The following is a 115,343-nucleotide window of genomic DNA, read 5'->3' on the forward strand; positions in this document are numbered from 1 at the left end:
TACTTGGCTGGAAACGGCCTGGGAGGATAAGTAGATGCCGGTTTTATTCCTCGATAGCTCAGCTGGTAGAGCAATCGGCTGTTAACCGATCGGTCGTAGGTTCGAGTCCTACTCGAGGAGCCATTTTATAAAGATAAGAGCCATTCACCTAGTGAATGGCTCTTATCTTTATAAAATGTTTTTTAATATAATTAAGGAATTATTTTTTTATTGCTAAAGACTATTACTTCAAGTAAAATTAGAAATAGTGAAAAATATCACATGTCCAAGGGGGTTCTAATATTGCGAATTTCAATATGTTTTGGAAGTGCGTGTCATATACGTGGTGCATATGGTGTTTTGAATGCTTTTAAAACCTTACTAGAAAAAAATGATATTAAAGGTACTGTTGATATAGAAGGCGGATTTTGTCAAGGACGCTGCACTGAAGGCGTTGTTATAAAAATAAATGATGAAATTGTAACAAATGTAGCTAAAGAAAAGGTTGAAGAAATATTTAAACAGAAAGTGATGGTGCTAACATCATGCAAATAATTACTACACGTAAGGTTAATTGCAAAGACTGCCATCGATGTTTAAGAGTTTGTCCTGTTAAAGCTATTGGAATTAATCAAGGGCGAGCAAGAGTTCTTGATGATAAATGCATACTTTGCGGGCAATGTGTGACAGAATGTCCACAGCATGCTAAACATTTAATAAGTCATGTGCCAACAATTCAAGAGGCAATCCAAAATGGCAGGAAAGTAATTTTAAGCTTAGGGTCTTCATTTTTAGGACTTTTTCCAGAATATACTCCTGCTCAACTTGTTTCAGCTATTAAGGCTCTTGGTTTTAGCGCGGTTGAAGAAACAGCTGTTGGTGCTGAAGCGGTATCCTTACTTTATCGTAAACTGGTAAAGACATCTACGAAGAAAACACTAATTTCATCAAACTGTCCTGTTATTGTTAATATTGTTAAGAAATATTATCCGAATTTAGTTGAAAATTTGGCACCAATAGTATCGCCGATGATGGCCCACGGACAGATAATGAAACGTAATTTTGGTGAAGACGCATACGTTGTATTTGCAGGCCCATGCATGGCTAAATTTGCAGAACATAACGATCTTCATGCCGTCGATTCAGTTATGACATTTGTTCAGCTAAGACAGTGGTTGAATCGCCACAAATATGAGAATGGCAACTCGCCGGTAGAGTCCTACGAGCCAGAGCCATTAGGGAATGCAAGGTTTTTTCCATTGGCCGGAGGGATTTTAAAATCTTTTATGGATTTTGACATTCTCGATACCGAAATTATCGCTGTTGATGGGATTGAAGACTGCAAAGAAGTATTTGAGAGTCTATCAAGAGGAGAAATTGCGCCAAGATTCATTGAGGCGTTCTCATGTAATGGTGGTTGTATTGGAGGTCCTGCTGGTGGAAGTACTCAACCAATGCCAGTAAGACGTCTTAAGGCAATTGAATATGCAAATTCCGTTGATAAGAAGGTTTTATGGCAGCTTCCGGAAGGAGTAGATTTTTCCATTACACATTTACCTGACCCAGTTAAAAACGTTGAACCAACAGAAGATGAGATAAAGGAAATCTTGCATCAAATAGGTAAATTTACACGGGTAGATGAAAAGAATTGTGGGGCCTGCGGATATAATACATGTCGTGATAAAGCTGTCGCTGTTTACAGTGGTTTGGCTGAGACTGAGATGTGTATGCCTTATATGAGGTCCAAAGCTGAGTCATTTGCTAATATAATTGTAGAGAACTCCTTAAATGGTATAATTGCTGTCAATGAAAAAATGATTATACAAGAACTTAATCCAGCAGCAAAACAAATGTTCAGCAATAAGAAACCTATGGAAAAAGGTAATAGTTTGACTGAGTTTATTGATTGCTCGGACTTTGTAGCTGCTGCAAACTATGGACATAAGGTGCTAAGCAAGCGGGTTGAATATTCTGACCATGGTGTTATTACAGAGCAAATGATAGTGCCGGTCCCACAACATGGATTAGTAATCGGTGTTATCACTAATGTTACCGATCACGAAAAAAGAACTCAAGAGTGGCAAAAGATGAAAGAGGAAACTGTTGCCAAAGCATCAGAAATAATAAATAAACAAATGCAGGTAGCCCAGGAGATAGCGGGGCTTTTAGGCGAGACTACTGCCGAAACTAAGTCGGCACTACTTGAAATGGTTTGGGTTCTCAAAGGCAAGGAGGAGAAATAATGGAACAACTTCATGCCGAAGTAGGTATAGCTCAACTATCAAAAGATGGTGAAGAGTTATGCGGAGATAATGTTGTTATAACAAGGACATCTGACGCTACCATAATAGTTCTATCTGATGGGCTGGGAAGTGGAGTCAAGGCCAATATTTTAGCTACATTAACGACAAAAATAGCTTCGTCGATGTTAAAAAGAGGTATCCCATTAGAGGATGTTGTTAATACAATTGCAGAGACGCTACCTGTATGCCGACAAAGGAAGATTGCTTACTCGACTCTACAGATTATTAAAGTAACACCTTCTGGCTTAACGACAGTAGTAGAGTTTGATTGTCCACCAACATTTCTGATACGTGATGGTCAGGTAGTTAAGTTTCCTACCCAGGAAAGCATTATAGGTGGCAAAAAAATTAAAGTCGGCAGAATGGTTTTACAGGAAAGTGACGTGTTAACAGCAGTAAGTGATGGTGTTATTCATGCCGGCATTGGAGGCTTACTAAAGCTCGGCTGGGGGTGGAACGGTGTCGCTGACGAATTGAAGTCATTATGCAAAGGTGAATGTAAGCCTGAAGATATAACAACTCAGCTTGTAAACTGCTGTGAAGGATATTACCTTGGTCGACCTGGAGATGATTCAACTGCAGTTGCCGTTAAGGTGCATAAAGCTCGTTACTTGACGCTATTAACCGGACCGCCAGCCGATCCGGCGAATGACGAAAAGGTAACGCAACGTTTTCTTGGGCAACCTGGCAAGAAGATAGTTTCTGGTGGAACTACTGCGAATATTGTCAGTAGAATAACCGGTAAACCACTCACTGTTGATCTATTATTTTATGATCAGCAAGTGCCGCCAATCAGCCATATTGAAGATATTGAGTTAGTTACAGAGGGGATACTTACTCTTAACGCTGTATTAGAAAGACTTAATGATGTAAATAGGCTATACGATTATAAACGGCAAGATGGTGCTACTCTACTAGCACGAATGTTGTTAGAGGCAGACATGATTGGAATAATGGCAGGAAAAGCAGTTAATCCTGCGCATCAAAACCCTAATTATCCGTTTAGAATAAATATAAAGTCTCAGGTATTGTCTAAATTGTGTTCTTTACTGGAGTCTAAAGGAAAGCAAGTTCAACTAGATTGGTTTTAACATTGTAGGAGGGGAATTTTATGACACTTGTATCGATAGAGATTTGTATGGGCTCAGCATGTTACTTGTTAGGCGCTCAAGATTTACTTGAAGCGATTGAATCGCTAGCGCCTGAAAAAAAAGCAAAAATAGATTTAAGAGGGGCAACTTGTCTAAAAGCATGCGGAAATGGTCCTAATATTAAAGTGGATGGTGTTTTGCTTTCGAATGTAACGCCTAAGGAATTACTGGAAATAATTCACGATAAGATAAACGGATAGATTATCTTAGCAAGGAAGGAGACTTGGACATGTCACAAGTCACAGAAGTTGTTAAATTGCGCCGTAAAGTTCTAGCTGAAATAGCTAGAATGACTTTTGCTGGTGAGTTAATTAATAACGTTGAAGAAATATTAAACACAGTTGTAACTGAAGATGGGCCACGATATCGTTGCTGTATTCATAAAGAACGTGCAGTTCTTCAAAGCAGAATCAAATTGGCATTAAGTCAGCCCGCAAGTATTACTCTTAAAAGCGCTGCTCAAAATGCTTACGAGGGACAAGCTGCAGATATGCCAATGATTCATGTAATGTCAGAAGCCTGCGATCAATGTCCAATAGATAAATTTATAGTTACTAATGCCTGTCGAAATTGCTTAGCACATCACTGTATAAATAGCTGCCCTAAAAAAGCAATAATGGTTGTTCAAAATAGAGCATATATAGATAAAAATAAATGTGTTGAGTGCGGACTTTGCAAGAAATCGTGCCCTTACAGTGCTATTATAGAAGTAAATCGGCCATGTGAAAGTGCTTGCGATATAAAGGCTATAACTGCGGGAAGCGATAGACGAGCGTTAATTAATTATGAAAAATGTGTTCAGTGCGGAGGGTGTAAAACGGCTTGTCCTTTTGGTGCAATTACTGATCGGTCAGTAATTGTTCAACTGATTCAGGCATTGAAAGCAGACAAAAAAGTTTATGCAATTGTGGCGCCTGCTTTTGTTGGGCAGTTTGGAGCAAAGGTTCAGCCGAACCAAGTTATTAGCGCTCTTAAGAAACTTGGATTTTACGATGTTTATGAGGCGTCATATGGAGCTGATATTGTTACAGTAGAAGAAACGAGAGAATACATTGAATCTGTGCCGGAAAAACGATCATTTATGACAACTTCTTGTTGCCCTGCGTTTGTTGATATGATTGATAAGCATTTACCTGAAATGACAAGTGCTATTTCTAGTACTGTTTCTCCTATGATTGCTACTGGAAAAGTTATTAAAGAACTTGATTCTGATATAGTCACTGTGTTTATTGGTCCTTGCATTGCTAAAAAGGCAGAGGCCGCAAAATACTCTGGTGTTATAGATTTGGTCTTAACCTTCGAAGAGCTGGCGTGTATTATGGTGGGTGCTGGTATAAATATTGCCGCAGTTGAGGAAACTGAATATAAAACACACGCATCAAGTACAGGTAATAACTTTGCTAGGGCTGGTGGAGTAGTTCAAGCTGTTATAAAGCACGCTGAAAAACTTGACGGTAATGTCGTTATTAAGCCACACCGTGCCGAAGGGCTAAGTAATTGTAAAGTTTCGTTACTTCAGTTGAAGGCAGGAAAAATAGACGCAAACTTTTTTGAAGGTATGGCTTGTGCTGGCGGATGTGTCGGTGGACCAGGTGTCCTAATAAATTCAAAAGTTACGGGAAAACTTATTGAAAACTATGCTGCAACTTCTGAGTGTAAGACTGCATCTGAAAACAAAGATGCCATGGATATTTTAAACAAAGGCGGGCATTGGCACGTTAAATAGATTGACAATTTTTGAGTATGTTGTTATATTAACAAATAATAATAAATATAAAATGCAATGATTGGGAAAAGTAAACTTGTATTGCTTCGCAGAGAGCTAGGGCTTGGTGAAACCTAGTAAGGATACTTGCTGAAATACACCCATGAGCAGCCAGCCGAAAGATTAGTTCGGACTATATCTACTAGGTGAAGTCGGTTAGCCATCGTTAAAAGGCTATGCATTATTTATGTAGTGCATTTTATTAAGCGGCTTTTTAGCAATTTGGGTGGTAACGCGGGTTTTAGCTCGTCCCTCTTTTAGGGGCGAGCTTTTTATATTTAAAATGATATTTAAGGGGGATATATTGGTGTCGGTATTTGAAGTACTAAAAGAGCGCGGGTATATCGCGCAGCTTACCCACGAAAAAGAAATTGAAGAATTGTTAGCAAAAGAAAAAATTACTTTCTATATAGGGTTTGATCCTACCGCAGATAGTCTCCACGTAGGTCATTTTTTGGGAATGATGGTTATGGCTCATATGCAAAAGGCGGGGCATCGACCTATATGCCTAATCGGTGGCGGTACCGCAATGATTGGCGACCCAACTGGCAAAAGTGATATGCGCAGGATGATGACAAGTGAAATAATTGCTCAAAATGGCGAATGCTTTAAAGAGCAAATGAAGCGCTTTATTGATTTCACTGAAAATAGAGCATTAATGATGAATAATGCTGATTGGCTAATGTCACTAAATTATGTGCAAGTTTTACGAGAAATTGGTGTTCACTTTTCAGTTAATCGAATGCTGACCGCTGAATGTTTTAAACAGCGATTAGAACGTGGACTATCTTTCCTTGAATTCAATTATATGCTTATGCAAGCCTATGATTTTCTCGAATTAAACAGGAGAACTGATTGCGTTATGCAGTTAGGTGGTGACGATCAATGGTCAAATATTATAGCAGGAGTTGACCTTATTCGTCGTAAAGAAAGCAAGCCGGCGTATGGTCTGACATTTACGCTGTTAACTACAAGCGACGGAAGGAAAATGGGCAAAACTGAAAAAGGTGCACTATGGCTTGATCCGAAGAAAACTTCACCGTACGAGTTTTACCAATATTGGCGTAATATTGATGATGCAGATGTTGCGAAATGTTTAGCCTTACTAACGTTCTTGCCAATGGATGAAGTACGTCGTCTTGGATCATTGAAAGATAAAGAGATAAACATTGCTAAAAGAACCTTAGCATTTGAAGTAACTCAACTAATTCATGGCAGTGACGAAGCAGCAAAGGCTCAGCAGGCAGCTGAGGCGCTTTTTGGTGGTGCAGGTTCATTAGAAAATGCGCCTAAGGTTACAATAACATCAGAAATGCTTGAAACTAAATTACTAGATGTTTTAGCTACAACAGGCATTATAGCTTCAAAAAGTGAAGGTCGTAGATTAATTACTCAAGGTGGCTTATATATAGGTAATGACAAGGTTACCGACCCGGAAATGCTGTTAGTAGGAGAATTGTTAACCGAAGGCAGTGTATTAATCCGCAAGGGCAAGAAAAATTATACTCAATTAATACTAGAATAAGTTCTTTGAAACTAACACTTTGCCAATATTGTTATGTTATGATAAAATAATTCCTGATTTAGTTTAAAAGGGGAGAAAAATTTATGGCAGGGCATTCTAAATGGGCCAATATTAGGCACAAAAAAGGTAAAATGGATGCTATTCGCGGTAAAGTTACAACAAAAATTGGTCGCGAAATTACAGTTGCTGTACGGCTAGGTGGTAGTGATCCTACCGGCAATATGAAATTAAAACTAGCTTTGGCTAAAGCTAAAGCTAATAATATTCCTAAAGAAAACATTCAGAGGGCTATACAAAAAGGGTTAGGTGCTCTGGAAGGCAGTACTTACGAGGAACTAACTTACGAAGGTTATGGTCCGGCAGGTGTTGCTATTACGGTTGAAGTAATGACTGATAACCGAAATCGCACAGCAGCTGATATTAGACACTTGTTTTCTAAGTATGGCGGCAATCTTGGAGAAACTGGCTGTGTTGGCTGGATGTTTAACCGGAAAGGTCTCTTTGTAATTGAACAAGAGACCGGGGCTGATGAAGAAGAACTTATGATGCTGGCTCTTGAGGCAGGGGCAGAGGACTTTAAAACAGAGGATGAGTCGTTTGAAATAACCACTAGTCCGGAAGAGTTTCATCAAGTACAAGAAGTACTAGAGAAAAACAATATACAGACCTCGATAGCCCAAATAACAATGATTCCAGAAACAACAGTAGAATTGAATGCTGATGATGCCGTGAAAATGTTAAAACTTATCGATGCATTAGAAGATCATGACGATGTTCAAGAAGTTTATTCAAACATGGACATTCCAGAAGAAATGATGTAAAAAAACAGGCTTCGGCCTGTTTTTTCATTTCAAACGATATAAAAATATATTTATGTATAAAAATTGCATTTTTTGGTAATAATTTTGGCAACATAGATTTTTTGGGGGAGATGTTAATATGTTGTCATTTAAAAAAGTTGGCAAGAAGCGGGCAGTACTTGCGGGAACTGTTTTAGCGCTAGTGGGTCTGCTTACATATTATTTTGTTTATTATCCGTCAGGTCAGGATAAATATCCTATACTGCCTCAAGAAACGCAGGTTGCAAAGCAGGATAATAAAATAAAGGTAACGCCTAACACGGATATTGCCCAAAAAATTATCTACTTAAAGTGCAATGATGAAGAAGTTATTAAGACTAAACCTGCTGAAAATTTGATAGGCTTAAACTATCAGCAAGTACAAAACATTTATTCAGGCTGGAGTATTGATAAGTTTGACAATCTGGAAATAGCTATGACTCTTAAAGTTGATAGTTACTGCCGAGAACATGCTAATAATATGTTTATTGGAGTCAAAGATGGATATGTTGCAGTGTATTACGGTAAGCCGGGTGAAAAAGCAATTTTAAAAGAAGTTACTAAGCTTCCGTTAGATCATATAATGCCGCAGGATGCTGAGGAACTGAAACGAGGTTTAGTTGTTCAATCACGGGAAGAACTGCTAAGGACACTTGAAGGAATGCAATCACGTTAGACATAACTGGGATACTAAGGTAAAATAGCTTAGTATCCCAGTTTCTATTGTCAGGCTAGGAGGCTGCAAAAAAGGAATAAAGTGGTCAGTTGTCGAATTTGAGTAGTGGTATGTACCGGCTTCCACTCACTAAAGCTCGGGCAAGCCGTGTTTCTTAGAGTAGAGGAGGAAGCGTATGTTAGCGTTAGGAATAGACCCTGGCACAGCCATATGTGGTTATGGATTAGTTGAACAGCGCGGAAGTTCATTAAAAGCGGTTGAATATGGTGCAGTACAAACAAGTCCAAGAATGAGTGCTTCAGATAGATTAGTAATTATCCATAGGGATATTGATTTAATTATAAAAAAGTACAAACCTGATATAATTGGGGTTGAGCAGCTTTTCTTCAACAAAAATGTTAGAACAGCAATGTCAGTTGGGCAGGCACGGGGTGTGATTCTATTAGCTGCAGCCCAAAATGGTATTGAGTTAGCTGAATTTACCCCATTACAAGTTAAGCAATCGGTCGTAGGCTACGGTAAGGCCGAGAAGGAGCAAATCATTTATATGACACAAAGAATACTAAATCTGCCGGCAAAGCCGCATCCGGATGATGTAGCTGATGCTTTGGCTATAGCTATATGTACGACTCACTGTAATAGTAAAGCTGTGTGGGGTAATGGAAGATGATAGGGTATATTCGCGGTATAGTAAGTCATGTATTTACTGACTATTGTTTTATTGATGTGCAAGGGATAGGGTACAGGATTTTTATAGCAAATTCAACACGACAAAAGCTTGACATAGGGTCGGAGGTTTCTCTTTATACATATCTGAACGTGCGTGAAGATGCATTGCTGCTATACGGTTTTTATACTCAGGATGAGTATGAACTGTTTCTAAACCTTACATCTGTGAGTGGTATTGGTCCTAAAGTCGCATTAGGGGTGCTGTCAGCAATTAACCCCAATGCTTTTAGAATAGCAATTAGTCAAAAGAACGTTACAATACTAACAAAAATCCCTGGAATAGGCAAAAAAACTGCTGAAAGACTGATATTAGAACTTCACGATAAAATCGGGACTTCTGATGAGCAATGCCAGGAATCAGCTACTGCTTTAAGTGTTGAGCATAATGATGATGTAATTACTCAGGCTGTCGAAGCTTTGGCTGCATTGGGATATACTCGTGCCGAAGTTATGCCTGTTATAGGTAAAAAAAGTGACGTAAAATCCGTTCAAGAACTAGTTAAGCTGGCGCTGCGGGAGTTTGGCAGGAGGTAGTATGGAAGAAGATAGAATCGTAGCTGGTAAGGAACAGGAAATTGATAATTGGCAGTATAGCTTAAGGCCAAAGAAACTTGTGGAATACATTGGGCAAGATAAGGTGAAAACTAATTTAACTATTTTTGTCCAAGCAGCTTTATCAAGAGGCGAAGCGCTAGACCATGTCTTGCTCTATGGACCACCCGGATTAGGCAAGACTACTTTAGCTGGGATAATTGCAAATGAGCTAGGCGTAAATTTCCGGATTACATCTGGACCAGCAATTGAAAGACCTGGAGACTTAGCTGCTTTGCTGACGAATCTCGGTGAAAAAGATGTTTTATTTATTGATGAGATTCATAGGCTTTCCCGAAATGTTGAGGAAATATTATATTCTGCTATGGAAGACTTTGCTCTGGATATAATAATCGGTAAAGGACCTAGTGCCCGTTCGATAAGACTGGACTTAGCTCCATTCACGCTTATCGGTGCTACCACTAAAGCCGGTGCTCTGGCACCACCGCTTCGCGATCGCTTTGGTGTAATCAGCCGGTTGGAATACTACGAACCTGAACATCTTGTCTGTATAGTAAAAAGAGCAGCTGAAATCCTTAATATTGCAATCGAAGACCGAGGGGCTTATGAAATAGCCAAGCGATCAAGGGGAACCCCGCGTATTGCTAATCGTTTATTAAAAAGAGTACGTGATTACGCCCAAATTGAGGGAAATGGCATCATTACTGATATTATTGCCGACAAAGCTTTGGAAATGCTTGAGGTTGATAAATGCGGACTTGATAAAACTGACCGAAGTATGCTTCTTGCTATAATTAAAAAGTTTAATGGGGGACCAGTGGGTCTTGAAACACTAGCAGCAGCTATTAGCGAAGAAACCGATACCATTGAAGATGTGTATGAGCCCTTCCTTTTACAAATGGGTTTTATCAACCGAACTGCGCGTGGAAGAGTTGCAACATTAGCTGCTTATGAGCATTTAGGAATTCCTATAAAAGCTGACGAGCAAGTTGAACAAGGAAAACTATATTGAAGATAGGTGAACACATGCGTTTACTTTTACATATTTGCTGCGGACCGTGCGCTGCGTTTCCTCTAAAGCACTTAAGAGATTCTGGGTATGAGATAACAGGATATTTTTATAATCCAAACATTCACCCATATAAAGAGTTTACGCGGAGACTGGAGACGGCTAAGGAATTTGCTCTCAAGATGAATTTAGAGATGATAGTGGATGATCGCTATACTTTAGAGGAATTCTTAAATCATGCACTTAGCGCATCCGGTGCTGGAGGAAGGTGTGGTATGTGCTATGAAAGCAGACTGCGTCAGACTGCACGAATTGCTAAAGCCAATAAATTCGATTGTTTCAGCACAAGCCTGCTGGTAAGCCCTTACCAAAAGCACGAACTAATTAAGGATGCGTGTGAAAAAATATCTAAGGAAGAAGATATTGCTTTCCTTTATGTAGATTTTAGAAGTGGATGGACTGAAGGAGTAACAATTAGTAAAGAACTCGAATTATATCGCCAACCATACTGCGGCTGTATTTTCAGTGAGAGAGATCGCTATCACAAGATCCGAAAGGAGAGTATGTGATGTTTCCGGGCGGCTCTGAATCATTTGGGAAAATACTAATCTACATTGCCCTAGTAATTTTAGTGATTGGATTAATACTTCATTTTGGTGGAAAGTTCATCAATTTTGGGCGATTACCTGGTGACATACGTATTGAGCGGGAAAACTTTGGGTTTTATTTTCCTATTGCTAGCTCAATAATCTTAAGTATTATTCTTACGATCTTATTAAATATATTTAGCAAGCGATAGACGGGAAAGGAGAGTTATCTTGACTAATAAATATGCTGTTTGCATAATATTGCTTCTTGGATTGATAATTAGCCTTCCGCATAGTGTATATGCTAGTTCAAAAGTCGATAAGGCTGTTCTAACCACAAACCAGCCAACCATCAAAGTAGGTCTATGGTCAAAACAATCAAGTGTTTTAATTTCAATGGAATCTGATTTTGCTTTAGTGGATACTGAGACTAAAGAAGTGGTTAATAAATTTACTGGTAAAGAGAAGGTTATAGTTTCTTATCGTAACGGACAATTGCTTGTTAATGGAAAGGATATTAAGGCTAAATCGATTAGCGTTTCTGCGAAGCAGGCTAACACAGATTGCTTCATTGATGTAAATAAGAAGAGTTATCGGGGAGATATTGAAATTCGCCGTACTGCCAGTGGTCTAACCGTTATTAATAAACTTCCTATAGAACAGTATCTGTATGGCATCGTTCCAGAGGAAATGCCAAGCGAATGGCCGCTAGAGGCGATTAAAGCTCAGGCGGTAGCTGCAAGAACTTTCGCATTATATAGTTTAAATAAGCATTCCGAATATGGATTTGATGTTTGTGCTTCCACTGATTGTCAGGTTTATGGAGGAAGAAGCAGTGAAACTGATAAAGCTACTAAGGCTGTCAATGCTACAGCCGGAATGATTGCAGCGTATGGGGGAAAACCTATTCCGGCTTTTTTCCATAGCAGCTCTGGAGGCTTTACCGAAAATAGTGAAAATGTTTGGGGAACCTTCTTCCCATTTCTGCGAGCTGTAGAAGATTATGATCAAAAATCACCTTCCTATAAATGGGAAAAACAATTTACAGCAGTTGAAATTAGTGAGGCATTGCGCAAGGCTGGTTATAACATTGGTGCTATCCAAGCAATCGAATTATCACCGTTGACAAAAGCGTCAGATACTAATAATGATCGCGGGGTTTCTGGACGAGTTAAAACTATTAAATTTATTGGAACAAATGGTATTGCAAGTTTGAACGGTAACAAGCTCAGAACTATGTTGTCTCTAAAAAGTACTTTGTTTGACATAAAGATTTTAGCACCTGTCGACAAAAGTATTGATGTTAGAATAACGGACAGTGCTGGCGACAGAGAAACAAAGAAAATTGAAATCAATCTGCCACCGAGGCAAGAGCGGGGTCTTATAACTGACAAAGAAAATATTCATCGTTTGACTGGACGTACTGGTGAGATGATTTCTATCACAGGTTCGGGCTGGGGGCACGGTTTAGGAATGTCACAATGGGGTGCAAAAGCTATGGCAGAGAAAGGCCCGGCTGGTGATGCCACATATTTTAAAGAGATATTGAAACACTATTATCAATCTATCGATATAAAAAAAGCGTACTAGTTTGAGGAGTTTACCATGTTGCTATCTGAATTTGATTATTATTTACCTGAAGAATTGATTGCTCAGCACCCACATGAACCCCGAGATCACTCTCGATTACTTGTTTTAGACAAAGAAAGTGGAGAACTGCAGCATCACCGATTTTTTGATCTAATAAAATTTTTAAAGCCAGGGGATACCCTGGTTTTTAATGATACAAAAGTTATACCAGCGCGATTGTTCGGTTCACGAGCTGAAACCGGGGGGAAAGTGGAAGTATTTCTTCTTAGCCGAAAGGCTGGAGATGAGTGGGAAGTGCTTGTAAAGCCAGGGAAAAAAGCTCGTATTGGGGCGAAAATTGAATTTGGTAATGAATTATCATGTGAAGTTGTCGCTGATACTGATTTCGGCGGCAGGATTGTAAAGTTTACTTACCAAGGTATCTTTGAAGAGATACTTGATCGGCTTGGCGAGACTCCTTTGCCACCATACATTAAGGAAAAGCTAGATGATAAAGAGCGATATCAGACGGTATATGCACGCGAAAGAGGATCAGCTGCGGCTCCCACTGCTGGATTACATTTTACCGAAAAATTAATTCAAGATATTAAAAGTATTGGTGTTAATATTGCTTTTGTTACGCTGCATGTAGGGCTTGGGACTTTCCGTCCTGTTAATGTAGAAGATATCACTACTCATGTTATGCACAAGGAATACTATTCAGTTCCAGATGAAACTGCTGAGTTGATAAATAATGCTAAAAAACAAGGGAACCGGGTAATTGCTGTAGGAACTACAGCTGTACGAACGCTTGAGTCTTCTGCTATCAATGGGTTAGTCGAAGCTGGAAGTGGTTGGACAGACATATTTATATATCCAGGTCGTGAATTAAAGATAATTGATGGATTAATCACTAATTTTCATCTTCCTAAATCTACTTTGCTGATGTTGATCAGTGCTTTTGCTGGTCGTGAAGCTGTCTTAAAGGCATATTTAGAAGCTGTTAATAAGCAATACCGTTTTTTTAGCTTTGGAGATGCCATGCTAATAATATGAACTAATATATATCTTAAAAGGTGGAATTAAGTTGGCTATAACTTATGAATTAATAAAACAATGCTCTAAAACTGGCGCTCGTGCTGGACGTTTATATACACCACACGGTGTTTTTGATACTCCTATTTTTATGCCAGTAGGCACACAAGCTACTGTAAAGGCTATGTCTCCTGATGAATTAAAGGCGATGGGAGCTGGGATAATTCTTAGCAATACATACCATTTGTACTTACGGCCTGGACATGACCTTGTTGCTGAAGCAGGTGGACTCCATAATTTTATGAAGTGGGATCGGGGGATTCTTACCGATAGCGGCGGGTTTCAAGTATTTAGTTTAGGACCGTTGCGTAAGATAACTGAAGAAGGGGTAACTTTCCGCTCGCATATTGACGGTTCAAAGCATTTCCTATCGCCTGAGAAGGCAACGGAAGTACAAATGGCACTTGGCGCTGATATTATAATGGCATTTGATGAATGTGTTCCTCATCCTGCAGAACATGAGTATGCCAGACTTTCAACAGAACGTACGACTAGATGGGCCGAAAGATGTAAAAAAGCTCATACGAGAAAAGATCAAGCGCTTTTCGGTATAGTTCAAGGCGGTATGTACAAGGATCTAAGAACAATGAGTGTAAGAGATCTAGTATCTCTAGATTTCCCTGGATATGCTGTTGGTGGACTAAGTGTAGGGGAACCCAAACCGCTAATGTATGAAATGCTTGAGCACACTGTTCCGCAACTGCCTGTTAACAAACCACGCTATCTAATGGGTGTAGGAACACCGGACTGCTTGGTAGAGGGTGTAATGTATGGAATAGATATGTTTGATTGTGTATTCCCAACTCGAGTAGCGCGAAATGGTACAGTAATGACCAGTCGCGGTCGACTGGTTATCAAAAATGCCGAATACGCACGTGACTTCAGACCAATTGACCCTGATTGCAGCTGTTATGCTTGTAGGAATTTTTCGCGGGCATATATTCGCCATTTGCTAAAAACAGAAGAAATTTTTGGGATACGACTTACTACTATGCATAACTTACACTTCCTACTCGATTTTATGAGAAATATGCGTAAGGCCATACTGGAAGATAGATTCGTTTCTTTCCGGCAGGAATTCTTAGCTCAATATAGCCTACGCTAAGAGGATTATAGAATAATTCGTGGAATATGTTGTATATAATTATTTATAAGGGGGATTTTAAGTGAATTTATCACCAGAAGTTGTACAAATGTTAGCCTCTTACGGGCCAATTATATTTATGGGGGTTATTTTTTATTTCCTATTATATCGGCCTCAGAAGAAGGAGCAACAAAGACGTGCTAACATGCTCAGCAGTCTTAAAAAAGGTGATCGTATTATAACAGCTGGCGGAATTCACGGTTCAATAACCGCACTGAATGATAAAATTGTCACAATTAAAGTGGCTGATAAGGTTGAAATTAATATTTCACGCAGTGCCGTAACTACAAACGAAAGCGACACAAAAAATAACCCTAAAAAGTAAGTTATAATGAGGATATTCTGATGCGTTCTGTGAGCGAAGAGAAAAGAAAACTTCGAAAAATTATACTAGCCAGTCGGCGCAGCTTAGAAAGTAATGTCCTTGCAGATGAAAGTCTCAGCATTTCGGAGCATATAACTAGCTGGTCAAATTACCTGAAGTCTAATATAGTTATGGCTTTTGCTCCTATGGCTGATGAACCGCAGACTATCTCAATAATTAAACATGCGCTAGCATCTAATAAAACAGTTTGCTTACCATATGTCGGAGAAAAGCATGGGATTATGAGCGCCGCATTGATTAATGACTTATCGGAACTCGTGGTTGGGCAATATGGTATATTAACCCCAGATATATCTAAAACTTCATTTCTTAATCCAAGTGATATTGACTTGATTATTACTCCAGGTGTTGCTTTTGATTTTCAAGGAAAAAGGCTTGGTATGGGTGCTGGCTTTTATGATCGTTTTTTGCCTCGAGCAAACAACGCAGTACTTATTGGACTTGCTTTGTCATGTCAGATTGTTGCAGATATTCCTTGCGAAAAACATGATTTTTTAGTTGACTATCTAGCAACAAAAGATGGCATAATAAATTGTAGAACAAGCAAAATGTAGCTTCGGCAGCATTTTGCTTGTTTTATCCTGAGATATATTGGACTTTTATAAGACTTAGGATACTTATCGCCTGTAATTGTTCAAGTTTTACTATATATGACTTGGCTATTCTAAGTTTCAAAATAGGAGTATAAAAGTGGAGATAAAGATTGGAATTGCAAAAACAAATAAATATGCTGTTTCCTTTTGCGGTGATAGTGCAGAGGTAGCTGAAAGGCCGCAAGGAGGGATTACTGTAATTTTAGCTGATGGACAGGGCAGCGGAAAAGCAGCTAAAAATACCAGTAGTTTAGTAGTTAACAAAGCTGCCGCATTGATTGCCGATGGGGCAAGAGACGGTGCTGTTGCCCGAGCAGTTCATGACTATCTTTACGCTGTAAAAGATGGCAAAGTATCTTCTACACTTACTTTAATAAGTGCAGACTTAGATACAAATACTATAGTGATTAGCAGAAATTCTAACTGTCCGGTAATTATTAAAGATGAATATTGTATAAATATATACGATGAAGATGTCAGTTCAATTGGTGTACATAAAAGAATGAAGCCGGTTATGTATCAATTTCCGCTAGAAGTGGGAATGATTTTAGTGTCATATTCAGATGGGATACAGTCGGCTGGACGTAAAAAGGGGAAGTCTATTAATTTTGAAAAAGTTCTCGAAATTATCGAAGACAATAATGCCGAAGATGTTTCATTTATTGCCGACAGCATTTTAGAATATGCCCTTGAGATAGACGAGTATCGACCGGGTGACGATATGACGGTGGTCGTGATGGGAATATGTGATACCGATTATACTCATAAAATAAGGCGGATGAATGTATCTTTTCCGTGTTAAAGGTGGGGTAAACATGCTGGTAGCTGTTGTTGGTGTATGTGCGTCAGGAAAAACTACTTTAGTAAGAAAATTGCAGGAATTGGGTGTTGAGGCATATAACGTAGCTCAGGAACATTCCGGTATTAAGAAACTATGGAAGAAAAAGCAACCTGATGTACTAGTAATGCTTGACGCATCATTACCTGCTATACGAAAACGGCGTGATGTAACTTGGGGAGAGGATCGATTGACTGTCCAAAGGGAACGTCTAGTCGATGCTAAACAGAATGCAGATTTATTCATTCAAACAGATTCTCTTACAAAGGATGATGTTGTTCAGACTGTGTTAAGCTATATAGAGAGGAGTAATTGATATGGCACAAATTACAGTAAAAGACATCAAAGCTGATCACGAAGTAACAGTATACCTAACGCGCAGCACGGAATATCTCAGCCGGTTAGGTTTTACGGAACACGGACAACGTCATGCAAGTATTGTTTCTGCCAGAGCGTATAAGGTATTAGAGGAACTTGGGTACGATCAGCGTGAATGTGAGCTGGCAGCTATTTCGGGTTATATGCACGATATTGCTAATATGGTTAACAGATATAATCATGGCGGCACTGGTGCTGTAATGGCTTATCATATCCTTTCACGGCTAGGCATGGTGCCAGAAGAGATCGCCCTAGTAATTTCCGCAATTGGCAATCATGAGGAAGAGCGGGGCAATGCTATCAATCATGTAGCCTCAGCGTTAATACTCGCCGACAAATCTGATGTATATAGGTCAAGGGTAACAACTACCGATTTTGCGAAATTTGAAATTCATGATAGGGTTAATTATGCAGCAGAAAATAGTTCGCTTACTGTGAATCGGGAGTTAAAGACCATTACTCTTGCTGTTACAATAGATACAAAAATATGCCCAGTAATGGAGTATTTTGAAATATTTTTAGCTAGAATGGTTATGTGCCGCAGAGCAGCTGAGTACTTAGAATGTCGATTTTGCTTAATAATAAATAATAATCAGTTGCTCTAGTATTTTGGCTTTCGTTGACATTGTCATAACATTCCAGCTATAATTAAAATCGAATTGTAATTAATAGTAATTTAGTAAGATTGGGGGAGAAATACTTGAGATGGGGGAATTTTACCAAGTTTTTGGTAATAGTATTGGCAATCGTCGGTGTGTTTGGCTATTATATTTCACCCCTAGCGGGATCGATAAAACAAGGTCTTGATTTGCAGGGTGGAACACATATAGTGCTTGAGGCTGTGGATACGCCTGAAGCTAAAGTTGATGAGGACGCTGTTCAAAGAGTTGTTAAAATTATTGAACGACGTGTAAATGAACTGGGGCTTACTGAACCAATTATTCAGCGTCAGGGAGATAGAAGAATAATTGTTGAATTACCAGGTGTAAAGGATCCAGAAAAGGCTATTGAGATATTAGGAAAAACGGCACTCTTGGAATTTCAGGATGAAAGTGGTAAGACTGTCATGACTGGTTCGGACTTAAAAGATGCCAGAGCTCAGATTGACCAAGGTAATCGTAATCTTGTGTCGATAGAGTTTTCTGAAGAAGGTGCAAAAAAGTTTGCCGATCTAACTGCAAAAAATATTGGGAAACATATTGCTATTCTTTTGGACAAACAAGTACTGACAGCGCCAGTTGTTGAGGAAGCCATTCCTAGCGGAAAAGCTGTTATTACTGGTAACAGAACTATTGAAGAAGCGCAGCGTTTAGCTATACTTCTGCGTTCAGGTTCGTTGCCTGTCAAGGTTGATATTATGGAAACACGGACTGTCGGACCATCCCTTGGTCAAGACTCTAAGCAAAAGAGTATTAATGCCTTCGCAATTGGTATAGGCGGAATTGTACTATTTATGCTGCTTTATTATAGACTTTCCGGATTTGTCGCAAACATCAGCTTATTGCTCTACGTACTGCTGCTATTAACAGCTTTGAAAATGCTGAATGCTACTTTGACTTTACCAGGTATTGCTGGCATTATCTTATCAATGGGAATGGCAGTTGATGCTAATGTTTTGATTTTCGAGCGTTTTAAAGAGGAATTTAGATCAGGGAAAACACTTCGGGCGGCTATGGACTCAGGGTTTAATAGAGCTTTTAAAACCATTTTGGATTCAAATATTACGACCTTAATTGCTGCCGGTGTGTTATTTTACTTAGGTACTGGACCTATTAAAGGTTTTGCTATTACCCTTGGACTGGGTATTATAATAAGTATGTTTACTGCAATCACTGTTACTAAATGGTTGCTGAGAACGCTTATGTATGCTAAGGCGTTTAAAAGCGGCAAATTGTTTGGGGCGCAGGGGGGAAATCTATGAAATTCGACTTTGTAGGTAGACGTAAATGGTGGTTTTTACTTTCTGCGCTTCTTATAATTCCTGGCCTAATTTCTATAGCTATGCAGGGCTTTAATTTGGGAATTGATTTTACTGGTGGAACGCTTTTAGATTTAAAATTTTCTCGTCCGGTTACTGTAACTGAAGTACGCGCGGTATTAAAAGAGCACCAGTTAGAAAACAGTACTATTCAGCTGGCCTCAACAGAGCAAGCTGAAGCAGCACCTAATGTGTTTGTTCGCACGAATGTCTTGGATGAGCAGCAGCGGCGTACTGTCATGGCTGATTTGCAGAAGAAACTAGGTGATTTCGAAGTTCTGCGTGTTGAAAAAGTAGGTGCAGTTATTGGTTCTGAATTGACTAAGCAGGCCGTGCTGGCATTAATAGCCTCATGGGTTTTAATGATTGCCTATATTACATATCGTTTTGAATTTAAATTCGCTATTGCAGGTATTCTGGCTCTTGTCCATGATATTCTATTAGTACTAGGGGTCTTTTCAATGCTACATAAAGAGGTAGATGCATCTTTTGTGGCTGCGCTTCTAACTATAGTGGGTTTCTCGATAAATGATACAATCGTTATCTTTGATAGGATAAGGGAAAACCTAAAAACCTATCGTAAGAGCGAGGGCCTTGGTGAACTGGTCAACAAAAGTATAATTCAGACAATGACCCGATCTATCTATACAACTCTTACCGTAATATTTGCTACCGCATCACTATACTTCTTTGGCGGTGAAACTACGAAAAACTTTTCATTAGCACTTTTGATCGGATTTACAGCTGGAGCATACTCATCAATATTTAATGCCAGCCAATTATGGGTAGTATTTAAAGAATACTCCGAAGGAAAAAGAATGCCAAAACCGGCAAAATAAATAAAAAATGAGACTTAGCATTAATTGCTAAGTCTCATTTTTTATTTATTTCAATCACCAAAACTCGTAATTGTTAATATCATGTTAACACAGAGAGGGCAGGTGAAGAATGTGTGGATTTTTCTACCATGCTTTTATTTAGCAATAGCTCACATAGCTGGAGACAATGTTGCAGTAGTGCCTGATATGGCGGTGAATCTAGGACAAGAGATTTATGTTATTACTATTCTGTCATATTTAGTTTTTGGGTCAATCATTGCTGGTGTCTCTGCTTGGATTGGTGTAAAAAGCCGACATGAATTAGTCGTTGTCGTTAGAAAGCTTTTCGGAAGTAGAGGGAAAAAAATATCGGCATTAGTAATATTAGCAATTTGCATACCAGCAAGTGTATTGACAGGTGGACTATATTCAGGATGGATAACGAATAGTTTATTTAATATACCACTAAGTTTTGCAATTCCTATGTGTATAATTTTCTTTTCGTTGCTAGCAACCGGCTCAGCACACGAGTTACTAAAATTATCGAACTATATTTCGCTTTTGATCGTTCCAGCTATCTTAGTGATATTCTTTTATCATGGTTTTAGTGTTCCAGATGTCAAGTGGAATAGCGGGGAAATAAATTGGCTGCTAGTTTCGGCTTTAGTGGGGTACAATGCAGGTGGCATGCGCTCTGCGCTAATTGTTGAAACTGCTGCATATTTAGCTAAAAGAGGTTGTAAAACAATCTACTTAATTATCTTAGCAAAAATCATCGAAGGAACGTTTACTCTTGGACTTGTTCATTTGATTGTACTGGCGGGAATAAGCGGGCCACTCGCAGTTAGCAATTTAGTGAGCAAAATGTCTGGACCAATTGGATTATACTTTTTTAACTTTATTTTGTTATGTACTTTTATAAGTGCTATGGTCCCTGCAATGACCGTAAATGCTAGGCAGGTACAAATTCTGACTGGCCTATCTCTAAAATGCTCTTTATTTATTTCGGCTGTATTAGTATATTTAGGAAGCTTATTAAGTTTTGCAGCTATTATTGATATTATGGGTTACGCTGGAATTTTAACTATATTATTTATCCTCTATACTGCATATGCCTTACATAAATATGGGCTAAATCACTCATAATGATAATAAAGATATTGCAAGAAGAGGATAAAATTGTGTTATTAAAACTTGCAGTTATATTAATAATGGTTATCGGTCTTTACAGTACATTATTTCCGCGTATTCCAGGCACGGTAATAATTCTTTTTGGGTCAATCTTATACGGCTTTGCAACTGATTTTATGACGTATCAGACATGGATCTTATATGTCTTAATTTCGCTTGTACTTATAGCAGAAGTTGGAGGACGTAGTCTCAGGAAATACCTGACACAGCATGAACGTGTTACTAGATCGTTCAGTACAGATACTACTGCAGGAAATCTTGGGGGGTTAATAGTTAGTGATGCTATCTTGGGACCGGTTGCCGGAACAATTCTTTGGGAACTAATAGTTGGCAAAAACTTGCTTCCAAGGTGGACAACGGTAGCTCGAGTACTAAAAAGGTTAGCTTTAGTTGCTTTTATTAGGTTTACTTGCGCTAATATAATTATCTTTCTAACTATCAGATATATTTTTATTTGAAGTAAAGCGCATATATTTTAGTTGAAGGCCCATGTACATGATATGTAGGTGCGACATTGCTATGGGGTTAAGGTTAATTTCAAAGAGTATTTAACTTTTACTTATGGGCAAAATATAGTCAAGCCATCTCCACATTAAATATTGTGAGAGGCTTATTTGATTACTAAAGTAATATTTATAATCAGGAGGGGTTTCGTTGAAATCTTACTATCAACTAGTTCGACATGACGGTAACCAAGAACTGTTTCGCACTGTAGAAATGTCGATTATCGCATTAGCAAGCGGACACCCCTTTCATATACATGCTGAAGGTTTGCGAGGGACTGGAAAAACAACTATTATGCGTGCAGTAAAAGAAATATTGCCGCCGATTGTTAGGATAAAGAACTGCATCTATAATTGTCACCCAGCTAATCCCCACTGCCCTGAGCATCGTGAGCTATTGCCAGATAAAATAGCAGCAATTGGGACAGAGATAGTACCTTGCCCTTTTATGGAAATATCACATTCAGCGAAAATCGGCACGGTAGTCGGCAGTATTGATTTAGGTAAATTAACCGACAGAGTACAGCCAACTGCAGCCTTGCTGCCTGGTACTATTCCACAAGCTCATCGGGGAATTATATTTGTAGATGAGATAAATAGACTGGCCGACACTTCACCAGAGTTAGCAGATGTTTTACTTGATGTAATGGGTACAAAACCAGGACGGATACAAGTCGAAGAAACAGGTATTCCTAAGGTTGAGCTGCCGATAAACGTAGCTGTTTGGGCTGCTTCAAATCCAGATGAAGATCCTGGACCGTTGGTCCAAGTTCGAAAACAGCTTTCTGATAGATTCGACCTAGGTGTAAGTATGGGAAGACCAAGTGCCTATAGTGATATTATGGCTATATTGGAAAGACGCAGTAAGCAGATTCATATAGCAAATAAACACATTGAAATACCTGGTAGTATCAATACAGTAAGCATGGATGAAAGAATTAAAGGCGCACTGGCGAGTATTTACGTTGATTATGGTATCGAAAGTTTAAGAGCAATTGAAGGTATGGAAACGGCGTCAGGGCTAGTTGCCTTGATGGAGGGGCGTAAACTTGCTCAGATGAGTGATTTAATAAAGGTTGTACCATTAGTCTTAGGGCATCGTACAGATAAAGCTAATATAGCTAATATATTAAGGTATCTTGAGAGCCTTAATTTTCAGCCAGTTAAATCAAGCATGATATCAGTTGATAATAGTTTAGTAAAAGAGTTAAGCGAAGGTAATGAGGAAAGTCAATCCAAACAGACTTCCTATTTAAAACAATTACTAATCGATCTATATAATAAACTTAGGTTTAAATTAAAAAATCGTAGTTCGCCGCAAGAGCAAAGACAAGACCCAAAAAGTAAAAACCAGAATTCTAATGCGAATAAATCACAAGGAAAAAGTGCTAGCGGAAACAACAAGAATGCTAATAACGAGGCAAATAATAACAATAATAGCGCTAGCGGCAAAGGCGGAGAAAAAAATAATGGAAACAACAATAGCTCGCAAAACTCACAGTTAGGGCAAAGTAATTTTAACAAACAGCAAGATGCGCATAAAGTTATGACCTCAAATGATGCGGCAATTGTTGCTCCGCCACACTGCGCAATTCCTTTAATTAACCATTCATTGGATAATTTTGTGGCTAGTGAGGATAAAAAGTAAATGGCGGCATTTAACTGGGATCAAAATGATGTGCAATTTTTAGCAAATATGGCCTTGCCAGTTCGAAATTTAAAAAGTATATTAACAAAAAGCAAAGGAGCAAGAATTGGGCAAAGTACAGTGATTAGCCAGAAGGTGCATACTTTTAACCCTTTAACTCCTCAAATAATAAACATTCTACAGGACGTGGACGCTGGTCAGGCGTTTTATCAACGTAGTGATACGGACCGCGTTTATCATTTAGATATTTTTCATGAACGTGCTCTGGTTGATCACAATATTGTTGCAGCCTCTCTAAAAAAAGCGGTTGACTCGTACAATTTTCAGTTTTCGTTGAATAATATAGTTTTTGCGGAAACTGGCAGTGATGGGATAAATGCAGATTTTATTGATATTCAAACTGGTACTGGGGGAGGACGCGTTACTGGGTCTTTAAACTACGGCAAAAAACTTTCAATAAGGCGAGCTCACGAAAACCATGTGCATATGACTGTGATGATGCCTTCCCGCCATTTGGCATTTGTATTTTATGCAGTACTAGCCGTAGAAAATGCAATTTTAGCCCTTGGTTTTGAGTTAAGATGCAATGAGCGCATCGTTAATGTAAAGGGAAAAGAAAAAGAAAATGAAAAACCGGACTTGTCAGCCTACGCAGATCAAAATGATTCGTTCATGCAGCAAAAGAGTTCTGATACTGAAATGTCACAGGCAGTAAAGCAGCATAAAATCCTAAAAGATTCGTTAGAGTTGACTAACGATTTTGATACAATTGAAGAAGTTCAGGAATTTCTAGATAAGGTTAATAGCGGTACTAGTAAAAATCAACTATTACAAAATCTAGAACAGAATGGTAACAGCCAGCATACCCTTGAACGCCTTGTAGGTATGGGGATTGTAGATATCGAGAAAAAAACTATAAAACTAACTAACTATGGCATAGAATTACAAAAATATCTACTTCGAAATACTGTTGAGATTGAAGCGCATTTACGCAAAGCCTTGCGTGTTATTAAGCCAATAGGAATTCAAACAGGAAAAAGCAAAATAATGAATCAAACGTTCCACTGGAGAACTGGATGCGAGACTGAGCAGGTTGCTGAAAGGAATCATTGCAAAGGTGAGTTGGATATTGCTGAAACGGTATGCGCTGCTGCAAAGAGAATGATCTTAGAGAATAGCCAATTATTTAGGATAGAGTGCAATGATTTCAGGTATTTACTAAAAGAGAAAGCCGCAAAATCTGAAATATGTCTAATAATAGATTCTAGTGCAAGTATGGCTGGTCAAAGGATAAGAGCCGCGAAATTTTTAGTTAGGCATCTATTATTGACATCACCTGATCGAATTGGGGTAGTTTTATTTCAGGAAAATCGTGCAAGAGTTTTGGTGCCGTTAACACGAGACTACAGTGAAGTTGAACTTGGTTTACGGGAAATTAAACCTTTAGGTGCTACACCTTTAGCTTTAGGGATAAAGACATGCTTGGAATACCTTAATAATACTAAAACGTATAACCCCTTAATAATACTAATAACCGATGGTATACCTACAATGGCTGACAGTTCGAGGGATCCAGTAGCAGATGCACTTTTTGCTGCAAAGGACATAAAAAATTATGGCTACGGATTCACATGTATTGGATTAAAACCGCATCATAACTATCTCACGCAACTAGCAGAATGCGCAGGTGGCAGTGCATATATCTTGGAAGAGCTAGAAAAAGAAATCATGGTCAAAGCCGTATGGGATCAATGTATAAAAAGACAGCAAAATTAGAGAGATATTAGTTCACTTGAGATTAAGAACTAATATCTCTTTAATTTTGGTAATATAAAAGGATAATTGTATACTTTCCAAGAATAATACATGATTGTGTAATAATTTACAGTTATTTAACTTTATCCGATAAATTTGATATGTAGTCTTTTTTTATTATGATATGGAGGTTTTATGGCCAAACTACATAAGTTATGGCGGTTTTTCCCTAACAAGCCAGAATTAAAAAAACAGCTTTGTAAATCGATAAATATTTCACAAGATATAGCTCAGCTTCTAATTAATCGCGGGATAGTCGAGGAACAAGCTGCCTACCAATTTATATATGGTGATCTCGCTAACATTGCTGATCCATTCTTGTTAAAAGACATGGATAAAGCTGTTGAGCGCATCGTTAGGGCGATTACACATTGTGAGAAGATTGTCGTATATGGAGACTATGATGTTGATGGAATTACAGCTACCGCGTTAATGGTTAAAGTTTTAAGTTTACTTGGTGCGAATGCGGACTATTATATACCTGATCGTCAAAGTGAAGGATATGGCTTAAATATTGAGGCATTAGAGCAACTAGTTCACAGCAAGACACAGCTTATGATTACGGTGGACTGTGGAATAAGTGCTGTGGACGAGATCAAGTCGGTTAATAATCAGTTAGACATAATAGTTACAGACCATCATCAGCCGCCACAAGTTTTACCTGAAGCATTAGCGATAATTAATCCTAAAAGATTAGATTGTTCCTACCCCGAAAAAAACTTGGCGGGGGTAGGAGTAGCATTTAAATTGTGTCAAGCTATTTGGCAAACAATAAAAAAGACTGATATGACAGAATTTCTCGATATTGTTGCTTTCGGTACAATTGCAGATATAGTACCATTAGTCGGCGAAAACCGGATATTGGTTAAAGAAGGTCTAAAACAATTATCAAATACCGATAACATTGGTCTTAGGGCGCTTATTAATACTTGTGGCCTAACAAGTGATAAACTTGATTCTGGGAAAATTGGTTATGTCCTTGCACCACGGTTAAATGCTGCTGGGAGATTAGGACGAGCGGCTATTGGGGTAGAATTATTACTAACAACTGATATAGTTAGAGCCGAAGAACTAGCAGAAACACTCAACCATGAAAATTCACAACGCCAAGCAGTAGAAAAGGAAATTCTCAGTAAAGTTGAAGAACAGCTAAGTAAAGTTGACTTGGAATCATCAAAAGTGCTAGTCTTGGCTGGCGAGAACTGGCATGTTGGCGTTATTGGAATAGTAGCATCTCGAATTGTTGATCGATATTATCGTCCGACGGTTATAATTAGTTTGAAAGACGGTATGGGTAAAGCTTCTTGCCGAAGCATCCCTGGTTTTGATATTTACAATGCTTTAAATCAATGTAGTGACTTGTTAATACAGTATGGTGGTCATCGTCAGGCTGCAGGTTTAAGTGTTACCTCTGACAAAATCGAAGCTCTTAGAGAGAGACTAAGCAAAATTGCTGAGGAAGTTCTGACTGCTGAGGATTTCCTGCCAGTATTAAATATAGATTGCATGGTAGGGCTTGAAGAAGTTAATATGTCCTTTTTAGAACAAATTGCTTGTCTTGAACCTTTTGGAATGGGAAATCCTAGTCCGGTTTTTGCCTGCAAAGATGTTACATTAGCGGATATCCGTTCAATTGGGCAAGATGGACGACATTTGAAGTTTAGAGTGCGACGCAAAAATTACTGCGGGGATGGTATTGCCTGGGAAATGGGAAAGCTTACTGAACAATTCCCAATTAATAGCCATATCGACATAGCTTTTCAGCCAGAAATTAATAATTGGAACGGTATTTGCAATGTTCAACTTCGTGCGCATGATATACGTCAAAACACAGATGACTTAACTGAAATTGATAAACTCTTTATTACAGATCATTCTCCTTCGAAATACACCAATATTTTAGATAAAGAAAGTTTCTTTACCAAAATCGTCGGCGTTACCTTTAATGACAGACAAGTGGTAATTGCAAAACTAACAGTAGGCCAGCAGCTAAGTTTGAAGCGTGACCCATTAAACACCTATGATACCAATGCAATTATAGTAAAAACAGTTGATGGTGAGGAAGTTGGCTTCTTAAGATCTGAATTATCGCGTGAACTTGCTGGAAAGCTAGATTCTGGCTTGAGTTATAATTGTATAGTAACTGATATTACTGGGATTCAAAATAGTATTTTGGGTGTTAATGTTCGAATATATAAGCCTTGCGTACAGAAAAATAATTGTAGCATAAACGATAAGTCAGTTGGTATAGATGATATACGAAAGGCTTTACTAGGAGATAGGAACTACCATGATAGTCAAAAAATAGTATTAAATCATTTAGCAGCAAGTAAAAATACTCTAGCTATTATGGGAACAGGGCGCGGTAAATCTGCCATTTTTCAGACTCATGCAGCGGACATTGCTATTAGAGAGAAAAAAATGACAATAATAATTTATCCGCTTCGAGCCCTTGTTAATGATCAGTATTTAAGCTTGACACGTGTTATGTGTAAATTAGGTATAAGAGTTTTTAAGGGTAATGGAACACTTACAACTGAGGAACGTGCGATGCTTTTTGAGGCTCTCAATAGCGAAAATGTAGATGTATTGCTTACGACACCTGAATTCATTCAAGCAAATATCGGCTATATAGAGTCGCAAATCAATAGAATTGGCTTTTTTGTTGTTGATGAATGTCATCACATTAGTCATAGCTCGAAACAAAGGCCGGTATATCAAAGACTTGGCCAAATTATGGCAAAATTAGGGAATCCGTTAGTTCTTGGAGTAACTGCAACTGCGGATGATGAAACCGTAAATACAATCAAAAATGTTTTAGACATAAAACAGGTAATAATAGATAAAACAATACGACATAATCTCGTTTTATCTGATGCAAGAAACACGACCGATAAGCTTAGATATATTATTAATATAATAAAGAGACAGGAGAAGACGCTAATTTTTGTTAATAGCCGTAAAACGGCCTTTGAGCTTGCTAATCAGATAAGAGAATATCTGCCAGAATCAGCGCAACAAATTGGCTTTTATCATGCAGGATTAAATAATGAATGGCGTGTAAAAGTTGAAAATTGGTTTAGAGATGGAACTTTAAATGTTGTTGTTGCTACCAGTGCATTCGGTGAAGGAATTGATTTGTCAGATATACGTCATTTAATTAAGTATCACATGGCTTTCAATTTAACGACCTTCAATCAGCAGTGCGGTCGAGCAGGGCGTGACGGTGAAACAAGTACCATTCACTTACTGTTTGGTAATGACGATATAAAATTGAATGATTTAATTCTGAAAGATACTGTGCCCGAAAGAGAAACAATTGGCAGAATATATTTAATACTTAAAGAGTTGCATAAAGAAAAGCAGAAAATAGATATTTCTAATTCTCAAATTTCTGAAATAGTTTCGCGAAAATATAAAGATTCTATTAGTGAACGCGGAATTGGTGCTGCACTGAAAATACTAGAAGAATTAAATCTAGTGTGGCGGGAAACGTCCGGTAGCAGACGGGAGATCTTTTTGTGCCCTGTTCCTAGTCAAAAGCTTGATATTGAACAATCAACTACATATTATGAAGGAATACTTGAAAAAACAGAGTTTTCTTTATTTGCAAACAGGATAATGAAGTTGGCGCCTGATGAAATTTTATCCTGTATCAATAAGCCCTTATATCCTAGAGAGTTTTTAGAGGAGGTCGAATGACTTGGATTTTAAAGAAAAAATTCGGGTAATACCTGATTTTCCTGAAAAAGGTATTCGTTTTAAAGACATTACAACTTTACTAAAAGACGGAATAGCCTTTCAACATGCTATTGAAGAAATAGCAATGCCTTTTAAGGATGTCAAGGTCGATTTAGTAGTTGGGCCAGAAGCAAGGGGATTTGTTGTGGGAGCTCCTGTTGCTTATGCCCTTAAGGCTGGCTTTATCCCAATTAGAAAACCTGGAAAACTTCCTGGTGATACAATAAACTATCAATACTCTTTAGAATATGGAAAAGATATTCTAGAGATACATAAAGATGCGATATTACCTGGGCAGAGAGTATTAATAGCAGATGATCTTTTAGCTACAGGGGGAACAACTAAAGCTGCTGTGCATATGGTCGAACAATTAGGCGGTATTGTAGTAGGTTTAGCATTTATGATTGAACTTTCATATCTAGAAGGCAGAAGATCTCTTGATAAATATAATATATTCTCACTTATCAAATATTAGTTTGTCCCTTAATAGGATAACTTTTAGACTGATTTTGCTTTGAATAGCGGTAGACATCAATAAACTTGGTTAAGCTTAGAAGTAGTTAAACTTCACCTAAGCTGGTATCACGGTATAAATGCAATTTAATGGGGTTGAGTAGCGCAGATGGGTAGCGAGACGACGGCATCAATTATAAAAAAGATAATATCACAGGTTCAGTCATACCAGCCAGACGCGCCAGTTGACTTAATTATAAAAGCTTATGAATTCGCATTTAATGCACACCACGGACAATTGCGAGTATCAGGAGAAGAATATATAATTCATCCGTTAGGCGTTGCTCAGATTTTAGCGGATCTACAAATTGACGCTGTTACTATTAGCGCGTCACTGTTGCACGATGTGGCTGAAGACACAAAGTATTCACTTGTAGAAATAGAAAAACACTTTAGTAAAGAGATTGCTTTACTAGTTGACGGAGTAACTAAGCTAAGCAGAATCGAATATAAGTCTAAAGAAGAACAACAATTAGAAAACTATCGCAAAATGTTTTTAGCTATGGCTAAAGATATTAGAGTTGTGTTAATAAAATTGGCCGACCGGCTTCATAATATGAGAACTCTTAAGCATATGCCAGAGATTAAACAGCGCAAAATTGCTCAAGAGACGCTTGAAATATTCGCGCCTTTAGCACATCGATTAGGTATTTCTAATATTAAGTGGGAATTAGAGGATTTAGCATTACGGTATCTAGAACCAGAAGAATACTATCAATTAGTTGAAAAAGTAAAACAAAAGCGTAAGGAAAGAGAACAATTAATTAACGAGTCGACAAAAATTCTAACCGAACGCTTATCAGCAGTTGGTATTCAAGCAGACATTCAGGGAAGGCCAAAGCATTTTTATAGTATTTATAAAAAAATGCAAAAAGGTAATAAGGATTTAAGCGAGATATATGACCTGTCGGCAATAAGAATTCTTGTTGATACAGTTAAAGACTGCTATGGAGCTTTGGGAATAGTCCATACATTGTGGAAACCTATACCAGGAAGATTTAAAGACTATATTGCTATGCCAAAGTCAAATATGTACCAATCGTTACATACAACAGTAATAGGTACTCAGGGACAGCCGCTTGAGATCCAGATAAGAACATGGACCATGCATCATGTGTCCGAATATGGTATCGCTGCCCATTGGCGTTATAAAGAAGGCGGTAAAGGCGCAGATAAAGAATTCGATCAGAAACTTTCGTGGCTTAGGCAATTACTCGAATGGCAGCAGGAATTAAGGGACCCGCGTGAGTTTATGGAAGCTTTAAAGCTAGATGTTTTTGCTGATGAAGTATTCGTTTTTACTCCCAAAGGTGATGTTATTGATTTGCCTGCAGGTTCTATACCGTTAGATTTTGCTTATCGAATTCACACTGATGTTGGACACCGGTGTGTTGGCGCAAAAATTAATGGTAAAATAGTACCGCTGGAATATAAGCTAGTTAATGGAGATATAGTAGAAATCATCACAAGTAAAAACAATAACGGTCCGAGTCGTGATTGGCTTAATATTGTAGGATCTTCGGAGACAAGAAATAAGATTAGGCAATGGTTTAAAAAAGAAAAGCGAGAAGAAAACGTTGCTAAAGGCAGGGAATTAATCGAGAAGGAAAGCAAAAAACTCGGTTATGATTGGAAAGAACTCACCAAAGGTGATAGATTAATAGAGGTTGCAAAAAAGTTAAATATTTTAAATGAAGATGACTTACTGGCTGCCTTAGGCTTTGGTGGTGTCACTATACACGGAGTTATGACAAAGCTGATTGAGCTTCATAAAAAAGAAGTTCGCAGTACTACTCCGCCCAATATATCTCAGATTCTAGCTGGTCTTAAACCGAAAAATACTAAGCGTAAATCTAGCTATGGCATACTGGTTGAAGGTGAATCAGGACTAATGGTTAGATTAGCACGCTGCTGCAACCCTATACCTGGTGATGTAATTGTTGGTTACATTACTAGAGGGAGAGGTGTTTCGGTACATCGCGCTGATTGTCCTAATATTCTTAATCAGCCGGAAGAATATGAAAGAATGATTGAAGTTAATTGGGATATTAATACTGGTAATGTATATAAAGTAACAATAGAGATTTCTTGTGTTGATCGACCAGGAATTTTATCAGAGCTAATGATGATACCATCTGAAACCAAAACTAATATTAGTTCTATAAACGCCAGAACCCATAAAAACAAAACTGCTACAATCACAATGATTTTGGATATTGGAAATTTACCTCAACTCGAAAACATCATGACAAAATTACGTCGGGTTAGGGATGTTTACAGCGTTTATCGCTCTATACCGAACATGGGAACATCATGAAATAACTGGGTAGCCTAGACGATTATAATGGAGGATATGTATGAAGATTACTAAATTTGAAGTTGGACATCTTGGAACGAATTGCTATATAGTTACATGTTTGGAAACCAAAAATACTGCGATTATTGATCCAGGGGGGAATGCTGAAGAGATAATTGCCTATTTAAATGGTGAGCAGCTAAAAGTAATTTGTATAGTTAATACGCATGGACACGCTGACCATATTGCCGCCAATAACAAATTAAAAGAGGCAACTGGTGCAGACGTGATGATTCACCAGGATGATGCTGAAATGTTGACAAGTTCAAATCGTAATTTATCTGCATACATAGGATCAAGTTTAGTATTAAAGCCAGCCGACCGTATTTTAAAGGATGGTGATTTAATTAACGTTGGAAAAATCGAGCTTAAGGTAATTCATACCCCGGGGCATACGCTTGGTGGAATTTGTCTGTATACTGATGGTGTGCTGTTTAGCGGTGATACTTTATTTGCTGAATCGGTTGGGAGAACTGATTTTCCTGGTGGATCAATGGGTAAACTAATCAGTAGTATAAAAAACAAATTATTAGTTCTGCCAGATGAGACAAAAGTTTTGCCTGGTCATGGACCGGAAACGTCGATAGGATGGGAGCGTTCTAATAATCCGTTTATTTAACGCTAACAGCGGGGGGATAATATGATTAGATCCATTGAGGTTTGGCTGAAAATTATTATTGTTTTGAGCGGAATATATATATTAAGTAAAGCAACCCCCATTTACTTACCAATTATTGTATCAATAATTTTAGCCTTTATATTAAACCCAATGGTTGATACTTTGAGTCAGTGGCAAGTTAAGCTGTTAAATAGAAAACTAGGACGAGGTATTGCTATACTAATAGCGTTTACTGTTACTTCGTTAGTCATTGCAATTACCGTAACCTTCATCGTAGTTCCGTTTATTCATGAGTTTGATAACTTAGTAAAAAACTTCCCTGGTATATTAAAGCGTTTGCAAAGGTTAACTATTGTTATTCAAGAAAGAGTCGAAACAATAGCAATAGCGAAGCAGCTGCCTAATGTGTTTGAGCAGCTGACGTCTAGTGTTACTACTTTTTCGATAGATTTAGTCAGGAAAATCATTAACTCTATCCTAAACTTTGCTACTGGTATAGTTGAGATGGTTATTGTGCCAGTATTAACTTACTATTTTTTAAAAGACTGGAAATATATAAAAGAGAGTACTGTTAACCTTTTTTCACAAAGAAGCCGGAAAAAGATTAATTCCGTTATTGAAGAAATGGGAAGCGTTATAAGCGGATATATTCGCGGTCAATTCTTAGTGTGTGTTGTGATTGGTGTACTAGTATTCTGTGGAATGTATAGTTTTGGCGTCGAGTATCCATTAGTTTTAGGGTTATTAGCAGCATTGACTGAATCTATCCCGATAGTGGGCTCGATTATAGGGGCTGTACCAGCCGTTTTGCTTGCCTACACAGTTGAGCCGGCTCTGGCATTAAAGGTAATAGTTTACTATATAGTAATAAATCAGATTGAGAACCAGATCTTTGTTCCTAAAATTATGGGTAGTGTTATTGATCTCCATCCAATAGCCATTATTATAAGTCTTCTAATTGGCGGGCAATTATTTGGGATTATAGGCATGATTATGGCGGTGCCGACGGCGGCGTTATTAAAAGTGGTTTTAAAGCATTTATGGATTACTGAGGAAGATAGGTGATATATTATGCCAATAAATATGAGCGATTTAAAACAAAGATTTCAAGAGAGACAATATAAGCTTACGCCGCAGCGACAAATAGTACTGCAGGCTTTCGTTGACCATCCTGAAAAACACTTGAGTGCAGAAGATGTTCACAATATTCTTCGTCAGCAATCTTCTGAAATTGGTTTGGCTACCGTTTATCGTACACTTGAGCTTTTAAGTGATATGGATGTACTGCAAAAGATGGACTTTGGTGATGGACGCAGTCGTTACGAAATAAATGAGGAAAACTCCGAACATCACCATCATCATCTCATTTGTTTAAGCTGTGGAAAGGTCAAAGAGTTCGAAGATGATCTTTTAGAAACTCTTGAAAATGTTATTGCGCGAAAAAGTAATTTTAAAATTGTCGATCACCAAGTAAAGTTCTACGGATATTGTGATGAATGTCAGAATAAATGTGCAGATTAAAAGGTTTTATTTAAGTGAAGAAGATAAAATAATAAATAATTCTGTTAATAAAATAATGGAATTATTTAATATAAAACCTGCCGAGAAGTCTATTGATTCTGTTCAAAATCTTCCCGAAGATAGTGTTTTAGTCGAAAATATCATAAAGATAACCACGGAAGTTAAAGTAGTAACAACTCTTTTCTTTAAAAATGTCGAAAACGGTGTTAGCAGTTTTAGCAGAGAGAACTCTGCAAAACTTAGTTCTGATAATTCGGCAGTAATTAGTAGGCTAGTCAAGCTAAATATTCTTAATGCTATGAAAAGCCTAACGAACTATAATCCTAGCTCTTGGGGTATTTTGCGGGGTATACGGCCAACAAAAGTAGTTCACCGCATGATGGATGCCGGACTTGATTGTGAAGAAACAGTTAACTCCTTGAAGACGGATTATGGCATAGAACGTAGCAAAGCCGAGCTTATTACCGATATTGCTTTAAGGCAGCGCCCTTTCCTGCTGCCCTCTGACCAGGCTAAAAATACAGTCAGCGTTTATGTAGGTATCCCATTTTGCCCCACAAAGTGTTTATATTGTTCTTTTCCTTCATATATTTTGCCCGGTCCGGAGAAAGCAACCTGGTTCCTAGGGGCATTAGCCAAAGAGATTAAGGCGATCCAATATATAATCAAAAAACTCAATTTGAAAGTTCAAACAGTTTATGTAGGTGGGGGAACTCCAACTAGTTTAAATAGTAGTCAGTTTGAGGAAATGCTAACTTATGTTAAAAATGCATTAATTTCTTCGGAAGTTTGCGAATTTACAGTTGAAGCAGGTAGGCCTGATAGTTTAGATGACGATAAAATTGCTGTAATGCGCAGACTTGGGGTAACAAGAGTAAGCGTTAACCCTCAAACAATGCAGGAAAAAACTTTAAAACTTATTGGACGAATGCATACTGCACGCGATATAATAAATTTATTCGAAAAAATTAGGCAGGCTGGAATTCCAATCATTAATATGGATGTTATAGTCGGACTGCCTGGTGAAAACCAAAGTATGATTGCAGATACTATGCGAAAAATATCTGAGTTGCAGCCTGATAATTTAACGATACATACATTAGCAATCAAAAGAGGCTCGCTATTGAAGACTAATATTATGGAGCATGAACTGCCTAATGAGGAAGTAACGCAGGAGATGCTTTCGATAGCAACTGATTTTGCTTTTAAAATGAAGATGGTGCCGTATTATTTGTATCGTCAAAAATATATGAGCGGTAATTTGGAAAACGTCGGGTATTCGAGACCAGGCGCGGAGTGTTTATATAACATTCAAATTATGGAAGAGCGCCAGACTATATTGGGTATTGGACCAGCAGCAACTACGAAAATTGTAAATACCAATGATTGGTCGTTAGAAAGCTTTTTTAATGCAAAAGATTTGACAACATACGTTAGCAAACTTGATGACTGTATAAATACAAGATTTAAGTTGTTAGAAAGGGCGTTTGTTTAATAAGGAGGAGTTTTTCTTTATGTTAAGCACAGGTCCTCGTGGGACCAAAGATATTCTGCCAGATGTCAGTGGTTATTGGCAGTACGTTGAGAACGAGGCACGCAATATATGCTCTCTATATGGATACAGAGAGATAAGAACCCCTGTATTTGAACATACTGAACTGTTTCTGCGGGGTATTGGCGAGACTACAGATATTGTTGAAAAAGAAATGTATACTTTTAAGGACCGCGGTGAGCGTAGCATAACATTACGCCCAGAAAACACTGCGGCCGTAGTGAGAGCTTATTTAGAACATAAGTTGTATGCAGACACACCTCCGGCCAAACTTTTTTACATAGGGCCAATGTTTCGCTATGACCGTCCACAGGCAGGACGTTATCGCCAGTTCCATCAATTCGGAATAGAAGCTATAGGTTCAAAAGGACCAGCTATTGATGCCGAAATTATATTACTTGCAACTCAGTTCTTAAAAAAGCTAGGTCTAGATGATTTGGTTTTGCAGATAAACTCTGTTGGCTGTCCTGAATGCCGGCCTAAATATCGTGTTGTGCTTCAGGATTTCTTACGTGATAAGCTTACTAATTTTTGTAAGGACTGCCAGTCGCGTTTTGATCGCAATCCTATGAGGATACTAGATTGCAAAAATGAGAAATGCGGGGCATTATCACAAGGCGCACCACAGATGTCTGACTGTCTGTGTGAAGAGTGCGATACTCATTTCAATCATTTAAAAGAATTGCTAACTGCCGCAAACATTGATTTTACAATAAATCCAAGGTTAGTTCGCGGGCTTGATTACTACACAAAAACTGCATTTGAAATACAATACGCTCCACTTGGTGCGCAAAGTGCAGTATGCGGCGGCGGAAGATATGACGGGCTTATTTCAGAATGTGGTGGTCAGCCAACACCCGCAATTGGATTTGCTATTGGTATGGAGCGGGTATTGTTAGCGTTAGAAAAACAACAGTTACTGCCAAGTATTGGCCATCATATGAATGTTTTTGTAATGCCGATTGGTACACAGGCTCAAGCTCTGGCTTTTAAATTACTATGTAATATTAGACAAGCTGGACATACTGCAGATATGGACTTTATGGAGCGCAGTCTTAAAGCTCAAATGAAACTTGCCAATAAATATTCGGCGAAATTCGCCGTAATTATTGGCGATGATGAGGTTGCAACAGGTAAAGTATTACTTAAAGATATGAAGACCGGTGAGCAGCAGCATATAATGGTAGAAGAATTATTGAACAAGTTGGATGCCGAGGTGGAGGAGTAATTATGGATACATTATTAGGACTAGAGAGAACACATTCATGCGGAGAATTGACAACTCAGCATGCAGATAAAGAAGTTGTTTTATGCGGCTGGGTTTCACGCCGTCGCGATCATGGTGGTTTAATATTCGTTGATTTGAGAGATCGTTCCGGATTAGTACAAGTAGTGTTTTCTTCTGAAATGGATAAAAACGCTTTTGTTAAAGCAGAATCACTTCGGACCGAATTTGTTATTGCTATCAGGGGAACAGTTAAATTAAGACATGCTGAAACTGTTAATACCAATATGCCGACAGGACATATTGAAGTATATTGTGCCGAGCTTAGAATACTTAATAAAGCTAAGACCCCACCGTTTTATATTCAAGATAATATTGATGTTGACGAAACATTACGATTAAAATACAGATATCTAGACTTACGCAGGCCAGAAATGCAAAATAATCTAATGCTAAGGCATCGTGTTACTAAAATAATGCGCGATTTCTTCGACCGAAATGGTTTTATTGAAGTTGAGACTCCGATGCTTACAAAAAGCACACCTGAAGGTGCTAGAGATTATCTTGTACCTAGCCGTGTAAATCCTGGCAAGTTTTTCGCTTTGCCGCAATCCCCGCAAATTTTCAAACAAATATTAATGGTATCTGGATTAGAGCGTTATTTCCAAATCGTTCGATGCTTCCGCGATGAAGATTTACGCGCAGACCGGCAGCCAGAGTTCACTCAGCTTGATATTGAAATGTCATTTATTGACCGTGAAGAGATTCTCAGCATGATGGAAGATATGACTGTTGAAATGTTCAAGAAATCCATTGGTGCTAATATCACGAGCCCGTTCATGCGCTTGAGTTATGCCGAAGCAATGGACAAGTACGGCTCTGATAAGCCAGATCTTCGCTTTGATATGCAGCTTGTAAATATATCTGATGCCGTTAAAGGTTCTGATTTTAAAGTATTTGAATCTGTTCTTCAAGCAGGCGGTCAGGTAAAAGCTATAAATGTTAAAGGTTATGCCAACATTGCACGCCGCGAATTGGACAGCTTGGTTGATTACGTTTCTATCTATGGTGCAAAAGGATTAGCTTGGATATGCTATACAGCTGAAGGAATAAAATCTCCAATCACTAAGTTCTTCTCGGAAGAAATTGTCAAGCAAATTACTGATACGACTAAAGCTGAGACAGGCGATTTGATACTAATCATAGCTGATAAACCGTCTGTTGTGGCCCAAGCGTTGGGGCAACTTCGTCTAGAAATGGCAAAACGTTTAAACTTAATAGATCCTGACAAGTTATCATTCTTATGGGTCGTAGATTTCCCAATGTTCGAATATGATGAAGACAACAAACGTTGGACAGCTATGCATCATCCGTTCACATCGCCGAGAGATGAAGATGTTCAGTATTTAGAAAGTGACCCTGGACGAATCAAGGCTAAAGCTTATGATATGGTACTTAACGGTACTGAGATTGGCGGGGGCAGTATTAGAATATACAATCGCGAACTGCAGGAAAGAGTATTCCAAGCAATAGGCATGTCTAATGAAGAGGCTAAAGCTAAATTTGGTTTCTTGCTAGACGCATTTGAGTATGGAACACCTCCGCATGGCGGAATTGCCTTCGGTCTAGATCGCTTAATTATGCTTATGGCTAAACGCAATTCAATTCGAGATGTAATAGCTTTCCCTAAAACTCAAAGTGCTACAGATATTATGACTCAGGCCCCATCTGAAGTGGCGGTTGAGCAGCTAAAAGAATTGCATATAAGACCAACTGCAGCAGTCAAGAAATCGTAGAAAAGTAAGTGGAACAATATTCCAACGAGTCTTCACTTGCATTTGACTGATTTATCTGATAATATAAAACATGTAAAAATACTTGGTTTCAACCCTGCTGTGTGCGTGTGATATTAGTGTTTTGAGCCAACACTTAATAAAGGGAGCCTGGACTCTGTTTATGGCGAGTATGCCCATAAGGGAAACCCACGAGTAAACAGGAGGGCACCCACCTGCTGAGGCAGGTTCAAAACACTAGTGTTACGGCATGATGGGGAAAACATAATACAATGAAAAAACACTAACTTTTAAAGTTGGTGTTTTTTTATTGGGATAAGGAATTTATTTGATAAACTAAATAAGAAAATATTTTTACTACCAGGATTTTAATAGTTAATCTCGAAATATGATGTTTGGTATTTTTTCGCATAACAAGAGGGTGATAAGGTGGATCTATTTTCATATGCCAGCCAGTCAGTTGTTGACAAAAGCGCTCCATTGGCGAAGAGGATGCGTCCGAAAACTCTGGAGGACTACGTTGGACAAGAGGATATTACCGGTTCGGGGATGTTTTTACGCCGAATGATCGATGCAGATAGAGTCCCTTCCATGATTCTATTTGGTCCACCAGGGACGGGAAAAACAACTTTAGCTGAAATAATTGCTAATACTACTAACAGTCATTTTGAGAAGCTTAATGCTGTAGCTGCCGGTATTGCAGACGTCCGTAAGGTAGTTGATGCTGCAAAGGAACGTATCAGGATAGAGCAGCGCAGAACTATTCTCTTTATAGATGAAATACATAGGTTTAATAAAAGCCAACAGGATGTCTTATTGCCTTATGTGGAAGATGGCAGAGTTACTTTAATAGGAGCAACCACTGAGAACCCCTATTTCTCTGTAAATTCACCGCTGCTTTCAAGAATGAGAGTAATTCGTTTAAATTCCCTTAGTTTAGGAGCAATAACAAAAATTCTTAAAAGGGCTTTGGTGGATTGTGAAAATGGCCTAGGTTTGACGACTCTGTCATATGACGATGAAATTTTTGAAAGTATATATATAGCTGCAAATGGCGATGCAAGAATTGCGCTGAATATTTTTGAGCAATGCGCGGCGATGGTCAGTGGTACAGCCATTCCGAAAATTACGCTTGAAGTTATTAATCTAATTGTCGGCGAGCGAATGCAGCGCTATGATAAACAAGGCGATAATCATTATGACGTTATTTCGGCGTTTATAAAAAGTATGCGTGGATCAGATCCTGATGCAGCACTGCATTATTTAGCTCGTATGCTTGCTGCCGGTGAAGATATAAATTTTATTGCGAGACGTATAGTTATATGTGCGGCAGAGGATGTAGGAAACGCAGATCCACAAGCTTTGATTCTTGCGATGTCAGCAGCAAGTGCAGTGCAATTTCTCGGTATGCCTGAAGCTAGAATACCTTTAGCCCAAGCCGTAACCTATATTTCAGCGGCTCCTAAAAGTAACGCCGCATACATAGGGATAAATACCGCTTTGTCAGATATAAAGCATAAGGATTGCGGCGTAATCCCGCCTCATTTGCGTGATGCACACTATCAAGGTTCAGCGAGTCTTGGAAATGGTATAAATTATTCATACCCGCATGATTTCGAAGGAAGTTTTATTAATCAGGATTATCTTCCAACTAAAATAAAAGGAGCCGTTTATTATCGGCCTACAGAGAATGGTTTGGAAGACAAGATAAAAGATCGGCTTAAAGCATTATGGTCACAGCGATATTGATCTTTTAAAAGTATAACAGCAAGCATAATATATTGCGTAATATCTAAAAATAAAGAGTGTGATATAAATCTTTGACATTGAAATTATTTTCTGCTATATTTTAATTACAAGAAAACCTATCATTTTACTCGGATAAAGTGGGAGAGATTTCAGTGAAACTTTCAACAAAAGGGCGATATGGTGTTGCAGCAATGTATGATTTAGCATTGCATTACGGACAAGGTCCAATATCGTTGAAAAGTGTAGCCCAAAGGCAAGGTATTTCGGAGCATTACTTAGAACAACTGATGGGTGCCCTTCGTAAGGCCGGTTATGTAAAAAGCATTCGCGGCTCGCAAGGAGGTTATACTTTAACGAAAGATCCAACCCAAATTACGGTTGGTGATATAATAACAATTATGGAAGGACCGATAGCCCCTGTAGACTGTGTGCTCACTGATGAAGCTGAAAATACCTATTGCGAGCGAGCTGGTGCTTGTGTAACGCGAGGCGTTTGGGCAAAAGTTCGTGATAGTATAAATAATGTACTTGATTCGATTTCTCTCGCTGATTTATGCCGTGAAGATAAAAAACAAGGAGATGAGTAACAATGAAACGAATTTATTTCGATCACTCAGCTACAACACCTGTCGATGAGGAAGTAGCAAAACTCATGCTTGAGTATATGACTGAAAAGTTTGGCAACCCTTCTAGTATTCATTCTTTTGGACGAGAAGTACGCAAGGCTATCGACGAAGCTAGAGGTCACGTAGCAGCTTTACTTGGTGCTAATCCCAATGAAATATTTTTCACTAGCGGAGGCACAGAAGCTGACAATCTGGCATTAAAAGGTGTCGCACTGGCAAATCGTAAAAAAGGTAATCATATTATTACTACTGCAATTGAACATCATGCCATTTTGCATACTTGTGAGTACTTGGAGAAACAAGGTTTTACTATTACTTATTTGCCTGTTGACGAACATGCTAGAGTAAGTGTTGAAGATGTTCGCAATGCGATTACAGATAAGACTATTTTGATTAGTATAATGTTTGCCAATAATGAAGTTGGAACCATTCAGCCAATCAAAGAGATTGGCGAAATTGCAAAAGAAAAGGGCATATATTTCCATACAGACGCTGTTCAGGCAGTAGGAAACTGTCCGATAAATGTTAAGGAATTAAATATTGATTTACTTACTTTATCTGGTCATAAATTCCATGGACCTAAGGGCATTGGAGCTCTTTATGCAAGGCGCGGTGTACGACTAGAAGCACTCCAACAGGGTGGCGGTCAAGAAAGAACTTTGAGACCTGGTACCGAAAATGTTCCTGGAATTGTTGGCTTGGGTAAGGCTGCTGAAATTGCGAAGCGTGATATGGAGAAGAAAATTGCCCATGTTGAAGCTTTGAAAAATAAACTTATTGCTGGAATTACGGAAAAGATTTCAGATATTAAATTAAATGGACACCCAACATTAAGAATGCCTGGTAATGTTAATTTTAGTTTTAGGTATGTAGAGGGAGAGTCTCTACTCCTAAACCTCGATTTAAAAGGAATTGCGGCATCAAGCGGATCTGCCTGTACTTCGGGTTCACTTGATCCATCCCACGTACTTCTTGCAATGGGACTTACTCATGAAGTTGCCCATGGATCATTAAGAATAAGTTTGGGACGCGGGAATACAGAAGAAGATATTGATTACTGTCTGACTGTGTTACCAGAAATAATTGAACGTCTGCGCAGTATGTCTCCGTTAAGCGGGTCGAGCACTATGGCGGAGAGTAATCCGTGCAGTCACTGTCATAAGCATTAATTGAGAGGGGATTTTAATTATGTATACTGATAAGGTTATGGATCATTTTACCAATCCTCGTAATGTTGGCGAAATTAAAGAAGCCAATGGTGTGGGCGAAGTTGGAAATGCAAAATGCGGCGATATTATGAGAATATACTTACAGGTAGAAGACGATATTATTAAAGATGTTAGATTTAAAACATTTGGCTGTGGTGCAGCAATCGCTACAAGCAGCATGGTCACCGAATTAGTAAAAGGGAAAAACTTAGATGAAGCCCTCCAAATTTCAAATCAAGCGGTGGCTGATGCATTAGGCGGTTTACCTCCAGCCAAAATGCACTGTTCCAACCTAGCTGCTGACGCATTGCATGAGGCAATTAAAGATTATATAAGAAAAAAAGAAGGAAAGTGATTTGATCATGTGCGCTAAACCCAGAGTGGTTGTAGCCATGAGCGGAGGGGTGGACAGTTCTTTAACTGCCGCCCTTCTTGTGCGTGAGGGCTATGATGTTATTGGAGTAACAATGCAGATTTGGGATAATACTGCGGAAAATGACAATCCCGAAGACCGAGGTTGCTGTTCATTATCAGCAGTTGACGACGCACGCCGTGTTGCTGAAAAAATTGGTATACCTTATTACGTGCTTAATTTTAGGCAGATGTTTAATGAGACAGTCGTTGATTATTTTATCGCTGAATATTCTAAAGGACAAACCCCGAATCCTTGCATAGCATGTAATCGCTATGTAAAGTTTGAAGGACTTCTGCAAAAATCATTAGGGCTAGGGGCTCAATATGTAGCTACTGGACACTATGCCCGTATTGAATATAGCAATGAACACGGACGATATCTTCTGCGTAAAGGTCTTGATACCTCAAAAGATCAATCTTATGCTTTGTACCATTTAAATCAGACAACGCTTAAACACTTTATGATGCCTTTAGGAGTTTATACTAAAGTTCAAACTAGAGCGATGGCTGCTGAACTTGGTTTAGCTGTTGCCAATAAGCCGGATAGTCAGGAAATTTGTTTTGTACCAGATGATGATTATAAGAGTTTCTTAGAGACTAGAGCTCCTAAAGCACTAAAACCTGGCAATATTGTTGATGTAAGCGGAAAAATTTTGGGTCGCCATAAAGGACTTCCCTTATATACAGTAGGGCAGCGTAAAGGTCTTGGTATAGCTGCTGGCCAGCCTATGTATGTTGTTGCTCTTAATCCTGAAACTAATACTTTAATTGTTGGTGCAAACAACGAAGTTTTTGGTACTGAACTCATAGCCGACGATCTTAATTTCATAACTATCGATCAGCTAACCGAGCCTTTAACAGTAGCAGCTAAAATACGTTATAGTGCTAAGGAATCAGAAGCTGTCATAACACCCCTAAAAAATGGACAAGTTCATGTTCAGTTTAGTGAGCCTCAGAGGGCAATAACACCTGGACAGTCAGTTGTTTTTTATCATGATGATATTGTGGTCGGCGGTGGGATAATAAAAAAAGCTATAAAATAATTATGATGGTGTGTTATTCATTTGAAAAATCATCATAATAAAATGCGTCTATTCTGGGAATAAATAATACTACAATCTGCTTGGAGGCCTAATATGCAAAAAATCAGAGATTTACTGGGCCTGCCAGTGCTGGAGATTGAAAATGGCACACAGATTGGCGAGGTTCAAGAAGTGATCATTGATATTGATCAGGCATCTGTGCGAGGTATTATTTTATCAAACGCAAATTGGTTCACGAACGAACAAGGCATTGAATTTAAAAATCTACACAGCATAGGTCGCGATGCAGTTATGGTTCGTACTCAAGACGTCATACAGGAAGCTAGTTTATTCTCAGCATCAGATAATAAGGTGTATCATTTGGGTGAGCTATTAGATAAGCATATTATTACCGAGTCAGGACTTCAAATAGGGATTCTGGCGGACATGATATTTGAGCCCACAACTGGTGAGATAAAAGCCTATAACATATCTGATGGGGTAATTACTGACTTACTATATGGACGAATGAGTTTGCCATTACCGCAGGCCCAAATTGTTGGACAAGACAAAGTCATAGTTCCAGAATCAATGGCCAAACTTCTTCATACCGAAGCAGAGTTATCATAGTTTAAGGTGGGAGCATATGTTGACTTGTCCTGTATGTGGTGAACGCGGAATTGGCAAAGTTGGAGTAGAACAGTATTACTGTTGGGAATGCTGTGTGGAATTTGTGATGAAAGGTCAGGATATAAAGATCTATAATGTTCTGGATGATGGAACACTGAGTATCTATCCTGAGCCTTTACAAACTGCTATGATCCAAGAATAAGGCAAAATAAAAAAAGGGGTGACATGATGCGCAGATTTATACAAGGGTTACTTTGGGGTGGAGTTGTAGGAACTGTACTAGGTGCCATCATAGGTCCCATGTCCAAAACACAGCAAGAACCAGTTAAAAAACCATTATCTGAACGCAGTGCGGAAGCAGTCGTCTCAACAACTGAAGGATTAATGAGGGAAGCTCGCCGTGCTCGCCGGCGCTTGATGAAAAAACTGGATTAATAATTGAGAGACCTTCAAGGTCTCCTTTTTTTGCAGCAAATATTGCTAGGTTATTTATTAGCTTGCTATTTGAGGTGTTTAAGTGACGATTACTAAAAAACATGTCAGAATTTCGATGATCGCAATATTTATAATTAGCGCAGCTTACTTTATATGGGTTGTACGAAGCGGACTTTATCCTTTTATTATTGGGCTATTCTTAGCTTATCTCTTAAATCCTATAGTCTGCTATCTTGAAAAAACTAAAGGTATTAGGAGAATTTGGGCAATTGTTTTAGTATATTTTATTTTATTTAGTATCTTAATAGGCGGCGGAAGTCAATTCATCCCTTTACTAGTTCATGAATTGGAGAATTTCGGTAATGAATTACCGCAAATGGCTAACAAAGTAGAAGAATTAATACAATTAATTCAGAATCAGTATCAAAATTCAGGATTACCACTATCGATGCGAATAGCACTAGATCAGGCGGTTATCAAAATTGAAACTGAGATGCAGGTTTTCGTAGCTGAAGTAGCCCAAGGCATAGTTAATATGTTAAGTCATATAATTGGACTTGCTATTAGTCCAGTCTTGGCGTTTTATTTACTACATGACTGGTATGCTATAAAAGAGGAATTACTTTCAATTCTGCCAGGGCGATGGCGACCAGAGGTTATTTCAACATTTAAAGATATAAACAAGGTGCTAAGTGGTGTAATTCGCGGTCAAATATTAATTGCCGTTATTGTAGGAATATTGGTCAGTATCGGACTGTACCTATTAGACTTAAGATATGCGCTGCTAATTGGACTATTAGCTGGTATTTTAGATATTATTCCCTATTTCGGTGCAGTAATTGGTGCTGCTCCTGCAGTTGCGATGGCATTACTTTACTCGCCTTTGCTTGCGCTTAAAGTTTCAGTATTATTTCTCCTGGTTCATCAGCTTGAAGGAACAATAATTCAGCCAAAGATACTTGGTGAAAGTGTCGGACTTCATCCAATTTCGGTTATATTTTTTGTTTTTATCGGTGGGGAATTAGGCGGACTGTTAGGTATGTTAATAGGAGTTCCGCTAGCAGCAATTGCGAAAGTCTTAATCCGCCACTTAATTAAGGTATTAGTATAATCGCCAATTATTGACATTCAAAGATAATTTATGTATAATGCACAAATGAATGGCTTAAACCGTAACGGAGGTTGATAACTTTGATTTATATGTCCGGAAACCAATTACGTCAAAAATTTCTGGATTTTTTTGCCAGTAAAAATCATCTAATTTTACCAAGTTATTCACTGGTTCCTGAAAACGACCCAACACTACTTATGATTGGTGCCGGTATGGCTCCATTTAAGCCTTTTTTCACCGGAAAGCTTAAACCGCCGCATCCGCGAATTTCTACAAGCCAAAAATGTGTTAGAACTGGTGATATTGAAAACGTCGGCAGAACAGCACGTCATCATACATTTTTTGAAATGCTCGGTAACTTCTCTTTTGGTGACTATTTTAAAAGGGAAGCCATTACGTGGGCTTGGGAGTTTATAACAGTACATTTAGAAATACCAGTAGAAAAATTATGGGTAACTACATACCCGACTGATGATGAAGCTTTTGAAATTTGGGAAAAGGAAATTGGTGTATCGCCTAGCCGAATCATCAAAATGGAAGATAATTTCTGGGAAATTGGACCTGGACCTTGCGGCCCTTGCTCTGAGATTTATGTTGATTTGGGGGAAGAGCGCGGCTGCGGTTCACCTGACTGTGCGATTGGCTGTGATTGTGATAGATATTTAGAAATATGGAATTTAGTCTTTACTCAATTTGATAGAGATGAAGAGGGAAATTATAAGCCTCTGGAAAAGAAAAATATTGATACTGGTGCTGGCCTTGAAAGAATTGCATCAGTACTTCAGAATAAAAAATCAAATTTTGAAACTGATTTGCTATTCCCTATAATTGAATATGCTGCAAGCATCTCAGGCGTAGGCTACGGTAATAGTTCAAACTCTGACGTTTCAATGAAAGTAATTGCCGATCATGCGAGAAGCATGACTGTTATGATTTCTGATGGAATTTTGCCCTCTAATGAAGGCAGAGGATATGTTCTGCGCCGAATTATTCGTAGAGCAATTCGCCATGGTAGATTATTGGGGATCGAGAAAACATTTCTTGTTAATGCAGTTGATGTTGTAGTGAATATGTTTGCCGAACCTTACCCAGAATTACAACAGAAAAAAGAGTACATAAGAAAAGTTGTGCAACTTGAAGAGGAAAGATTCCAAGCAACTCTTGCCCAAGGAATCGAACTGCTTAATAAGCATATAAAAGAACTTGAACAGAATAATCAAAAAATATTATCCGGTGCATCAGCATTTAAATTATATGATACATTTGGTTTCCCTTGGGAACTTACTGCTGAGATACTGTCGGAATATGGCATGGAATTGGATAAGCTCTCATTTGACCAGGCGATGAATGAACAGCGCGAACGAGCAAGAGCTGCGCGTCAAGAAAACGAGCGTGTTTCTATTCCTGATTTGACTGGATTGGAGACCGAAAACTTAGTTTATAATACTAAAACAGAAAAGGCTTCGGTCATCCGTATGTGGAAGGGCGGCCAATTAGTTGATGAAGCCCATGATGGAGAAGAGGCTTCAGTCATTTTTGATGCTACAGCTTTTTATGCTGAAGGCGGCGGTCAAGTCGGAGACAGTGGTTTGGTAGAAGGACCACTAGGCAAAATGTCAATCACGTCTGCTAAAAAATTGCCTAATGGTACTATTTATCACATTGGATATATTGAAGAAGGTATTATAAAGGTTGGCGACACGGTCAAATTAGCGGTAGACACTGGTAGACGAATTGCAACAGCACGTAATCATACAGCAACACATTTGCTTCATTCTGCCATGAAAAATGTTCTTGGTTCACATGTTAATCAGGCTGGTTCTTCTGTTGGTCCAGATAGACTGCGATTCGATTTTTCGCATTTTACCCCTGTTACCGATGAGCAACTGCTTGAAATAGAAGAATATGTTAATAATATAATCTTTGAAAGCATTCCAGTAAATATTATGGAAGTGAGCCAAGATGAAGCGAAAAAAATAGGTGCGACCGCATTATTTGGTGAGAAGTACGGCGAAATTGTTCGTGTAGTATGTGTTGACGAGTGCAGTAAAGAATTATGTGGCGGCACACATGTAGCTAATACTGCTGAGATTGGCTTATTTAAAATCATAAGTGAGTCAGGAGTAGCTTCAGGAGTTAGACGTATAGAGGCAGTAACAGGTCGTGGCGCAATAAACTATTTAAATAACCGCGAAAAATTGCTAATAGATGCTGCAGATGCGATTAAAACTCGTCCTGAAGAAATCGTCAGTCGCGTTGAAAGTCTACTAAATAATGTTAAAGAATTAGAGTTAAGCCTAAATGAATCTAATGCAAAACTTGCAAAAATCGAAGTACAGAAGCTATTTGATACTTTGCAGGTCGTAAATGGTGTACAAGTGATTACTGGTGTAGTGAGCTCTGGCGACATGGATTCATTAAGGGCAGCAGCCGACCTTGTAAGGGATAAATTTGAATGCGGCGTTGTAGTTCTAGCTGCTGCATCTGGTAGTGATAAAGTGAATTTTGTTGCTATGGCCACAAAACAAGCTGTTGCGAAAGGGATTCACTCAGGAAATATTGTGAAAGAGGCAGCTAAGGTAGCTGGCGGCGGCGGCGGCGGTCGACCTGACATGGCGCAAGCTGGCGGTAAAAATCCTAGTGCTATTAATCAAGCACTCAGTGCTGCTTTTGATGTTATTACAAACCAAATAAAATAAACACTCAAATGGTATTTAGGGGTGGGCATAGGCTCACCCCTAAATATAATAAAAATTTAATAGGAAAAAAATAGTCTAAGAAGAATATAATGGTATAAAAGAGTTAATAATATGGTGGGAGGAGGATGTTCAATGCCCAATTTAGAAGAAACAATGATGTTTAAAGTTGAGAATGAAGATACTAACGATGCGGCTGTTATAATAGGCAAGGTGTGCCAGTCATTACGCGAAAAAGGGTATAATCCTATTAGTCAACTGGTAGGTTACCTCTTATCTGGTGATCCTACTTACATTACAAGCCATAATAATGCTCGTGGTATAATACGCAAGCTTGAGCGCGATGAATTATTAGAAGAATTGGTACGTGCGTATTTAAAAAATAAATAAAATGAAATATGCAATATTGGGAAAGTCTCAGTTAAAGGTTTCAAAATTATGCTTTGGTGCACTAACTATCGGGTGCCTTCAAGCAAATTTACCCTTGCAGGATGGAGCAGCTGTTATCGAAGAAGCTCTTGACGCAGGGGTTAATTTTATTGATACAGCCGAGTTATATCAAACTTATGGATATATTAAAGAAGCGATAAAGCACCGTAAGAATGAGGTAATAGTATCTTCGAAATCGTATGCATATACTTATGAAGATATGAAAAATAGCGTTGAGAATGCTTGTAAACAGATAGATCGCGACTATATTGATATATTTATGCTTCATGAGCAGACGTCTAGATTAACCTTAAAGGGACATTGGGAAGCTTTAGAATATTTATTTGAAGCAAAAGAAAAAGGCATGATACGAGCAATTGGTGTTTCAACTCATACTATCGAAGTTGTACGCGTTGTTTCTTTAATTGACGAAATAGATGTAATACATCCTATACTTAATATGCGGGGAATTGGCATTTGCGATGGGGCGGTTGAACAAATGCTTGAGGCTATAAATTTTGCCGCAAGTATGGACAAGGGTATATATACAATGAAAGCTCTAGGGGGCGGGCACTTAAGTTCAGTTTCACTGGAAGCTTTTAACTGGGTACTAAACCAGACTGGCATAGCCTCAGTTGCTGTCGGCATGCAAACTCGCGAAGAAGCTAAGTTGAACTGTAAAATTTTCAGCGGATTGGAATATAGTGAAGATCTTCTCCAGAAAGTAGCGCAGAAGAAGCGTAAGCTCCTGATTGAAGATTGGTGTTTAGGCTGTGGTCAGTGTGCTCAAAAATGTCCTATGGGAGCATTAGGCATAGAGAATGGAAAAGCTGTTCAAATTAATGAAAAATGCGCTCTGTGCGGTTACTGCGGGGCATATTGTCCAGAGTTTTGTATAAAAATAATATAATCATAAATTCAGTAGTAATATTTTGGAGGAATAATGCGTATACTAGCACTTGATGTCGGGGATAGAACAATTGGTGTAGCAGTAAGTGATGAATTATTATTTACCGCTCAAGGTGTCGAGGTAATAAGACGAACAAGTTTGGAAAAAGATTTTACAAGACTTCAGCAAATTGTTTCACAATATGATGTAAAAACAATTTTAGTTGGTTTACCAAAAAACATGAATGGTACAATCGGGCCGCGTGGTGAATTAGTACAGCAATTTGTCACTGAATTAACTTCAGCAATCAATAATATTGAAGTTAAATTGTGGGACGAGCGACTTTCAACGGTTGCAGCAGAGAAATCGTTAATTGCGGCTGATGTCAGCAGAGCTAAGCGCCGACAAGTAATAGACAAAATGGCGGCTGTTTTTATTCTGCAAGGCTATCTAGATAGTCTTCCACGCCAATAACTTCCTTGACAGTAAAAGTTTTCTAGGATAAAATTACAGTACACTAATTATGAGGTGAAAAAGATGGCTGATAATGAAAAAGATAACATCGAAGAAATGGACGAAGATCTTGTTGTTGTCATGACTGACGAAGAAGGTAATGAATATTACTATCGTGAGGAACTAATCATTCCTATCGGGGAAAAACGTTTTGCCATTCTAGTGTCAATTGACGATGCAGATTGCGGTTGTGGCTGTGAAGCTGGAGCTGAAGAAGATGTGTTCATTGCTCGTATTGATACTGATGAAAACGGCGAAGAAGTTTACTTAGATCCTACCGACGAAGAGTTTGAACAAGTTCGCGAGGCTTACGAAGAATTAATGGAAGACGAAGAAGATGAAGCCGAATAGGCTTCATTTTTTTTGTCTTTTTGTGTATAATAGAGAAACGAAATTAACACATTATTGTAAACAGTATTACGGTAGTGGCAAGAGAGGTGATTTAAATGATGCACCAAAAGGGTAGTGTTAGGTTTGTTATTGCAATAAGTTTGATAATAATATTGCTTGGAAGCTTTGTGTATGGTATGGCTAAACCTGTTAATTCAGCTTCTAGCGACATAACCTATGTTTCAGTAAAACCAGGGATGACGGCAGACACGATAGGCAGCTTGCTTTATGAGCAGGGCTTGATAAAGAATGTTCTCGTATTTAGAATTATTGCCAAAATACACGGCTTAGACAACACTTTAAAAGCCGGAGATTACAGCTTTACGAAAAATATGCCTGTTACGGCAATTGTTGAAAAACTTGCACGCGGTGAAGTATCGCTGCGTAAAATAACTATTCCAGAAGGATATACGGTCGATCAAATAGCTAATTTAATAAAAGAAAAGAAGCTCGCTGATCCAGAAAAATTTAAGGAACATGCCAGAAACTTTAAGAACTACCCATATATGGAAGCTAATAAAGACACAATATACCAAGTAGAAGGATTTATATTTCCTGATACCTATGAAATTGCTAATGGAGCATCAGAAGAGCAACTTTTAGCAATGATGGTGGATGAATTTAATAAAAGGTTCACTGATGATATGCGAGAGAAAGCTAACCAACTAGGATTACCGGTTAGAGATGTAATAATCTTAGCATCATTAGTTGAAAAGGAAGCTCGCATCGATAGCGAACGGCCTTTAATTGCTGGCGTCTTTCTAAACCGTCTTAAAAATGATATGCCGCTTCAATCCTGTGCTACTATTCAATATATTTTGGGATATCCTAAGCCGGAACTTACCATTCAAGATACAAAAATCGTTTCACCCTATAACACTTATATCAACATGGGTTTGCCGCCTGGGCCGATTGCTAACCCAGGAACAGCTTCAATTAACGCAGTTCTTAATGCATCCCAAACAGAATATTTATATTTTGTGGCTGATGAAAAAGGGCACCATCATTTCAGCAAAACATATGAAGAACATTTATTAGCTATTGAGCGGGTGCAGAAATAATGGAAATAAACGAAAGTATATTTTCTAAACTGGAAGAGTATGCCGCAAATTTTAATGTTCCAATAATTCATCCCGAAGGGGCTGAAGTGCTTACAAATATTGTTTTAAGCACTAAGCCCCATTCCATACTCGAGATTGGTACGGCAATTGGATATTCAGCCCTGAAAATTGCCCAGTACGCACCTGATAAAGCGAGGATTGTTACGGTAGAATTAGATAAAGAGCGGATTACTGCTGCCAAGCACTTTATTAGTGAAGCCAATGCTGAAGCTGTAATTCAATTAGTCGAGGGCGATGCCGGGGAAGTTGTTAGTAATTTACCTGGGCCTTTTGACTTAGTGTTTATAGATGCTGCAAAAGGGCAGTATCTTGATTATTTTAAAAAGATTGAGAACAAGCTCAATAATAATGCAGTTATTATAGCAGATAATGTTTTGTTTCGAGGTTTAGTTGAAAGTATAGAGGAGCCGCCTCGTAGATACCGAACAATAATAAGACGATTACGTGAATATCTTGAGTACGCTAGAAGCCATCCTAATTTTGAAACAGTACTGCATAGAATTGGTGATGGGATAGCCGTTTCGTACTATAGGGGGTCAGAAAGTGAATAGACCAGAGTTGCTTGCACCGGCCGGTAATCTTGAAAAACTCAAGATGGCTATACTTTATGGCGCAGATGCCGTATTTATGGGCGGCAAAGCATTCGGATTGAGAGCATTTAGTGATAATTTCAGCGATAATGAGCTCAGAGAGGGAATTTCCTATGCCCATAGTTTTAAGAAAAAAGCATATATAACAGTTAACGTTTTTCCGCATAATGATGATTTAACTAATTTACCTGAATATCTGACCTTTTTGCGAGATGCTGGTGCTGATGGGATAATTATCGCCGATTTAGGTGTATATCGAATAGCTCGAGAGGTAGTACCTGACCTTCCGATTCACATTAGTACGCAGGCTAACAATACTAACTGGTCTTCAGTTTTATGCTGGCAGGATTTAGGGGCAAAACGGGTAGTGCTAGCTAGGGAATTATCACTAAATGATATAAATATAATTCGGGCTAAAGTTAATATAGAGCTTGAGGCGTTTGTACACGGTGCAATGTGTATTTCATACTCAGGCAGATGTTTAATGAGTAATTATTTTACCGGCCGTGATGCCAATAGAGGTGAGTGCGCTCAGCCGTGTCGTTGGAAGTACTATATAGTTGAGGAAAAGAGACCTAATCAATATATACCTGTTTTGGAAGATGAAAAAGGAACATACATTTTCAACTCAAAAGATTTATGCCTGCTTCCTCATTTGCCGAAGTTGATCGATAGCGGCTTGAATAGCTTTAAAATCGAAGGCCGTATGAAAAGCGTCCATTATGTTGCAACAGTAGTTAAAGTCTATCGAGAAGCTATTGACAGTTACTTCAAAGATCCGGTTAACTTTGCCGTAAAACCCGAATGGCTGGAAGAGTTAAATAAAGTATCTCACCGTGAATATACAACAGGATTTTATTTTAATAAAACGACACATGAGGATCAAATATATGGTTCTTCTTCGTATAGTCAAACCCATGATTTTATCGGTTTAGTAAAGAGTTATAATCAAGCTGATGGAACTGCCACAATTGAACAGCGCAATAACATGAGAGTGGGTCAATATATTGAAATTATACAACCGCAAGGACCTACATTTACTCAAAAGATTGAGGCTATGTTTGATATTGATGGCAATCCGATCGACGTAGCTCCCCATCCGCAGCAAATTATCACAATTCCAATGGCTCAGCCTATAGAAGCGTACTCTATGCTTCGGAGAAAGGCAGAATAATGATGAATGCTATATATATACGTGTTAACCCTAAGTACGTCCATTATATTAATCGGATCATGGAAGGATATGAATACCTTGGTACGGTTAGCACTATAAATCGAGCAGAAGGTATTGTAATAGTAAGAGTTACCCCTGATACTTTAGCTGATGTGAAAGACATAATTGACAATTTAGACATTCCTTTCGAATACGTTAAGCATGATGAAATAATAAAAAACTAGATATAATGCTTTTAAAAATTCCAAAGAATGCCATACTATAACTAGAGGTGATAGTATGGCATTTAACGTTTCACGTATATATAGATTACTAATCTTTCTTGTCTTTATAGGAATTATGCTGGCAGGAAGATTGTTCTACTTACAAATAGTAGAAGGTACTGAGTTAACCTTATTAAGTTTAAGTGCTAGGGTGCAAGAAGTGCCGATGGAAGTTGCCCGTGGTGAAATTGTTGATCGCAATGGCATACCGCTAACTAATAATGCACAGCATTTTAGTCTAATTGTTTTTCCGGGGCAATTAGAAGATGTAGAAGTCTCCTCATATGAATTAGCTCGAATTACCGGCTTACATTCGGATACAATTGCTGGGAAAATTTCGAAAGATGAGCGTCCATTTAAATTGAAAACTGATTTGGATGCTCTAACTGCCCAAAAAATAAATACATTAAAACTGCCAGGGGTGCTAATTGTACCGGAAAAAATTCGCTACGGTTACAGTGCTTTGGCTGCTCATGTGACTGGGTATATTAATACTTCTGATAATCGGGGCGTAAGCGGAATAGAAGGAATGTTCGATGATTTTCTAAGAGGGAATCAGCCAGAATATGCGGCAGCGATGGTTGATGCAGCTCAGCAGATAATTCCAGGGTTAGGGTATAAGAGGCTTAGACTTGATAATGGGAGTGGACCAAGCAATGTCGTTTTAACAATAGACAGCAAAGTTCAAAAAATAGTTGAAGCGGTACTTGACCGACATATGCAAAAAGGTGCAGTAGTCGTAATGAAACCTTCAACAGGTGAGATATTGGCAATGGCATCAAGACCGAATTTTGATGCGAATAATCTAAATGACTACTTAGTACAAGAATCATCCCCCCTATTGAATAGAGCTATTTCCGCCTATCAGCCTGGTTCGGTTTTTAAACTTGTTGTGGCAGCGGCGGCCTTGGAAAGCAAATTAGTTCATCCCAATGATGAATTTTACGACCCGGGCTACATAGACGTAAACGGCATTCGATTTAAAGGTTGGGATTATGACAGAGGGCCGCGAGGACGAATTACGTTTACAGACGCAATGGCCTATTCCAGTAATCCGGTTTTTATCGAAGTTGGTCAAAAAATTGGTGCCGAAAGACTTATTTCTTTTGCCCAAAAGTTAGGGTTTGGCCAAAAAACTAAACTCGAATTTTACGGAGAAGCGGATGGAAACTTACCGTCTCATGATAATATATATCCTGGTGAGTTGGCGAACCTTGCGATCGGTCAGGGAGAGTTTGAGGCCACTCCAGTTCAAATGGCATCTTTAGTGTCTACTATAGTTAATGATGGAATAAAAGTAGAACCGTATATTGTTAGTAAACTGACTAATTCTAGCGGAGTTGTTGTAAAAAACTATAATGCTTCACGTGGTGTTAGAGTATTATCAAAACAAACCTCAGCTCAGATGCGTGATATGATGGCAGCTGTAACAAAGTATGGGACAGGCCAGGCAGCATATGTTGACGGTGCTGGTTCGGCAGGAAAAACCGGTTCAGCTGAAACAGGAAGAACAAATTCTGAGGGTAAAGGAATAAATCATGCTTGGTTTGCAGGTTACGGCCCCATAGACCGCCCTCAATATGTTATTGTTGTTTTTATAGAGGATGGTATGTCTGGCGGTGATGTTGCTGCACCGATTTTCCAGGAGATACTATCTGAGATAAATTCGGTACAAGCGAAATAATATAGTGATGAACAGTAGTGTATTAAGCATTATTAGCAAGTATATAATAATCTTAATGCATAAATCTATTTAACATGTTCTAGGCAAATACGATAAATTGTGGTAAAATGTAAAAGTTATTAATTTCTGGTAAGGCTGTGATGATTTTTGAAAGATCATACAAAAAAAATTCTGATTATTCATGGACCTAACCTTAATTTACTTGGAAAACGCGAGCCGCATATATACGGTTCCATGACATTAGAAGATATAAATAAACAACTTTGCGAACGTGCTGAAATTCTTGGTGTAAGCATCGAAGTAATTCAAACAAATCACGAGGGTGTTATGATTGACACCATCCACAATGCTGAAGGACAGTATGATTGTATTATAATAAATGCTGCTGCCTTTACACATTATAGTATTGCTGTTCGTGACGCACTGGCGGGAATAACTGTTCCTGCAATAGAGGTTCACCTTTCAAATATTCATAAACGTGAGGAGTTTCGGCATAAGTCGGTTATTGCTTCTGTTGTCATAGGGCAAATCAGCGGTTTTGGTGCACATAGCTATATCCTTGCCTTAGAAGGTGCAGCAAAACTTATAAAGCAGGAGGCATAAATGAGCGAGCGATTATCAAAATTGCAAAGCTATTTAGTTGCAAACGGCCTTGATGCAATAATTGTTTTAAAACCTGAAAATCGTATGTATTTTAGTGGTTTTACTGGATCTTCGGGTATGTTGATAATTAGTCAGTTTGATGCTAAACTAGTAACAGATTTTCGTTATATTGAACAAGCAGGCAGACAAGCAAAAAAGTTTGAAATCATTCGTCATGGCAATAACATACTAGAAACAATAGCAAAAGAAATCAGCAGCTCAGGATTTAATAAAGTTGGCTTTGAAGGCGATTTCGTGACCTTTGCGATATACGATTCACTACATACTTTGTTAGGCCAGGTAGAACTAAAATCAATCCAGCTAGATAGTTTGCGGATGATAAAAGATGATGAAGAAATTAAACTGATTAAAAAGGCTGTCGAAATTGCCGACATGGCGTTTTCACATATATTAACTTTTTTGCGTCCAGGAATTTCCGAAATTTCAGTTGCTGCTGAACTAGAATACTTTATGCGTAAACAAGGCGCTGAAAAGCCGGCCTTCGATACGATTGTTGCATCTGGAGTAAGAGGTTCACTGCCGCACGGCATTGCTTCTGAAAAGATTATTGAATCCGGTGATCTTATTACGATGGATTTCGGAGCTGTTTATAAAGGGTATCATTCCGATATAACTAGAACAGTATGTATTGGAAGAGCTAATGATAAACAGCGGGAAATTTATGATGTTGTTCTTTCGGCCCAGCTTGCTGCAGTAAAGGCGGTACAAGCCGGAAAACTCTGCAAAGAGATTGACGGTATAGCAAGGGGAATTATTGATAACGCCGGTTATAGAGACTATTTTGGACATGGTCTTGGGCATGGTTTAGGTCTTGCTATTCATGAGGCACCAAGACTTTCTCCTAGTAACTTATCTGGTGTACTTGAAAAAAATATGTTAGTTACAGTTGAGCCGGGAATTTATCTGCCTGATTGGGGTGGCATACGTATCGAAGATACGGTTGTAGTTACGGCGACAGGCTGTGATATATTAACAACTAGCAGCAAAGTACTTATTGAGATTGACTAATTGAGTTGCATAAAATTGGAGGTTTTAAACAATGATTTCAAGTAGTGATTTTAGAACAGGAATAACAATCGAAATTGACAATTCAGTATGGCAAATTGTAGATTTCCAACACGTCAAGCCTGGAAAAGGTGCAGCGTTTGTTAGAACAAAAATGAAAAATGTGAAGACTGGCGCAGTGGTTGAACGAACTTTCAACCCTGGTGAAAAATTGCCTAAAGCTCATATTGATAATCGCCAAATGCAATATTTGTATGAAAGCGATGGCATGTTCGTGTTCATGGATAACGAAACTTTCGAACAATCAGAGTTAACTGCCGATCAACTAGGTGATGCCCAAAAATTCCTGAAGGAAAACATGAATATTAACCTTATGTTCTTCCACGGAACGATTATTGGTGTTGAACTGCCAAATTCAGTAGACCTTGAAGTCGTTGAATGTGATCCTGGTGTCCGCGGCGATACTGCTACAGGTGCAACTAAAATGGCTAAGTTAGAAACCGGTTACTCAGTACGTGTACCTTTATTCATCAACCAAGGTGATGTACTAAGAATTGATACTCGTTCCGGTGATTATATCGAAAGAGCAAGAGATTAATTTAAAACATAAACAATTCGGTGATTTTCATCGGATTGTTTTTTTAATTTAAAGTCAGCATATGATAACTGATTTACTGGGCATAATATCATTAGCTTTCGGATAACAGAAAAAAAAGGGGGTAATGATTACTTATGACAAATCTTAAGGAAAGAGTCGCCTATTTACAAGGTTTAACCCAAGGCTTGAATGTGAGTGAACAGTCAGCTGAAGGTAAAATTTTAGCAAACATTATTGATGTACTTGATGATATGGCAAATGATTTCCATAACATGTATTTAGCTCAGCAAGATTTGGAAAGTTATGTTGAAACAATTGATGAGGATTTAACAGATTTAGAAGACGAAATCTATGAAGATGTTTATACTGAAGAAGATGTTGAGGACGATTTTGTGGAGGTTCAGTGTCCTTCATGTCATGAAGCAGTTACTTTTGAATCCGAGATTTTAGCAGAAGATGATGCAATAGAAGTAACTTGCCCTTACTGCGGGGGTATAGTGTATGATAATACTCTTGAATTTGATGAAGATATTGATATTGAGTCAGAACGCGTGAACGATTCACTAAGACATGCGATTCATCCAGGATTGTAGTATTATAAATTGATATTTTGTACGTTAAAAATCTCGCCTTTGTGCGGGATTTTTTTATTTGGACACTAGCATAAAGTATGGATATTCACCATATCTATGTAAAGAAAGGTGGAGGAAAAATGAACCAAATAAGCCATACTTTGGAACAGTATATATATCCTATATTGCCACCAGTGATTGTCGGGATACTTAAAGCGGTATCACTATCAGTGATAAGTCAGCTTACCGAAATAAGACTGCGCGCTGATCAGCCCGTTTTGCTAGTATTAGCAAATAGAGATACACTAGTCAGTCCTAATGGTCTTACAGACATAGATCCAGATTCGGCGTATATATGCAGTAGGGAAGATGTTGGCCGTACACTACAATTGATAAGCCGAAACTCGCTTTATGCCTATGAACAAGAAATAAAGATGGGTTACATAACTATTAATGGCGGACACCGAGTAGGTTTAGCTGGGCAGGCAACTATTGAAAATGGTGAGGTAAAAGCTTTAAAGAATATTAACTCTCTTAATATACGCATCGCAAAACAGATTATAGGATGTTCTGACAAAATATTGCCCTACATACTTTCACCTGACAAAAGAGTTTTAAGTACATTGTTCATTGCACCGCCGCGTTGCGGCAAAACAACAATGCTTAGAGATTTAGTAAGACATTTGAGTAGTGGAAGCAGATCGAACCACTTTTATGGTGTACAGGTCGGACTTGTTGATGAAAGATCAGAAATTGCCGCTTGTCAAAACGGAGTTGCAACAGTAGATTTAGGACCAAGAGTGGATGTCTTAGACTGCTGCCCTAAAGCAACTGGTATTCTTATGCTTATTAGATCTATGTCTCCTCAGGTAGTGGTTACTGATGAATTAGGCCGCAAAGAGGATGTAATAGCAGTCAAAGAAGCACTTAATGCTGGCATTAGTGTAATAACATCAATACATGGCCGTTCTGTGAATGAGATTTCTAATCGACCTTATGTAGATGAATTGATTAGAAATAAATATTTTGAAAGATATATCATATTGGGTAATCAACCGAACATTGGTTCAATTGAAGGTATTATAGCTGTTAAAAGCGATGATACACTGTATAGTTCAAAAAAAGGAGTAAAGATATGTGGCTGAAACTATTAGGAAGCATATTTGTAATAATAACTGGGACATATATCGGTTTTAAGCTGGCATCTCGTTGCAGTACAAGACCGCAGCATATACGGCAAATTATAAGCTGTATTGTATCGCTGAAGTCGTATATTAATTATGTTTCGATGCCGCTGCCAGATGCATTGGTAAAATCTACCGCCGGTACGGAAGGGCCTGTTTCTGTTTTTTTTAGAGATACTGCTGCGCTATTAGAGTTTAATGGCTGGATGAATCCACAACAGGCTATAAAAGAAGTACTAGGTAAGATGGAAGATAAACTGGCAATAGAAAAACCAGAAAGAGAGATATTATCATTGCTTGGGGCAAATTTAGGGTCAATGAATAGAGAAGAACAGAATAAGTACTTAAATATGATTCAGGAACAGCTTGAAAACATAGAACAAGAAGCGGTAAAGACGCGAGATCAAAATTCTAAGATGTATAAGTACCTTGGTGTCTGTGGAGGATTAGCTGTCGTAATACTGTTTATATAAAAAAGGTATAAGGAAAGGGGTGCAATAATGGGGTTGGATTTACTTTTTAAAATTGCAGGGGTTGGAATATTGGTTTCCGTTTTCCACACTGCATTAAAACAAGCAGGAAAAGAAGATATGGCGCATTTATGTACACTTGCAGGTTTTACGCTTGTATTGTTATGGGTAGTACAATTGTTAGGACGATTATTTAGTACAGTTCAGGATGTTTTCAAGTTGTTATGAGAGGTGTACGGCAGTGGAGATAATTCAAATAGTCGGGCTAGGTTTTGTAGTAACATTATTAATATTAATTATCAGAAGGGAACGGCCCGAGCTTGCTGTGCAGCTGAGTTTAACGCTGGCCACAATAATTTTTCTATTGGTACTAAATAAGGTAAATGTAGTTTTAAATTTGTTCCGAGATTTAGCTGAAAAAGCAAATATAAGCCATATGTATTTAAATACAATTTTAAAAATAATCGGTATAGCATATATTACTGAGTTTGGGGCACAGGTTTGTCGAGACGCTGGTGAAGGTGCAGTAGCAAGCAAAATTGAATTTGCCGGAAAAGTACTAGTAATGGTTATGGCAATTCCAATAATTGCGCTGGTGCTGGACACAATTGTTAGATTGATTCCTTAAGGTGGAATATAGATGAGGATATTAATTGTTATATTGGCATTATTGCTTGCGCTTTCAGGAAGTACTATGGCATCACCTCTAGAAAATGAGGAAATAAATAAGCAGCTTCTAGATAAGTTATCAACCGAAAATATAAATAGTTTTGTGACCAAGATTAACCAGGAGCTAAATCAAGATATTCCGCTTTTAAATAGTGATACGGTAAAGAATATTGCTTCTAAAGGTATTTCAATGGATTGGAATACACTTTGGCAGAGTTTTATAAATCACTTATTTAAAGAATTAGCAGCTAATGCGCATTTAATGGGAAAGCTGCTCTTTCTGGCGGTTTTATGTATTTTGCTTCAAAACCTGCAGAATTCGTTCGAGCAATCAGGAATATCAGTTTTAGCGTATAGTGTATGTTTTATTTTTTTATCAGTTATTGCTTTGACCGCTTTTTATAATGCGGTATTGCTAGCTCGCGAGACTGTAGGGAACATGGTTGGGTTTCTCGAGGCTCTTTTACCGCTTTTAATATCTTTACTGGCAGGTGTAGGTGCTTTAACTTCGGCGGCGTTATTTACCCCCTTAATGTTATTTGTGGTGAGTGCGGTAAGCGAAATAGTAAAGAATGTTGTATTGCCATTATTATTACTGACTTCGGTATTAGACTGTGTAAATTATTTATCAGAAAAATACCGTCTGAGTAATCTTACAAATCTTTTTAAGCAAACCGGGATGATAATTCTTGGTTTTACAATGGTTGTTTTCATTGGAATAATTACCATACAGGGAGTAGCCGGCGGTGTTGCTGATGGTATAACACTTAGAACGGCTAAATTTGCAACTTCAACCTTTGTACCAGTAGTAGGAAAAATGTTCGCGGATACAGTTGAACTAGTTATGGGAGCATCTTTGTTGTTAAAGAATGCTGTTGGTATTTTTGGCGTAATCGCTATCTTAACTATTTGCGCATTCCCTTTGATTAAGCTGTTATCTCTAGTGGCGATCGTAAAAATTACTGGCGCTCTAGTACAGCCTATGGGTGATGATAGAATGGGCAAATGTTTAGACGCAATGGGGAATAATCTTTTGCTTGTCTTTGGTGCCGTCTTAACCGTAGTTTTGATGTTTTTTTTAGCTATTACCATGATAGTTGGTGTAGGAAGTGCCGCTATGATGCTGCGGTGACCAAATGTATTTAGTTTAGATAGTCATAGGCGGGTGAAGATTAAGTGATTGACGCGGTTTCAGATTGGATTAAAAATATCATAATGATAGTATTGTTTGCATCATTTCTTGAGCTTTTACTTCCAAGCAGCAGCATGCAAAAATTTATTCGCGTAATAATCGGACTATTCATTACTCTAGCTATATTAAACCCCATTATTGATATAATCCAAAATAGATTTGGGCCCAACCAGATTCCTGCGCTAAGTACGAATGCTTCAAATTCTCAGGTTATTATAAATAACGCAACGAAGCTGGCTGATCAGCGGGAACAAATGTCAGTAGAATTGTATAAAAAAGAGCTGGCAAAGCAGATCAGAGCAACCGTTATTGCAGTTGACGGCGTTGCTGATGCTCAAGTGGCTGTAGATATTAGTAATGAAAAAAAAGGTAAACTAATAGATGTAAAGAACATTACAGTTTTTGTGAAACCAGGTGTGTCGGCAAATGAAGGTAAAATAGCAAAAGTCACGATAGGTTCGACGTCCTCGGCAGATCGTCCCGAACTAAAGCCTCAGACTAAAGCTAAAATCAGTTACACTATCAATGAGCTATATCAAATTCCTAAAGATAGCATCGAAATAAAAGCACTACACTGATAAGGGGGAGTTAAGATGAGCGGATTAGAATCAATTATTTCCGGCGCGAAAAAAATGTGGCCCAATCAATTGATTAAAGCCGGAGTACTCAATACAAGGATGATTTGGCTGGGTGTTATAGGATTAGCTCTATTGATGGTAGGCGGATTATTCGATTTTCCTGCAACGCAGCAGCGTAATGAGACTCAGATCGAACCACTTAAAGCAACTCAGGTCATGAATCGCAGTTATGAAGACGCATTAGAATCTAAGTTATCCAATATGCTGTCGCAAGTAAAAGGGGCTGGTAATGTTTCAGTGAGTATAATGCTCGAAAATAGTGCTACACAGGAGCATGCCAAAAATATAAACAAAGAAACCCGTACTATTCAGGAAAAGGACACAGCAGGCGGCATTCGTACCACTACGGAAACTAAAGAGAGTTCACAGGTTCTCCTAAGTAAAGAAAATGGTGCTGATCACCCTGTTATGGTTCGTGAAATTAAACCGATTATTAAAGGAGTACTTGTTGTTGCTGAAGGTGCGGTAGATTCAACAGTAAAAGCAAATCTGACCAAGGCTGTCGAGGCAGGATTAGGTCTTCCTTCTTATAAAATTACGGTATTACCGCAAAGAAAGTGAGGTTAAAATATGATTGTTGTATCATTGAGAAAATATAAAAAGCCAATAATAGCAGTCGTTTGCTTATTTGTCACAAGCATATTAGCTACTGGGATTTGGCATGTTAAAAGCAGCATAGAACAAGCTAAAGCAGATCGATCTAATGCAATGCAAGTTACAAAGGCAGTCTCTAATGAGCAGTCAACGCCAGTAATAAGCACCGATTTTTTCACAGAATATCGCTTAGAGAGAGATAAAATGAGAAGCGAAAGGTCGGATTTATTGCGAGAAGCAATCAGAAGTGCTGAAACTGAAGAAATACGAAATAAAGCACAAGAAAATGTTTTGGCTATGGTAAAAGAAAAACAACGCGAATCAGAAATGGAAAGTTTGATAAAGGCTAGAGGCTTTAGCGATGCTTTAGTGTTTTATCGTGAACACTCGGTAAATGCAATTGTTAAGGCCCCGGTCCTTTCACGTGATGAAGTTATTCAAGTTGCGGATGTTATCAGCCGTGTTTCAGGAGTTAAACCAGAGGATATAACAATAAGCGCTAAGCCTTAAGAATATATGGATTTGTGAGTTTAGGCCTCGTTACAGTTTTATAAAATCTGTAACGAGGCCTGTTTATTTATACGATAAGAAAGTATAAAATTTACCTACAGGCATAAGGAGTGAATCAGCTTGTGCTGTCGCTAAGGCTCGGCGCAAGCCACGTTTTCTTTATTGCAGTTTGTATAATTGGAAATTGTTTGATATAATAATTTAAGTTATAAAATACTAAATAAAGAAATAAATATATTTTAAATACCAACAGATAAGGAGGGGTGCGCTTGGATAAAAGAATTGAAAGAATGGAGCATAATGATGTTGGCTCAATTCGTATTGCTGACGAAGTAGTAGGGATAATTGCTGGGTTGGCTGCGACCGAGGTTTCTGGAGTTGCTGGCATGAGCGGTGGTTTAGTAGGCGGTATAGCAGAAATGCTTGGCAAGAAGAATTTTTCCAAAGGTGTTAAGGTAGAGGTCGGCGAACGAGAAGCTGCAGTCGATCTATATATTATTGTTGAATATGGTGTGCGAATTCCTGAGGTTGCTTTAACAGTTCAAGAAAATGTAAAACGTGCTATTGAATCTATGACCGGTCTTGATGTAGTTGAAGTAAACATTCATATACAAGGTGTGGGTTTTGGCCAAGAAGGAAAGGATGAAGATATCAGGGTTCGTTAGGAAGGAGTAAATATGGGTATCATTGATCGTATAATATTATCAATTTATACATTATTACTGATTGTTTTAGCATTAGGCGTTATTATGCTGTCATTGCGCCTAGTTTCTTTAGAGATAATTTGGACAAGCCTTTCATACATATACGGGCAGTGGGAAGCTGGCTTAGCCGGGCTGGTATTCCTATTAATAAGCCTTAGACTATTTTTTGCCGGAATTCGCCCGAAAAATCGCCGAGATACCATAGTACACCATACTGAGATGGGAAATGTGCATATTTCGGTAAGTGCAGTCGAAAACTTGGTCGAAAAAGTAACGAGAATTATCAGAGGCGTGCGCGATGCCAAAATTTCTGTTGTGCATGATGAGCAAACTGGTCTAAAAATTAGTATTCGTGCTTCTGTTAGTCCTGAAAGCAATGTGCCGGCGGTAACAAGTGAAATACAGCAGCGAGTAAAAGAGTATATTAAAAATACTGTCGGTATAGATGCTGTTGAAATTAGCATTATTGTAGAAAACATATCAAATGATTTTAAACCTAAGCAAAGAGTAAAATAATGAATTTAAACTGCTGGTATTTAGCAAAATAGAGGTGAAAGTATGAACGTCAAGCTTTTAGAGGAAATATGGCAGCAACATAGTGGGAAAATTATGGGTATTTTGATAGGTCTTATTGTTGGCATATTAATAATTTCCTTTGGCTTTTTCAAAACCTTATTTATTTTGCTATGTGCTGGGGTAGGCTATATTGTAGGTAAACGCATTGATGAGAAAGAAGATATTATGGATATTCTAGACAAGTTATTACCTCCGGGCTATCGTCGTTAATATTAAAGCAGATATCTTAATACTTTCTTTTAATAAGGAGAAGAATACATGAGTCGTAGAAAAGCCAGAGAGATGGCCTTACAGGCTTTATTTCAATTAGATTACAATCAAACAGATAAAAATGAAGCATTAGATGCAGTGTTTAGTGAAAGAGAAGGAATAACTGATAACGCTAAACTTTATGCCCAGGAAATAGTTGAAGGTACACAACGCAATTTACCGCAAATCGATGAAATTATTGCAAATAATTCTACGGAATGGAAATTGGGGCGTATGGCGGGCGTAGATAGAAATATTACTAGGCTTGCAATATACGAAATGAAGTTTGGTAGAGAACAGTTAGCACCAAATATTATTATTAATGAAGCAGTAGAACTTGCTAAAACATTCGGTTCAGATGAGTCAGGGCGGTTTATAAATGGAATATTAGGCTCGCTGGTAAAAAACAAGTCTTGATATGAAGCACTTTTTAGGCATTGATACTAGCTGCTATACTACTTCAGTAGCAATATTAAATGAGTCAGGCCGTCTAATTGCAGATAAACGCAGAATACTATCGGTCAAAGCGGGCGGTAAGGGCTTGTCGCAATCTGAAATGGTATTTCAGCATACCCGCAATTTGCCATTCTTGGTTGAAGAAGCTGTTGCTGATTGCCAGTTTCCACTGGAATTAGCTGGTGTATGTGTTTCGGCATTTCCTCGCCCTATACCAGACTCATATATGCCAGCTTTTTTGGTAGGAGAAGGCTATGCAAGAGCCCTTACTACTATTAATAGAATCGAGCTTTGGCGGCTTAGTCATCAAGAATTACATATCTTAGCAGGAATATGGTCATCTGGAGGCCCACACACTGATAGGTTCTTAGCTGTACATGTTTCAGGCGGGACGACAGAGATCGTACTAGTAACAAAAGCAGATAGATTTGATATTAAGCTAATAGGCGGGACTCAGGATTTAAATGCAGGCCAGTTTATCGATAGGGTCGGTGTTGCCTTGAAATTACCTTTTCCCGCGGGACCTCATTTGGAAAGTATAGCAAGCGAATATCATCAAAATGCTTGTCCTATACCTGTTTCTGTAAAGGGGATGTTAGCAAGCTTTTCGGGTCCAGCATCTCATGCACAGCGGATGATCGATAAGGGAATTGATTCGCAGGCATTAGCGGCAGGTGTAGAGATATGTATAGCTAAAACACTAGCAAAAATAATTATAGCGGCAATATTAGAAACTGGGGTTACCGACGTACTAATGGTTGGCGGTGTTATGTCAAATAATTTCATTAGAACGTCGATTAGTCAAACAATCATACATTACGACGCAAAAGTTAGATTGTATTTTCCAGATAAAAAGTTCAGTCCTGATAATGCCGTAGGGGCAGCTTACTATGCGATGTTAAACGGCACATAAATCACACTTTAAGCATATGATACATAAAAGTACATATGTGAGGTGAGCTAAATGGTGACCTATATTCTTATAGGTGCTGTAATTGGCGTGATTGTGGGCCACCTTATTCCGCCTGGTCACTTTTTCTGGTTTCTAGTTGGAGGGATCAGCGGCTATGCAGGTCAGTATTTTCTAAGTCGTAAATACAAGAATTTTTAACCAGACTTTTTTGTCTGGTTATTTCGTTATTATTGTTATATATTATTATATAAAGAATTTATTGGGCTTTTTTAACAATGTGTTTAAACTGTCCCTAAAATGGGTGATAAGTCTTGAGTATCTTAACTGTTACTGAAATTACAAAATATATTAAAGAATTAATTGAAAAGAATAGAACCTTAAGTAATGCTCTTATTCGCGGGGAGATTTCTAACTTCAAGCGACATTATTCCGGTCATTGCTACTTTACGCTCAAAGATAATGGGGCGACAATACGCGCTGTTATGTTTAAGAGTAAAGCTCAGTATTTAAAATTTGCTCCTGCTGATGGAATGAAGATAGTTGCTGGAGGGTACATAAGTGTTTTTGAACGTGATGGTCAATATCAATTATATATTGACCATCTTTTTCCCGAAGGAGTGGGAGAGTTAAGCCTTGCTTTTGCCCAGCTTAAGGAAAAACTAGCGGCGGAGGGACTTTTTGACGAAATCCGCAAAAAACAGTTGCCTGTTCTGCCTAAGATTGTTGGTATCATAACGTCGCCCACCGGTGCTGCACTCCGTGATATTGTAACCGTTGCTAAAAGGCGTCATCCTGGTGTTCAGTTGTGTTTGATACCTGTACAAGTTCAAGGCATTGAAGCGCCACAGCAGATTGCAAAAGCACTTGGCTTATTTAATGATAAATATAAAGTAGATGTCATCATTTTAGGGCGGGGCGGCGGATCGATTGAAGAACTATGGGGCTTTAATGATGAAGCCGTCGTTCGAGCCATCGCAAATTCAAATATTCCCGTGGTTTCAGCAGTTGGCCATCAAACTGATTATACTTTAGCCGATTTTGCAGCAGACTTAAGAGCTGCCACACCATCACAGGCCGCTGAATTAGTTGTGCCTGATTCAAAAGAATTATCTCGATATATCATGTCGATACGAAATTTGCTTGAATCAAGCTCACGAAATATAATCAAAAATAAAAAACTGCGAGTAGAACAGTTAAATGAAAGCAGAGTGCTGAGTAATCCGGAAGAAATTTTAAATTCTAAGCGTCAAATAATCGATTTTAATATAAAACGTCTAGAAGAATTGTTTAGAAATAGTGTGTTAAAAAAACAGCATCAATTTAAGGTTAGTGCCGAAAAATTGTCTACGTTAAATCCTTTAGCGGTACTTGCACGGGGCTATGGCATAGTTACTAACACCGAAGGTCATTTAATAAATAAGACAGCAGAGGTTAAAATTGGCCAAAATTTAAAGGTTACCTTAAGTGACGGAGAGATGTTGGTTGAAGTATTAAGTATATCGGAGGGGCAAAATGAGGAAAGATATTCAAGATAATGTAGACTTATCCTTTGAAGAAGCTTTGGGCAGATTAGAGGGAATTGTTAGACAGCTAGAAAAAGGCGATGCATCATTAGATGATCTTTTGGCAAAGTTTTCTGAAGGGATAAATTTATCGCAGCTTTGTTTATCAAAACTAAATTCTGCCGAACAAATTATAGATAAAATTGTTCAAAGCGAACAAGGCAAAATTACTGAAAAGCCTTTGTTGTTGCAGGAGGGTGAATAGTGTTTAAGAGTTATTGTAAAGAGAAAGCATTACTTATAGATCAATGCTTAGATAAATTTGTACCTGCAGATAATTCAGCAGTGTCGGTTATTCTTGAATCAATGAGGTACAGTTTGTTTGCCGGAGGGAAAAGACTTCGCCCTATCCTACTTATGGCAGCTGCCGACGCAGTTGGAGGAAAAGGGGAGAGATTCTTAAATGTCGCTTGCGGATTAGAAATGATTCACACTTATTCTTTGATACATGATGATTTGCCAGCAATGGATAATGATGATTATCGCCGAGGTAAACCAACAAATCACAAGGTTTATGGCGACGGTCTTGCCATTTTAGCTGGAGATGCTCTGCTTACAGCCGCCTTTGAAACAATGCTAAAGCAAGAAGATGTAGAGGCTAAGAATCTACTTAAAGTAATCCGTGAAATTAGTTTTGCAGCGGGTCCTTATGGAATGGTTGGTGGACAAGCTATAGATTTAGCATCTGAGGGAAAAACTATTGATATGGATACAGTTAAGTTTATGCACCAAGCAAAAACTGGGGCTTTATTTAAGGCCGCGATTAGAGCTGGTGCGATATTAGCAAATGCCTCCAAAGATCAGGTGGAATTATTATCAACTTTTGCCGATAATTTCGGCTTAGCTTTCCAGATAACTGATGATATTTTGGATGTTATCGGCAGTCAAGATAAAATAGGTAAACCTGTTGGTAGTGATATTAGAAATCACAAAGCTACATATGTTACGTTATATTCATTAGACGAAGCGCACAACATGGCGCAGCAGGCGGTAGATAACGCAGTCAAAGCGTTAGAGCCGTTCGGGAGCGAGGCCGTAATTTTGCGGGAAATGGTTAATTATTTAATAACACGCGATAGTTGAGGTGGCAGTAGTGGCAAACTTTTTCGTAGCTATGGGACAAAATGTTGTACTGATGTCAGCAATTACAGCCTGGTTTCTTGCACAAGTACTTAAGACTTTAACTTCGTATTGGAAACATGGCGAATTTAATGCAGAACGCCTAGTGGGGGCAGGGGGAATGCCAAGCTCACACACGGCACTAGTAGTTGGGCTTGCGTCTGCTGTTGGCTTGCACGATGGTTTAGAGTCTTCACTTTTTGGTATATCTGTAGTACTAGCCAGTATTGTAATGTACGACGCTGCTGGCGTAAGACAAGCTGCTGGAAAACAAGCCAAGGTTATAAATAAATTAGTAAGACAAATGCGTGTTGAACACACAGTTCATGATATAAGATTGAAGGAATTATTAGGGCACACACCACTCGAGGTTATGGCTGGAGCACTTTTAGGTTTTGCTGTAGCATACGGGTTTAATAAATTGATGATTATTCAGTAAATTTTTGTTATAATGATTTGGTAATGCTAAAGACGTTGGTTCTGAAAGAAGGGACTCCAGTTGAATACAGTACTTGGAACTATAAAAAAACCAGAACAATTAAAAAAACTTTCAGTTTCTGAATTAGAAAAGCTCGCTGGAGAAATCCGCGGGCTTCTTGTACATACAGTTTCCAAAACTGGCGGACACCTTGCTCCTAATTTGGGTGTTGTTGAATTAACTATTGCACTGCACCGTGTATTTAACAGTCCGGCCGATAAGATTGTATGGGATGTTGGACATCAAGCCTATGTGCACAAACTTTTGACAGGCAGGCTCGATAAATTTGATACTCTCCGTCAGAAAGACGGTATTAGCGGATTTCCTAAGATTATTGAAAGCGAGCATGATGCTTTTGGCACAGGCCATTCGAGTACTTCAATTTCCGCGGCATTAGGAATTGCATTAGCGCGTGATATATCAGGTGATAGCAATCATGTTATTGCAGTTATTGGTGATGGGTCACTAACCGGCGGACAAGCCTACGAGGCATTAAATCACGCAGGTGATCTGGGGACGCACCTCATCGTGATTCTAAATGACAATGAAATGTCAATTGATAAGAATGTTGGTGCGATGTCCGAATATTTATCAAAAATGCGAACAACACCGACATACAACCGTGTTAAACATGATATAGAATTTTTACTGAAGCGCATCCCAGCTATTGGTGACAGTGTTGCTAGAACCGTTGAAAGAGTAAAGGACAGTTTAAGATACCTTTTCGTACCTGGTATGTTATTCGAAGAGCTGGGTTTTAAATATATTGGTCCAATTGATGGACATAATATACAGCTTATAAGTGATGTTTTAGAGAAAGCTAAAAACATGGAAGGTCCAGTTCTGATTCATAATATTACTCAAAAGGGTAAAGGATACAAACCAGCGGAATGTAATGCTGACAAATTTCACGGTGTCGGTCCGTTTTGCATTGAATCTGGAGAAACGATGAAAAATGGTACTAAGCCTACTTATACGGGTGTTTTCGGCGACACTTTAATTAAACTTGCTGAACAGAATGATAATATTGTAGCAATTACAGCAGCAATGCCGGAAGGAACTGGCTTAAAGAAGTTCTGCCAAAGATTTCCCAAGAGATTTTTTGATGTTGGAATCGCTGAACCTCATGCAGTCACCTTAGCCGGCGGATTAGCTACCCAAGGAAAAAAACCAGTCGTAGCTTTTTACTCAACTTTCGGACAACGCGCTTATGACCAGATTTTACATGATATATGCTTACAAAAGCTGCCAGTTATTTTTGCTCTTGACCGAGCAGGCATTGTAGGTGAGGACGGTCCTACACATCATGGTGTTTTTGATTTTAGTTATCTTAGACATATTCCTAATTTGATTATAATGGCTCCAAAGGATGAAAATGAGCTTCGTCATATGTTGTATACCGGCACTGAAACTAACGCTCCAGTCGCAATTCGATACCCTCGTGGGAACGGGGTGGGAGTTTCTCTTGAAGATCCGTTAGAAAAGATTGCAATTGGAGAAGCTGAAGAGTTAAAATCAGGTAATGATTTAGTCTTTTTAGCGGTAGGAGCTATGGTCGAACAATGCAGCATTGCAAGTGAGCTGCTTGCTCAACATGGTATAAAAGCTGGAGTTGTCAATGCTCGTTTTGTAAAGCCAATCGACGAAGAACTTATAAGAAAGCTGTCGCGTGAAGTAGGAATCTTTGTTACAGTTGAAGATAATGCATTAGCCGGTGGCTTCGGTTCAGCTGTTTTAGAATATATTAATTCGAGCAATATGAATTGGGTTAAAGTATTAAGGCTTGGAATACCTGACAAGTTTATTGAACATGGCACAAGAAATCAGCTGCTTGCAAAATACGAATTAAATGCTGAAGGAATAGCTAATTCAGTACGTACATATATGAAGCAGTATGGGGCACGGTGATAATCGTGAAAAAAGAACGTTTAGATGTTTTACTCGTTGAAAAAAAACTTGTACCTAGCAGAGAAAGGGCTAAGGCCTGTATAATGGCCGGCTTAGTATTTGTTGATGGACAAAAAATTGATAAAGCAGGAACAATGGTGCCGGCTGCGGCTAATATAACCGTTTCAGGCGACAGTATTGGATACGTAAGCCGCGGCGGGTTAAAATTAGCAAAAGCAATTGATGCCTTTGAACTTATTTTAGATGGTAAAATAGTAGCCGATATAGGCGCGTCCACAGGTGGATTTACTGACTGTGCCCTTAAGAATGGAGCTGTACGCGTATATGCGGTTGACGTAGGATACGGTCAATTGGCTTGGTCACTTAGAACTGACAGTCGTGTAGTCAACATGGAGAGAACAAACATTCGCAATGTTACGCCAGAGGATATTGGGGTTCCGATAGATTTTGCTTGTATTGATGTAGCATTCATTTCGTTGGATAAAGTACTTCCTTCTGTTAAAAGGCTGCTGAAAGCTGGCGGTGAAATTGTGGCATTAATTAAGCCCCAATTTGAAGCAGGACGTGAAAAGGTTGGTAAAAAAGGGGTTGTCAGGGACCCGTTAGTCCATAAGGAAGTTATTATGAAGGTGCTTGCAAGCTGTCGTAAGCTTGAACTTACTCCATTGAAACTTAGTTATTCTCCTATCAAAGGTCCTGAAGGTAATATTGAATATCTAGCTTATCTGACGAACTCGGTTGTCGACGATATTATAAATGAGCAATTTATTGAACAAATCGTAGGGGAAGCACATACGGGTTTATAGTACCAGAATAGTATTGTAGTGGTGAGCTGTTTACTGTAGTCTGCAGGGCAGATTTGGAGGGTAATGCCGTGAGAATAATTGGTATCTTTCCTAATTCAAGCAAACAAAATGTTGATGTTGTATTGAATAATATTATTGAAACACTAAAAGATGAAGAAATTAAGATATTAATCCCGGAAAAATCGGCACAAGAACTTGGTTACAATGAGTATTCAGCATCGCGAGAGGAAATTATCAGGCAGATTGATTTAGCTATAACTATAGGCGGAGATGGAACTCTGTTAAGTACCGCAAGAAAGATAGCTGAGGCTGGCATCCCAATATGTGGGATAAATATGGGCAGACTAGGTTTTCTCGCAGAAGTTGAGGTTTCTGAGTTGAGTACCAAACTTGCTAAGATACTTCGCGGTGACTATGAAGTAGAGGAACGGCTGATGCTTGATGCCGTTATTAAACGAGATAATACCACCAAGGAAATATCAGCAGCGCTTAACGATGTTGTGATTACTAAAGGCGGCTTCTCGCGAATGCTGCGATTGAAGTTATTTATTGACGGTATATTTACGGCAAACTACCAAGCAGACGGTCTAATAATTGCAACTTCAACTGGGTCGACTGGTTACTCACTATCTGCCGGTGGGCCTATAATTAATCCAAATTTAAAGGTAGTGCTTATTACTCCAATATGTCCCCACACCCTAAACGCTAGATCGCTTATTATATCCAGTGAAGAAGAAGTAAGAATAAACACAGTTGAGACCCAGACTGATATAGTTCTTACTATTGATGGACAAATAGTTCACGAACTTTTGCCAGGGGATGAAGTTATCATTAAGCGAACACCGTACGCCGCTAAGTTTATTAAGTTTGAGGATAAGAGCTATTATGAGACGCTACGGACAAAATTATGGCGGGGAGAATAAACTTGCAAAAATGCAGCGTAGTTAATATTGCACACAGTCTTATGCAGTTCAGGCTTTCAACTGCTTTGAATATTGTTGATGCTACAGCCGGAAATGGTAAGGATACGCTATTTCTTGCAAAGAATTCTTGCGAAGATGCAGTTGTTTTTTCGTTCGATATCCAGCAAGAAGCAATACATAATACAGAAATTCTGTTAAAGAAACACAGGTTAGACTACAAAGTTCGGTTAATTTTAGATAATCACGCTAATTTATCAAATTATATCAAGGCTCCAATAGACGCTGCAGTATTTAACCTAGGTTATTTACCTGGTGGTAATCACGAGTTTACCACAAATACTACATCTACTATGACTGCCATGAAACAGGTGGTTGAAAGGCTAGCGTTGGGAGGTATGGTTTCTATTATTGCTTACCCAGGACATTCAGCTGGATTTGAAGAACACACTGTACTAAGGCAGTATCTATCTGATCTGCCGTCAAGTATATACACTGTGGGCTGCTGGGAAATGATAAATCACGTAAAAAGCCCCCCTGTGCTTTATCTAATTGAAAAAGTGAGGAGTGAAGCGCGTGAAGGCTGTACGGCATACTAATATTAGAGAAATTATAGAACATAATGTAATTGAGACTCAGGAAGAATTAGCCGAAGCATTACGTAAAAAGAGTATTGAAGTTACACAGGCTACTGTATCACGGGATATTAAAGAACTAATGTTAATTAAGGTGCCTACTGGTGACGGACGCTATAGGTATGCATTTCCAATGGAAAAGAATGTAGTATTTTCACAGTCGCGTATGGAAAGAATGTTCCAGGATTCCGTGCTTGGCTTAGATTCAAGTGAAAATATCGTAGTAATTAAAACATTGCCTGGCACTGCGCAAGCAGTAGCCTCAACAATTGATTATGCAAAATGGCCCGAAATTATCGGTACTGTAGCTGGTGATGATAACATTCTAGTAGTAGTTAAGCCTACTGATGCGGCAGAACGTGTAATAGCCAAATTTCAAGCATTAATACACTAGACTGGGAGAGAAGTTGTGTGCTAAAAACGTTGACAGTTTCTAATTTTGCGTTAATCGAATACGCTGATATAAGCTTCACTGATGGGCTGAATATACTTACTGGTGAAACTGGAGCTGGCAAATCAATCCTAATTGATGCGTTTAGCGTGATCTTAGGTAGTCGGGCGTCGGTGGATTATATCAGAAAAGATACCGATGCTTTGCGTGTTGAAGCTGTTTTTGATATTACGGGCAATAACTCGGTCATAACTCTTTTAGCTGAGCAGGATGTCACACCAGAAGAAGATGGTACGCTTATATTGAGTCGCCGTTTGTCGCGTAATGGTAAAAATACTATAACGATAAACGGGTGTCATATAACGCTGGCTTTTTTGCGTCAGCTAGGAGAGTGTCTGGTTGATATGCACGGTCAGCATGAGAACCAATCACTGTTGCGTTCAGAAACACATTTCGATATACTAGATTCTTACAGCAAAAATATCAGAGAAAAACTTCAGTCTTATCGAGATGTCTACCATGAGTGGCTGAAAATTGGACAAGAATTATCCAAAAAGGAAAGTCAATCACGCGAAAGAAATCAACGTCTAGATATGATGAAATGGCAGACAGAAGAAATTGCTGCTGCTTGTCTAAAACAAGACGAAGAAATCGAATTAGAACAAGAGGTTAAAATACTTGCTAATTCGGAGAAAATTGTAAATTCATTAAATAAGGCATACACATATTTAAATAATAATAGTAAGGGTTATGTTGGTGTATTAACAGGTTTAGCTGATGCTAAGCGTGAATTAGAGATAGCTGTTCGGTACAATCCTGAGTTTCAGCCTCAATTAAAAATTGTAATCGAAGCCTTATTTCAGCTAGAAGAATGCAGTCGTGATATTCGAGATTTCAGCGATAATCTTGAGTTTAATTCACATCAATTGGCACAATTGCAAGAGCGTCTGGATTTAATTTACAAACTCAGCAAAAAATATGGTCCTACAACTAAAGACATATTAGATTATTATGATCAAGCATTACAGGAACTTTCTGAACTTATCAGCTATGATGAAATAATAGCTGACATGAGCAACAAAAAAAAGCTGCTTGAGAAATCCATGCTCCAATTAGCACAAGAAATTTCAACGATGAGAGAAGCAAATTCAGAGAAGATTGCTGAAGAAATACAAAATCACTTGATACATCTAGGTATGCCGAAGGCAAGGTTATATTTCAATATCAAAAGATTAGAAAAATATACTCCTAATGGATTTGATGATATTGAAGTCCTGTTTTCTGCAAACCCTGGTGAAGAACCTAAGGCTATTCAGAAGGTGGCGTCAGGAGGAGAACTTTCGCGCTTAGCTTTAGCTATTAAAGCAGTTAATGCTAGACATGATAACGTAAGCACGATGGTTTTTGATGAAATAGACACTGGTATTGGCGGCAAAACAGCTCAAATGGTAGCAGAACGTATTGCCATGGTAGCAGCGTATAAACAAGTGCTTTGCATAACGCATTTACCACAAATTGCCGCTATGGCTGATGTTCATATCTATATAGAAAAACATATCGAAGAAGAAAAAACTTTAACGAAGATTAAAACTTTAAATGAGAATGAACAAATTACCGAATTAGCTCGCATGGTCTCAGGCAATGTAACACAAGTTGCGAAGGACAATTCAGCCCAAATGTTAAATGCTGCACGAGAATTAAAAGAAAAATGGAAAAATAAAGCGTAAGCGCGAGCTTACGCTTTATTTGTTGATTAATTCAATGCTAGCAAGCTTCTAAGGCTTTTTATGCATTGATTTCCGGAATAATCACCGAAAAATTCGGGAATCTTTAATTTAGAGTTAAAAGTTTTTATCGTTTTCTAGGATAATGTTACAGGGAGTGATGGCAAAATATGTTACGTAGTAAATGGCGTTCCGTTGTTGGAATGTGTATTGCTGTACTAATTGTTGCTTTCTCGATTTCGCCACAGTTTCGTAACATTTACGGTCTCCCGCCAAATATGAGAATAATTCAAGGAGAGACTGCATTATTCACGGTAAACTATCCCTTAACGGTTACCGTAAGTCAAGATCTAGGTGACAGCATTCGCATTAAGTCTCCATCAAATGGATATGCAATATCTCGACCAGTATTTTTAGAATCAGTAAAATTAGGTCGTGGAACGGTTGAGTTTAAACTTCTCGGATTAATACCCATTAGAACCGTTCAAGTTGATGTTTTGCCTCAGCTGAAGTTAGTACCTGGCGGTCATTCTATTGGTGTTGTCCTCCATTCGCATGGTGTCATTGTTGTAGGAAATTCACCAGTATTAGCGAGTGATGGTCAATTTATAACTCCTGCGAAAGATGCTGGCATTAACGTTGGCGATATAATTCTCAGCATAAACGATATCGCAGTACAAAGTGATAATCAAGTTGCTGAAATTATTGATTCAAGTGGACAAACTGAAAAGTCGCTTAAGTTCCTAATTAAACGAGGTAGTGAGCAATTAACCCTAAATGTGAATCCGGTTTTATGTAATGATACCAAACGATACCGAATTGGATTATTTGTAAGAGACAGCGCTGCTGGAGTTGGTACATTAACTTTCTATGAACCAAACTCACACGCTTACGGTGCGCTAGGTCATGTAATTACTGATAGTGATACAAACCAGCCGATCGATTGCGAAAAAGGCAAGATTGTTCCAGCAACTGTATCTGGAATTCAGCATGGAAAACGCGGTCAGCCAGGTGAAAAAATTGGCGTATTTATTGAAGAAGATCAACTACTAGGAAATATTCAAAAGAATACTCAATTCGGTATATACGGAAATCTAAATAACAATTTACAAAATGATTTATATCAAGAAGCTATTCCGGTTGCATCAATGAATCAGATCCAGATAGGTTATGCTGAAATGCTAACAGTAGTAGAAGGTCAAAATATTGAAAGATTTTCGATTGAGATACAAAAAATAAATCTCCAGGATTATCCTGAGGGCAAAGGATTAGTTATAAAAGTGACCGATCCTCGTCTTTTAGAAATGACTGGTGGTATTGTTCAGGGAATGAGTGGCAGTCCGATAATCCAGAATGGTAAGATTGTTGGTGCAGTAACTCACGTATTTGTACATGATCCAACTAAAGGCTATGGATGTTTTATTGACTGGATGCTAATGGAAAGCGGGATAATACCTAAAAAAGAAAGGCAAACAAGTAACCGACTTTTTACTCATTATACTTTTCCAAAAATCGCATAAGTAATATAAAAAGAGCAGCTTAAAAGGTTGCTTTTTTTATTTTTTATAATTATCTATAGATAACTATTATTAAAAATACAAAATAAATGGACAAACCCTATTCAATAAATCTTCTATATATTGTATAATTGATGTATAAAAAATGGTACAAGAACCAACATCTTGTATTTAGAAAAATAATAAGGGGAGAGAGACAGATGATTATTGACAATATTAAAATCATTGCACAGGATGGTATTACTGAAGAAGAAATAAATTCAATTTTAATTGAAGAAAAAGTGTTATGGCATGCTAAAGGGAAAGAAATTGCCGAAATTCATCTTACTCTAGACAATGAAGAGATTATTGTAAAATCCTTTGAAAAATCGCCAATCAAAAGAATTCGCAGAATAACTGGTTATTTGAGTGAACAGACGAATTTTAATGATGGTAAAATTGCTGAATTACATGATCGCTACAAGCATGCATAAATAAACAAACAGCTTACTTGCGTTTTGAAAGAAATGTAAATTCATTAGAAATTTTGTCGACAAAATAAATAGGATAATTTGGATTTTATTTCCAAACAAGGAAGGAAATGACGCAGTTTTGTCGAATTCTATTTTCATAAAGCTTTAGAAAGCGCAAGGAGAGGATATAATCGTGGTTAAAGAAAAAATTAGAGTAGCAATTGCTGATGATAATCGAGAATTTGTAAGCATTATTCAAGAATATCTAACGCAGCAACCTGACATTGACTTGATCGGGGTAGCCTACAACGGCGAAGAAATATTAACAATTATCGAAGAAAAAAAACCCGATGTAGTTATTTTAGATATTATTATGCCTCATCTTGATGGAATAGGGGTCTTAGAACGTGTTAATACATCTAGTGGCAGACGCCCTAAAATAATTATGCTTACAGCTTTCGGTCAAGAAAGCATAACTCAGAGAGTCGTAGAACTTGGTGCAGACTATTATATTCTAAAACCATTTAATATGGACGTCATTAGCAGCCGCATTAGACAGCTTGCAAGTACGATTACCTCTCAACGACCTGTTGTTGCCCAGGCGTTAAAGGCTCGTCCGATAGATATTGAAGTTACAAATATAATCAGAGAAATTGGTATTCCCGCCCATATCAAAGGATATCAATACCTAAGAGATGCTATTATGATGATTATCACTGAAATCGAACTTTTAGGTGCTGTCACTAAGGTGCTTTATCCAATGATTGCCGAAAAGTATTCTACTACACCTAGCCGGGTAGAAAGAGCAATCCGCCATGCGATTGAAGTGGCTTGGGGTCGAGGCAATATGGAAATGATAAATCGCATTTTTGGATATACAATTAAACTTGAAAAAGGGAAACCTACTAACTCTGAGTTTATGGCAATGATTGCTGATAAATTGAGAATGGAAATGCGCGCATAGCAAAAAACCGTCCAAGCTATTATATTTTAGCTGGGCGGTTTTTGTTTTTACCTGATTCTAATGTATTGCGCATGATAGCAGTTTTTACGACGAAGCAAATTATGGCAGGAGTTTTTTCGATGAGGCTGAATAAAATACTGATAAACTCTGTATGTTATTAATGTTTAGTATGAGTTTGCAATATTGAAAACTAATTTAATTTGGAGCTTATCAATTCTTTAACAGTAAGATATCTTTTTTGTGCTTCGCGAAGATAGCGACAAACATCTTTAGCTTTACCTGTAATATGCATGCTATGATGCATTATTATTATTTGCATGGATATCCCTCCCTGCAAATAATATATGAAATGTTTAGGTAAAGTATACCAGGAGGTATTTTTGTGAATAAATTAGAAGAAAAATTTATTAGGTCTGAGGAAATATTTAACGGCAAACTTCTTACAGTCCGTCGTGATACGGTAAAACTACCAAATGGTAAGGAGGCAACTCGGGAACTAATTGAGCACCCAGGTGCGGTAGCGGTTGTTCCAATTCTAAATGATGGCTCAATATTATTAGTGCGCCAGTTCCGATATCCTGTTGGTAGAGTTACACTTGAAATTCCAGCTGGCAAGTTAGATAAGGGTGAAGAACCTGATGATTGTGCAAAAAGGGAATTAGAAGAAGAGACTGGTTATAAAGCAAATAAACTGAGACGTTTATCCTCAATCCTTACAACTCCCGGTTTTACTAACGAAGTAATTCACTTATATGTAGCGGAAGAGTTAATTTTAGCAGAGCAGTGCCCCGATGAAGATGAGTTTATTGACGTAGAAGTATTTACAAAAGAACAAATAAGAACACTGATAAAATCTGGGGAAATATCTGACGCCAAATCATTACTAGGTCTACTGTTAGCCGGTTTTTAAAATGAAAAGAATTTTCGCTGACTTACACATACACGTAGGGATAAGTGAGCAAGGGCAATGGGTAAAGATTCCAACATCCAGGCGACTAACAATTCGGAATATTTTTAATGAATCAATTCATAGAAAAGGTTTAGATTTAATTGGAGTTGTCGACGCGTTATCGCCATTAGTTCTTGAAGATTTAGAACGCTTAGAAGCAAAAGGACTGCTTTTGCTTCTAAGCGGTGGAGGTTATAGATACAAAGGTATTCTTACGGTACTCTTAGGCGCAGAAATTGAAACAACTGAAGTAAACGGTGGACAGGCCCATAGTTTAATATTTCTTCCAAGCATTTCTGAAATGAGAGAGTTTTGTGTGCGTATGTCTAGGCATATTAAAAATATTAATTTAAGCTCCCAGAATGCACATATGACTCTTGGTGATTTAATTAATATAGCTAGTGAGCATGAAGCAATGATAATACCAGCACATATATTTACGCCACATAAGAGTCTTTTTGGTGTCTGTTGTGATTCTCTTGAACAAATATTAACAGATAATCAGATAGATAAAATTACGGCAGTAGAGCTGGGATTGAGTGCTGACAGTGTGATGGGTGATCGAATTGCGGGATTAGATCAATTTAGCTTTCTCTCGAATTCAGATGCTCACTCTTTAGAAAAAATCGCTAGAGAATATAATGTTATCTCTGTAGCAGATTCAAACTATACCGAATTTTACAAAGCATGTCTTCGTAAAGAAGGCAGGCAAATTTCAGTGAACTATGGATTAAATCCTCGTTTAGGTAAATATTATCGAACTTTCTGCGCTTATTGTGGAACAGCAAGACCAGAAGAAGCTATTTCCATATCATCTTGTTACCATTGCGGAAAAAGTAAATATATTAAAGGTGTAAAGGATAGAATCGATGAAATAGCCTTCAAAGGGTTGATAAATCAACCCCAATATCGTGCCCCCTATATTTATCAAATTCCGCTTGAATTTTTGCCTGGTATCGGCAAAAAAACAATAGAAAAATTATTACACGAATTTGGCACAGAAATCAATATATTACACAGAGTAACCTTTAATCAGCTGATTTCAGCTATCGGTGAGCGGTTAGCAAAAGAAATTGAAACTGCGCGTACTGGACAGGCAAATATAATTGACGGAGGCGGTGGAATATACGGTCGCATTTTCAAAAACTTAATATAGGACAAATTGGTCTAAAGGCTCTCAGCCCTGCATAGATTGTAACAGGTCATGAGCAGGGAGGAGCGCGAATGTTAGGCTATTTTCGACAAGGTTTGGGCGATTACTTAAAATCAAATATAGTTGCCTATTTTTTTATAATATTAATTTTTATTGTCGGGATAGTGGTTGGAGCGCTTGCCGTTAAAACCCTTCCAGATGAGCAGAAAACAGAACTGATAAGTTATTTAAGAATTCTATTTAACGGTTTAACAAAAGGAACCGACGGTGTTGGGGATATTTCTAATATGTTAGGCACCGTGATAATAAACAATGTTAAAACAATAGTGTTAATGTTTATATTAGGGTTCACTGTTATAGGAATTCCATTTGTTTTGTTTATGGTTTTTACAAGGGGTTTTATAATCGGATTTACTGTTGGGTTCCTTGTAAATGAGTACGTTATGAAAGGACTGCTGTTTGCATTAGCATCGGTGCTGCCGCATAATTTTTTAGCCGTCCCAGCTATTGTGATAACAGGAGTATCGGCAATTGCATTTTCTTTAAAACTTATAAGACGAAAAACAAATGGCAGAAGTAATATATTTTCTGAATCACTTATATACACTGGTATATGTATAACTATGATGGTTGTTATGGTTATAGCAGCAGTTATTGAAGTCTATGTGTCTCCAGTTTTTATGAAACTTGTTGCGGGTATTCTGTTATGAAATGAAAATAATGCAAAGTGCACCTCAATGTTAGAGTGGTCTAAACATTGAGGTGCACTTATATTTTATTGACTTTGAGTTTAGATTATCATCACTTTTTGGGCACAAACGTCCGACCAGCTTTTTCAGAACCATAATAATAAAGTAAGATATTTATTCTTATGTCTTAGTACAATTTTCATAATCAGCATGAATAAAATTGCTGCAAACCGAATAATTATGATATTAAGTTAAGCAGTTGAAAGTGAGGTGGGGGAATGGTAGTTGTTTTTCCATGGAGTAGTTTCATAAAAAAAGTCAGGATCTGTTTGCGAATAATTATATTAGCTGTTTTTCTCTTCTACATTCTACCCAAACTCCTGAGTCAATTATGGATCATTAATAATATGGAACCTAAAATTAAGCCCGAATATTTGGAAAAACCACTGCGAGTTATGGATAGTATAATTAAGAAGGTCTAAATTACAAAAAAGGTAAATTAATAGTATATTTTGACAGTTAAATAAAGGAAATATAGATTTTATGTGGAATAGCTTCAATGTAAAGCTTAGGCTATAAGGACCGGAAATCCGGAAAAAAGGGTGGTAAAGAGATGGAAGGTTATGTTAATGAGTTTATTAACTATCTTGCGGTTGAACGCGGCTTAGCGCAAAATACTCTTGAGTCTTATGGAAGAGATTTACGTCAATTTGAAACTTACCTGCAGAGCGGCAAAATGGAAATACTTAAAGATTCTAATCGCAACACCATCCTAGGCTATTTAAGTAATCTTCAGTCAAAAGGTCGTGCCGTTTCTACAATCTCCCGGAATCTAGCAGCTATTAAATCATTTTATCAATACTTAGTGCGCGAGCGCTATATAGATAAAGATCCAGCAGCTAATCTAGAATCACCAAAGCTTGAAAAGAAACTTCCCCGGATACTTGCGATCACAGAGGTGGAAGAATTACTCAAACAGCCTAATGTTCTTTTACCTACAGGTTTGCGTGATAAAGCCATGCTTGAGCTGCTTTACGCTACTGGAATAAGGGTTTCTGAACTAATTTCTTTAAATATATCCGATGTTAATCTTGATATGGGATATATCAAGTGTTATGGAAAGGGTTCAAAGGAACGAATAGTTCCGCTAGGTTCTATTGCTGCGCGCTGTGTTCAGGATTTTATTAGTAAAGGCAGACCTAAATTAGTGCGTACATATGAAGAACCGGCACTATTTGTTAATCATCATGGCAATCGTCTTACCCGCCAAGGTTTCTGGAAAATAATAAAGAAGTATGCACAGGAAGCAAATATTACTAAAGAGATTACGCCTCACACATTACGGCATTCCTTTGCAACCCATTTATTGGAAAATGGTGCGGATTTAAGATCAGTACAAGAAATGCTGGGTCATGCTGATATTTCTACGACTCAAATATATACTCATGTCACTAAAAACCGCTTGAAAGAAGTGTATGATAAAGCTCATCCACGTGCATAATAATTTTATCCTCAGTATAACTTTCTTAAATGCAGAATAAGTGGTAAGTATCGACTTGCGCTATCGCTAAGGATCGGCACAAGCCGTCTTTTCATTATTAATTTTTAACAAGGGAGTAATAAGCGTTGTTTAAACGAGTTATTATTTTAATACTAGATAGTGTTGGTATTGGCGCTGCGCCTGATGCTGCTGATTACGGTGACAGCGGCGTGAATACTTTGGCTAATATTGCTCGCTCACAAGGCGGGCTTTTCTTGCCTAATTTAGAAAAAATGGGATTAGGCAGCATAGCTGAAATTGCCGGTGTGAGAAATATCCAAACCCCGATAGCTAGCTTTGGCAAAATGGCAGAAATATCTAAGGGGAAAGATACGACGAGCGGTCATTGGGAATTAGGAGGATGCCCGACATTTACTTCTTTTCCAGTTTACCCTAAAGGTTTTCCAGATGACATTATTAATAAATTCAGCAATCTTATAGGAAGAAAAATTCTTGGAAATAAGGTTGCTTCTGGTACAGAAATTCTTGAGGAGCTTGGTGAACAACACATGTCGACAGGGTATCCGATTGTCTATACTTCTGCCGATAGTGTTTTTCAGATTGCCGCCCATGAAGAGATAATACCATTAACCGAATTATATGAAATGTGCAAGATAGCTCGTGAGAAAGTATGTATAGGAGAACATGCCGTAGGTAGAATTATTGCTCGTCCATTTATCGGAATACCTGGCAATTTTGTTCGTACATCAAATCGCCATGATTATAGTCTTACTCCACCTGAGAATACGGTCTTAGATATTATGAAAGCAGCCGGGTTTTCAGTAACTGGGGTTGGTAAAATATCGGATATTTTTGCAAATCGCGGTATAACCAGGTCTATATCAACAATTTCCAACGATCATGGAATGGAAGTACTAGTAGGCTTAGTAAAAGAAGATACAGAAAGTGATTTAATATTAGCAAATCTTGTAGACTTTGACAGTAAATATGGGCATAGAAATGATGCGGCTGGCTACGCTAAAGCGTTAGAAAAGTTTGACGAAGATCTAGCTCGTCTGCTTCAGGAACTTAAACAAGACGATTTACTGATTATAACCGCCGATCATGGTTGTGATCCAACAACTCCTGGAACAGACCACACTAGAGAATATGTACCACTTTTAGTTTACGGCAAAAAAACAAGTATTACTAACCTTGGTATACGTTCTACTTTTGCAGATGTTGCAGCAACTGTAGCTCAAAACTTTAGTCAACAAAAGCTTGCGTATGGAACTAGTTTTTTGCCTGATATCATAAGGGGAACAGTCAATGAGAATGCTTGATATAATTGCGCAAAAGCGTAATAAACAAAATCTCAGCAGTCAAGAGATAAGACAAGTTATCAGAGAGTATACTGGTGATTTAATTCCTGACTATCAGATGGCGGCCTTTTTAATGGCAGTGTGCATAAATGGTATGACATACGAAGAAACGGCTGAGATGACTTTAGCCATGGCGGAGTCAGGCAAAAAGTTAGATTTAAGTGATATTTCTGGTATAAAAGTTGACAAACATAGTACTGGTGGAGTAGCAGACACGACAACACTAATCTTAGCTCCGCTAGCTGCTTCGGCGGGTGTTCCGGTAGCTAAAATGTCAGGACGTGGATTGGGATTTACTGGTGGAACTATTGATAAACTTGAGTCTATTCCTGGTTTCAGGACTTCACTTCCTTATGAAGAATTTATTGCAAATGTCAGGAAACATAATTTGGCTCTTTGTAGTCAAAGCAATGATATTGCCCCTGCTGACGGGAAAATTTACGCACTGCGAGATGTAACTGCTACGGTAGAAAGCATTCCTTTAATCGCTTCGTCTATTATGAGTAAGAAAATTGCCGCGGGGGCGGATAAAATACTCCTAGATGTTAAAGTGGGTAGTGGTGCTTTCATGAAAGACCTAGATAGCGCAATTTTATTAGCCGAAACCATGGTCAAAATAGGCGATATTGTCGGCCGGGAAACCAGAGCTGTATTGACTAGTATGGATGAACCGCTTGGTTTTGCTATTGGAAACAGTATCGAGATAACTGAGGCTATAGATGTATTATCAGGGCGAGGCAAAGATTCTTTGCGGCATTTATGCCTAACCTTAGGAGCTCATATGCTTCATATGGCAAATTTAGCATCGAATGAGAGCGAAGGTTATGCTGAATTAGAAAAACTTCTTGGAAACGGAGAAGCCTTGCAAAAATTTGGCGAATTTATTTCGGCGCAAGGTGGCGATCCTAATATTATTAAAAATAAGAGCTTGCTTCCACAAGCCAAATATGAAGAAGACGTTAAAAGTAATCATTTAGGATTTGTACAAAAAATTGATGTTGCAAAAATCGGTTCGATAGCAACCATATTAGGTGCCGGGCGTGAATATAAGGGTCAAGAAATTGATTTAGCTGCTGGTATGACCATGCGTTGTTGTATTGGTGATTACATTAGTGCAAATGATGTATTAGCAACTATTCATTCTAATAATAAAGAAAAGATGGAAGTTGCGCGAAATATGATAATTCAGGCTATAACAATAGGAAATACTAAGCCGGTAAAACCGCAGCTAATTTTGGGATTAGTCGATAAATATGGTTTCCAAAAATTATAATTGCCTATAAAACGTAAAGATCAGCTTTCGAGCTGATCTTTGTTGTATTTTCCAGTGTATGCAGTTTTCAAGTTGGTTAACCTAAAACAAACTAATGTATGCAAATGAAAGGAGTGTTAATGTTATGCGCCGATTGCATCCAAGAAGGTTATGTCTAGTAGTTGCTTTCGTGTTTCTTGTAGTTAATATCCTTGGCTCAATAACTTTTGCAGCTGAACCGAAAAGATCTGCAGCACAGCTTGATACAACAGCAGAATCAGCAATACTAATGGATGCCAACGGAACCGTGCTTTATGAAAAAGACTCTCACAAAAGATTACCACCAGCGAGTGTTACCAAAGCTATGACACTATTGTTAGCCGTGGAGGCAGTTGAACAAGGTAAAGTAAAGCTTACAGATACTGTTACTACCTCAGAAGGAGCTTGGAAACAAGGTGGTTCTCAGATTTGGCTAGAACCTGGCGAGTCAATGACTATGCATGAAATGCTCATTGCTTTGGCAGTAGTAAGCGCAAACGATGCCGCATTCTCCGTTATGGAACATATCTATGGCAATGAACAGGCAGCAGTAGACGCAATGAATAAGCGGGCCCAAGCTTTGGGCTTAAACGATACTCATTTTGCAAATGTTAACGGATTACCTATTTCAGATCACTATATGAGTGCCTATGATACTGCATTAATTGTAAAAGAAGCTGTCCGTCACCCTCTATATATGGAATTATGCAGCATCAAAGAGTACTGGTTGCGTGGTGGGAAAAACTGGCTGGTTAATACCAATAAACTTTTATGGTGGTATAAAGGCGCTGATGGACTAAAAACTGGCTGGACTGAAGAAGCAAAATATTGCTTTGCTGGCACAGCAAAAAGAGATGGACTAAGATTAATTTCTGTAGTTTTTGCAACTCCAGAACCTCGTTCGCATTTAAGAGAAAGTATGAAACTTTTGGATTGGGGTTTTGCTAATTTTTCTGCTATACCAATTGTAGAAGCCGGCGCTGTAGTAGAGAGATTAAAAGTAAATAAAGGTACTGAAAAAGAGGTTCAGCTGGTTGCTTCAGAAGATTTAAATTTATTAATTGCAAAAGGACAAGGAAAAAATTTGCAAAAGAAAATAGTGGCTGAGCCGACAGTAAGTGCGCCTATCCAACAAGGACAAAAATACGGTGAACTTATCGTCTTAAAAGATGGCAAAGAACTAGGAAAAGTTGACTTGATTGCCGAAAAAACGGTAGAAAAAGCAGGATTCTTCAAAATATTTCAGGATATGATAGCAAATTTATTTAACATTAGTAATTAATACAAAAGCGGGAGTTATTCCCGCTTTTTTTTGTAAACTTGCAGGAAAAATTTTCCTGAAAGCGAATATCTCTATTAGAGAATAGAAAGGGAGGAATAACATGAATATATCCACTTTGTTGCGACAAGGTGTTTTAATAGTTCGAGTTGAAGGTGAATTAGATATGCATGTTGCCGATGAATTTAGACAAAGAGTGGATGATGCGCTAGATTCGTGCGGTGCAAAAAATCTTATTTTAAATTTAGAAGGCGTTTCATTTATTGATAGTTCTGGACTTGGTGTTATATTAGGTCGTTATAAAAGAATCAGCAATAATGGCGGGAAAGTTTCTGCTACCAATGTTCAGTCGCAAGTTGCTAAAATCTTTGAATTATCAGGATTGTTTAGAATTATGAAATTATATGAATCTGAAAATCAAGCCTTAGAGAGTTTATAAGGAGGACATCATGGCAATAAAAAATCATGTTAAAATGTCTATCCAGAGCCTTAGCGAAAATGTGGGTATTGCCAGGGTGACTGCGGCAGCGTTTGCTGCTCAGCTTGATTTAACACTAAACGAAATAGAGGAAATTAAAGTCGCCGTATCGGAAGCAATATCTAACTCTGTGATCCATGGCTATGGTAATCAAGATGGTGTAATAGAATTTATTATGAATCTCTATGATGACAAAATAGAATATATCATAAGTGATTATGGCAGAGGAATTGATGATATAACTTTGGCTCGCCAGCCTTCATATTCGAGCGATCCAGAAAGAATGGGCTTAGGTTTTGTTTTTATGGAGTCGTTTATGGATGAACTGGACATTAGGTCAGAGCCAAACAAGGGTACAACTGTTAAGATGGCAAAAAAAATCCAGTCTAACACTGCACACTAGGTGGGATAACCATGCTTGGAGATGAAGAATTACGGAAATTAATCTTAAAGGCACAGGCTGGAGATCAGTGGGCGAAGGAACATATTTTAGAAAACAATCTAAATCTTGTAAGAAGTATTGTTCATCGTTTTACTAATAGAGGATACGAATGGGATGATTTATTTCAAATTGGCTGTATCGGTTTGGTTAAAGCAATTGACCGATTTGACTTAAGTTTCAGTGTGAAATTTTCTACATATGCTGTTCCGATGATTATTGGTGAAATAAGACGATTTATGAGAGATGATAATCCCATAAAAGTCAGTCGTCCAGTTAAAGAACTAGCTTATAAAGTGCATAAGATCCAAGAGAAATTACATGGAACACTAGGTCGTGAACCTACAATTAACGAAATATCTAAAGAATTGTCTTTAGCACCGCAGGAAATTGTGGCTGCTCTAGAAGCTATTCAGCCGCCAGCATCGTTATATGAACATGCATTTCACGACAGTGGTGATCAAGTACTGCTTTTAGATCAGATTAAATGTAGTGACGGTCAAGATAATGCTTATTTTGAGAAACTAGCTTTAAAAGAAGTGCTATCGAGGCTTCCAGTAAAAGAGCGTACGGTAATTGAATTAAGATTTTTTGAGGATAAAACACAGTCGGAAATCGCCCAAATAATTGGATTATCTCAGGTACAAATATCTAGGATTGAAAAGGCAGCTTTAAAATTTATTAAAGAGTTTTTAAAGACCTCGTAATTGAGGTCTATTTTTTTTATTTGGCGGAAATACTATACTTATGAGGTGAGACTTATGAAAAGAAAAATAATAGTGATAATTTGTATGCTATGTCTCGTTGTTACGGGAAGTACTTTTGCTTGGCTGTATTTGTGGGGAGATTTCCCGAAAAAATCACCAATACGTGCAAAACAAGTATACTTAATCGATATTGAGTTTATTAAAACGACTTTAGTATAAATATTAATGTTCTAGACAAACTAAATTTGAATTCTACAAATTAAAGGAGGATTTTAAATGGTAGTAAAAGTTATTGAATTAGTTGGAACATCACGCCATAATTGGACAGATGCAGTAGATAACGCAGTTACGGAGGCAGCAAAAACTATAGACGACATTATGGGTGTTGAAGTAACTAATTTTACTGCTAATATTGATAATGGCCGAATTGCCGAGTATAAGGCAGATGTTAAAGTAGCTTTTCAAGTTCATTAATTTTTCGCTCTGAAAGAGTGCCATAAAGGCACTCTTTTTTGCTATTGAAGACAAACCTAATTAAACATAACATGTTTAGATGGCTCTGTATCTAGAGTCGTGCATTAATTTTTCAAGGTAGGGTCAAAATATTATAGGAGGTGAAAAAATGCCAAATGACATAAATAAGCAGCAGGCACAGCAAGCCTATGCACAAAAACTAAGCAAAGTACAACCAAAACCGCCTTTATTAAAGAATATCGCATGGGCCTTTGTTGTCGGCGGCCTAATTTGCGTAGTAGGGCAGTTTATAATGGATTACTTTATCTCGATAGGGATGTCTAAAAAAGAGGCCGCAGCTCCCACATCGGCAGTAATGGTCTTCTTAGGGGCATTTTTTACAGGTTTGGGGATATATGATGAGTTAGGTAAAAAAGCTGGTGCTGGGTCAATTGTTCCCATAACTGGGTTTGCAAACTCTATTGTTGCTCCAGCGATGGAGTTTAAAAGAGAAGGATATGTATTTGGAGTAGGTGCAAAGATGTTCGTTATTGCCGGCCCAGTGCTGGTTTACGGAATGGTAACTGCTTTTATTGTAGGGCTAATATACTGGATGCGTCAGTGATTGGCAGTTTGAAGGAGGACGAACTGTGCAAAAAAAACAAGGTAAGCAAAGTATAGTTTTTGCTAATCCGCCGATTATCACAAGCACCGCTAATATCGGTGGACCAATGGAAGGAGAAGGTTTATTAGGAAACTATTTCGACCATTTAATAGAAGATAATCTTAATAATCTCTGCAGTTGGGAAAAGTGTGAGTCCTATATGCTGGAGCAGGTTATAAAGACAGCGGTGAACAAAGAAAACTCCGAAATTACCGATATTGATTGTGTTTTTGCCGGTGATTTACTTAATCAGCTGATGAGCACTCATTTTGCCTTAAGAGAATTGTCCCGCCCATTTGTAGGGCTCTATGGAGCCTGCTCAACAATGGCACTGAGCATGCTAGTTGGAGCAATGATGATAGATGGTGGCTTTGCAAATAAAGTAGCGGGAGCAGCTTCCAGCCATCATGATGCGGCAGAAAGGCAATATCGATTTCCGACAGAGCTTGGGGTTCAGCGTCCACCTGTTGCCCAGTGGACAGTAACCGGTGCAGGGGCTGCAATATTATCAGCAACTGGGCAAGGTCCGAAAATTACTTGTGCGACTGTTGGTAAAATAGTCGATCTAGGTATTAAAGATCCGAATGCACTTGGTCCCGCCATGGCACCTGCAGCTGTTGATACGCTTTGGCAGCATATTCAAGACACTGGCAGGGAGCCAGCATATTATGACATGATTTTTACTGGCGACTTGGGCAGTGTTGGTAAAACAATGGTTATTCAGCTAATGCAAGAAAAAGGGCTTGATATTTCAAGCAACTACGAAGACTGTGGATGTATGATTTATAGCGAATCCCAAGATGCTCACGCTGGTGCTAGCGGATGCGCAAGTTCGGCAGTTGTTTTTTGTGGTTATCTTTATCAAATGCTAGTGGCTGGAAAACTAAACAAAATTTTGCTCATTGGCACAGGAAGTCTTCATAGCCCAACATCTTATCAGCAAAAAGAGTCTATCCCTTGTATTGCACACGCTGTCGCGATTGAAATGTAAGGAGGTTGTTATAATGACGGCATATCTCATGGCTTTTATTATAGGTGGGCTGATATGTGTTGTTGGCCAATTACTAATGGATTTAACTCCATTGACTCCTGCTCATGTATTAGTTTTATTCGTCGTGTTAGGAGCAATACTAAGCGGATTTGGTTTGTATCAGCCACTAGTTGAGCTTGGTGGTGCTGGAGCTACAATACCTTTGCCTGGTTTCGGACACGCATTAGTAGTTGGTACTATTGAGGATGTTGATAAGTATGGTTTCTGGGGTATATTCAGTGGAGCATTACGCGCGTCAGCAACTGGAGTAATGGCTGCAGTAGTTTTCGGTTTTGCAATGTCAGTTATATTTAATCCCAAGGGGTAGAGGATATTCGATGGTTTCTATTGATTTTATAGGTTTGATTATAACAACCATTGCTATAAGTTTAAGGTATCCTCATTATGGAATTGCTGCAATGGTGATTCATGAATTTGGCAGGATAGCAATGGCCGTTTTTTTACAGAGCGATGTTCAAATGCTGACCGCGGCGGGAGTATTCAGTAGCGCGACTGTTACAGCAACTAGTGTCGTGACTACCTTACTTATCTCTTTTAGTGGTCCGCTAGCCAATTTCATTATTGGCTCTATTACTGGCGGCGTAGGCTTAGAACAAACTAGAAAGGTATTTGACCCGCGATCAAGACTCAATAATCCTTTTGCAGTAGTCAATTTAAGGCTAGCATTGTTTTCTTGCTTATTTAATATAGGGGCAATTTTATAACAAAGGGTGACACTTATGACTCGGCGTTTACAGCGAAGAACAATTAATTTCAGGGAAAGTAATAGTTTTAATCCTACTTATAGTGAAGAAATAAAAACAAACATACCAGACTCTCGAACAAAAACTATCAATTATGACTTAGAAATGGCAAATGAAATTAGTCCTGATACTTTGCAAAATCAACAGCAACAAAAACCGAATGACGAAATTATTAATCTGCTCCAGAATATAAATCAACAGTTGCAAAAAATGAACCAGTCTGGCGGGGAAAACGGTCAACAGTCTCAAAATAATGCAGAGGTACAACAAGGTAACCAACAGCAAAGGCAGCAGCAAAGTGCTCAACTATCTGCAAATACCAACCCTCAGTCAGAACAAGGACAAAACAGCTCTAATGGGCAAGATTCCTGTAAAAAAGTAAATAAGGAGCTGCAAGATTTGTTTAGTCAATTACTGCAGGGAAAAGGTAACACCCAGCAGTCTTCTGATTCTCAGCAAAATAACCAGAAAAGCAGTGATTCTTCGTCAAGTAAAGGGGACTCAACAGGCTCACAGCCGACAACTGTTGTTGCCAAAACAGCAGCACAGGTGCTAGCGCAAGCTCAATATGAATTATCAAATGAATTGGAAGCCAGTCTTAAAAAATTAAAACAAGTTATTAGTGAAAGCGAAAAAATTGCTAATAAAATAAGTAACTTGCTTGGGGAAGAAAACAGTACAAATAAATCTTGAGGTGATGATTTTGCCAGAAAGAGTAAGGGTTATCTTAATTACTGACGGCGATAGAGTAGCCCAGCATGCAGTTGAAGATATAGCTGCTTCACTTGGTTTAAGATGTATTTCGGCTTCGGCTGGTAATCCTACACCGATAAGTGGAAAAGAAATGGTTAAGTTAATCAAGACTGCTCATCATGATCCTGTGTTGGTCATGTTTGATGACAGAGGTCGCAGTGATAAAGGTAAGGGGGAAATGGCCCTTGAATATGTGGCTAATCATCCAGATATAGAAGTTTTAGGTGCGGTTGCAGTAGCGTCTAACACTACTGGTATTATAGGTGTACCTGTCGATGTTTGTATTGCTTGCAGCGGAGATCTTGTTGACGTTCCAGTTGATAAGCACGGCGATATAAAAACGAATTGCGAACATACGAAAAAACCGATAATTACTGGTGATACTGTAGATGTTTTAAATACGGTCAATGTTCCGATTATTGTCGGTGTAGGTGATATTGGAAAAATGGACAAAGCAGACGATATCGGTAGAGGAGCACCAGTAACAAGAAAAGCTATCGAAGAGATATTGAAACGGAGTGGCATTAGCTATGGCGGAAGACCTTAAGGTCGACAAAGATATTGATACAAATATAAATTATATGAAAGATCTTCTGGGTGTTGGTGAAACATTTGATATTGTATTTCGAGAATACAAAATAGGACGCAAAAGGGCAGCATCATTTTCAATTAACGGAATGACAAATGATGTCATTCTAACAAATGTATTTCAGGATATATTAACACTTAATACTGATGAGCTTTCGATTAATACATTGCAAAAAGTTTTTTATACTAGAGCAACTCATTCTCAAGTAAAACTAGTTGAAAACTTAAATGATGCTGTTACCAGCCTATTATCAGGCGAAATGCTGTTTTTTATTGATGGTGAAACACAGCTGATAATTTTTGATGCAAGATCCTATCCGGCCCGAATGCCATCGGAATCAACAATAGAAAAAGTAACACGAGGTTCGAGAGACTCGTTTGTAGAAACCATTGTATTCAATACAGCGCTTATTCGACGCAGACTTAGAGATCCTAATCTAAGGTTTGAAATTGTTAAAATAGGTGTTAGGTCTCAAACAGACGTGTCAATCGCATATATAAAAGATATTACTGATCCAAAACTTGTCGACAAGGTAAAAGAACGTTTGAATACTATAGAGATAGATGGCGTCCCTATGGCTGAAAAGGCAGTCGAAGAATATATCGCTGGCGGAAGTAAATGGAACATACTTCCTAAAGTACGCTATACCGAACGACCAGATGTAGCGGCAGTACATCTTTTAGAGGGGCATGTTTGTTTGATTGTAGATACTTCACCCAACATAATGATATTACCGACAACCTTTTGGCACCATGTCCAACATGTTGAAGAATTTCGGCAGAATGTTGTAGTTGGATCTTTTATGCGAATGGTTAGATTGGCAGGCGTCTTATTCTCGTTGCTTTTGCCGCCGCTATGGCTTGCGCTAGTACTTCAGCGGCAAGTATTGCCCGAGTCATTCGGCTTTTTGGGACCACAAGAACCGGGAATAATTCCAATAGGCTTTCAGTTTATACTTGCCGAAATGGGACTTGAGTTAGTCCGAATGGCAACAGTGCATGTACCATCTGCTCAGTCTACCGCCCTAGGTTTCATTGGGGCGTTTATGCTCGGTGATTTTGCTACTAAAGTGGGCTTGTTTGGGAATGAAACAATTTTTTATGTAGCTGTTGCAGCCGTTGGTGCCTTTGCTACACCTAGTATGGAATTTGCAATGGCAACGCGAGTTTTTAGGCTACTGCTCATCATACTAGTTATGTTCTTTAAACTTCCGGGCCTAATAGTAGGCTTGTTCGGGATACTAATAATGTTGCTTACTACTAAGTCATTTGGAGTGCCATATATGTGGCCTGCTTATCCGTTTAACTTTGCAGCCTTAAAAGATGTATTATTTCGGCTGCCAATACCAAGCAAAGTATTGCGTCCGGCTATATTGAAGCCTCAAGATAAAGATCGCATTGAAACTGATGGCAGTAATAAGGATAAAGATAAAAAGTAAAAAAGCTCATGCACACTGTGCATGAGCTTTCCTTATATATTTTTCAAGACCGTTTACAAGTTAACGGCCATAGAAAAATTCACGTATCTTACCGAGACTTTCATTAAGGTTTGCTATATTCTCATCGACAGCGCCTTTATTTTCAGCATTAACAGCATCTTTGATTTGATTTACGTTGGAATGTGTTATTGTAATCTGATCTAAAATGCCTATTTGCTCCATACTAGGCTTTACTTTGTTCCACGTTCCTTCAAGTTCTTTTACCTTTGAGGCGGCTTTGCTCCATTCTTTATCTTCAACATAGAAGCTTACATTTCGTATTGAGTTGCCGACGGCAATAATATCAGATAAGGGGGATAATTTATAAGACTTTGCCACATCTCCTATTGAACCCATAAACTTATTAAGATTTTCGTAGGAATTTGTTATCTTTTTATCTGTTATTGAGGCTGCAAGCTTGCCTAACGCCTCGTCAGCTTCCTTGACACCTTTTTTCTCGCCTACTAAAGGTTTAACTTGTTCCCATGTAGACTGGAGGTTGTTAAAACCGGCCTGGGCTTGATCCCACTTTGCCTTGTTTAGACCCTCGAATATTACACCTGATGTTGCTTCAAGATCATAGAGCTGGGCTGGCGGCGAAACGAAACGCTGCATAAATGGCGGGTTAGGTTTGCTTTCAGTTGGTTTCCCCGCAGGGCCTATTTCAGGTTTTTTGGCTGTCTCTAACATTCCGCATCCACACAGTAAGAGTGAGATGAGAATGATAGTGAAATTTAAGAGAATAGATTTTTTCATGAATTTCGACAAATAAAATCCCTCCTTTACAATGATAGCTTTTGCGGTGTTTAGATAGTTTATTCTTGCGTTATTATAATGAAAAAATGAAATGCGCTCGCGTATCAGTAAGTTAAATCTTGGGCAAGTGTAGTCATAGTTGAATATTGTAACTTTTGATTGATAGTCTTGATGCTGCTAATTTAACTGGGCAGGTGATAGACATTAACTATAGAATATTTTAATAAGGCAGTTTTTTGTAGTTAACCTAAGAAGCTAATAAATGTATCCCTGATAAATCTTGATGCAAAATTACGTTTAAGTGACACCGTAATGTGTCGGAATAAATAAATTTTTGTATATTTTTTCTAGAATTTAGGTACAATGCTTGCGTATGAGTTGGTAATATGTAAAAATGATAACTACAAGTTGTGGGGAGGGGTATATTGGTGTTTGGCTTTGATCAAGACATGATTTTTCGTATTCCGGCGCTGCTAATAGCACTTACAGTGCATGAATATGCACATGCTCGGGCGGCAGTTTGGTTAGGTGACCCAACTCCGCGTTTTGAGGGTAGATTAACCCTCAATCCTATTGCACACTTGGATCCGATTGGTCTTATTATGCTTTGGCTGTTTAAGTTTGGCTGGGCTAAACCAGTTAATATTAATCCAGGCAACTTTAAAAACTGGCGTAAAGGAATGATCATTGTTTCATTTGCCGGTCCTGGTTCAAATATTATAATGGCGTTTATTTCTGCTATTATGATTGCAGTGATAGGGCAGATGGGGCTGTTGACAGGCTGGTTGGCTGCTATATTAAAACTAACCTATAGCTATAACATAATTTTAGCTATTTTCAACTTAATACCTATACCGCCACTAGATGGATCTAAGATACTTTCAAGTCTTCTGCCAAGCCGGATCGCGTATCAGTATGATAGTTTAGGTCAATACGGACCCTTTATTTTGATGGGGCTAGTTTATATTGGCGTAATTGGAGCAATTACTTACCCGCTTCAACTAATTTTGTCTTATATTATTAACCAAATTGTAATGGTAATTGTATAACAGGAGGAGATATTATGATTAAAGGTCGCATTTTTAGCGGAATGCAGCCTTCCGGTAAATTTCACTTGGGAAATTATTTAGGGGCATTGGAAAATTGGGTTCGTCTGCAAAACAACTATGAGTGTTTTTTTAGTATTGTTGATTTGCACGCATTAACATCGTCATTTGAAAATACTAGCAAAATTCCTGAGAATATCCATAATATGGCGCTCGACTGGTTGAGTGCAGGTCTTGATCCAGAAAAAAATGTTATTTTTATTCAATCCCATGTTAAAGAGCACGCTGAACTGCATTTGCTGTTATCTATGATGACGCCTTTATCCTGGTTGGAGCGTGTGCCGACGTATAAAGATAAATTGCAGCAGCTGGGAGTGCAGGGAAAAGATATCAATACTTATGGGTTTTTGGGATACCCGGTGTTAATGACTGCTGATATTATTCTTTATAAAGCCGATACTGTACCAGTTGGTGAAGATCAGATCCCTCATCTTGAACTTGCCAGAGAAATAGTAAGGCGTTTTAATAATATGTACAAGCCGGTTTTCCCTGAGCCGCAAGCTCAATTGAGCCAGGCACCAACACTTCCGGGTATTGATGGAAGAAAAATGAGTAAGTCATATGGTAATGAAATCCCGTATGCCGCAAGTCCAGACGAACTGCGGGCTCGTGTTCGCCAAATGGTGACAGACCCTCAGCGAATTAAGAAAACCGATGCTGGAAACCCTGAAGTCTGTACTGTGCATAAATTCCATAAAATATTTAATGCGTCGCAGTTAAATCAAATAAGTGAGTCCTGCAGACAGGCAAGTATTGGCTGTGTTGAATGTAAAAAATGCCTAGCCGAACAGATGGTGGTTAACTTAGCTGATATTCATGTTAGACGTAGTGAGTTTGAAGCAAATCCTGGCAGAGTAAAGGAAATTCTCATTTTTGGTGCCGAACGCGCCCGTAAGGTTGCTGCTGCAACCATGGAAGAAGTCCGGCAAGTAATGCACCTATAGTATGTCTGAATATAAGATCAAGCTTGAGGTTTTTGAAGGGCCAATAGCCTTATTAATGCATTTGATCGAAAAGAATAAGCTGGATATTTATGATATACCAATTGCCGAAGTTACAGAGCAGTATATGGCGTATCTTCAAGCCTTAAATGAATTTAATGTTGATGTGGCTAGTGAGTTTCTAGTCATGGCTGCAACTTTACTGCAAATAAAGTCGCGTATGTTATTGCCGCGAGCGGCACCAATTTCGGAGACCGATGAATATGATCTCGATCCTAGACAAGAACTTGTAAATAGGCTTATCGAATATCGGCAGTTTAAACAGCTAAGTGAGCTGCTGGAAGAATTAGCAGAAAAGAGATCTCAATTTTTCACTCGCGAACCGCAGAGTTTTAATTCAAAGAGCCTGCTGCCAGAGGGGCTGGACATGGATAAGTTATTGTTAGCCTTTGCTGCAGTATGGGAGAGCGCAATCGAGGATTATGCTTTAGTTTCGCGGGAAGAAGTTAGTGTTCAAGATAAGATTCAAGATATTCTTCATTTGCTGTATAAATATAATGGTCGAGTTGAGTTTAATAATATTTTGACGCGCAGTGGTACACGATCAGAGGTTGTAGCAGCTTTTTTAGCTTTACTGGAACTTATTAAGTTGAATCGAGTTAGCGTTAGACAGGAACATAGTTTTGCGTCAATCTTTATTATATTACGGGGAGAGTGATTGTCTGCTGTGTTCGATTTTGGTGTTAAAGGACATATAGAGGCATTGCTTTTCGCATGCGCAGAACCTTTGCCGGCAGTAAAGCTTGCAGCATTGTTAGATTTGCCAGTAGATAAGATTGTGATAATACTTGATGAAATGGTAAGTGCAATGAAGGATGACAGCAGAGGTTTGACGATTGTTGAAGTAGCCGGTGGGTATCAACTTTGCACAAAACCTGAGCTAGCATCAATTGTAGAAAGGCTTGCACATTCTCAAGAGCCGCGATTATCTTCAGCAGCATTAGAAACTCTAGCAATTGTTGCTTTTCGCCAGCCAATTACCAGACTGGAAATTGAGTCAATAAGAGGGGTTAAAACTGACAAGGTTATCGCCAATTTAGTTGAGCGCGGCCTTATCAAAGAGGTTGGCCGAAAAGAAGCTATTGGGCGGCCAATCCTGTACGGCACAACCGAAGATTTTTTAAAGTGTCTTGGTTTAAATAGTCTTGAGGATTTACCTACTTTACCTGACATGAATAAGTAAAAGCAGCTCTCAATTGAGAGCTGCTTTTACTTTCGAGAATATATAGTCCTTTGTATCGAATTACAAGCGTCACTGTATATTTTTTTAAATTACGCTAACAATACTATGTATGCATCATAAGTTGATAAGTCAGTCGAAGGTGGATAGCTATGGTAGATTGGCTGATAGTTACGATTGCTAGTTTTGGTATAGCTTTTGTAATCAGTAGGGTGAGTATTTTTATACACTTAAGGTTCTTACGGAATTGTGATGACGACTTTATAAAGGTAGACATCTATTTACCGCGCAATATTCTTCTATATAGCATGAAAATTCCAGTCATCGAGTTGGTAAAACATAATAATCTTCCATGGATTGAGTCTGAAGTTAAAGCAGAAGAAGGAAAAACTAAGACCCATGTTAGGCGAGAAAAAAGATTTGTTAAAGTCTTTTTTAATATTTATTTTAAACACCCTCGAAGATTTAGAAAGCTAATGAGAAAGGTACGCTATTACCATAGATTATATACAAGACTTATGAACGAAATAATAAAGGCTATATATTGTGAAAAATTTTACTGGAAAACTACATTTGGATGTGATGATGCTGCATCTACAGCAGTGGTGACAGGTGCGTTGTGGTCAGTAAAGTCACTACTTGTGAACTATTTACAGAGTCGAACGAATTTTAAGGAAAAGCCAGTAGTTAAAGTAATTCCTGCCTTTGGGCAAGAAAAGATCGATATAGAACTTCTGTGTATATTCAGTATAAAACTTGGTAATGTTATAGATGCATCTAAGCGTGTTTTATATACAAAAGCTAAGGAGGTAAAGCGCGATGGCTGAACATCCCATTCAGGGGTTAATGAAAACTGCAATGGCAAGCATTAAGGATATGGTTGACGTTAATACAATAGTTGGTGATGCAGTTGAGACACCAGACGGAACTGTTATTATACCGATTTCTAGGGTTACCTTTGGTTTTGCTGCTGGAGGGGGAGACTATGATCCAGAAGAGGTCGAAGAGGGAGCGGATAATTCCCATACAGCTTTCGGTGGGGGCAGTGGTGCTGGCGTAAGTGTTAGACCAGTCGGATTTTTGGTTTGTTCTCCAACTACTGGAGTTAGATTTATGCCAGTAGAAGGAAATGTTGTCTACGATCGACTTATTGATATGGTGCCGCAAGCTATATCAAAGTTCCAAGATATTATGTGCAAAAAAGATACATCAGACAAAATGGATGAGTTAGCCGAAACGGCAGAAACAAGTAAAATGCATTCGTAATAAATAAAAAAGCCGGGCTTTCTTGAAACAGTTCAAGAAAGCCCGTTTTGATTTGTTGTTTATAAATTAAGCAACGCATGTATTAAAAACTGTCATATATTTGTCACAATTATACAGTACAGTTAAGTTATAGAAAATAAATTTAGGCAGGAGGAATAACATGAAGAAGAAGTATTTTATCGTTTTTGCGGCAATGCTATATCTTGTTATGTTTTCAAGCACAGTATTAGCTTGGTCGCCAAAATTGGACGGGAAACCTGATCAATTTTTTCAAGGATCAAAAGGTTACTATATCTGGCGTGATAGAGAGGGTTTTCACGTCTGGGCATCAGCAAAAGGAAAAAGTCACGAATTTAGTGGTACGATTAAAACAGACGGTGATTTCTACCAAGTGATCGGAAGTCGGCTAGAGAAAAATGACAAAGTCACTGTATACAACGATGTTAATGAAAGACGTTGGTTCCATTCAGATGAGAAGGGTAAGCAACAATATCGTATTAAGGGACGAGAAGTGGATTTTGATTATGATAAAATTAAATTTAAGTTTGAAACAGCTGGAGCGTCTGATGGTCTGAAATTTAAGCTCAGAAATGCAAAATATTTAGAATTTGATCTATATATTGATGGTAATCGAGTTAAACCTAAATTAATTCATATTGGTGATGACAATTGGCACCCAGAGCGCAGCAGTTTTAGGTTGTATAATTAAATGCTATAAAAAAGAACTAGTACGACTGTTACAGCCGACTAGTTCTTTTTTATTGAGTTAAAAAATTCTAAAGCATATATTTGTACATTTAAATGAGTTATACAGCATATAAATTGTACTGTACTAGCTTAGTTTGTTTAACTGATCTTTAATTTGAGTTGCGTGCAGAGCCTCTGCTTCAGCAAAATGACGATACATTTTCGAAACTTCTGCATTATTAATTTGCTCAGCAAAAGTTTGGTAATCACGGACTAATTCTTGCTTTTGAGTTAAAGTTGTACGTAGTGATGTTTTAATATCTAACATTTCCACATCAATCACCTCCTTAGAATTATTTTTATTATTACCGTTTGAAGCGGTATTAATGTATGGACACTTTGACGGTTGGGAAAAACATATATATAATAGTTATGTCATTTCAAATGATTTTTTTATGGAAAGGACATTTAAACCATGATACGAAAGTGCTTTGTTTTTTTATGTTTATCTCTAACTTTGATGGGGACCGCTGTCAGTGAAGCTGGTCCAATTGAATTAACAGCTAAATCTGCTATAGTTATGGATGCCCGTACAGGGAAAGTTTTATACGCTAAAGATGCCGAAGAAAAAAGATATCCGGCTAGTACTACCAAAATGATGACATTAATAGTAGCCCTAGAGCATGGAAATCTTGAAGACCTAGTTACAGCCAGCAGCAATGCATCAAGTACTGAAGGATCTTCCTTGTGGCTATCGCCAGGTGAACAGCTAAAAATGTTGGATATGCTATATGGCATTATGTTAATATCAGGCAATGATGCTACCGTGGCCGTAGCTGAACATATATCTGGCTCGCTCGATAATTTCGCCAAGCTAATGACTCAAAAAGCTCATGCGATCGGGGCCAAAAATACAAATTTCACAAATTCAAGCGGTCTTCCAGACCCAAACCATATTACTACAGCTCATGATTTGGCAAAAATTGCTGCCTATGGCTACAAGAATCCGTTATTTACCGAAATTATAAGTACGGAGAAAAAAATCATACCGTGGCCTGGAAAAGATCATGATCGCGAACTATATAATGAGAACAAAATGTTATGGCTTGTTGAAGGCGGCAATGGAGTGAAAACTGGCTATACCGAAGCTGCCGGGAGATGTCTTGTTTCAGGTGCAAAAAGAAACGGTATTCAGCTCGTAGCGGTCGTTCTTGACAGTGACCATATGTGGGAAGACTCCGTGGCCTTGCTGGAATATGGTTTTAAAAATATTAAACCAGTAACCGTATTTAACAAAGGCGATATTCTTAAAACAGTTAAAGTACTAGAAGGTAAGACTGACACGATAAAATTAGTAACAAATGAAAGTATGGTTATTCCTATTTCTATTGACGGCAGTGATCAATTTGAGACAGTTATTGAGGCCCCTAATAAAATTGAAGCGCCAGTTAAGGCAGGGCAAAAAATTGGAGTTGTTCATGTTAAATATAATAATACCGAAATTGCTAAAGTAGATTTATTAGCTGCAGATAACGTAGAACAGAGAAGCTTTTTTGGCTCGGTTTGGGGATCGGTCTGGAACTTCTTTGCTTTTTTCATCAAGAATATATCGTAATTAATGAAATTTAAAAAACTTATGCTGCCATTAAGGATTGGCGCATAAGTTTTTTTGTTTTATAAGGACTGGTTGGACGTGTAGGAAGCCTATTAGTTCTAGTAAGATGGTATTTATCATACTCTCATACGGAGGGGGTTGGTAATATGATTAATGTTATTTGGATGCTTCTTCTAGTAATAGGAATTATATACGCTGGCATAAATGGTCGGATAGAAATAGTTACATCGAGTGCAATATCCGCAGCAGAAGGGGCTGTGACGTTGTCCTTCAAGTTAATAGGTGTCATGTGTTTATGGTTGGGGATCATGAAGATTGCTGAATTATCAGGTCTAATAAAAGTATTTGCGTATCTTCTAAGTCCAATAACACAGCTTTTATTTCCTAGTGTTCCTAGAAATCACCCAGCTATGGGGGCAATAGTCATGACTATAAGTGCAAATATGTTAGGATTAGGTAATGCGGCAACTCCGCTTGGAATTAAAGCGATGAATGAACTGCAAAAACTTAATTCTAATAAAGATACTGCTTCAGATGCAATGTGTACACTGTTAGCATTATGTACTACTGGTTTTACGCTTGTTCCAGCAACTGTTATTGCGCTACGTTCAGCGGCTGGATCAACAGCACCAGCCGAAATAGTTGGTGCTACAATTATGGTTAGCCTAACAGCTACTGTTGTTGCGATTTTAGCAGATAGAATATTAAGATCAATCTATACCTTGAAAGCAAGGAGGTAGCTGTATGTTTGTTGAAATAAGCAGAGAGCTATCTGTATGGGCAATTCCGCTAATTTTGCTTTTTGTTCCGCTTATTGGTTATTTTCGTAAAGTGAAAGTTTATGAAGCTTTTGTCGATGGTGCTGCCGAAGGTTTTCATACAGCAATTCGAATTATGCCGTTTTTAGTTGCGATGATGGTTTCAATTAACGTTTTTAGAACTTCGGGAGCTATGGAATCATTTGTTTCTTTTTTATCTCCCGTTTTAGTTTATTTGGGTGTGCCTGCTGATTTAGTTCCGCTAGCCATAATGCGCCCGCTTTCAGGTACCGGTTCATTAGGTTTGGCAACAGAGATTTTAAATACATTTGGCCCGGATTCTTTATGCGGCAGAATTGCTTCAACAGTTATGGGCAGTACGGACACAACTTTTTATATATTGACAGTATATTTTGGTGCGGTGGGAATTAGAAAGCCGCGTTATTCGCTGTTTGTGGGGCTCTTAGGTGACTTAACCGGTTTTTTCGGTTCGATTTATTTATGTAATAAACTATTTGGGAGCTAAATAGAAGTTTATATCGATTGCTTAAGACTTGGTACAGCCAGGTCTTATTTTATTTTTCCCACTGAGTGACACTTCTCACAGCAAGGAATAGACTGTAATGTGACAATGAAGAGAATGGAGGGACGTCCATGATAAAAGTTATAGTAGCAGGCGGAGGTTGGGCTGGATGTGCTGCGGCAATATCTGCTGCTAAAGCAGGTGCACAGGTATTGCTGGTAGAACGTACTGATTTATTGCTTGGTACCGGACTTGTTGGAGGTATTTTTCGCAATAACGGGCGCTATACAGCCGCTGAAGAAGCTATTGTTATGGGGGGAGGCGATCTTTTCGTAGCAATGGATGCGAACAGCCGCCATCGTTCGATTAATTTCCCTGGGCATAGCCACGCTTCTTTATACGATGTAACAACAATGGAGCCTTTAGTTAAAAAAATACTCCAAAACTATGGAGTTGAAATTCGTACTAAAACACGTATAATTGATGTTATTAAATATGGGAAGAAGCTGCAAAGTATTGTTCTAGACGGCGGTGAAGTAATAAAAGCAGACGCGTTTGTTGATACAACAGGAACAGCCGGTCCTATGGGGAACTGCCTTACATATGGGAATGGTTGCGCTATGTGCGTAATACGCTGCCCTTCATTCGGACCACGTGTCAGTGTCACAGCTAAAGCGGACGTAAAAGAATTAATGGGCCTTAAAGATGATGGCTCGGTAGGCGCGATGAGTGGCTCTTGCAAATTAAACAAAGAATCACTTAGCCAAGAAATCAGGGAGAAACTTGATAGTGAAGGCGTTGTAGTACTAGAGATACCTGAAAGTATTAGAAAAAGCGGCTCTCTAGGCAAAAAAGCATGTACTCAGTATGCTCTTGCCGATTATGCGAGAAATCTTGTACTGTTAGATACAGGTCATGCAAAAATGATGTCCTCATATTTCCCGCTTGACGACCTAAGAACAATACCAGGTCTAGAAAGGGCAAAATATGAAGACCCATATTCTGGCGGGATTGGTAATTCAATGCGATATATTGGTATAGCTCCTTGCAATAATTCGCTTAAAGTTGATGGATTAGATAATTTATTCTGTGGTGGTGAAAAATCTGGTATTCTTGTTGGGCATACTGAAGCTGTAGTAACAGGTTTATTGGCTGGTCATAATGCTGTTCGCTATTGCCTTGATATGCAGTATTTAGAACTGCCTCGTTCACTAGTAACAGGTGATTTTATAGCATATGTTCACGAACAGATGCAGCTTGAAGATGGAATGAAAGTTAGATATACTTTCTCAGGTTCTTACTATTTTGAGCGAATGAAGAAATTATCGTTATATTCAACAAATCGAGCAGAAGTAATTGAACGGGTAGGTCTTAGCGGTTTAACAGACATTTACAATAGTTGTCTGGTTTAAACAGGAGGTGGAATTATGCTTAAACAGTTAACAACCAGGTGTATTGACATCAATTCACCTTATTGCCCTTGTTTGCTTGCTGAGACCAATCACTGCGAATTCTGCAGTCATCTTAAAGGTGGCACTGTTTGTGATTGTAATTGGTCAGGTGTTTGTATATTGTACGAAAAGTACTGGCAAAATAAAAGCGGTGGGAAACAAATCAAGGAGGATATGGCAATAAGAACCGAAATAGTTACTGATTATCGCATAAAAGAAAAAATAAGTGAAAACACCTACCTGCTTGAATTTACTGTTCCAGATGAGCTTGCTCGCCAATTAGAACGAACTGGCTCTTTCGTTTTCCTCCGGAAAGCAGTTGATCCCAAGTTCTACCATTTCCCTGTTGGTATAATGAAAGTCATAGGAAATGATATTCAGGTAGTTATTGAAACGGTCGGTCCCAAATCAGCGAGGTTAGTTCAAGGGGACGATACTCAAATGATGGTAACCGGGCCATACTATAATGGAGTACTAGGCCAACCATGGATTGACAATATAAGGGAAGGTAAGATATTATTGGTAGCTGGGGGGATGGGGCAGGCGCCAGCATTACCTCTTGTAGATAAAATGGTAAAAAATAAAAATGAAGTGATGGCGATACTTGCACCAGGGCATGTCCGAAAAATATTTATCAGCGAAGAATTAAGTGATTGGGGCGTGCAGGTTAATAGTGTTGCATCCATGCGGCAGAGTGGTATTCCGTTATTACGCGAATTGTTTAATCTAAAACCTGATTTAATTGTCAGCGCTGGTCCAGATGATCAGCATTATGCAATAATATCTGCTATGCATGAATATGGTGCAAACATTCCAATGGCTGCAACAAATAACGTTACTATGTGCTGCGGCGAAGGAATTTGCGGCAGCTGCCACAAAGAAACACGTGATAATAAACGTGTAAGGCTTTGTAAAGTACAGACTGAGTTTTCGCAGCTTATTCAGGATTAATTACCTTACATTTATTACAGTCATCACGAAGGAGATAATATGTTAGAGCGTTTACAAAAAATAATCAGTCAAGCCGGAGTAGCATCTAGAAGAGAAGCTGAAAATTTAATCGAAGCTGGGCGGGTGACTGTTAACGGTAAGGTTATCACCGAACTCGGAACAAAAGTTCAACCAGGTAAAGATAGAGTTGCCGTAGATGGTAAACTATTGAAAAGCGAAGAAAATGTATATATCATCATGAATAAGCCCAAAGGTGTTGTTACAACAATGAAGGATCCTGACGGCAGGCAGACAGTTATTGACTATTTACGAGATATTCCTCAGAGGGTTTATCCTGTAGGCCGACTTGATTATAATACAGAAGGCTTGTTGCTTCTAACCAACGATGGCGAATTAACTCATGCACTAATTCATCCAAGCCAAAAAGTATATAAGACCTATGTGGTAAAAGTAAAGGGAGTACCGCCAGAGGAAAAACTTGATAAACTGCGTGTTGGTATCAGGCTTGAAGATGGCATGACGGCACCGGCTAAAATTCATTTAACTGAGATTGATCAGGAAAAAAATTCAGCAACTTTGGAATTTATAATTCATGAAGGTAAAAATCGCCAAATTAGACGGATGTGTGAGGCTATAGGCTATCCGGTGCGGTTGCTAAAAAGGATTAAATTTGCTACATTATCCTTGCAAGGCTTGAAACGTGGGCAGTATCGTCATCTCACAGCAGCGGAATTAGATGAACTAAAAAAGCTGATAATTAAAAAATGATTTTTTTACCCTTATTATAGTGATAAGGGTTTTTTTGTACTATTAGTCAGTACAAGCCTATCTAATTTAAAGTAAATCTATTCAAAGATGAATATTTAGTACCGGAATTTAAGCTAATGATATGAAATAAATAATTTTATAAAAAGGTGAGCAAATGAAAAAAGTTATAATAATTGGCGGTGGAGCTGCTGGACTTATGGCAGCAGTCAGTGCTGGTGAACATGGGGCAAGTGTAAAAATTTTAGAAAAGATGCCAACAGTTGGACGTAAGTTATTGATTACCGGTAAAGGTAGATGCAACATTACCAATAACTGTGATGTTCAAACATTCATTAAAAATATGACAGGGAACGGATCTTTTTTATATAGTGCATTTCATAATTATGATAATTACAGTGTAATTGATTTTTTTACACGCTCAGGTGTTGAAACAAAGGTAGAACGCGGCGGCCGGGTTTTCCCTGTATCGGATAAAGCCAGTGACGTAGTAAAGGCCTTTAGCCAAGCATTGAAAAAACTTGATGTTGAGGTAATTACAGAAAAGCCTGTATTAAGTATTACCGTAGATGAGCAGCAGGTTACCGGAGTTAAAACAAAAGACGGTGATTCCTATAGTGCTGATGCGGTTATACTAACAACAGGAGGTTCATCCTACCCCGGGACAGGCTCCTCAGGAGACGGTTACATAATGGCTCAGAAATTGGGGCACACTATTATGCCGCTAAGACCATCACTTGTTCCGTTAGAGGTTGCTGAAGATTGGATTGGCGATCTGCAGGGCTTATCTTTAAAGAATGTCTTAGCTACAATTGTTGTAGATGGTGAAAAAATAGAAGAAGACTTCGGCGAAATGCTATTCACGCATTATGGGCTGTCAGGTCCAATAATCCTTTCGCTCAGCAAAAAAGTAGCTGAGCTTCTGCCGCAAAAGAAGGAAGTAACAATTTCGATTAATTTGAAACCAGCTTTGTCGCAAGATACACTTGATAAAAGGCTCCAGCGTGATTTCGAAAAGTTTGCCCGTAAGCAGATTAAAAATTCTCTAAATGAGTTACTGCCAGCCAAGCTGATTGATGTTGTTATTGACTTGGCATATTTAGACCCCGATAAACCAGTACATCAAATTACTAAAACTGAAAGAGCTCGACTACTTGACGTTATAACTGGCCTTCCATTAACGATCACGAAAACCAGACCTGTGAGTGAGGCTATTGTTACTGCAGGTGGAGTAAATATAAAAGAGATAAACCCTAAAACTATGGAATCAAAGCTTATTGCTAATTTATTTTTTGCTGGTGAAGTTATTGATATTGACGGCTATACAGGAGGATATAACTTGCAGGCAGCGTTTTCGACGGGATTTGTTGCAGGCAGAGAAGCGGCAAGGGGAAATGATTATTAGTCTATCCAGAAGTTTTTTAAATGTAGTATGAAGTGGAGGCATCTAATGCGAAAATCGGCATGGAGAACAATTAGATACGGTGAAAATGTTCTATTTAAGCTTGTTATTATATTTATCTGTTTGCTGGTAATTTCACAGTGCATACTGTCTTTTGATAATATGAGACCATATATGTCTAGAGTGGATAAATATGAGGGAGAACAAATTTACTTTCATATGCCTCAATATGCTTCAAAACCACTGCAAATTAGTGATACTGTTGAAACTAGCCGGCTTCAGTCTCTTAGAAACAGCAAAGTTTTAATATTAAGGATGGTTACTCCGCCGAAGGATGGCAATATTTTTGTAACTGTCAATGGAAAAGTTATTGATGATTTTCGTAAAGGCGAGGTTAAACTAACTGTCTATGATGGTGACTATGTGGAAATTGATGCTTCAGCCTACAAAGAAAACGCCCAATTTATCGTAAATGTACCTAGCAGTTCGCTGATTTCTCCAATCGACGGATTAGTGTTAGAAGGAACAGGCATTATTTCAGCTGGAAAAGTGAAATTTAAGGGTTAATAATTAGTATTTTATGGAGGATATTAGGGGTCTTTAGGGAATTAAATAAAGATACCCTTATATATTTTTCAGGAATATTATTGGTTAAAATTTTCTAATCCAAAGCTCTGGAGGATCGGTAGAATGATTATCATACTGAATTCTGCAACTACCGAACAGATTGATAAAATTCTGTTTAAAATTAGTCAGTCCGGTTTAGAACCACATTATGTGGAACATTACGGAAAACAAATTATTACAGCTAACGGTAATACCAAGAATTGTAGCATTGCGGAATATAAAAAGTATGCTGGTGTTGAATCAGTTTTTCAAGTATCAAGCTCTTATAAATTAGCTAGTCGCGAATTCAAACAAAGCAAATCAATTGTGAACGTTCGCGATGTTGCTTTTGGTGGTGCAGATATTCCTGTGATAGCTGGACCTTGTGCTATCGAGGGTTATGATCAGCTTAAAGAAACTGCCTCAGCAGTTAAAAATGCCGGGGCTGTTATGCTGCGCGGCGGAGCTTATAAGCCGCGTACATCACCATATAGTTTTCAGGGGCTTGAAGAAGAAGGACTAGCGATACTACAAGCCGTTAGTAAAGAGTTGGATATTCCTACTGTCTCAGAGGTTACTGATCCGCGTAAAGTCGAGTTAGTTGCTGAGCATGTTGACATGCTTCAGATAGGCGCTCGGAATATGCAGAACTTTGTGCTACTCAAAGAAGTAGCTAAAACGAATATGCCTATTCTGCTTAAGCGCGGTGCATCAGCTACTATCGAAGAGTGGCTGATGGCGGCAGAGTATATAATGGCAGATGGTAATTCGAATGTAATCTTATGTGAACGGGGTATAAGAACCTTTGAACCGATTACTAGAAATACGCTGGATTTAAGTGCAGTGCCGCTAGTTCAGTATTTAAGCCATTTACCGGTCATTGTGGATCCAAGTCATGGCACAGGTATTTGGCGGTTAGTAAGTCCGATGGCAAAAGCTGCGATGGCAGCTGGGGCAGACGGACTTATCCTTGAGGTACATACATGTCCAGAAGAAGCGGCATCAGACGGACCGCAATCACTGACGCCATACAAATTTTCGCTACTTATGAAGGAACTAAAATCTATAAGTTCAGCACTTAAAAGTTAAATTATAAAGGTGGTTTCTATGGGTGAGGCTTTGAGAATTAATCAGAAAACAGGCTTAAAAGGAACGATAAACATACCTGGTGATAAGTCTATATCACACCGCAGTGTAATGTTTTCCAGCTTGGCAAAATCACCAGTAAGAATTAAAAATTTTCTTTACGCTCAGGATTGCCTTTCAACAGTAAGCTGCATGAGGGCATTAGGGGCGAAAATTGAGAATGACAACGAAGATTTATTAGTACAGGGGCAAGGCCTAAATGGACTTCAAGAACCTGAGGACATATTGGACGCTGGAAACTCAGGAACTACCCTCCGCCTGCTTATGGGGATTTTAGCGGCACAGCCTTTTTATAGTGCTTTTACAGGTGATGCTTCACTGCGAAAGAGACCTATGGGGCGTGTAATTACACCGCTTACTAAAATGGGAGCAAAAATTACGGCGCGTCGGCAATCAAGATTCTTGCCGCTGTCGATAGCCCCTGTAGATAAACTAACTGGTATACACTACAATATGCCAATGGCCAGTGCTCAAGTTAAGTCGGCTGTTTTGCTGGCTGGAATGTTTACCGAAGGAAGTACTACCGTAACTGAGCCATATGTTTCGCGAGACCATACCGAGAAGATGTTTGAGACTTTCGGTGTAAAACTAAACAGATCAGGCACTTCTGTAACAATAAATCATGTTAATGAATTAACTGCTCCAGAGGTTATTGATGTACCAGGAGATATAAGTTCAGCTGCATTCTGGCTTGTTGCTGCCTCTATAATTCCTGGCAGTGAGTTAACACTGTCGAATGTGGGAATTAATCAAACTCGTACTGGTATTTTAGACGTATTAAAGCAAATGGGTGCAAATATTAAAATAATTAATGAAAGATGGAGCGGCAAAGAACCGGTAGCTGACATTTTAGTTAAGTCCGCTGAGCTAGCGGGAGTTTCAATAGAGGCAGAAATAATTCCGCGTCTTGTTGATGAAATTCCTGTATTAACTGTTGCCGCAATGTTCGCTAAAGGGGAAACAAGAATATCAGGCGCGGAAGAATTAAGGGTAAAAGAAACAGACAGAATTAAAGCCATTGCAACTGAGTTTACTAAAATGGGCGGTGTAATCACCGAAACAGCTGATGGACTGATAATTCAAGGCTCGGCTGATGTAAAATCTGCAGCCTGCTATTCCTACCATGATCATAGAATAGCAATGGCTTTGGCAATCGCTGGTGCGGCAGGACAAGGTGTTGAAATACAGCAGCCAGATTGCGTAGATATTTCATATCCTAATTTCTACGAAACTTTAGACAGGCTTAATTCGTAATTCCGGCACGGAGGAAATCATGAGAAAATTAGTTGTTGCAATAGACGGGCCTGCGGGAGCGGGCAAAAGTACAGTAGCCCAAATTGTTGCTCAACGCCTCTCTTACACTTATATTGATACTGGTGCTATGTATCGTGCAGTTGCATGGAAGGCTCTTCAGTTATCGAAATTAAGCTGTGACGAGATAGCGAAGATTGCAGAAGATATAGATATTAAGCTTAATTATGTTAATGGAAAAACCTTTATAAGCGTCGACGAGTGTGACGTTACTGAAGCAATTCGTACGCGAGAAGTCACTCAGCTTGTTGCAGAAGTAGCTCAGATAGCCGCTGTTCGCAAACACATGCTGACTCTTCAGCGCCAAATGGCTGAGGCAGGCGGTGTGGTTATGGATGGGCGTGATATAGCGACACATGTTCTGCCAAATGCCGACGTAAAAGTATTCTTAACGGCCTCAATTGAGGAAAGAGCACTTCGCCGCTGGCGTGAAATGACTAATAAAGGCTTTACAGTGGATTTAGAGCAGCTTAAAGCTGAGATAGAATGCCGCGACAAAAAAGACTGTGAACGGGATTTAGCACCACTTATTCAAGCAGAAGATGCTACACTTGTAGATACTACTAAATTATCAATCGAAGGGGCTGTTGATACCATTCTCGAGTTGTGTTCTAAGAGGAGAGAAAATGTATAGTTTCTTCAAGATAGTGTTAATTTTAATATTTAAGACGATATTTCGCTGTAAAGTATCAGGTCAGGAAAATATCCCGAAGCAGGGCGGCCTTATAATAGCTTCTAACCATATAAGCTTATGGGACCCTCCACTAATCGGCGCATTTATGCCGCGACCTGTTCACTTTATGGCCAAAGAAGAGCTTTTTACATCGCCGGTATTCAGCTGGGTTATAAGGCAATTAAATGCTTTTCCTGTTCGCAGAGGAACTGCTGACCGCAATGCTATTCGTACCGCGATCAGCATTGTAGAAAACGGCAAGTGTCTTGGGCTTTTTCCTGAGGGTACGAGAAGTAAGAGTGGGGAGCTAGGTCAAGCTGAGCCCGGTCTGGCAATGATCGCTATTAAGGCTGGTGCCGCCATTGTTCCTACAGCAATAATCGGTACTAACAGCAAAGAGCTGTTTCCGCAATTTGAGATTCGCTTCGGCAAACCTATCTTTTTAGATAAAAATAAGGCCGATAAAGATGGCATAAATAAGATTTCCGATGCAATAATGAGCGAAATAAAGAATTTGTTAGATGCATAGACGCCAACCATTAAAAGAGAGAGCTTTTGTCAGCTCTCTCTTTTATTTTGGGAAATATAATCATTGCTAATTTTTAGGAGATAGATTAATCTGGAGGTGTATTAGTTTGAATTTTCAAACGCGGGGGTGGTAAGGGATATAGCAGCTCATAATCTAAACGGATGGAGGAATGATTGTGAACTCAGTAATGTTGCTTATCGTTGCCTCTTGTGTGTTTGCGCTAGCTTACCGTTATTACTCAGCATTTATCGCTGCAAAAGTTCTAGCACTAAATGATTCTAATATAACGCCGGCTTATACATGCAACGACGGCAGAGAATTTGTGCCAACTAACAAGTGGGTATTATTTGGCCACCATTTTGCGGCAATAGCTGGTGCTGGTCCGTTGGTAGGTCCTGTATTAGCCGCACAATACGGCTGGGGACCTGGTTTTATGTGGATTCTTTTAGGTTCTGTATTTGCTGGGGCGGTGCATGACTTTATTATCCTGTTTGCTTCTGTTCGACACAAAGGTCAATCGTTAGCAGTTGTAGCCCGTAAAGAAGTTGGACCTATAACTGGGGTTACTACGTCTTTATCAATATTATTTATAATTATTGTAGCTCTCGCCGGTTTAGCAATCGTTGTTGTGAATGCGCTATTTAAAAATCCATGGGGTGTTTATACAATTTTTATGACAATCCCAATTGCTATTGTTATCGGTTTATATATGTTCAAGATAGCTCCTGGTTCCATCCGCTCAGGTTCAATTGTCGGTTTTTTACTGGTATTAGCGGCAGTATTTACCGGCCACTGGGTGGCGCCTGGCCAGCCTTTAGCAGGCCTTGCAGACATCTTTAATTTAACTAAGAGCCAGCTTTCGGTTGCTCTGCCTATTTATGGTTTTTGTGCCGCAGTATTGCCTGTATGGCTGCTGCTCGCACCACGTGATTACCTGAGTTCTTATATGAAAATTGGTACAGTAATAGCATTAGCCTTAGGCATTTTGATTGTTCAGCCTGTCGTAAATATGCCTTTTGCCACTAAATTTGTAGATGGCGGCGGCCCAATTATTCCAGGACCTGTTTGGCCATATGTATTTATTACAATCGCCTGCGGTGCTATTTCAGGCTTCCATTCACTGATTAGTTCTGGAACAACCCCGAAAATGCTGGAAAAAGAATCTCAGGCCAGATCTATCGCTTACGGCGGTATGCTTGTTGAAGGCTTTGTAGCTGTAATGGCGCTCATTTCAGCAGTCGTTTTAATGCCTGGCGATTATTTTGCAATTAACACTTCGCCAGCCGTATTTGCTAAGCTGAATATGCCGATAGTTGAACTAAAGCAATTGTCCGCACTTGTTGGAATGGATATAGCCGGACGTCCTGGCGGCGCAGTTTCTCTCGCTGTTGGTATGGCTCACATATTCTCAAGCATTGGCGGTATGAGCCACCTAATGAACTATTGGTATCAGTTTGCAATAATGTTTGAAGCCTTATTTATCCTTACAACAATTGATGCAGGTACACGTGTAGCAAGATACATACTTCAAGATATTATCGGCACCTATGCATATGCTCCGCTCAAAAGAACTAACTGGTGGCCTGGCATTCTAATCACAAGTGCAATAGTTTCCTTCTCATGGGGCTATCTCTTATACAGTGGTGATGTTGCTACAATTTGGCCGTTGTTTGGTGTTGCGAATCAGCTGTTGGCGGTAGTCGCATTGGCAATAGGAACAACTATAATTCTTAAAATAGCTGAGAAAAAGAGCTATGCTCTAATTACATTGGCACCTCTGACCTTTTTAACTGCTACTGTAATTACTGCTGGTATAATGAATACTAATCTCTTCTTTAAGCGCGGTGATGCACTAGGTACTACAAATGGGACTGTAAGCGTAATCTTAATTATTCTGGTAATAGTAACACTGCTTGATTCAATTCGTAAATGGCTTGAATTATTAAAGACTGATAAACCAATTGGAATGAACACAAGCGATGATGATATCTGCCCAATCGGCACAGATAAGCCTAATATACCGAGTTAAAAATAAGAGGATGAGCTGCGAAGCTCATCCTCTTTTAGGCTGCCTGACTATTAGTTTTTTGAAATAAGCCAGGATGGCGGTGTATCACATCCTAGGCTTATTTCAATTGTTTTAAATTACTCTAAATTGTTAGCATTATTACTATCTAAGTGAGTTACACTAGTATCTCTGGTTTTTGTATTTAAACTACTGTCTGTGGCAGTCTCTTCTTCGCTTTCGGCACTCATTGCAAGTGCCATCAACTCGGCATCAGGTATGCTGGAAAACAGCCCGTTAACAAGCCGTCTTTTCATTTTACCATCTCCTTTGTGAAATGATTAAACTGCTGTGATATAGTTTGGCTTAAAGTCATTTTGAAATATTCAGTTGCGAATAGATTATTTAAATAAAAACTGTTTTTAATAATTTCCCAGGAAATGGAATACATATTACTAATATGAGGCAAGTGCTTTATGAGTTTTTTCAGTTAAAAGGAATTTGCCCATACAATAGTGAATTAATGGTTAGTTGTGGTAAAAGAAAAGCTTAACTGGAGGAAACAATGGAAATTTTTTTAGCACAGCATCGCGGTTTTTGTTACGGTGTAAAGAGGGCCGTTGAGCTGGCAAATAATTGTGTTAATAACGAAGGACCGACTTATACGCTTGGTCCAATAATACATAACCCTCAAATGGTTAAAAGGCTGGCTGATAAAGGTATCGGGATGGCTGATAGTGTGAATGATGTTGATAATGGCACAATTATCATAAGATCGCACGGCGTTGGCCCGGCTATTTATGAGGCTGCTGAAAATAGACAGCTGAATATTGTTGATGCCACCTGTCCGCATGTAAAAAAAGCTCAGCTTGCAGCAAGAGAATTAGCAGCTATGGGGTATCAGGTAGTCATCGTTGGCGAGAAAAAACACCCCGAAGTAAAGAGTATCTTTGAGTGGGCAGGTAATGCAATAATTGTTGAGGATATCACTGAAGCAATGCTGCTGCCATCAATTGAAAGATTGGGTGTGGTGTCTCAAACAACTTTTGCGGCAGATGCATTTCAAGCTATTGTCGATGTTCTTAAAACTAAAACAGAAGATTTAAATATTAAGCGAACTATTTGTACGGCAACTGATTTACGGCAGCAAGCTGCTATTGAACTAGCAAAGCAAGTAGATATAATGATTGTCATAGGCGGGAAAAACAGTGCAAATACTACCCACTTAGCTG

The 115,343-nt window shown here is 38.5% G+C and carries 130 protein-coding genes, 1 tRNA gene, 1 other RNA gene and 1 other annotated feature (1 of these 133 running past the window's edge); of the genes, 128 read left to right on the plus strand and 4 right to left on the minus strand.

Features of this window, described 5'->3' with window-relative positions; translation table 11 throughout:
* Window positions 1-47: 47 nt before the first annotated feature.
* The 88 genes from V6C17_RS08155 (at window position 48) to spo0A (ending at window position 78,803) form a co-directional block, all read left to right on the plus strand.
* Window positions 48-123: transfer RNA gene (locus tag V6C17_RS08155), tRNA-Asn, on the plus strand.
* A gap of 159 nt (window positions 124-282) precedes the next feature.
* Window positions 283-534, plus strand: coding sequence for an NAD(P)H-dependent oxidoreductase subunit E (locus tag V6C17_RS08160; RefSeq protein WP_333522080.1), 252 nt, complete (start codon window positions 283-285; stop codon window positions 532-534).
* Window positions 525-2,222 carry a [Fe-Fe] hydrogenase large subunit C-terminal domain-containing protein gene (locus tag V6C17_RS08165; RefSeq protein WP_333522081.1) on the plus strand — a complete coding sequence of 566 codons (1,698 nt, stop codon included), beginning with the start codon at window positions 525-527 and terminating at the stop codon, window positions 2,220-2,222. The genes V6C17_RS08160 and V6C17_RS08165 overlap by 10 nt, the downstream gene beginning before the upstream one ends.
* The gene (locus V6C17_RS08170) at window positions 2,222-3,373 is read left to right on the plus strand and encodes a SpoIIE family protein phosphatase (RefSeq protein ID WP_333522082.1); all 1,152 of its coding nucleotides are present in this window, start codon (window positions 2,222-2,224) and stop codon (window positions 3,371-3,373) included. The genes V6C17_RS08165 and V6C17_RS08170 overlap by 1 nt, the downstream gene beginning before the upstream one ends.
* Window positions 3,374-3,393: 20 nt before the next feature.
* Window positions 3,394-3,633, plus strand: a complete 240-nt coding sequence (locus V6C17_RS08175) for a (2Fe-2S) ferredoxin domain-containing protein (protein ID WP_333522083.1) — start codon at window positions 3,394-3,396, stop codon at window positions 3,631-3,633.
* Between the two features lie 29 nt (window positions 3,634-3,662).
* Window positions 3,663-5,159, plus strand: coding sequence for a 4Fe-4S dicluster domain-containing protein (locus V6C17_RS08180; RefSeq protein ID WP_333522084.1), 1,497 nt, complete (start codon window positions 3,663-3,665; stop codon window positions 5,157-5,159).
* 48 nt (window positions 5,160-5,207) lie between these two features.
* Window positions 5,208-5,455 (plus strand) — a binding site (T-box leader).
* Window positions 5,456-5,481: 26 nt separating this feature from the next.
* Window positions 5,482-6,723, plus strand: coding sequence for a tyrosine--tRNA ligase (gene tyrS, locus V6C17_RS08185; RefSeq protein ID WP_442891463.1), 1,242 nt, complete (start codon window positions 5,482-5,484; stop codon window positions 6,721-6,723).
* 83 nt (window positions 6,724-6,806) lie between these two features.
* Window positions 6,807-7,544, plus strand: coding sequence for a YebC/PmpR family DNA-binding transcriptional regulator (locus V6C17_RS08190; protein WP_333522086.1), 738 nt, complete (start codon window positions 6,807-6,809; stop codon window positions 7,542-7,544).
* A gap of 118 nt (window positions 7,545-7,662) precedes the next feature.
* On the plus strand, window positions 7,663-8,238 hold the full coding sequence (locus V6C17_RS08195) for a BofC C-terminal domain-containing protein (protein WP_333522087.1): 576 nt from the start codon (window positions 7,663-7,665) through the stop codon (window positions 8,236-8,238).
* 175 nt (window positions 8,239-8,413) lie between these two features.
* Window positions 8,414-8,908, plus strand: coding sequence for a crossover junction endodeoxyribonuclease RuvC (gene ruvC / locus V6C17_RS08200; protein ID WP_333522088.1), 495 nt, complete (start codon window positions 8,414-8,416; stop codon window positions 8,906-8,908).
* Entirely contained in the window at window positions 8,905-9,501 is a 597-nt protein-coding gene (gene ruvA / locus V6C17_RS08205; protein ID WP_333522089.1) for a Holliday junction branch migration protein RuvA, read from the plus strand. Before ruvC ends, ruvA begins: the two co-directional genes overlap by 4 nt.
* 1 nt (window position 9,502) lies before the next feature.
* Window positions 9,503-10,531, plus strand: coding sequence for a Holliday junction branch migration DNA helicase RuvB (ruvB, locus tag V6C17_RS08210; RefSeq protein WP_333522090.1), 1,029 nt, complete (start codon window positions 9,503-9,505; stop codon window positions 10,529-10,531).
* Between the two features lie 14 nt (window positions 10,532-10,545).
* Entirely contained in the window at window positions 10,546-11,097 is a 552-nt protein-coding gene (locus tag V6C17_RS08215; RefSeq protein ID WP_333522091.1) for an epoxyqueuosine reductase QueH, read from the plus strand.
* Window positions 11,097-11,327, plus strand: coding sequence for a DUF2905 domain-containing protein (locus V6C17_RS08220; RefSeq protein WP_333522092.1), 231 nt, complete (start codon window positions 11,097-11,099; stop codon window positions 11,325-11,327). Before V6C17_RS08215 ends, V6C17_RS08220 begins: the two co-directional genes overlap by 1 nt.
* Before the next feature lie 19 nt (window positions 11,328-11,346).
* On the plus strand, window positions 11,347-12,705 hold the full coding sequence (locus V6C17_RS08225; RefSeq protein WP_333522093.1) for a SpoIID/LytB domain-containing protein: 1,359 nt from the start codon (window positions 11,347-11,349) through the stop codon (window positions 12,703-12,705).
* A 15-nt stretch (window positions 12,706-12,720) separates the two neighbouring features.
* Complete coding sequence (gene queA / locus V6C17_RS08230; protein ID WP_333522094.1) at window positions 12,721-13,740, plus strand: tRNA preQ1(34) S-adenosylmethionine ribosyltransferase-isomerase QueA; 1,020 nt, start codon at window positions 12,721-12,723, stop codon at window positions 13,738-13,740.
* 31 nt (window positions 13,741-13,771) lie between these two features.
* Window positions 13,772-14,884 (plus strand): tRNA guanosine(34) transglycosylase Tgt, encoded by a 1,113-nt coding sequence (tgt, locus tag V6C17_RS08235; RefSeq protein WP_333522095.1) that lies wholly within the window; start codon window positions 13,772-13,774, stop codon window positions 14,882-14,884.
* Between the two features lie 88 nt (window positions 14,885-14,972).
* On the plus strand, window positions 14,973-15,248 hold the full coding sequence (gene yajC, locus V6C17_RS08240) for a preprotein translocase subunit YajC (RefSeq protein WP_333522236.1): 276 nt from the start codon (window positions 14,973-14,975) through the stop codon (window positions 15,246-15,248).
* 20 nt (window positions 15,249-15,268) lie between these two features.
* A complete protein-coding gene (locus V6C17_RS08245; RefSeq protein ID WP_333522096.1) occupies window positions 15,269-15,862 on the plus strand; it encodes a 5-formyltetrahydrofolate cyclo-ligase in 594 nt (197 codons plus the stop codon).
* A gap of 136 nt (window positions 15,863-15,998) precedes the next feature.
* Entirely contained in the window at window positions 15,999-16,703 is a 705-nt protein-coding gene (locus V6C17_RS08250; RefSeq protein ID WP_333522097.1) for a PP2C family protein-serine/threonine phosphatase, read from the plus strand.
* Window positions 16,704-16,716: 13 nt separating this feature from the next.
* Window positions 16,717-17,055 carry a hypothetical protein gene (locus V6C17_RS08255; RefSeq protein WP_333522098.1) on the plus strand — a complete coding sequence of 113 codons (339 nt, stop codon included), beginning with the start codon at window positions 16,717-16,719 and terminating at the stop codon, window positions 17,053-17,055.
* Between the two features lies 1 nt (window position 17,056).
* Window positions 17,057-17,722, plus strand: coding sequence for a phosphohydrolase (locus tag V6C17_RS08260; RefSeq protein ID WP_333522099.1), 666 nt, complete (start codon window positions 17,057-17,059; stop codon window positions 17,720-17,722).
* Between the two features lie 95 nt (window positions 17,723-17,817).
* Window positions 17,818-19,038 (plus strand): protein translocase subunit SecD, encoded by a 1,221-nt coding sequence (gene secD, locus V6C17_RS08265; protein WP_333522100.1) that lies wholly within the window; start codon window positions 17,818-17,820, stop codon window positions 19,036-19,038.
* A complete protein-coding gene (gene secF / locus V6C17_RS08270) occupies window positions 19,035-19,934 on the plus strand; it encodes a protein translocase subunit SecF (protein WP_333522101.1) in 900 nt (299 codons plus the stop codon). The genes secD and secF overlap by 4 nt, the downstream gene beginning before the upstream one ends.
* A gap of 102 nt (window positions 19,935-20,036) precedes the next feature.
* On the plus strand, window positions 20,037-21,059 hold the full coding sequence (locus tag V6C17_RS08275) for a hypothetical protein (RefSeq protein ID WP_333522102.1): 1,023 nt from the start codon (window positions 20,037-20,039) through the stop codon (window positions 21,057-21,059).
* 35 nt (window positions 21,060-21,094) lie between these two features.
* Window positions 21,095-21,562, plus strand: a complete 468-nt coding sequence (locus tag V6C17_RS08280) for a DUF456 family protein (protein WP_333522103.1) — start codon at window positions 21,095-21,097, stop codon at window positions 21,560-21,562.
* 196 nt (window positions 21,563-21,758) lie between these two features.
* Window positions 21,759-23,255 carry a magnesium chelatase gene (locus V6C17_RS08285; protein ID WP_333522104.1) on the plus strand — a complete coding sequence of 499 codons (1,497 nt, stop codon included), beginning with the start codon at window positions 21,759-21,761 and terminating at the stop codon, window positions 23,253-23,255.
* Complete coding sequence (locus V6C17_RS08290; RefSeq protein WP_333522105.1) at window positions 23,256-25,031, plus strand: vWA domain-containing protein; 1,776 nt, start codon at window positions 23,256-23,258, stop codon at window positions 25,029-25,031. It begins immediately after the preceding gene.
* A gap of 174 nt (window positions 25,032-25,205) precedes the next feature.
* Window positions 25,206-28,772, plus strand: coding sequence for a single-stranded-DNA-specific exonuclease RecJ (gene recJ / locus V6C17_RS08295; protein ID WP_333522106.1), 3,567 nt, complete (start codon window positions 25,206-25,208; stop codon window positions 28,770-28,772).
* 1 nt (window position 28,773) lies between these two features.
* Window positions 28,774-29,286 (plus strand): adenine phosphoribosyltransferase, encoded by a 513-nt coding sequence (locus V6C17_RS08300; protein WP_333522107.1) that lies wholly within the window; start codon window positions 28,774-28,776, stop codon window positions 29,284-29,286.
* A gap of 147 nt (window positions 29,287-29,433) precedes the next feature.
* Window positions 29,434-31,641: a RelA/SpoT family protein gene (locus V6C17_RS08305; protein WP_333522108.1), complete on the plus strand. Its 2,208-nt coding sequence runs from the start codon at window positions 29,434-29,436 to the stop codon at window positions 31,639-31,641.
* Window positions 31,642-31,681: 40 nt separating this feature from the next.
* Window positions 31,682-32,299 carry an MBL fold metallo-hydrolase gene (locus V6C17_RS08310; RefSeq protein ID WP_333522109.1) on the plus strand — a complete coding sequence of 206 codons (618 nt, stop codon included), beginning with the start codon at window positions 31,682-31,684 and terminating at the stop codon, window positions 32,297-32,299.
* A 21-nt stretch (window positions 32,300-32,320) separates the two neighbouring features.
* Window positions 32,321-33,364 (plus strand): AI-2E family transporter, encoded by a 1,044-nt coding sequence (locus V6C17_RS08315; RefSeq protein ID WP_333522110.1) that lies wholly within the window; start codon window positions 32,321-32,323, stop codon window positions 33,362-33,364.
* A 6-nt stretch (window positions 33,365-33,370) separates the two neighbouring features.
* The gene (locus V6C17_RS08320; protein ID WP_333522111.1) at window positions 33,371-33,820 is read left to right on the plus strand and encodes a Fur family transcriptional regulator; all 450 of its coding nucleotides are present in this window, start codon (window positions 33,371-33,373) and stop codon (window positions 33,818-33,820) included.
* The gene (gene hemZ / locus V6C17_RS08325) at window positions 33,792-35,315 is read left to right on the plus strand and encodes a coproporphyrinogen dehydrogenase HemZ (RefSeq protein WP_333522112.1); all 1,524 of its coding nucleotides are present in this window, start codon (window positions 33,792-33,794) and stop codon (window positions 35,313-35,315) included. Before V6C17_RS08320 ends, hemZ begins: the two co-directional genes overlap by 29 nt.
* Before the next feature lie 19 nt (window positions 35,316-35,334).
* Window positions 35,335-36,600, plus strand: a complete 1,266-nt coding sequence (hisS, locus tag V6C17_RS08330) for a histidine--tRNA ligase (RefSeq protein ID WP_333522113.1) — start codon at window positions 35,335-35,337, stop codon at window positions 36,598-36,600.
* A 2-nt stretch (window positions 36,601-36,602) separates the two neighbouring features.
* The gene (gene aspS, locus V6C17_RS08335; protein WP_333522114.1) at window positions 36,603-38,393 is read left to right on the plus strand and encodes an aspartate--tRNA ligase; all 1,791 of its coding nucleotides are present in this window, start codon (window positions 36,603-36,605) and stop codon (window positions 38,391-38,393) included.
* 88 nt (window positions 38,394-38,481) lie between these two features.
* A non-coding RNA gene (ssrS, locus tag V6C17_RS08340) (6S RNA) lies at window positions 38,482-38,654 on the plus strand.
* Window positions 38,655-38,819: 165 nt separating this feature from the next.
* Window positions 38,820-40,139, plus strand: a complete 1,320-nt coding sequence (locus V6C17_RS08345; protein ID WP_333522115.1) for a replication-associated recombination protein A — start codon at window positions 38,820-38,822, stop codon at window positions 40,137-40,139.
* 152 nt (window positions 40,140-40,291) lie between these two features.
* Window positions 40,292-40,726 (plus strand): RrF2 family transcriptional regulator, encoded by a 435-nt coding sequence (locus tag V6C17_RS08350; protein WP_333522116.1) that lies wholly within the window; start codon window positions 40,292-40,294, stop codon window positions 40,724-40,726.
* A gap of 2 nt (window positions 40,727-40,728) precedes the next feature.
* Complete coding sequence (gene nifS / locus V6C17_RS08355) at window positions 40,729-41,934, plus strand: cysteine desulfurase NifS (RefSeq protein WP_333522117.1); 1,206 nt, start codon at window positions 40,729-40,731, stop codon at window positions 41,932-41,934.
* Between the two features lie 19 nt (window positions 41,935-41,953).
* Complete coding sequence (nifU, locus tag V6C17_RS08360; RefSeq protein WP_333522118.1) at window positions 41,954-42,328, plus strand: Fe-S cluster assembly scaffold protein NifU; 375 nt, start codon at window positions 41,954-41,956, stop codon at window positions 42,326-42,328.
* Window positions 42,329-42,335: 7 nt separating this feature from the next.
* On the plus strand, window positions 42,336-43,430 hold the full coding sequence (mnmA, locus tag V6C17_RS08365) for a tRNA 2-thiouridine(34) synthase MnmA (RefSeq protein ID WP_333522119.1): 1,095 nt from the start codon (window positions 42,336-42,338) through the stop codon (window positions 43,428-43,430).
* A 93-nt stretch (window positions 43,431-43,523) separates the two neighbouring features.
* Window positions 43,524-44,039 (plus strand): PRC-barrel domain-containing protein, encoded by a 516-nt coding sequence (locus V6C17_RS08370; RefSeq protein WP_333522120.1) that lies wholly within the window; start codon window positions 43,524-43,526, stop codon window positions 44,037-44,039.
* 16 nt (window positions 44,040-44,055) lie between these two features.
* On the plus strand, window positions 44,056-44,241 hold the full coding sequence (locus V6C17_RS08375; protein WP_333522121.1) for a hypothetical protein: 186 nt from the start codon (window positions 44,056-44,058) through the stop codon (window positions 44,239-44,241).
* A 26-nt stretch (window positions 44,242-44,267) separates the two neighbouring features.
* Window positions 44,268-44,474, plus strand: coding sequence for a hypothetical protein (locus tag V6C17_RS08380; RefSeq protein ID WP_333522122.1), 207 nt, complete (start codon window positions 44,268-44,270; stop codon window positions 44,472-44,474).
* Between the two features lie 82 nt (window positions 44,475-44,556).
* A complete protein-coding gene (locus V6C17_RS08385) occupies window positions 44,557-45,585 on the plus strand; it encodes an AI-2E family transporter (RefSeq protein ID WP_333522123.1) in 1,029 nt (342 codons plus the stop codon).
* An 80-nt stretch (window positions 45,586-45,665) separates the two neighbouring features.
* Window positions 45,666-48,284: an alanine--tRNA ligase gene (gene alaS / locus V6C17_RS08390; RefSeq protein WP_333522124.1), complete on the plus strand. Its 2,619-nt coding sequence runs from the start codon at window positions 45,666-45,668 to the stop codon at window positions 48,282-48,284.
* Between the two features lie 132 nt (window positions 48,285-48,416).
* On the plus strand, window positions 48,417-48,671 hold the full coding sequence (locus V6C17_RS08395; protein ID WP_333522125.1) for an IreB family regulatory phosphoprotein: 255 nt from the start codon (window positions 48,417-48,419) through the stop codon (window positions 48,669-48,671).
* A gap of 16 nt (window positions 48,672-48,687) precedes the next feature.
* Window positions 48,688-49,620, plus strand: a complete 933-nt coding sequence (locus V6C17_RS08400) for an aldo/keto reductase (protein WP_333522126.1) — start codon at window positions 48,688-48,690, stop codon at window positions 49,618-49,620.
* Between the two features lie 33 nt (window positions 49,621-49,653).
* Window positions 49,654-50,073: a Holliday junction resolvase RuvX gene (gene ruvX, locus V6C17_RS08405; RefSeq protein ID WP_333522127.1), complete on the plus strand. Its 420-nt coding sequence runs from the start codon at window positions 49,654-49,656 to the stop codon at window positions 50,071-50,073.
* Between the two features lie 63 nt (window positions 50,074-50,136).
* A complete protein-coding gene (locus V6C17_RS08410) occupies window positions 50,137-50,463 on the plus strand; it encodes a DUF1292 domain-containing protein (protein WP_333522128.1) in 327 nt (108 codons plus the stop codon).
* 95 nt (window positions 50,464-50,558) lie between these two features.
* A complete protein-coding gene (gene mltG, locus V6C17_RS08415) occupies window positions 50,559-51,563 on the plus strand; it encodes an endolytic transglycosylase MltG (protein WP_333522129.1) in 1,005 nt (334 codons plus the stop codon).
* On the plus strand, window positions 51,563-52,174 hold the full coding sequence (locus V6C17_RS08420) for an O-methyltransferase (protein WP_333522130.1): 612 nt from the start codon (window positions 51,563-51,565) through the stop codon (window positions 52,172-52,174). The genes mltG and V6C17_RS08420 overlap by 1 nt, the downstream gene beginning before the upstream one ends.
* Complete coding sequence (locus V6C17_RS08425; protein ID WP_333522131.1) at window positions 52,167-53,387, plus strand: peptidase U32 family protein; 1,221 nt, start codon at window positions 52,167-52,169, stop codon at window positions 53,385-53,387. The genes V6C17_RS08420 and V6C17_RS08425 overlap by 8 nt, the downstream gene beginning before the upstream one ends.
* Entirely contained in the window at window positions 53,387-53,611 is a 225-nt protein-coding gene (locus tag V6C17_RS08430) for a DUF4911 domain-containing protein (RefSeq protein ID WP_333522132.1), read from the plus strand. The genes V6C17_RS08425 and V6C17_RS08430 overlap by 1 nt, the downstream gene beginning before the upstream one ends.
* A gap of 55 nt (window positions 53,612-53,666) precedes the next feature.
* Window positions 53,667-55,334 (plus strand): peptidoglycan D,D-transpeptidase FtsI family protein, encoded by a 1,668-nt coding sequence (locus V6C17_RS08435; protein WP_333522133.1) that lies wholly within the window; start codon window positions 53,667-53,669, stop codon window positions 55,332-55,334.
* Window positions 55,335-55,481: 147 nt separating this feature from the next.
* Entirely contained in the window at window positions 55,482-55,937 is a 456-nt protein-coding gene (gene aroQ / locus V6C17_RS08440; protein WP_333522134.1) for a type II 3-dehydroquinate dehydratase, read from the plus strand.
* Window positions 55,938-57,005, plus strand: coding sequence for a M24 family metallopeptidase (locus V6C17_RS08445; protein ID WP_333522135.1), 1,068 nt, complete (start codon window positions 55,938-55,940; stop codon window positions 57,003-57,005).
* 31 nt (window positions 57,006-57,036) lie between these two features.
* A complete protein-coding gene (efp, locus tag V6C17_RS08450; RefSeq protein WP_333522136.1) occupies window positions 57,037-57,600 on the plus strand; it encodes an elongation factor P in 564 nt (187 codons plus the stop codon).
* 134 nt (window positions 57,601-57,734) lie between these two features.
* Window positions 57,735-58,193, plus strand: a complete 459-nt coding sequence (locus V6C17_RS08455) for a CD1247 N-terminal domain-containing protein (protein ID WP_333522137.1) — start codon at window positions 57,735-57,737, stop codon at window positions 58,191-58,193.
* Between the two features lie 119 nt (window positions 58,194-58,312).
* On the plus strand, window positions 58,313-59,317 hold the full coding sequence (gene spoIIIAA, locus V6C17_RS08460) for a stage III sporulation protein AA (protein WP_333522138.1): 1,005 nt from the start codon (window positions 58,313-58,315) through the stop codon (window positions 59,315-59,317).
* The gene (locus V6C17_RS08465; RefSeq protein WP_333522139.1) at window positions 59,308-59,829 is read left to right on the plus strand and encodes a stage III sporulation protein AB; all 522 of its coding nucleotides are present in this window, start codon (window positions 59,308-59,310) and stop codon (window positions 59,827-59,829) included. The genes spoIIIAA and V6C17_RS08465 overlap by 10 nt, the downstream gene beginning before the upstream one ends.
* Before the next feature lie 27 nt (window positions 59,830-59,856).
* Window positions 59,857-60,054 (plus strand): stage III sporulation protein AC, encoded by a 198-nt coding sequence (gene spoIIIAC / locus V6C17_RS08470; RefSeq protein WP_333522140.1) that lies wholly within the window; start codon window positions 59,857-59,859, stop codon window positions 60,052-60,054.
* Between the two features lie 13 nt (window positions 60,055-60,067).
* Complete coding sequence (gene spoIIIAD / locus V6C17_RS08475) at window positions 60,068-60,454, plus strand: stage III sporulation protein AD (protein WP_333522141.1); 387 nt, start codon at window positions 60,068-60,070, stop codon at window positions 60,452-60,454.
* Window positions 60,455-60,466: 12 nt separating this feature from the next.
* A complete protein-coding gene (gene spoIIIAE / locus V6C17_RS08480; protein ID WP_333522142.1) occupies window positions 60,467-61,627 on the plus strand; it encodes a stage III sporulation protein AE in 1,161 nt (386 codons plus the stop codon).
* Between the two features lie 44 nt (window positions 61,628-61,671).
* On the plus strand, window positions 61,672-62,265 hold the full coding sequence (gene spoIIIAF, locus V6C17_RS08485; protein WP_333522143.1) for a stage III sporulation protein AF: 594 nt from the start codon (window positions 61,672-61,674) through the stop codon (window positions 62,263-62,265).
* A gap of 15 nt (window positions 62,266-62,280) precedes the next feature.
* Window positions 62,281-62,886 (plus strand): hypothetical protein, encoded by a 606-nt coding sequence (locus tag V6C17_RS08490; RefSeq protein ID WP_333522144.1) that lies wholly within the window; start codon window positions 62,281-62,283, stop codon window positions 62,884-62,886.
* A gap of 9 nt (window positions 62,887-62,895) precedes the next feature.
* Window positions 62,896-63,429 carry a SpoIIIAH-like family protein gene (locus V6C17_RS08495; RefSeq protein ID WP_333522145.1) on the plus strand — a complete coding sequence of 178 codons (534 nt, stop codon included), beginning with the start codon at window positions 62,896-62,898 and terminating at the stop codon, window positions 63,427-63,429.
* A 290-nt stretch (window positions 63,430-63,719) separates the two neighbouring features.
* Complete coding sequence (locus tag V6C17_RS08500; RefSeq protein WP_442891466.1) at window positions 63,720-64,094, plus strand: Asp23/Gls24 family envelope stress response protein; 375 nt, start codon at window positions 63,720-63,722, stop codon at window positions 64,092-64,094.
* 12 nt (window positions 64,095-64,106) lie between these two features.
* A complete protein-coding gene (amaP, locus tag V6C17_RS08505; protein ID WP_333522147.1) occupies window positions 64,107-64,649 on the plus strand; it encodes an alkaline shock response membrane anchor protein AmaP in 543 nt (180 codons plus the stop codon).
* Between the two features lie 42 nt (window positions 64,650-64,691).
* Window positions 64,692-64,919, plus strand: a complete 228-nt coding sequence (locus tag V6C17_RS08510; protein ID WP_333522148.1) for a DUF2273 domain-containing protein — start codon at window positions 64,692-64,694, stop codon at window positions 64,917-64,919.
* Between the two features lie 48 nt (window positions 64,920-64,967).
* Complete coding sequence (nusB, locus tag V6C17_RS08515; RefSeq protein ID WP_333522149.1) at window positions 64,968-65,375, plus strand: transcription antitermination factor NusB; 408 nt, start codon at window positions 64,968-64,970, stop codon at window positions 65,373-65,375.
* A 1-nt stretch (window position 65,376) separates the two neighbouring features.
* Window positions 65,377-66,327: an O-sialoglycoprotein endopeptidase gene (locus tag V6C17_RS08520; protein ID WP_333522150.1), complete on the plus strand. Its 951-nt coding sequence runs from the start codon at window positions 65,377-65,379 to the stop codon at window positions 66,325-66,327.
* Between the two features lie 51 nt (window positions 66,328-66,378).
* Window positions 66,379-66,525: a hypothetical protein gene (locus V6C17_RS08525; RefSeq protein ID WP_333522151.1), complete on the plus strand. Its 147-nt coding sequence runs from the start codon at window positions 66,379-66,381 to the stop codon at window positions 66,523-66,525.
* 113 nt (window positions 66,526-66,638) lie between these two features.
* Entirely contained in the window at window positions 66,639-67,862 is a 1,224-nt protein-coding gene (gene xseA, locus V6C17_RS08530) for an exodeoxyribonuclease VII large subunit (protein ID WP_333522152.1), read from the plus strand.
* Window positions 67,840-68,094, plus strand: coding sequence for an exodeoxyribonuclease VII small subunit (gene xseB / locus V6C17_RS08535; protein ID WP_333522153.1), 255 nt, complete (start codon window positions 67,840-67,842; stop codon window positions 68,092-68,094). Before xseA ends, xseB begins: the two co-directional genes overlap by 23 nt.
* Complete coding sequence (locus tag V6C17_RS08540) at window positions 68,094-68,972, plus strand: polyprenyl synthetase family protein (protein ID WP_333522154.1); 879 nt, start codon at window positions 68,094-68,096, stop codon at window positions 68,970-68,972. The genes xseB and V6C17_RS08540 overlap by 1 nt, the downstream gene beginning before the upstream one ends.
* 10 nt (window positions 68,973-68,982) lie before the next feature.
* Entirely contained in the window at window positions 68,983-69,447 is a 465-nt protein-coding gene (locus V6C17_RS08545; protein ID WP_333522155.1) for a divergent PAP2 family protein, read from the plus strand.
* Window positions 69,448-69,507: 60 nt separating this feature from the next.
* Window positions 69,508-71,394, plus strand: coding sequence for a 1-deoxy-D-xylulose-5-phosphate synthase (gene dxs / locus V6C17_RS08550; RefSeq protein WP_333522156.1), 1,887 nt, complete (start codon window positions 69,508-69,510; stop codon window positions 71,392-71,394).
* Between the two features lie 5 nt (window positions 71,395-71,399).
* The gene (locus V6C17_RS08555) at window positions 71,400-72,200 is read left to right on the plus strand and encodes a TlyA family RNA methyltransferase (protein WP_333522157.1); all 801 of its coding nucleotides are present in this window, start codon (window positions 71,400-71,402) and stop codon (window positions 72,198-72,200) included.
* 68 nt (window positions 72,201-72,268) lie between these two features.
* The gene (locus V6C17_RS08560; protein WP_333522158.1) at window positions 72,269-73,123 is read left to right on the plus strand and encodes an NAD(+)/NADH kinase; all 855 of its coding nucleotides are present in this window, start codon (window positions 72,269-72,271) and stop codon (window positions 73,121-73,123) included.
* Between the two features lie 2 nt (window positions 73,124-73,125).
* Entirely contained in the window at window positions 73,126-73,719 is a 594-nt protein-coding gene (locus V6C17_RS08565) for a class I SAM-dependent methyltransferase (protein ID WP_333522159.1), read from the plus strand.
* Window positions 73,697-74,149 carry an arginine repressor gene (gene argR / locus V6C17_RS08570; protein WP_333522160.1) on the plus strand — a complete coding sequence of 151 codons (453 nt, stop codon included), beginning with the start codon at window positions 73,697-73,699 and terminating at the stop codon, window positions 74,147-74,149. Before V6C17_RS08565 ends, argR begins: the two co-directional genes overlap by 23 nt.
* 17 nt (window positions 74,150-74,166) lie before the next feature.
* Window positions 74,167-75,873: a DNA repair protein RecN gene (gene recN, locus V6C17_RS08575; protein WP_333522161.1), complete on the plus strand. Its 1,707-nt coding sequence runs from the start codon at window positions 74,167-74,169 to the stop codon at window positions 75,871-75,873.
* A gap of 167 nt (window positions 75,874-76,040) precedes the next feature.
* Window positions 76,041-77,390: a SpoIVB peptidase gene (gene spoIVB, locus V6C17_RS08580; RefSeq protein WP_333522162.1), complete on the plus strand. Its 1,350-nt coding sequence runs from the start codon at window positions 76,041-76,043 to the stop codon at window positions 77,388-77,390.
* A 197-nt stretch (window positions 77,391-77,587) separates the two neighbouring features.
* Window positions 77,588-77,860: an anaerobic ribonucleoside-triphosphate reductase gene (gene nrdD, locus V6C17_RS08585; protein WP_333522163.1), complete on the plus strand. Its 273-nt coding sequence runs from the start codon at window positions 77,588-77,590 to the stop codon at window positions 77,858-77,860.
* 172 nt (window positions 77,861-78,032) lie between these two features.
* Window positions 78,033-78,803: a sporulation transcription factor Spo0A gene (gene spo0A, locus V6C17_RS08590; protein WP_333522164.1), complete on the plus strand. Its 771-nt coding sequence runs from the start codon at window positions 78,033-78,035 to the stop codon at window positions 78,801-78,803.
* Window positions 78,804-78,993: 190 nt separating this feature from the next.
* Here spo0A and V6C17_RS08595 read toward each other — a convergent pair whose 3' ends face one another.
* Window positions 78,994-79,122: a Z-ring formation inhibitor MciZ gene (locus V6C17_RS08595; RefSeq protein ID WP_333522165.1), complete on the minus strand. Its 129-nt coding sequence runs from the start codon at window positions 79,120-79,122 to the stop codon at window positions 78,994-78,996.
* A gap of 63 nt (window positions 79,123-79,185) precedes the next feature.
* Between V6C17_RS08595 and V6C17_RS08600 the strand changes: the two genes are divergently transcribed.
* The 19 genes from V6C17_RS08600 (at window position 79,186) to V6C17_RS08690 (ending at window position 94,341) form a co-directional block, all read left to right on the plus strand.
* Window positions 79,186-79,713, plus strand: a complete 528-nt coding sequence (locus V6C17_RS08600; protein ID WP_333522166.1) for an NUDIX hydrolase — start codon at window positions 79,186-79,188, stop codon at window positions 79,711-79,713.
* Window position 79,714: 1 nt separating this feature from the next.
* A complete protein-coding gene (locus V6C17_RS08605; RefSeq protein ID WP_333522167.1) occupies window positions 79,715-80,908 on the plus strand; it encodes an endonuclease Q family protein in 1,194 nt (397 codons plus the stop codon).
* Between the two features lie 68 nt (window positions 80,909-80,976).
* Window positions 80,977-81,615: a stage II sporulation protein M gene (gene spoIIM / locus V6C17_RS08610; RefSeq protein ID WP_333522168.1), complete on the plus strand. Its 639-nt coding sequence runs from the start codon at window positions 80,977-80,979 to the stop codon at window positions 81,613-81,615.
* Window positions 81,616-82,207: 592 nt separating this feature from the next.
* Complete coding sequence (gene xerD, locus V6C17_RS08615; protein WP_333522169.1) at window positions 82,208-83,095, plus strand: site-specific tyrosine recombinase XerD; 888 nt, start codon at window positions 82,208-82,210, stop codon at window positions 83,093-83,095.
* A gap of 125 nt (window positions 83,096-83,220) precedes the next feature.
* Window positions 83,221-84,417, plus strand: coding sequence for a phosphopentomutase (locus tag V6C17_RS08620; RefSeq protein WP_333522170.1), 1,197 nt, complete (start codon window positions 83,221-83,223; stop codon window positions 84,415-84,417).
* Complete coding sequence (locus V6C17_RS08625) at window positions 84,404-85,729, plus strand: thymidine phosphorylase (RefSeq protein WP_333522171.1); 1,326 nt, start codon at window positions 84,404-84,406, stop codon at window positions 85,727-85,729. The genes V6C17_RS08620 and V6C17_RS08625 overlap by 14 nt, the downstream gene beginning before the upstream one ends.
* Window positions 85,730-85,853: 124 nt before the next feature.
* Window positions 85,854-87,029, plus strand: coding sequence for a D-alanyl-D-alanine carboxypeptidase family protein (locus V6C17_RS08630; protein ID WP_333522172.1), 1,176 nt, complete (start codon window positions 85,854-85,856; stop codon window positions 87,027-87,029).
* A gap of 100 nt (window positions 87,030-87,129) precedes the next feature.
* On the plus strand, window positions 87,130-87,465 hold the full coding sequence (gene spoIIAA, locus V6C17_RS08635; protein WP_333522173.1) for an anti-sigma F factor antagonist: 336 nt from the start codon (window positions 87,130-87,132) through the stop codon (window positions 87,463-87,465).
* Between the two features lie 10 nt (window positions 87,466-87,475).
* Entirely contained in the window at window positions 87,476-87,907 is a 432-nt protein-coding gene (gene spoIIAB, locus V6C17_RS08640) for an anti-sigma F factor (RefSeq protein WP_333522174.1), read from the plus strand.
* An 11-nt stretch (window positions 87,908-87,918) separates the two neighbouring features.
* Window positions 87,919-88,650, plus strand: a complete 732-nt coding sequence (gene sigF / locus V6C17_RS08645) for an RNA polymerase sporulation sigma factor SigF (RefSeq protein ID WP_333522175.1) — start codon at window positions 87,919-87,921, stop codon at window positions 88,648-88,650.
* Between the two features lie 54 nt (window positions 88,651-88,704).
* Entirely contained in the window at window positions 88,705-88,869 is a 165-nt protein-coding gene (locus V6C17_RS08650; protein ID WP_333522176.1) for a hypothetical protein, read from the plus strand.
* Between the two features lie 57 nt (window positions 88,870-88,926).
* Entirely contained in the window at window positions 88,927-89,124 is a 198-nt protein-coding gene (locus V6C17_RS08655) for a dodecin family protein (protein ID WP_333522177.1), read from the plus strand.
* 148 nt (window positions 89,125-89,272) lie between these two features.
* On the plus strand, window positions 89,273-89,728 hold the full coding sequence (gene spoVAC, locus V6C17_RS08660; protein ID WP_333522178.1) for a stage V sporulation protein AC: 456 nt from the start codon (window positions 89,273-89,275) through the stop codon (window positions 89,726-89,728).
* A 25-nt stretch (window positions 89,729-89,753) separates the two neighbouring features.
* Window positions 89,754-90,758, plus strand: coding sequence for a stage V sporulation protein AD (gene spoVAD / locus V6C17_RS08665; protein WP_333522179.1), 1,005 nt, complete (start codon window positions 89,754-89,756; stop codon window positions 90,756-90,758).
* 13 nt (window positions 90,759-90,771) lie between these two features.
* Entirely contained in the window at window positions 90,772-91,125 is a 354-nt protein-coding gene (gene spoVAE, locus V6C17_RS08670; protein WP_333522180.1) for a stage V sporulation protein AE, read from the plus strand.
* Between the two features lie 10 nt (window positions 91,126-91,135).
* Window positions 91,136-91,522: a hypothetical protein gene (locus tag V6C17_RS08675; RefSeq protein WP_333522181.1), complete on the plus strand. Its 387-nt coding sequence runs from the start codon at window positions 91,136-91,138 to the stop codon at window positions 91,520-91,522.
* A gap of 15 nt (window positions 91,523-91,537) precedes the next feature.
* Entirely contained in the window at window positions 91,538-92,254 is a 717-nt protein-coding gene (locus V6C17_RS08680) for a hypothetical protein (protein WP_333522182.1), read from the plus strand.
* Between the two features lie 10 nt (window positions 92,255-92,264).
* On the plus strand, window positions 92,265-92,861 hold the full coding sequence (locus V6C17_RS08685) for a stage V sporulation protein AE (protein ID WP_442891465.1): 597 nt from the start codon (window positions 92,265-92,267) through the stop codon (window positions 92,859-92,861).
* Complete coding sequence (locus V6C17_RS08690; RefSeq protein ID WP_333522183.1) at window positions 92,845-94,341, plus strand: spore germination protein; 1,497 nt, start codon at window positions 92,845-92,847, stop codon at window positions 94,339-94,341. Before V6C17_RS08685 ends, V6C17_RS08690 begins: the two co-directional genes overlap by 17 nt.
* A gap of 60 nt (window positions 94,342-94,401) precedes the next feature.
* Here V6C17_RS08690 and V6C17_RS08695 read toward each other — a convergent pair whose 3' ends face one another.
* Window positions 94,402-95,148, minus strand: coding sequence for a hypothetical protein (locus tag V6C17_RS08695; RefSeq protein ID WP_333522184.1), 747 nt, complete (start codon window positions 95,146-95,148; stop codon window positions 94,402-94,404).
* Window positions 95,149-95,564: 416 nt separating this feature from the next.
* Between V6C17_RS08695 and V6C17_RS08700 the strand changes: the two genes are divergently transcribed.
* From V6C17_RS08700 to V6C17_RS08730, 7 genes are all read left to right on the plus strand, one after another.
* A complete protein-coding gene (locus V6C17_RS08700; protein ID WP_333522185.1) occupies window positions 95,565-96,185 on the plus strand; it encodes a site-2 protease family protein in 621 nt (206 codons plus the stop codon).
* A 14-nt stretch (window positions 96,186-96,199) separates the two neighbouring features.
* Window positions 96,200-97,186 carry a tryptophan--tRNA ligase gene (trpS, locus tag V6C17_RS08705; protein ID WP_333522186.1) on the plus strand — a complete coding sequence of 329 codons (987 nt, stop codon included), beginning with the start codon at window positions 96,200-96,202 and terminating at the stop codon, window positions 97,184-97,186.
* A 1-nt stretch (window position 97,187) separates the two neighbouring features.
* Window positions 97,188-97,901: a segregation and condensation protein A gene (locus V6C17_RS08710; RefSeq protein ID WP_333522187.1), complete on the plus strand. Its 714-nt coding sequence runs from the start codon at window positions 97,188-97,190 to the stop codon at window positions 97,899-97,901.
* 9 nt (window positions 97,902-97,910) lie between these two features.
* Window positions 97,911-98,426 (plus strand): SMC-Scp complex subunit ScpB, encoded by a 516-nt coding sequence (gene scpB, locus V6C17_RS08715; RefSeq protein ID WP_333522238.1) that lies wholly within the window; start codon window positions 97,911-97,913, stop codon window positions 98,424-98,426.
* A 149-nt stretch (window positions 98,427-98,575) separates the two neighbouring features.
* Window positions 98,576-99,250, plus strand: coding sequence for a DUF2953 domain-containing protein (locus tag V6C17_RS08720; RefSeq protein ID WP_333522188.1), 675 nt, complete (start codon window positions 98,576-98,578; stop codon window positions 99,248-99,250).
* Complete coding sequence (ytfJ, locus tag V6C17_RS08725) at window positions 99,243-99,689, plus strand: GerW family sporulation protein (protein WP_333522189.1); 447 nt, start codon at window positions 99,243-99,245, stop codon at window positions 99,687-99,689. Before V6C17_RS08720 ends, ytfJ begins: the two co-directional genes overlap by 8 nt.
* Before the next feature lie 160 nt (window positions 99,690-99,849).
* Window positions 99,850-100,398, plus strand: a complete 549-nt coding sequence (locus V6C17_RS08730; protein WP_333522190.1) for a hypothetical protein — start codon at window positions 99,850-99,852, stop codon at window positions 100,396-100,398.
* Window positions 100,399-100,521: 123 nt separating this feature from the next.
* Here V6C17_RS08730 and V6C17_RS08735 read toward each other — a convergent pair whose 3' ends face one another.
* Complete coding sequence (locus V6C17_RS08735; protein ID WP_333522239.1) at window positions 100,522-100,704, minus strand: rubrerythrin family protein; 183 nt, start codon at window positions 100,702-100,704, stop codon at window positions 100,522-100,524.
* Window positions 100,705-100,851: 147 nt separating this feature from the next.
* On the opposite strand from V6C17_RS08735, the gene V6C17_RS08740 reads away from it, so the two are divergent.
* The 13 genes from V6C17_RS08740 (at window position 100,852) to V6C17_RS08800 (ending at window position 114,135) form a co-directional block, all read left to right on the plus strand.
* Entirely contained in the window at window positions 100,852-101,991 is a 1,140-nt protein-coding gene (locus V6C17_RS08740) for a D-alanyl-D-alanine carboxypeptidase family protein (protein WP_333522191.1), read from the plus strand.
* Between the two features lie 146 nt (window positions 101,992-102,137).
* Window positions 102,138-102,731: a nucleoside recognition domain-containing protein gene (locus V6C17_RS08745; RefSeq protein WP_333522192.1), complete on the plus strand. Its 594-nt coding sequence runs from the start codon at window positions 102,138-102,140 to the stop codon at window positions 102,729-102,731.
* A 4-nt stretch (window positions 102,732-102,735) separates the two neighbouring features.
* Window positions 102,736-103,275: a spore maturation protein gene (locus V6C17_RS08750; protein WP_333522193.1), complete on the plus strand. Its 540-nt coding sequence runs from the start codon at window positions 102,736-102,738 to the stop codon at window positions 103,273-103,275.
* A 128-nt stretch (window positions 103,276-103,403) separates the two neighbouring features.
* On the plus strand, window positions 103,404-104,684 hold the full coding sequence (locus tag V6C17_RS08755) for an FAD-dependent oxidoreductase (RefSeq protein ID WP_333522194.1): 1,281 nt from the start codon (window positions 103,404-103,406) through the stop codon (window positions 104,682-104,684).
* Between the two features lie 15 nt (window positions 104,685-104,699).
* Complete coding sequence (locus V6C17_RS08760; RefSeq protein WP_333522195.1) at window positions 104,700-105,674, plus strand: hypothetical protein; 975 nt, start codon at window positions 104,700-104,702, stop codon at window positions 105,672-105,674.
* A 39-nt stretch (window positions 105,675-105,713) separates the two neighbouring features.
* Window positions 105,714-106,442, plus strand: coding sequence for a pseudouridine synthase (locus V6C17_RS08765; protein ID WP_333522196.1), 729 nt, complete (start codon window positions 105,714-105,716; stop codon window positions 106,440-106,442).
* A gap of 154 nt (window positions 106,443-106,596) precedes the next feature.
* Window positions 106,597-107,844, plus strand: coding sequence for an NAD(P)/FAD-dependent oxidoreductase (locus V6C17_RS08770; RefSeq protein ID WP_333522197.1), 1,248 nt, complete (start codon window positions 106,597-106,599; stop codon window positions 107,842-107,844).
* A 45-nt stretch (window positions 107,845-107,889) separates the two neighbouring features.
* The gene (locus V6C17_RS08775) at window positions 107,890-108,408 is read left to right on the plus strand and encodes a DUF5359 family protein (RefSeq protein WP_333522198.1); all 519 of its coding nucleotides are present in this window, start codon (window positions 107,890-107,892) and stop codon (window positions 108,406-108,408) included.
* A 123-nt stretch (window positions 108,409-108,531) separates the two neighbouring features.
* On the plus strand, window positions 108,532-109,536 hold the full coding sequence (gene aroF, locus V6C17_RS08780; RefSeq protein WP_333522199.1) for a 3-deoxy-7-phosphoheptulonate synthase: 1,005 nt from the start codon (window positions 108,532-108,534) through the stop codon (window positions 109,534-109,536).
* Window positions 109,537-109,554: 18 nt separating this feature from the next.
* Window positions 109,555-110,847, plus strand: a complete 1,293-nt coding sequence (gene aroA, locus V6C17_RS08785; RefSeq protein WP_333522200.1) for a 3-phosphoshikimate 1-carboxyvinyltransferase — start codon at window positions 109,555-109,557, stop codon at window positions 110,845-110,847.
* 19 nt (window positions 110,848-110,866) lie between these two features.
* The gene (gene cmk, locus V6C17_RS08790; RefSeq protein ID WP_333522201.1) at window positions 110,867-111,538 is read left to right on the plus strand and encodes a (d)CMP kinase; all 672 of its coding nucleotides are present in this window, start codon (window positions 110,867-110,869) and stop codon (window positions 111,536-111,538) included.
* Complete coding sequence (locus tag V6C17_RS08795) at window positions 111,531-112,106, plus strand: lysophospholipid acyltransferase family protein (protein ID WP_333522202.1); 576 nt, start codon at window positions 111,531-111,533, stop codon at window positions 112,104-112,106. The genes cmk and V6C17_RS08795 overlap by 8 nt, the downstream gene beginning before the upstream one ends.
* Before the next feature lie 175 nt (window positions 112,107-112,281).
* A complete protein-coding gene (locus V6C17_RS08800; protein ID WP_333522203.1) occupies window positions 112,282-114,135 on the plus strand; it encodes a carbon starvation CstA family protein in 1,854 nt (617 codons plus the stop codon).
* Window positions 114,136-114,251: 116 nt separating this feature from the next.
* On the opposite strand, the gene V6C17_RS08805 is transcribed toward V6C17_RS08800, so the two are convergent.
* Window positions 114,252-114,428 carry a hypothetical protein gene (locus V6C17_RS08805; RefSeq protein ID WP_333522204.1) on the minus strand — a complete coding sequence of 59 codons (177 nt, stop codon included), beginning with the start codon at window positions 114,426-114,428 and terminating at the stop codon, window positions 114,252-114,254.
* Between the two features lie 248 nt (window positions 114,429-114,676).
* On the opposite strand from V6C17_RS08805, the gene V6C17_RS08810 reads away from it, so the two are divergent.
* Window positions 114,677-115,343: the 5' end (the start) of a bifunctional 4-hydroxy-3-methylbut-2-enyl diphosphate reductase/30S ribosomal protein S1 gene (locus V6C17_RS08810; RefSeq protein ID WP_333522205.1), read on the plus strand. Its footprint extends 1,289 nt past the window's final position; 667 of the gene's 1,956 nt are visible here — the first part of the coding sequence; its start codon is at window positions 114,677-114,679; its stop codon lies off the right edge, out of view.

The organism is Dendrosporobacter sp. 1207_IL3150 (genome assembly GCF_036763085.1).
Classification (GTDB): domain Bacteria; phylum Bacillota; class Negativicutes; order DSM-1736; family Dendrosporobacteraceae; genus JBAIYU01.

Bases quoted from the DNA above. Each gene is read 5' to 3' on its own strand.
- V6C17_RS08310 (WP_333522109.1), top strand. From the start codon at position 31,682: ATGAAGATTACTAAATTTGAAGTTGGACATCTTGGAACGAATTGCTAT.
- ytfJ (WP_333522189.1), top strand. From the start codon at position 99,243: ATGGCTGAACATCCCATTCAGGGGTTAATGAAAACTGCAATGGCAAGC.
- V6C17_RS08190 (WP_333522086.1), top strand. From the start codon at position 6,807: ATGGCAGGGCATTCTAAATGGGCCAATATTAGGCACAAAAAAGGTAAA.
- V6C17_RS08650 (WP_333522176.1), top strand. From the start codon at position 88,705: ATGAAAAGAAAAATAATAGTGATAATTTGTATGCTATGTCTCGTTGTT.
- V6C17_RS08770 (WP_333522197.1), top strand. From the start codon at position 106,597: ATGAAAAAAGTTATAATAATTGGCGGTGGAGCTGCTGGACTTATGGCA.
- V6C17_RS08805 (WP_333522204.1), bottom strand. From the start codon at position 114,428: ATGAAAAGACGGCTTGTTAACGGGCTGTTTTCCAGCATACCTGATGCC.
- spoIIIAA (WP_333522138.1), top strand. From the start codon at position 58,313: ATGAACCAAATAAGCCATACTTTGGAACAGTATATATATCCTATATTG.
- hisS (WP_333522113.1), top strand. From the start codon at position 35,335: ATGTTAAGCACAGGTCCTCGTGGGACCAAAGATATTCTGCCAGATGTC.
- V6C17_RS08290 (WP_333522105.1), top strand. From the start codon at position 23,256: ATGGCGGCATTTAACTGGGATCAAAATGATGTGCAATTTTTAGCAAAT.
- V6C17_RS08455 (WP_333522137.1), top strand. From the start codon at position 57,735: ATGACAAATCTTAAGGAAAGAGTCGCCTATTTACAAGGTTTAACCCAA.
- V6C17_RS08500 (WP_442891466.1), top strand. From the start codon at position 63,720: ATGGAGCATAATGATGTTGGCTCAATTCGTATTGCTGACGAAGTAGTA.
- V6C17_RS08370 (WP_333522120.1), top strand. From the start codon at position 43,524: ATGCAAAAAATCAGAGATTTACTGGGCCTGCCAGTGCTGGAGATTGAA.
- V6C17_RS08410 (WP_333522128.1), top strand. From the start codon at position 50,137: ATGGCTGATAATGAAAAAGATAACATCGAAGAAATGGACGAAGATCTT.
- xerD (WP_333522169.1), top strand. From the start codon at position 82,208: ATGGAAGGTTATGTTAATGAGTTTATTAACTATCTTGCGGTTGAACGC.
- spoIVB (WP_333522162.1), top strand. From the start codon at position 76,041: ATGTTACGTAGTAAATGGCGTTCCGTTGTTGGAATGTGTATTGCTGTA.
- V6C17_RS08525 (WP_333522151.1), top strand. From the start codon at position 66,379: ATGGTGACCTATATTCTTATAGGTGCTGTAATTGGCGTGATTGTGGGC.
- V6C17_RS08675 (WP_333522181.1), top strand. From the start codon at position 91,136: ATGGTTTCTATTGATTTTATAGGTTTGATTATAACAACCATTGCTATA.
- recJ (WP_333522106.1), top strand. From the start codon at position 25,206: ATGGCCAAACTACATAAGTTATGGCGGTTTTTCCCTAACAAGCCAGAA.
- V6C17_RS08380 (WP_333522122.1), top strand. From the start codon at position 44,268: ATGCGCAGATTTATACAAGGGTTACTTTGGGGTGGAGTTGTAGGAACT.
- V6C17_RS08655 (WP_333522177.1), top strand. From the start codon at position 88,927: ATGGTAGTAAAAGTTATTGAATTAGTTGGAACATCACGCCATAATTGG.
- spoIIM (WP_333522168.1), top strand. From the start codon at position 80,977: ATGTTAGGCTATTTTCGACAAGGTTTGGGCGATTACTTAAAATCAAAT.
- V6C17_RS08710 (WP_333522187.1), top strand. From the start codon at position 97,188: ATGTCTGAATATAAGATCAAGCTTGAGGTTTTTGAAGGGCCAATAGCC.
- spoIIAB (WP_333522174.1), top strand. From the start codon at position 87,476: ATGGCAATAAAAAATCATGTTAAAATGTCTATCCAGAGCCTTAGCGAA.
- V6C17_RS08375 (WP_333522121.1), top strand. From the start codon at position 44,056: ATGTTGACTTGTCCTGTATGTGGTGAACGCGGAATTGGCAAAGTTGGA.
- spoVAE (WP_333522180.1), top strand. From the start codon at position 90,772: ATGACGGCATATCTCATGGCTTTTATTATAGGTGGGCTGATATGTGTT.
- hemZ (WP_333522112.1), top strand. From the start codon at position 33,792: ATGAATGTCAGAATAAATGTGCAGATTAAAAGGTTTTATTTAAGTGAA.
- V6C17_RS08435 (WP_333522133.1), top strand. From the start codon at position 53,667: ATGGCATTTAACGTTTCACGTATATATAGATTACTAATCTTTCTTGTC.
- spoIIAA (WP_333522173.1), top strand. From the start codon at position 87,130: ATGAATATATCCACTTTGTTGCGACAAGGTGTTTTAATAGTTCGAGTT.
- spoVAC (WP_333522178.1), top strand. From the start codon at position 89,273: ATGCCAAATGACATAAATAAGCAGCAGGCACAGCAAGCCTATGCACAA.
- V6C17_RS08520 (WP_333522150.1), top strand. From the start codon at position 65,377: ATGAAGCACTTTTTAGGCATTGATACTAGCTGCTATACTACTTCAGTA.
- nifU (WP_333522118.1), top strand. From the start codon at position 41,954: ATGTATACTGATAAGGTTATGGATCATTTTACCAATCCTCGTAATGTT.
- V6C17_RS08630 (WP_333522172.1), top strand. From the start codon at position 85,854: ATGCGCCGATTGCATCCAAGAAGGTTATGTCTAGTAGTTGCTTTCGTG.
- V6C17_RS08795 (WP_333522202.1), top strand. From the start codon at position 111,531: ATGTATAGTTTCTTCAAGATAGTGTTAATTTTAATATTTAAGACGATA.
- V6C17_RS08445 (WP_333522135.1), top strand. From the start codon at position 55,938: ATGAGCGAGCGATTATCAAAATTGCAAAGCTATTTAGTTGCAAACGGC.
- V6C17_RS08395 (WP_333522125.1), top strand. From the start codon at position 48,417: ATGCCCAATTTAGAAGAAACAATGATGTTTAAAGTTGAGAATGAAGAT.
- trpS (WP_333522186.1), top strand. From the start codon at position 96,200: ATGATTAAAGGTCGCATTTTTAGCGGAATGCAGCCTTCCGGTAAATTT.
- V6C17_RS08260 (WP_333522099.1), top strand. From the start codon at position 17,057: ATGGCACAAATTACAGTAAAAGACATCAAAGCTGATCACGAAGTAACA.
- queA (WP_333522094.1), top strand. From the start codon at position 12,721: ATGTTGCTATCTGAATTTGATTATTATTTACCTGAAGAATTGATTGCT.
- V6C17_RS08495 (WP_333522145.1), top strand. From the start codon at position 62,896: ATGATTGTTGTATCATTGAGAAAATATAAAAAGCCAATAATAGCAGTC.
- mltG (WP_333522129.1), top strand. From the start codon at position 50,559: ATGATGCACCAAAAGGGTAGTGTTAGGTTTGTTATTGCAATAAGTTTG.
- V6C17_RS08720 (WP_333522188.1), top strand. From the start codon at position 98,576: ATGGTAGATTGGCTGATAGTTACGATTGCTAGTTTTGGTATAGCTTTT.
- amaP (WP_333522147.1), top strand. From the start codon at position 64,107: ATGGGTATCATTGATCGTATAATATTATCAATTTATACATTATTACTG.
- V6C17_RS08215 (WP_333522091.1), top strand. From the start codon at position 10,546: ATGCGTTTACTTTTACATATTTGCTGCGGACCGTGCGCTGCGTTTCCT.
- V6C17_RS08765 (WP_333522196.1), top strand. From the start codon at position 105,714: ATGTTAGAGCGTTTACAAAAAATAATCAGTCAAGCCGGAGTAGCATCT.
- sigF (WP_333522175.1), top strand. From the start codon at position 87,919: ATGCTTGGAGATGAAGAATTACGGAAATTAATCTTAAAGGCACAGGCT.
- V6C17_RS08775 (WP_333522198.1), top strand. From the start codon at position 107,890: ATGCGAAAATCGGCATGGAGAACAATTAGATACGGTGAAAATGTTCTA.
- V6C17_RS08175 (WP_333522083.1), top strand. From the start codon at position 3,394: ATGACACTTGTATCGATAGAGATTTGTATGGGCTCAGCATGTTACTTG.
- V6C17_RS08605 (WP_333522167.1), top strand. From the start codon at position 79,715: ATGAAAAGAATTTTCGCTGACTTACACATACACGTAGGGATAAGTGAG.
- aroF (WP_333522199.1), top strand. From the start codon at position 108,532: ATGATTATCATACTGAATTCTGCAACTACCGAACAGATTGATAAAATT.
- V6C17_RS08165 (WP_333522081.1), top strand. From the start codon at position 525: ATGCAAATAATTACTACACGTAAGGTTAATTGCAAAGACTGCCATCGA.
- V6C17_RS08420 (WP_333522130.1), top strand. From the start codon at position 51,563: ATGGAAATAAACGAAAGTATATTTTCTAAACTGGAAGAGTATGCCGCA.
- xseB (WP_333522153.1), top strand. From the start codon at position 67,840: ATGAGGAAAGATATTCAAGATAATGTAGACTTATCCTTTGAAGAAGCT.
- V6C17_RS08305 (WP_333522108.1), top strand. From the start codon at position 29,434: ATGGGTAGCGAGACGACGGCATCAATTATAAAAAAGATAATATCACAG.
- ruvB (WP_333522090.1), top strand. From the start codon at position 9,503: ATGGAAGAAGATAGAATCGTAGCTGGTAAGGAACAGGAAATTGATAAT.
- V6C17_RS08735 (WP_333522239.1), bottom strand. From the start codon at position 100,704: ATGTTAGATATTAAAACATCACTACGTACAACTTTAACTCAAAAGCAA.
- V6C17_RS08595 (WP_333522165.1), bottom strand. From the start codon at position 79,122: ATGCAAATAATAATAATGCATCATAGCATGCATATTACAGGTAAAGCT.
- V6C17_RS08750 (WP_333522193.1), top strand. From the start codon at position 102,736: ATGTTTGTTGAAATAAGCAGAGAGCTATCTGTATGGGCAATTCCGCTA.
- mnmA (WP_333522119.1), top strand. From the start codon at position 42,336: ATGTGCGCTAAACCCAGAGTGGTTGTAGCCATGAGCGGAGGGGTGGAC.
- V6C17_RS08245 (WP_333522096.1), top strand. From the start codon at position 15,269: ATGCGTTCTGTGAGCGAAGAGAAAAGAAAACTTCGAAAAATTATACTA.
- ruvC (WP_333522088.1), top strand. From the start codon at position 8,414: ATGTTAGCGTTAGGAATAGACCCTGGCACAGCCATATGTGGTTATGGA.
- V6C17_RS08180 (WP_333522084.1), top strand. From the start codon at position 3,663: ATGTCACAAGTCACAGAAGTTGTTAAATTGCGCCGTAAAGTTCTAGCT.
- V6C17_RS08195 (WP_333522087.1), top strand. From the start codon at position 7,663: ATGTTGTCATTTAAAAAAGTTGGCAAGAAGCGGGCAGTACTTGCGGGA.
- V6C17_RS08315 (WP_333522110.1), top strand. From the start codon at position 32,321: ATGATTAGATCCATTGAGGTTTGGCTGAAAATTATTATTGTTTTGAGC.
- nifS (WP_333522117.1), top strand. From the start codon at position 40,729: ATGAAACGAATTTATTTCGATCACTCAGCTACAACACCTGTCGATGAG.
- V6C17_RS08465 (WP_333522139.1), top strand. From the start codon at position 59,308: ATGTGGCTGAAACTATTAGGAAGCATATTTGTAATAATAACTGGGACA.
- V6C17_RS08320 (WP_333522111.1), top strand. From the start codon at position 33,371: ATGCCAATAAATATGAGCGATTTAAAACAAAGATTTCAAGAGAGACAA.
- V6C17_RS08690 (WP_333522183.1), top strand. From the start codon at position 92,845: ATGGCGGAAGACCTTAAGGTCGACAAAGATATTGATACAAATATAAAT.
- V6C17_RS08490 (WP_333522144.1), top strand. From the start codon at position 62,281: ATGAGCGGATTAGAATCAATTATTTCCGGCGCGAAAAAAATGTGGCCC.
- V6C17_RS08430 (WP_333522132.1), top strand. From the start codon at position 53,387: ATGATGAATGCTATATATATACGTGTTAACCCTAAGTACGTCCATTAT.
- nrdD (WP_333522163.1), top strand. From the start codon at position 77,588: ATGATTATTGACAATATTAAAATCATTGCACAGGATGGTATTACTGAA.
- ruvA (WP_333522089.1), top strand. From the start codon at position 8,905: ATGATAGGGTATATTCGCGGTATAGTAAGTCATGTATTTACTGACTAT.
- V6C17_RS08220 (WP_333522092.1), top strand. From the start codon at position 11,097: ATGTTTCCGGGCGGCTCTGAATCATTTGGGAAAATACTAATCTACATT.
- ruvX (WP_333522127.1), top strand. From the start codon at position 49,654: ATGCGTATACTAGCACTTGATGTCGGGGATAGAACAATTGGTGTAGCA.
- efp (WP_333522136.1), top strand. From the start codon at position 57,037: ATGATTTCAAGTAGTGATTTTAGAACAGGAATAACAATCGAAATTGAC.
- V6C17_RS08745 (WP_333522192.1), top strand. From the start codon at position 102,138: ATGATTAATGTTATTTGGATGCTTCTTCTAGTAATAGGAATTATATAC.
- V6C17_RS08510 (WP_333522148.1), top strand. From the start codon at position 64,692: ATGAACGTCAAGCTTTTAGAGGAAATATGGCAGCAACATAGTGGGAAA.
- V6C17_RS08755 (WP_333522194.1), top strand. From the start codon at position 103,404: ATGATAAAAGTTATAGTAGCAGGCGGAGGTTGGGCTGGATGTGCTGCG.
- secF (WP_333522101.1), top strand. From the start codon at position 19,035: ATGAAATTCGACTTTGTAGGTAGACGTAAATGGTGGTTTTTACTTTCT.
- V6C17_RS08680 (WP_333522182.1), top strand. From the start codon at position 91,538: ATGACTCGGCGTTTACAGCGAAGAACAATTAATTTCAGGGAAAGTAAT.
- V6C17_RS08740 (WP_333522191.1), top strand. From the start codon at position 100,852: ATGATACGAAAGTGCTTTGTTTTTTTATGTTTATCTCTAACTTTGATG.
- yajC (WP_333522236.1), top strand. From the start codon at position 14,973: ATGTTAGCCTCTTACGGGCCAATTATATTTATGGGGGTTATTTTTTAT.
- V6C17_RS08760 (WP_333522195.1), top strand. From the start codon at position 104,700: ATGCTTAAACAGTTAACAACCAGGTGTATTGACATCAATTCACCTTAT.
- nusB (WP_333522149.1), top strand. From the start codon at position 64,968: ATGAGTCGTAGAAAAGCCAGAGAGATGGCCTTACAGGCTTTATTTCAA.
- spoIIIAC (WP_333522140.1), top strand. From the start codon at position 59,857: ATGGGGTTGGATTTACTTTTTAAAATTGCAGGGGTTGGAATATTGGTT.
- aroA (WP_333522200.1), top strand. From the start codon at position 109,555: ATGGGTGAGGCTTTGAGAATTAATCAGAAAACAGGCTTAAAAGGAACG.
- tyrS (WP_442891463.1), top strand. From the start codon at position 5,482: ATGATATTTAAGGGGGATATATTGGTGTCGGTATTTGAAGTACTAAAA.
- V6C17_RS08170 (WP_333522082.1), top strand. From the start codon at position 2,222: ATGGAACAACTTCATGCCGAAGTAGGTATAGCTCAACTATCAAAAGAT.
- V6C17_RS08730 (WP_333522190.1), top strand. From the start codon at position 99,850: ATGAAGAAGAAGTATTTTATCGTTTTTGCGGCAATGCTATATCTTGTT.
- aspS (WP_333522114.1), top strand. From the start codon at position 36,603: ATGGATACATTATTAGGACTAGAGAGAACACATTCATGCGGAGAATTG.
- V6C17_RS08255 (WP_333522098.1), top strand. From the start codon at position 16,717: ATGCTGGTAGCTGTTGTTGGTGTATGTGCGTCAGGAAAAACTACTTTA.
- spoIIIAE (WP_333522142.1), top strand. From the start codon at position 60,467: ATGAGGATATTAATTGTTATATTGGCATTATTGCTTGCGCTTTCAGGA.
- V6C17_RS08625 (WP_333522171.1), top strand. From the start codon at position 84,404: ATGAGAATGCTTGATATAATTGCGCAAAAGCGTAATAAACAAAATCTC.
- cmk (WP_333522201.1), top strand. From the start codon at position 110,867: ATGAGAAAATTAGTTGTTGCAATAGACGGGCCTGCGGGAGCGGGCAAA.